Source organism: Brevibacillus schisleri, from assembly GCF_055685845.1.
Genome location: NZ_JBVNDM010000001.1, coordinates 5,550,771 through 5,666,113, shown reverse-complemented (window position 1 = coordinate 5,666,113; position 115,343 = coordinate 5,550,771). Strand labels below are relative to the sequence as shown.

General features: G+C 49.1%; 103 protein-coding genes, 3 pseudogenes and 1 riboswitch (2 of these 107 cut by a window edge). Of the genes and pseudogenes, 81 read left to right on the top strand and 25 right to left on the bottom strand.

The annotated features are described in order from the left end of the window. Both ACUUHJ_RS26920 and ACUUHJ_RS26915 read left to right on the top strand, forming a co-directional pair. Positions 1 to 1,711, top strand: the 3' portion of a protein-coding gene (locus ACUUHJ_RS26920; protein ID WP_472300478.1) for a VWA domain-containing protein. It extends 164 nt beyond the left edge of the window; 1,711 of the gene's 1,875 nt are visible here — the last part of the coding sequence; its start codon lies beyond the left edge, outside the window; the stop codon is at positions 1,709 to 1,711. After that, complete coding sequence (locus ACUUHJ_RS26915) at positions 1,701 to 4,544, top strand: VWA domain-containing protein (protein ID WP_472300477.1); 2,844 nt, start codon at positions 1,701 to 1,703, stop codon at positions 4,542 to 4,544. The genes ACUUHJ_RS26920 and ACUUHJ_RS26915 overlap by 11 nt, the downstream gene beginning before the upstream one ends. A 38-nt stretch (positions 4,545 to 4,582) precedes the next feature. Here ACUUHJ_RS26915 and ACUUHJ_RS26910 read toward each other — a convergent pair whose 3' ends face one another. Further along, the gene (locus ACUUHJ_RS26910) at positions 4,583 to 6,733 is read right to left on the bottom strand and encodes a multicopper oxidase family protein (protein ID WP_472300476.1); all 2,151 of its coding nucleotides are present in this window, start codon (positions 6,731 to 6,733) and stop codon (positions 4,583 to 4,585) included. Positions 6,734 to 7,026: 293 nt separating this feature from the next. Here ACUUHJ_RS26910 and ACUUHJ_RS26905 point away from each other — a divergent pair, with 293 nt between their 5' ends. Together ACUUHJ_RS26905 and ACUUHJ_RS26900 are read left to right on the top strand one after the other, a co-directional pair. After that, positions 7,027 to 7,791 (top strand): class I SAM-dependent methyltransferase, encoded by a 765-nt coding sequence (locus ACUUHJ_RS26905; RefSeq protein ID WP_472300475.1) that lies wholly within the window; start codon positions 7,027 to 7,029, stop codon positions 7,789 to 7,791. Between the two features lie 210 nt (positions 7,792 to 8,001). Further along, complete coding sequence (locus ACUUHJ_RS26900) at positions 8,002 to 9,726, top strand: methyl-accepting chemotaxis protein (protein ID WP_472300474.1); 1,725 nt, start codon at positions 8,002 to 8,004, stop codon at positions 9,724 to 9,726. A 310-nt stretch (positions 9,727 to 10,036) separates the two neighbouring features. Here ACUUHJ_RS26900 and ACUUHJ_RS26895 read toward each other — a convergent pair whose 3' ends face one another. Together ACUUHJ_RS26895 and ACUUHJ_RS26890 are read right to left on the bottom strand one after the other, a co-directional pair. Further along, positions 10,037 to 11,176, bottom strand: coding sequence for an ABC transporter permease (locus ACUUHJ_RS26895; protein ID WP_472300473.1), 1,140 nt, complete (start codon positions 11,174 to 11,176; stop codon positions 10,037 to 10,039). Beyond that, on the bottom strand, positions 11,173 to 11,916 hold the full coding sequence (locus ACUUHJ_RS26890; RefSeq protein ID WP_289674595.1) for an ABC transporter ATP-binding protein: 744 nt from the start codon (positions 11,914 to 11,916) through the stop codon (positions 11,173 to 11,175). Before ACUUHJ_RS26890 ends, ACUUHJ_RS26895 begins: the two co-directional genes overlap by 4 nt. A gap of 217 nt (positions 11,917 to 12,133) precedes the next feature. Between ACUUHJ_RS26890 and ACUUHJ_RS26885 the strand changes: the two genes are divergently transcribed. From ACUUHJ_RS26885 to ACUUHJ_RS26860, 6 genes are all read left to right on the top strand, one after another. Next, complete coding sequence (locus tag ACUUHJ_RS26885) at positions 12,134 to 12,553, top strand: hypothetical protein (RefSeq protein WP_172141358.1); 420 nt, start codon at positions 12,134 to 12,136, stop codon at positions 12,551 to 12,553. Between the two features lie 109 nt (positions 12,554 to 12,662). After that, entirely contained in the window at positions 12,663 to 13,307 is a 645-nt protein-coding gene (locus ACUUHJ_RS26880) for a SurA N-terminal domain-containing protein (protein ID WP_472300472.1), read from the top strand. A gap of 142 nt (positions 13,308 to 13,449) precedes the next feature. Next, on the top strand, positions 13,450 to 14,958 hold the full coding sequence (locus tag ACUUHJ_RS26875; protein WP_289674592.1) for a spore germination protein: 1,509 nt from the start codon (positions 13,450 to 13,452) through the stop codon (positions 14,956 to 14,958). A 35-nt stretch (positions 14,959 to 14,993) separates the two neighbouring features. Then, positions 14,994 to 16,175, top strand: coding sequence for a Ger(x)C family spore germination protein (locus ACUUHJ_RS26870; protein ID WP_472300471.1), 1,182 nt, complete (start codon positions 14,994 to 14,996; stop codon positions 16,173 to 16,175). Between the two features lie 28 nt (positions 16,176 to 16,203). Beyond that, complete coding sequence (locus ACUUHJ_RS26865) at positions 16,204 to 16,431, top strand: hypothetical protein (protein WP_472300470.1); 228 nt, start codon at positions 16,204 to 16,206, stop codon at positions 16,429 to 16,431. A gap of 47 nt (positions 16,432 to 16,478) precedes the next feature. Then, entirely contained in the window at positions 16,479 to 16,829 is a 351-nt protein-coding gene (locus ACUUHJ_RS26860) for a hypothetical protein (RefSeq protein WP_289674589.1), read from the top strand. A 54-nt stretch (positions 16,830 to 16,883) separates the two neighbouring features. Here ACUUHJ_RS26860 and ACUUHJ_RS26855 read toward each other — a convergent pair. Beyond that, a pseudogene (locus ACUUHJ_RS26855) lies at positions 16,884 to 17,720 on the bottom strand (SDR family oxidoreductase). A 336-nt stretch (positions 17,721 to 18,056) separates the two neighbouring features. On the opposite strand from ACUUHJ_RS26855, the gene coxB reads away from it, so the two are divergent. From coxB to ACUUHJ_RS26695, 32 genes are all read left to right on the top strand, one after another. Then, positions 18,057 to 19,085, top strand: coding sequence for a cytochrome c oxidase subunit II (coxB, locus tag ACUUHJ_RS26850; RefSeq protein WP_016741454.1), 1,029 nt, complete (start codon positions 18,057 to 18,059; stop codon positions 19,083 to 19,085). Positions 19,086 to 19,156: 71 nt separating this feature from the next. Continuing rightward, the gene (ctaD, locus tag ACUUHJ_RS26845) at positions 19,157 to 21,001 is read left to right on the top strand and encodes a cytochrome c oxidase subunit I (RefSeq protein WP_472300469.1); all 1,845 of its coding nucleotides are present in this window, start codon (positions 19,157 to 19,159) and stop codon (positions 20,999 to 21,001) included. Continuing rightward, the gene (locus ACUUHJ_RS26840) at positions 21,001 to 21,627 is read left to right on the top strand and encodes a cytochrome c oxidase subunit 3 (RefSeq protein WP_199927339.1); all 627 of its coding nucleotides are present in this window, start codon (positions 21,001 to 21,003) and stop codon (positions 21,625 to 21,627) included. The genes ctaD and ACUUHJ_RS26840 overlap by 1 nt, the downstream gene beginning before the upstream one ends. A gap of 3 nt (positions 21,628 to 21,630) precedes the next feature. Further along, entirely contained in the window at positions 21,631 to 21,948 is a 318-nt protein-coding gene (locus ACUUHJ_RS26835; RefSeq protein WP_015893238.1) for a cytochrome C oxidase subunit IV family protein, read from the top strand. A 707-nt stretch (positions 21,949 to 22,655) separates the two neighbouring features. Next, positions 22,656 to 22,955, top strand: coding sequence for an EthD family reductase (locus ACUUHJ_RS26830; protein WP_289678155.1), 300 nt, complete (start codon positions 22,656 to 22,658; stop codon positions 22,953 to 22,955). A 2-nt stretch (positions 22,956 to 22,957) separates the two neighbouring features. Continuing rightward, complete coding sequence (locus ACUUHJ_RS26825; protein WP_048034722.1) at positions 22,958 to 23,419, top strand: PaaI family thioesterase; 462 nt, start codon at positions 22,958 to 22,960, stop codon at positions 23,417 to 23,419. Between the two features lie 93 nt (positions 23,420 to 23,512). After that, a complete protein-coding gene (locus ACUUHJ_RS26820; protein WP_007723391.1) occupies positions 23,513 to 23,914 on the top strand; it encodes a PaaI family thioesterase in 402 nt (133 codons plus the stop codon). Further along, the gene (locus ACUUHJ_RS26815; protein ID WP_472300466.1) at positions 23,914 to 24,699 is read left to right on the top strand and encodes an enoyl-CoA hydratase-related protein; all 786 of its coding nucleotides are present in this window, start codon (positions 23,914 to 23,916) and stop codon (positions 24,697 to 24,699) included. Before ACUUHJ_RS26820 ends, ACUUHJ_RS26815 begins: the two co-directional genes overlap by 1 nt. 57 nt (positions 24,700 to 24,756) lie before the next feature. Further along, positions 24,757 to 26,085 carry a phenylacetate--CoA ligase PaaK gene (paaK, locus tag ACUUHJ_RS26810; protein WP_289674585.1) on the top strand — a complete coding sequence of 443 codons (1,329 nt, stop codon included), beginning with the start codon at positions 24,757 to 24,759 and terminating at the stop codon, positions 26,083 to 26,085. Between the two features lie 34 nt (positions 26,086 to 26,119). Continuing rightward, positions 26,120 to 26,893 (top strand): enoyl-CoA hydratase-related protein, encoded by a 774-nt coding sequence (locus tag ACUUHJ_RS26805; protein ID WP_289674584.1) that lies wholly within the window; start codon positions 26,120 to 26,122, stop codon positions 26,891 to 26,893. A gap of 9 nt (positions 26,894 to 26,902) precedes the next feature. Beyond that, positions 26,903 to 27,682: an enoyl-CoA hydratase-related protein gene (locus ACUUHJ_RS26800; protein WP_289674583.1), complete on the top strand. Its 780-nt coding sequence runs from the start codon at positions 26,903 to 26,905 to the stop codon at positions 27,680 to 27,682. A 22-nt stretch (positions 27,683 to 27,704) separates the two neighbouring features. After that, positions 27,705 to 28,562: a 3-hydroxyacyl-CoA dehydrogenase family protein gene (locus ACUUHJ_RS26795; RefSeq protein WP_472300465.1), complete on the top strand. Its 858-nt coding sequence runs from the start codon at positions 27,705 to 27,707 to the stop codon at positions 28,560 to 28,562. Continuing rightward, entirely contained in the window at positions 28,546 to 29,301 is a 756-nt protein-coding gene (locus tag ACUUHJ_RS26790) for a 3-hydroxyacyl-CoA dehydrogenase family protein (RefSeq protein WP_172141345.1), read from the top strand. The genes ACUUHJ_RS26795 and ACUUHJ_RS26790 overlap by 17 nt, the downstream gene beginning before the upstream one ends. Continuing rightward, complete coding sequence (locus ACUUHJ_RS26785; protein ID WP_472300463.1) at positions 29,298 to 30,497, top strand: thiolase family protein; 1,200 nt, start codon at positions 29,298 to 29,300, stop codon at positions 30,495 to 30,497. The genes ACUUHJ_RS26790 and ACUUHJ_RS26785 overlap by 4 nt, the downstream gene beginning before the upstream one ends. A gap of 34 nt (positions 30,498 to 30,531) precedes the next feature. Beyond that, positions 30,532 to 31,731, top strand: a complete 1,200-nt coding sequence (locus tag ACUUHJ_RS26780; protein ID WP_472300462.1) for a thiolase family protein — start codon at positions 30,532 to 30,534, stop codon at positions 31,729 to 31,731. Positions 31,732 to 31,758: 27 nt separating this feature from the next. Continuing rightward, positions 31,759 to 32,184, top strand: coding sequence for a thioesterase family protein (locus ACUUHJ_RS26775; RefSeq protein WP_289674579.1), 426 nt, complete (start codon positions 31,759 to 31,761; stop codon positions 32,182 to 32,184). Between the two features lie 169 nt (positions 32,185 to 32,353). Then, positions 32,354 to 33,181 (top strand): phenylacetic acid degradation operon negative regulatory protein PaaX, encoded by an 828-nt coding sequence (paaX, locus tag ACUUHJ_RS26770; protein ID WP_016741468.1) that lies wholly within the window; start codon positions 32,354 to 32,356, stop codon positions 33,179 to 33,181. 134 nt (positions 33,182 to 33,315) lie between these two features. Further along, positions 33,316 to 34,194 carry a branched-chain amino acid ABC transporter permease gene (locus ACUUHJ_RS26765; protein ID WP_289674578.1) on the top strand — a complete coding sequence of 293 codons (879 nt, stop codon included), beginning with the start codon at positions 33,316 to 33,318 and terminating at the stop codon, positions 34,192 to 34,194. Continuing rightward, positions 34,191 to 35,222: a branched-chain amino acid ABC transporter permease gene (locus tag ACUUHJ_RS26760; protein WP_238351804.1), complete on the top strand. Its 1,032-nt coding sequence runs from the start codon at positions 34,191 to 34,193 to the stop codon at positions 35,220 to 35,222. The genes ACUUHJ_RS26765 and ACUUHJ_RS26760 overlap by 4 nt, the downstream gene beginning before the upstream one ends. Continuing rightward, positions 35,219 to 35,980 (top strand): ABC transporter ATP-binding protein, encoded by a 762-nt coding sequence (locus ACUUHJ_RS26755; protein WP_015893223.1) that lies wholly within the window; start codon positions 35,219 to 35,221, stop codon positions 35,978 to 35,980. Before ACUUHJ_RS26760 ends, ACUUHJ_RS26755 begins: the two co-directional genes overlap by 4 nt. 22 nt (positions 35,981 to 36,002) lie before the next feature. Then, positions 36,003 to 36,746, top strand: a complete 744-nt coding sequence (locus tag ACUUHJ_RS26750) for an ABC transporter ATP-binding protein (protein WP_016741472.1) — start codon at positions 36,003 to 36,005, stop codon at positions 36,744 to 36,746. 34 nt (positions 36,747 to 36,780) lie between these two features. Continuing rightward, complete coding sequence (locus tag ACUUHJ_RS26745) at positions 36,781 to 37,968, top strand: ABC transporter substrate-binding protein (RefSeq protein ID WP_472300461.1); 1,188 nt, start codon at positions 36,781 to 36,783, stop codon at positions 37,966 to 37,968. Between the two features lie 84 nt (positions 37,969 to 38,052). Beyond that, positions 38,053 to 38,880: a methyl-accepting chemotaxis protein gene (locus ACUUHJ_RS26740; protein WP_472300460.1), complete on the top strand. Its 828-nt coding sequence runs from the start codon at positions 38,053 to 38,055 to the stop codon at positions 38,878 to 38,880. A gap of 115 nt (positions 38,881 to 38,995) precedes the next feature. Beyond that, a complete protein-coding gene (gene paaA, locus ACUUHJ_RS26735) occupies positions 38,996 to 39,964 on the top strand; it encodes a 1,2-phenylacetyl-CoA epoxidase subunit PaaA (protein ID WP_289674575.1) in 969 nt (322 codons plus the stop codon). A gap of 10 nt (positions 39,965 to 39,974) precedes the next feature. Continuing rightward, positions 39,975 to 40,307 (top strand): 1,2-phenylacetyl-CoA epoxidase subunit PaaB, encoded by a 333-nt coding sequence (gene paaB / locus ACUUHJ_RS26730; RefSeq protein WP_015893218.1) that lies wholly within the window; start codon positions 39,975 to 39,977, stop codon positions 40,305 to 40,307. 17 nt (positions 40,308 to 40,324) lie between these two features. Then, on the top strand, positions 40,325 to 41,158 hold the full coding sequence (paaC, locus tag ACUUHJ_RS26725; protein WP_472300458.1) for a 1,2-phenylacetyl-CoA epoxidase subunit PaaC: 834 nt from the start codon (positions 40,325 to 40,327) through the stop codon (positions 41,156 to 41,158). A 17-nt stretch (positions 41,159 to 41,175) separates the two neighbouring features. Next, positions 41,176 to 41,679 (top strand): 1,2-phenylacetyl-CoA epoxidase subunit PaaD, encoded by a 504-nt coding sequence (gene paaD, locus ACUUHJ_RS26720; protein WP_289674572.1) that lies wholly within the window; start codon positions 41,176 to 41,178, stop codon positions 41,677 to 41,679. Positions 41,680 to 41,703: 24 nt separating this feature from the next. Further along, positions 41,704 to 43,146: an NAD-dependent succinate-semialdehyde dehydrogenase gene (locus ACUUHJ_RS26715; protein WP_472300456.1), complete on the top strand. Its 1,443-nt coding sequence runs from the start codon at positions 41,704 to 41,706 to the stop codon at positions 43,144 to 43,146. A 551-nt stretch (positions 43,147 to 43,697) separates the two neighbouring features. Next, the gene (locus ACUUHJ_RS26710; protein WP_472300455.1) at positions 43,698 to 44,570 is read left to right on the top strand and encodes a cytochrome c oxidase assembly protein; all 873 of its coding nucleotides are present in this window, start codon (positions 43,698 to 43,700) and stop codon (positions 44,568 to 44,570) included. A 43-nt stretch (positions 44,571 to 44,613) separates the two neighbouring features. Continuing rightward, positions 44,614 to 45,072, top strand: a complete 459-nt coding sequence (locus tag ACUUHJ_RS26705; protein WP_015893213.1) for a DUF420 domain-containing protein — start codon at positions 44,614 to 44,616, stop codon at positions 45,070 to 45,072. Between the two features lie 38 nt (positions 45,073 to 45,110). Next, a complete protein-coding gene (gene cyoE, locus ACUUHJ_RS26700) occupies positions 45,111 to 46,046 on the top strand; it encodes a heme o synthase (protein ID WP_015893212.1) in 936 nt (311 codons plus the stop codon). 122 nt (positions 46,047 to 46,168) lie between these two features. After that, positions 46,169 to 47,083 (top strand): COX15/CtaA family protein, encoded by a 915-nt coding sequence (locus ACUUHJ_RS26695; protein WP_015893211.1) that lies wholly within the window; start codon positions 46,169 to 46,171, stop codon positions 47,081 to 47,083. Positions 47,084 to 47,580: 497 nt separating this feature from the next. Here ACUUHJ_RS26695 and ACUUHJ_RS26690 read toward each other — a convergent pair whose 3' ends face one another. Beyond that, complete coding sequence (locus tag ACUUHJ_RS26690; protein ID WP_472300453.1) at positions 47,581 to 48,057, bottom strand: hypothetical protein; 477 nt, start codon at positions 48,055 to 48,057, stop codon at positions 47,581 to 47,583. Between the two features lie 136 nt (positions 48,058 to 48,193). Here ACUUHJ_RS26690 and ACUUHJ_RS26685 point away from each other — a divergent pair, with 136 nt between their 5' ends. From ACUUHJ_RS26685 to addA, 4 genes are read left to right on the top strand one after another with little or no spacing between them, the layout of a single operon-like run. After that, positions 48,194 to 49,435 (top strand): exonuclease SbcCD subunit D, encoded by a 1,242-nt coding sequence (locus ACUUHJ_RS26685; protein ID WP_472300452.1) that lies wholly within the window; start codon positions 48,194 to 48,196, stop codon positions 49,433 to 49,435. Then, entirely contained in the window at positions 49,432 to 53,082 is a 3,651-nt protein-coding gene (locus ACUUHJ_RS26680; protein WP_472300450.1) for an AAA family ATPase, read from the top strand. The genes ACUUHJ_RS26685 and ACUUHJ_RS26680 overlap by 4 nt, the downstream gene beginning before the upstream one ends. Positions 53,083 to 53,097: 15 nt before the next feature. Continuing rightward, positions 53,098 to 56,595, top strand: coding sequence for a helicase-exonuclease AddAB subunit AddB (addB, locus tag ACUUHJ_RS26675; RefSeq protein WP_472300449.1), 3,498 nt, complete (start codon positions 53,098 to 53,100; stop codon positions 56,593 to 56,595). Then, positions 56,564 to 60,391: a helicase-exonuclease AddAB subunit AddA gene (addA, locus tag ACUUHJ_RS26670; RefSeq protein ID WP_472300447.1), complete on the top strand. Its 3,828-nt coding sequence runs from the start codon at positions 56,564 to 56,566 to the stop codon at positions 60,389 to 60,391. Before addB ends, addA begins: the two co-directional genes overlap by 32 nt. A gap of 588 nt (positions 60,392 to 60,979) precedes the next feature. Here addA and ACUUHJ_RS26665 read toward each other — a convergent pair. After that, complete coding sequence (locus ACUUHJ_RS26665) at positions 60,980 to 61,432, bottom strand: GNAT family N-acetyltransferase (RefSeq protein WP_289674559.1); 453 nt, start codon at positions 61,430 to 61,432, stop codon at positions 60,980 to 60,982. A 73-nt stretch (positions 61,433 to 61,505) separates the two neighbouring features. Then, positions 61,506 to 62,501 (bottom strand): annotated as a pseudogene (locus ACUUHJ_RS26660) (IS1595 family transposase). A 71-nt stretch (positions 62,502 to 62,572) separates the two neighbouring features. Here ACUUHJ_RS26660 and ACUUHJ_RS26655 point away from each other — a divergent pair. The 4 genes from ACUUHJ_RS26655 to pyrH all read left to right on the top strand — a co-directional run bounded on the left by ACUUHJ_RS26655 (position 62,573) and on the right by pyrH (position 66,122). Further along, positions 62,573 to 63,040 carry a DinB family protein gene (locus tag ACUUHJ_RS26655; protein WP_289674558.1) on the top strand — a complete coding sequence of 156 codons (468 nt, stop codon included), beginning with the start codon at positions 62,573 to 62,575 and terminating at the stop codon, positions 63,038 to 63,040. Positions 63,041 to 63,157: 117 nt separating this feature from the next. Next, the gene (locus ACUUHJ_RS26650) at positions 63,158 to 64,579 is read left to right on the top strand and encodes an amino acid permease (protein WP_472301245.1); all 1,422 of its coding nucleotides are present in this window, start codon (positions 63,158 to 63,160) and stop codon (positions 64,577 to 64,579) included. A 117-nt stretch (positions 64,580 to 64,696) separates the two neighbouring features. Beyond that, a complete protein-coding gene (locus ACUUHJ_RS26645; RefSeq protein ID WP_472300446.1) occupies positions 64,697 to 65,215 on the top strand; it encodes a ribonuclease FAU-1 family protein in 519 nt (172 codons plus the stop codon). Between the two features lie 172 nt (positions 65,216 to 65,387). After that, entirely contained in the window at positions 65,388 to 66,122 is a 735-nt protein-coding gene (gene pyrH, locus ACUUHJ_RS26640) for a UMP kinase (protein ID WP_472300445.1), read from the top strand. Between the two features lie 98 nt (positions 66,123 to 66,220). Here the strand turns inward: pyrH and ACUUHJ_RS26635 are convergent, their stop codons facing one another. From ACUUHJ_RS26635 to ACUUHJ_RS26625, 3 genes are read right to left on the bottom strand one after another with little or no spacing between them, the layout of a single operon-like run. After that, the gene (locus ACUUHJ_RS26635) at positions 66,221 to 67,768 is read right to left on the bottom strand and encodes an MFS transporter (protein WP_472300444.1); all 1,548 of its coding nucleotides are present in this window, start codon (positions 67,766 to 67,768) and stop codon (positions 66,221 to 66,223) included. After that, positions 67,765 to 68,205 (bottom strand): SRPBCC family protein, encoded by a 441-nt coding sequence (locus ACUUHJ_RS26630; RefSeq protein ID WP_064201579.1) that lies wholly within the window; start codon positions 68,203 to 68,205, stop codon positions 67,765 to 67,767. The genes ACUUHJ_RS26635 and ACUUHJ_RS26630 overlap by 4 nt, the downstream gene beginning before the upstream one ends. A gap of 13 nt (positions 68,206 to 68,218) precedes the next feature. Then, positions 68,219 to 68,707: a MerR family transcriptional regulator gene (locus tag ACUUHJ_RS26625; protein ID WP_142496969.1), complete on the bottom strand. Its 489-nt coding sequence runs from the start codon at positions 68,705 to 68,707 to the stop codon at positions 68,219 to 68,221. Positions 68,708 to 68,949: 242 nt separating this feature from the next. On the opposite strand from ACUUHJ_RS26625, the gene ACUUHJ_RS26620 reads away from it, so the two are divergent. Beyond that, positions 68,950 to 71,148 (top strand): DNA topoisomerase III, encoded by a 2,199-nt coding sequence (locus ACUUHJ_RS26620; RefSeq protein ID WP_472300442.1) that lies wholly within the window; start codon positions 68,950 to 68,952, stop codon positions 71,146 to 71,148. Between the two features lie 53 nt (positions 71,149 to 71,201). Here the strand turns inward: ACUUHJ_RS26620 and ACUUHJ_RS26615 are convergent, their stop codons facing one another. Continuing rightward, on the bottom strand, positions 71,202 to 71,579 hold the full coding sequence (locus ACUUHJ_RS26615) for a VOC family protein (protein WP_406798253.1): 378 nt from the start codon (positions 71,577 to 71,579) through the stop codon (positions 71,202 to 71,204). A gap of 329 nt (positions 71,580 to 71,908) precedes the next feature. On the opposite strand from ACUUHJ_RS26615, the gene ACUUHJ_RS26610 reads away from it, so the two are divergent. The 5 genes from ACUUHJ_RS26610 to purU all read left to right on the top strand — a co-directional run bounded on the left by ACUUHJ_RS26610 (position 71,909) and on the right by purU (position 76,696). Beyond that, positions 71,909 to 73,099, top strand: a complete 1,191-nt coding sequence (locus ACUUHJ_RS26610; RefSeq protein ID WP_472300441.1) for an HlyD family secretion protein — start codon at positions 71,909 to 71,911, stop codon at positions 73,097 to 73,099. Beyond that, a complete protein-coding gene (locus ACUUHJ_RS26605; protein ID WP_472300440.1) occupies positions 73,096 to 73,854 on the top strand; it encodes an ABC transporter ATP-binding protein in 759 nt (252 codons plus the stop codon). The genes ACUUHJ_RS26610 and ACUUHJ_RS26605 overlap by 4 nt, the downstream gene beginning before the upstream one ends. After that, on the top strand, positions 73,851 to 74,990 hold the full coding sequence (locus tag ACUUHJ_RS26600) for an ABC transporter permease (RefSeq protein WP_472300439.1): 1,140 nt from the start codon (positions 73,851 to 73,853) through the stop codon (positions 74,988 to 74,990). Before ACUUHJ_RS26605 ends, ACUUHJ_RS26600 begins: the two co-directional genes overlap by 4 nt. Before the next feature lie 17 nt (positions 74,991 to 75,007). After that, positions 75,008 to 75,688, top strand: a complete 681-nt coding sequence (locus tag ACUUHJ_RS26595; RefSeq protein WP_016742878.1) for a TetR/AcrR family transcriptional regulator — start codon at positions 75,008 to 75,010, stop codon at positions 75,686 to 75,688. A gap of 111 nt (positions 75,689 to 75,799) precedes the next feature. Continuing rightward, complete coding sequence (gene purU, locus ACUUHJ_RS26590; protein ID WP_472300438.1) at positions 75,800 to 76,696, top strand: formyltetrahydrofolate deformylase; 897 nt, start codon at positions 75,800 to 75,802, stop codon at positions 76,694 to 76,696. A 68-nt stretch (positions 76,697 to 76,764) separates the two neighbouring features. On the opposite strand, the gene ACUUHJ_RS26585 is transcribed toward purU, so the two are convergent. Continuing rightward, on the bottom strand, positions 76,765 to 77,658 hold the full coding sequence (locus tag ACUUHJ_RS26585) for a LysR family transcriptional regulator (RefSeq protein WP_289674546.1): 894 nt from the start codon (positions 77,656 to 77,658) through the stop codon (positions 76,765 to 76,767). A 125-nt stretch (positions 77,659 to 77,783) separates the two neighbouring features. On the opposite strand from ACUUHJ_RS26585, the gene ACUUHJ_RS26580 reads away from it, so the two are divergent. Next, positions 77,784 to 78,998, top strand: coding sequence for an MFS transporter (locus ACUUHJ_RS26580; protein WP_472300437.1), 1,215 nt, complete (start codon positions 77,784 to 77,786; stop codon positions 78,996 to 78,998). Here the strand turns inward: ACUUHJ_RS26580 and ACUUHJ_RS26575 are convergent. The 3 genes from ACUUHJ_RS26575 to ACUUHJ_RS26565 all read right to left on the bottom strand — a co-directional run bounded on the left by ACUUHJ_RS26575 (position 78,976) and on the right by ACUUHJ_RS26565 (position 81,235). Further along, entirely contained in the window at positions 78,976 to 79,740 is a 765-nt protein-coding gene (locus ACUUHJ_RS26575) for an alpha/beta hydrolase (protein ID WP_472300436.1), read from the bottom strand. The genes ACUUHJ_RS26580 and ACUUHJ_RS26575 overlap by 23 nt on opposite strands. Positions 79,741 to 79,839: 99 nt before the next feature. After that, the gene (locus ACUUHJ_RS26570; protein WP_472300434.1) at positions 79,840 to 80,496 is read right to left on the bottom strand and encodes a CoA transferase subunit B; all 657 of its coding nucleotides are present in this window, start codon (positions 80,494 to 80,496) and stop codon (positions 79,840 to 79,842) included. 46 nt (positions 80,497 to 80,542) lie between these two features. Next, on the bottom strand, positions 80,543 to 81,235 hold the full coding sequence (locus tag ACUUHJ_RS26565; protein WP_015893185.1) for a CoA transferase subunit A: 693 nt from the start codon (positions 81,233 to 81,235) through the stop codon (positions 80,543 to 80,545). 265 nt (positions 81,236 to 81,500) lie between these two features. Between ACUUHJ_RS26565 and ACUUHJ_RS26560 the strand changes: the two genes are divergently transcribed. The 5 genes from ACUUHJ_RS26560 to ACUUHJ_RS26540 all read left to right on the top strand — a co-directional run bounded on the left by ACUUHJ_RS26560 (position 81,501) and on the right by ACUUHJ_RS26540 (position 88,322). Further along, positions 81,501 to 82,748 carry an efflux RND transporter periplasmic adaptor subunit gene (locus tag ACUUHJ_RS26560; RefSeq protein WP_289674543.1) on the top strand — a complete coding sequence of 416 codons (1,248 nt, stop codon included), beginning with the start codon at positions 81,501 to 81,503 and terminating at the stop codon, positions 82,746 to 82,748. Next, positions 82,741 to 85,989, top strand: a complete 3,249-nt coding sequence (locus ACUUHJ_RS26555; protein WP_472300433.1) for an efflux RND transporter permease subunit — start codon at positions 82,741 to 82,743, stop codon at positions 85,987 to 85,989. Before ACUUHJ_RS26560 ends, ACUUHJ_RS26555 begins: the two co-directional genes overlap by 8 nt. Before the next feature lie 108 nt (positions 85,990 to 86,097). Next, entirely contained in the window at positions 86,098 to 86,601 is a 504-nt protein-coding gene (locus ACUUHJ_RS26550; RefSeq protein WP_087347681.1) for a VanZ family protein, read from the top strand. Between the two features lie 61 nt (positions 86,602 to 86,662). Then, positions 86,663 to 87,781, top strand: coding sequence for an acetate/propionate family kinase (locus tag ACUUHJ_RS26545; RefSeq protein WP_289674541.1), 1,119 nt, complete (start codon positions 86,663 to 86,665; stop codon positions 87,779 to 87,781). 127 nt (positions 87,782 to 87,908) lie between these two features. Next, on the top strand, positions 87,909 to 88,322 hold the full coding sequence (locus ACUUHJ_RS26540; protein ID WP_016742888.1) for a S1 RNA-binding domain-containing protein: 414 nt from the start codon (positions 87,909 to 87,911) through the stop codon (positions 88,320 to 88,322). Positions 88,323 to 88,374: 52 nt separating this feature from the next. On the opposite strand, the gene ACUUHJ_RS26535 is transcribed toward ACUUHJ_RS26540, so the two are convergent. Beyond that, positions 88,375 to 88,761, bottom strand: coding sequence for a rhodanese-like domain-containing protein (locus tag ACUUHJ_RS26535; protein ID WP_289674540.1), 387 nt, complete (start codon positions 88,759 to 88,761; stop codon positions 88,375 to 88,377). A 119-nt stretch (positions 88,762 to 88,880) separates the two neighbouring features. Here ACUUHJ_RS26535 and ACUUHJ_RS26530 point away from each other — a divergent pair, with 119 nt between their 5' ends. Both ACUUHJ_RS26530 and ACUUHJ_RS26525 read left to right on the top strand, forming a co-directional pair. Beyond that, positions 88,881 to 89,768: a LysR family transcriptional regulator gene (locus ACUUHJ_RS26530; RefSeq protein ID WP_472300431.1), complete on the top strand. Its 888-nt coding sequence runs from the start codon at positions 88,881 to 88,883 to the stop codon at positions 89,766 to 89,768. Between the two features lie 5 nt (positions 89,769 to 89,773). Next, positions 89,774 to 90,574: an alpha/beta hydrolase family protein gene (locus ACUUHJ_RS26525; RefSeq protein WP_199927370.1), complete on the top strand. Its 801-nt coding sequence runs from the start codon at positions 89,774 to 89,776 to the stop codon at positions 90,572 to 90,574. On the opposite strand, the gene ACUUHJ_RS26520 is transcribed toward ACUUHJ_RS26525, so the two are convergent. Both ACUUHJ_RS26520 and ACUUHJ_RS26515 read right to left on the bottom strand, forming a co-directional pair. Next, positions 90,571 to 92,391, bottom strand: a complete 1,821-nt coding sequence (locus ACUUHJ_RS26520) for an ATP-binding protein (protein ID WP_472300430.1) — start codon at positions 92,389 to 92,391, stop codon at positions 90,571 to 90,573. The genes ACUUHJ_RS26525 and ACUUHJ_RS26520 overlap by 4 nt on opposite strands. A gap of 5 nt (positions 92,392 to 92,396) precedes the next feature. Next, entirely contained in the window at positions 92,397 to 93,407 is a 1,011-nt protein-coding gene (locus ACUUHJ_RS26515; RefSeq protein WP_472300429.1) for a BMP family ABC transporter substrate-binding protein, read from the bottom strand. A gap of 173 nt (positions 93,408 to 93,580) precedes the next feature. On the opposite strand from ACUUHJ_RS26515, the gene ACUUHJ_RS26510 reads away from it, so the two are divergent. Further along, complete coding sequence (locus ACUUHJ_RS26510; protein WP_289674536.1) at positions 93,581 to 93,772, top strand: hypothetical protein; 192 nt, start codon at positions 93,581 to 93,583, stop codon at positions 93,770 to 93,772. A gap of 119 nt (positions 93,773 to 93,891) precedes the next feature. After that, positions 93,892 to 94,245, top strand: a pseudogene (locus tag ACUUHJ_RS26505) (response regulator). A 67-nt stretch (positions 94,246 to 94,312) separates the two neighbouring features. On the opposite strand, the gene ACUUHJ_RS26500 reads toward ACUUHJ_RS26505, so the two are convergent. Next, entirely contained in the window at positions 94,313 to 95,299 is a 987-nt protein-coding gene (locus tag ACUUHJ_RS26500) for an ornithine cyclodeaminase family protein (protein ID WP_289674533.1), read from the bottom strand. 229 nt (positions 95,300 to 95,528) lie between these two features. On the opposite strand from ACUUHJ_RS26500, the gene ACUUHJ_RS26495 reads away from it, so the two are divergent. The 3 genes from ACUUHJ_RS26495 to ald all read left to right on the top strand — a co-directional run bounded on the left by ACUUHJ_RS26495 (position 95,529) and on the right by ald (position 98,674). Further along, the gene (locus ACUUHJ_RS26495) at positions 95,529 to 96,098 is read left to right on the top strand and encodes a helix-turn-helix domain-containing protein (protein ID WP_472300428.1); all 570 of its coding nucleotides are present in this window, start codon (positions 95,529 to 95,531) and stop codon (positions 96,096 to 96,098) included. Between the two features lie 81 nt (positions 96,099 to 96,179). Beyond that, positions 96,180 to 97,418 (top strand): PucR family transcriptional regulator, encoded by a 1,239-nt coding sequence (locus ACUUHJ_RS26490; protein ID WP_064201559.1) that lies wholly within the window; start codon positions 96,180 to 96,182, stop codon positions 97,416 to 97,418. Positions 97,419 to 97,549: 131 nt separating this feature from the next. After that, the gene (ald, locus tag ACUUHJ_RS26485) at positions 97,550 to 98,674 is read left to right on the top strand and encodes an alanine dehydrogenase (RefSeq protein WP_015893170.1); all 1,125 of its coding nucleotides are present in this window, start codon (positions 97,550 to 97,552) and stop codon (positions 98,672 to 98,674) included. Between the two features lie 63 nt (positions 98,675 to 98,737). Here ald and ACUUHJ_RS26480 read toward each other — a convergent pair whose 3' ends face one another. Genes ACUUHJ_RS26480 through ACUUHJ_RS26470 form a run of 3 tightly spaced genes read right to left on the bottom strand, consistent with a single transcriptional unit; the run spans position 98,738 to position 102,385 of the window. Then, positions 98,738 to 99,916 (bottom strand): Ger(x)C family spore germination protein, encoded by a 1,179-nt coding sequence (locus ACUUHJ_RS26480; protein WP_472300427.1) that lies wholly within the window; start codon positions 99,914 to 99,916, stop codon positions 98,738 to 98,740. Continuing rightward, positions 99,913 to 101,295 (bottom strand): spore germination protein, encoded by a 1,383-nt coding sequence (locus ACUUHJ_RS26475; protein WP_289674529.1) that lies wholly within the window; start codon positions 101,293 to 101,295, stop codon positions 99,913 to 99,915. Before ACUUHJ_RS26475 ends, ACUUHJ_RS26480 begins: the two co-directional genes overlap by 4 nt. Next, entirely contained in the window at positions 101,285 to 102,385 is a 1,101-nt protein-coding gene (locus ACUUHJ_RS26470) for a GerAB/ArcD/ProY family transporter (protein ID WP_289674528.1), read from the bottom strand. Before ACUUHJ_RS26470 ends, ACUUHJ_RS26475 begins: the two co-directional genes overlap by 11 nt. 151 nt (positions 102,386 to 102,536) lie before the next feature. Between ACUUHJ_RS26470 and ACUUHJ_RS26465 the strand changes: the two genes are divergently transcribed. The 6 genes from ACUUHJ_RS26465 to ACUUHJ_RS26440 all read left to right on the top strand — a co-directional run bounded on the left by ACUUHJ_RS26465 (position 102,537) and on the right by ACUUHJ_RS26440 (position 107,003). Further along, positions 102,537 to 103,628: a quinone-dependent dihydroorotate dehydrogenase gene (locus ACUUHJ_RS26465; RefSeq protein ID WP_015893166.1), complete on the top strand. Its 1,092-nt coding sequence runs from the start codon at positions 102,537 to 102,539 to the stop codon at positions 103,626 to 103,628. Between the two features lie 134 nt (positions 103,629 to 103,762). Beyond that, a riboswitch (cobalamin riboswitch) is annotated at positions 103,763 to 103,956 on the top strand. 142 nt (positions 103,957 to 104,098) lie between these two features. Further along, complete coding sequence (locus ACUUHJ_RS26460; RefSeq protein ID WP_472300426.1) at positions 104,099 to 104,863, top strand: energy-coupling factor ABC transporter permease; 765 nt, start codon at positions 104,099 to 104,101, stop codon at positions 104,861 to 104,863. Continuing rightward, on the top strand, positions 104,860 to 105,144 hold the full coding sequence (locus ACUUHJ_RS26455; RefSeq protein ID WP_016742903.1) for an energy-coupling factor ABC transporter substrate-binding protein: 285 nt from the start codon (positions 104,860 to 104,862) through the stop codon (positions 105,142 to 105,144). Before ACUUHJ_RS26460 ends, ACUUHJ_RS26455 begins: the two co-directional genes overlap by 4 nt. Continuing rightward, positions 105,141 to 105,938, top strand: a complete 798-nt coding sequence (cbiQ, locus tag ACUUHJ_RS26450) for a cobalt ECF transporter T component CbiQ (protein ID WP_472300425.1) — start codon at positions 105,141 to 105,143, stop codon at positions 105,936 to 105,938. The genes ACUUHJ_RS26455 and cbiQ overlap by 4 nt, the downstream gene beginning before the upstream one ends. Next, positions 105,935 to 106,783, top strand: coding sequence for an energy-coupling factor ABC transporter ATP-binding protein (locus tag ACUUHJ_RS26445; protein WP_472300423.1), 849 nt, complete (start codon positions 105,935 to 105,937; stop codon positions 106,781 to 106,783). The genes cbiQ and ACUUHJ_RS26445 overlap by 4 nt, the downstream gene beginning before the upstream one ends. Positions 106,784 to 106,838: 55 nt before the next feature. Continuing rightward, positions 106,839 to 107,003, top strand: coding sequence for a hypothetical protein (locus tag ACUUHJ_RS26440; protein WP_172801895.1), 165 nt, complete (start codon positions 106,839 to 106,841; stop codon positions 107,001 to 107,003). Positions 107,004 to 107,287: 284 nt separating this feature from the next. Here the strand turns inward: ACUUHJ_RS26440 and ACUUHJ_RS26435 are convergent, their stop codons facing one another. Then, on the bottom strand, positions 107,288 to 107,749 hold the full coding sequence (locus tag ACUUHJ_RS26435; protein WP_472300422.1) for a DIP1984 family protein: 462 nt from the start codon (positions 107,747 to 107,749) through the stop codon (positions 107,288 to 107,290). Between the two features lie 198 nt (positions 107,750 to 107,947). Here ACUUHJ_RS26435 and ACUUHJ_RS26430 point away from each other — a divergent pair, with 198 nt between their 5' ends. The 6 genes from ACUUHJ_RS26430 to ACUUHJ_RS26405 all read left to right on the top strand — a co-directional run bounded on the left by ACUUHJ_RS26430 (position 107,948) and on the right by ACUUHJ_RS26405 (position 113,157). Further along, complete coding sequence (locus ACUUHJ_RS26430) at positions 107,948 to 108,442, top strand: hypothetical protein (protein ID WP_015893160.1); 495 nt, start codon at positions 107,948 to 107,950, stop codon at positions 108,440 to 108,442. Between the two features lie 200 nt (positions 108,443 to 108,642). Further along, complete coding sequence (locus tag ACUUHJ_RS26425; protein ID WP_472300421.1) at positions 108,643 to 109,197, top strand: delta-aminolevulinic acid dehydratase; 555 nt, start codon at positions 108,643 to 108,645, stop codon at positions 109,195 to 109,197. Between the two features lie 177 nt (positions 109,198 to 109,374). Next, complete coding sequence (locus ACUUHJ_RS26420; RefSeq protein WP_472301244.1) at positions 109,375 to 109,776, top strand: hypothetical protein; 402 nt, start codon at positions 109,375 to 109,377, stop codon at positions 109,774 to 109,776. 224 nt (positions 109,777 to 110,000) lie between these two features. Further along, complete coding sequence (locus tag ACUUHJ_RS26415) at positions 110,001 to 112,514, top strand: S8 family serine peptidase (RefSeq protein ID WP_472300419.1); 2,514 nt, start codon at positions 110,001 to 110,003, stop codon at positions 112,512 to 112,514. A 154-nt stretch (positions 112,515 to 112,668) separates the two neighbouring features. Next, on the top strand, positions 112,669 to 112,800 hold the full coding sequence (locus tag ACUUHJ_RS26410; RefSeq protein WP_081437273.1) for a YjcZ family sporulation protein: 132 nt from the start codon (positions 112,669 to 112,671) through the stop codon (positions 112,798 to 112,800). Between the two features lie 72 nt (positions 112,801 to 112,872). Next, positions 112,873 to 113,157 carry a hypothetical protein gene (locus ACUUHJ_RS26405; RefSeq protein ID WP_064201553.1) on the top strand — a complete coding sequence of 95 codons (285 nt, stop codon included), beginning with the start codon at positions 112,873 to 112,875 and terminating at the stop codon, positions 113,155 to 113,157. Between the two features lie 22 nt (positions 113,158 to 113,179). On the opposite strand, the gene ACUUHJ_RS26400 is transcribed toward ACUUHJ_RS26405, so the two are convergent. Together ACUUHJ_RS26400 and glnA are read right to left on the bottom strand one after the other, a co-directional pair. After that, positions 113,180 to 113,893: a L,D-transpeptidase family protein gene (locus ACUUHJ_RS26400; protein WP_289674521.1), complete on the bottom strand. Its 714-nt coding sequence runs from the start codon at positions 113,891 to 113,893 to the stop codon at positions 113,180 to 113,182. 121 nt (positions 113,894 to 114,014) lie between these two features. Continuing rightward, on the bottom strand, positions 114,015 to 115,343 hold the 3' portion of the coding sequence (gene glnA, locus ACUUHJ_RS26395; protein ID WP_142497002.1) for a type I glutamate--ammonia ligase. 90 nt of this gene lie beyond the right edge of the window; only the last 1,329 of its 1,419 coding nucleotides appear in the window; its start codon lies beyond the right edge, outside the window; it ends in the stop codon at positions 114,015 to 114,017.

Genomic DNA, 115,343 nt, shown 5'->3' with positions numbered 1-115,343 from the left:
GCGGCGCAACCTGTTGTTGCTGCTGCAACTGCTCGCTGCCTGCTTGCTCGTGCTGGCCTTGATCCGACCGGCCGTGCCCACTGAGGGAATCACATCGGACCATACGATTTTGGTCGTGGATACATCAGGGAGCATGATGGCGAAGGAAGGAAACGAGACGCGGCTGGAACGAGCCGTTTCACAGGCAAAAGCACTCGTAGAGAAGCTGGGAAGCGGACAGACGATGACCCTCATTGAGGCAGGGCGTGAGCCAAATGTTTTAGTTTCCAAAAGTGCAGACAAAGAGCCGCTCTTGCAAGCCATCGAAAAGCTTGCGCCTTTTTCCGGGACATCCGATCAAATCGCAGCCTTGTCTTTGGCAGGAGCCATTGCAGAGAATGAACCAGGCAGTGGAGTGATTTGGATGGGGGACGGAAGCGGGGAACGCAAGCTGGATGGAGGCTCAGTCCCTGCCTTTTCCGGAAGCTTTCAGTTCATGCAGATGGGAAGCACCCGGGAGAATACGTCAATCGGTGTTTTTGTGACCCAACCTACGGAAAAGGGGGTAGAGGGACTGCTGCGGGTGGACAATCACGGCAGTATGCCTGCAAAAGGAAAAGTCACGGTTTTTGATGAGCAAGACAAGCTGCTGGATACCGATTCTTTTGCGATTGGGGCAGGTAGCTCCCAGACATTTTCGTTTCAGAAGCTGGCGGTGTCTAGCATCTATCGTGCAGTCATCGAACCGGAGCAGGACGGACTTTCCCAGGATAATGTCATGTGGAGTGTTCCATTCGCTGCCGGGAAGGGAAAAGCAGCGTTGTATTCGCCAGAGGGGAATCGCTTCCTCCATCAAGTATTGCAAACAGTCGGAAGTCTTGAGGTGGAAACGATTCAGCAGGCACCGGATGCTGCGGCTGATGCGCGTGACTTGTGGGTTTTTGACGGAGTCGTGCCAGACCAGCTACCAAAAGGAAACCTTTTGTTGATTGCTCCGAACAAGAAAACAGAATGGTTGCCGCTTGCCGGAGAAAAAGAACTGGATCAACAGCCAAGGCCAGTTTCCCCGGATGACCAGCTGCTCAAGCACGTAGATTGGCGAGATGTGCACATCGCCAAAGGATACGCATTGGACGAGATGCCTGGGATGAAGCCATTGGTACGCGCAGGTGGTGTCGATCTGGTCAGAGCCGGGATCATAGACGGTCGACGAATGGTCATCATCGGATTTGATTTGCATGCATCGGACTTCCCACTGCGTCCTGCTTTTCCGATTTTCATGCAAAATGTCGTCAACTGGCTGTCACCTGGTCAGACAGCCCCAATCCCTACGGCACATCCGGGAGAAGTCTTGACCCTCCCACTCTCACCGGGAGCGACAGCACGTACCTTGACGTATCCGAATGGACATCAGCAGTCTCTTACGGAGGACGCCACGTCCAAAACGATGCAGCTACCGGAGTTGACCGGATTGTATCGCCTTGATGAAGAGGTAGATACAGGCACCAAAAGTACGTATTTTCCTGTCCAAATGAATGAGGAAGAATCGAACATTACACCAAAGTCCTTGAGCGTTGCTCGGAAGAATGCCGAAGAGCAAAAGGAGAGCGAGGAAGCAACAGCGACTGACACAACAGGAGCAATGGGAACGAAGGAGCTGACCTATTGGTTGGCAGCTTTTGCTCTCTTGGTGCTATTGGTGGAATGGAGGGTGTATCAGCGTGGGTATTAACTTTATACAGCCGCTATTCCTGCTGTTATTGCTTCCTGTTGCGTATGTCATCATCAGCTGGTGGCGACATCAAAAGCAAATGCCAATCGGCAGAAAGGCAACAATTGCTACTATTCGTTCGCTCTTGTTCCTCCTTCTGGTTTTGACGTTGGCTGGGACACAGCTACTGACACCTGTTCAGGCGAAAACGATTGTGTTTGTTGTAGATCGATCGGCTTCCATGAAGGACGATCCGCGAGTTCTTTCCTTTTTGCGGGAGGCGGTCGGTCAAAAGCAGGCAGCGGATAAGTATGCTGTCATTGCAATAGGTGCAGAGGCGGCGGTCGATCAACCGATGACGATCCGCCAAGAGGTACAGCCATTGGGCGTGGATGTCAACCGGAATGCAACCAATTTGGCAGAGGGAATCCGATTGGCGTCTGCCATGATTCCTACCAATGCCAGAGGAAAAGTCGTTTTGCTAACAGATGGTCTGGAAACAAGCGGAGATGCGGCACGGCAGACGAGACTGGCGAGGGAGCGAGGAATCGCTGTAGAGGCTGTATCCTTGCAGCAACCCAACGGGGATGAGGTCGTCCTTACATCTGTACAGGTGCCACAAAGACTGTATGCGGGAGAGGAATACGGCATCACCGTTGATGTGGAGAGTACGATAGCGACCGAGGCTACCCTTCGCCTGTATGAAGGCAATCGCGAGGCTGGTCAGCAAACGGTACAGATTGGTAAAGGCAACAATCGCTTCGTTTTTTCGCAAAAAGCGATGCAGCAGGGTTTCCATCGCTATCGTGTGGAAATCGAGCCACGACAAGATACCGTAGCGGCGAACAATCAGGCAACAGCCTATACGCAGGTAGCCGGGGCACCAGTTGTACTCGTAGCCGAAGGGCATCCAGGTGCCGCCAGCAACCTCATTCAAGCACTGGAAGCGGGCAATATCAAGGTAGAGCTACGCGATCTCGCACTACTGCCAAAGGAGCTTGAGGGCTACAAGCAATTTGCCTCCATTGTACTGGTAGACGTGCCCGCTACGAGCATGACAGATGCGGATATGGAACGCATGCGGACTGCTGTACGTGATTTAGGCATTGGTTTGATCATGACAGGCGGTAAAGATAGCTTCGGTATGGGTGGCTGGTTCCAGACACCAATTGAAGAGGCATTACCTGTTCACATGGATTTAAAAGGGAAGGAACAGCTCCCTTCGCTCGGACTTCAGTTGGTCATCGACAAGTCGGGCAGTATGAGCTCTGATGCCAGAGGTGCGGATAAGATGGCACTGGCTAGGGAAGCCGCGATACGAGCGACAACCATGATGAATGCACAGGACTACATCGGGGTGATCGCATTTGACGACACACCATGGGATGTTGTAGCTCCACAATCTGTCACGAAGCTGGATGAAATCCAACAGCAGATCAGCAGAATTCAAGCGGATGGTGGGACCGATATTTTTCCTGCCTTACAACTGGGCTACGAACGTGTAAAGGCGATGAACACACAGCGCAAGCACGTGATCTTGCTCACAGATGGGCAATCTGCACTAAACGACGATTACGAGGGCCTGCTACAACAAATGACGGCTGAAAATATTACTGTTTCAACAGTGGCGCTGGGAGATGATTCAGATAGGGGGCTGCTGGAGATGATTGCCGAGTTAGGAAAAGGCAGATACTATTTTGCAAATGATGCCGAATCCATCCCGAAAATCTTCAGTAAAGAAACAGCCTTAGCCAGCCGCACGTTTATTGTGGAGAAGCCTCAAGTACCAGGCTATACAGGCTTGGGAGCTTGGCCGACGCTGAAGCAATCATTGCCTCCGGTGCGTGCGTATATCGCGACAACACCGAAGCAAACAGCCGAATCATCTTTGATGAGTGCTGACGATGATCCGATTCTCTCCCGCTGGCAGTACGGTCTGGGGCGTTCTGTCGCCTGGACGAGTGATCTGGAAGGGAAGTGGTCACCGGACTGGGTGGCTTGGGGAGGAAACAGCCGTCTGTGGAACGAAATCGTGGCATGGACTTTCCCGCAAATTACAGAAGGCGCTTGGAAGACGACCACGAGCATGAACGGCGCCAAAGGCAATGTGAAGGTTACGATGCCAGCTGGTAAAAGCATGCCTCAAGAGATGGAGGCAGTCGTTCTCAATCAAGAGATGAAGCGAGAAGTCATCAAGCTTAAGCCGATTGCTCCCGGTGTCATGGAGGGTGAATTCGAGACGGCTAATCCGGGCACGTACATGATTCAGATCTCACAAAAAAATCGAGGCCAAGTCACGGCGAGCCAAACGACAGGCTTGACCGTTTCCTATTCACCCGAATACGGGATACATGCCGATGGTGAGAAGCGACTTCAAGAGTGGCTAAGTGCTGGTGGAGGGAATCAGATCATCAAGCCGGAAGAAGCTTTTGGTGGCTCGCTTCCCGATAAATGGGACACACAGTCAATCAGTGAGTGGTTACTGATGTTGGCGGCGTTGCTGCTGCCGATCGATATCGCCGTTCGTCGTCTGCAGTTGCCGGATCAATGGTGGGCAAGGCTATCCAGTCTATGGAGATTGCGCAAGTCCACATCTGCCGATCCTGAACAACAGGCAGTATTGTCTCGCCTCGGCGAGAAGCGCTCTGTAACAAGACGGACACGCGAAGAGCGGACAGATGACCAGAACGTCATATCTGCTCCCCTTATTCGTCCGGTAGGAACGGCTGGAAATCCCGTGAAGCCAGCGGCAGTCAAGAACGAGCAGGCAAAAGAGAAACAGGAGAAGCAAACACAGCCCGACGAAGCGCTAAACAGACTATTGGCGGCCAAGAACCGGAAAAAGTCTCGGTAATAGATAAAAAAGAAAACAGCAGCCTGGCGAAAGAATCGCTACGGACTGCTGTTTTCTTTTTGGAGATGCTCTTCATACATGAGCGGGATTGCGTTACCAAAAGCAGTTTCATCTTTATGAGGGCCCTCTTTCGTCGATTCACCAGAATTATTCGCGCGGAAAGCAACTTCATAGGTTTCACCCGGCGCTATCTGGAGAGTGTCCGTCCACCATGGACTTCCCGTAACCTTTTTGCCGTCCCGGCTCAAGATGAGCATGTGATGGCCGTGCAGATACAGCGATTGATCCTGAAAGCTGCGATTGACGAAGGTCAGCTTTATGAGATCGCCCTCTTCAAGCATCATCCGGGTATCAGGAAGCAAGTCGCCATTTACAGTCGACAATCGCTCGAATTTACCGTCATAAAAACCATACTGACTATCAATGAGCAGTTGATATTCCCGATCAAAATGGGAAGAGAGATCAAAAGGAAGAGCAGTCGGACTACCGTAACGTGCAGGGTCAAAGACGGAAAGCTCTGCGTTTAAGAAGGGTACAGCATCTTTGGACCCGTCTGGACTTAAGAGCAGCCCCTTGTCATGCTGGTTGGCAGCTGGAGCAAATAGCACGGGACGATTCGGCATCGTAAACTGAATGTCGTATCGACCGCCTGCCCCCGGTTGCAAGGCTTGATTGGCAATCAAATTCGGTTCGTTTACCTCGGTTCCGTCTATCGCTACTACCTGAAAAGGAGTTCCTTGCAGCAAATAGGTGACAGGAGCATTTTCGGCGTTTATAAAGCGAAGGCGAACCGTTGTGCCAGGAGTAACTGTTTCGATTTTTTGCGTATCTGAGCCGTTTAACGTCGCGCCTGCCTTTTCGTCCTTGTGATGAATCATGGCGATGTCGCGGATGGGTTTGCTTGTAGTCGTAGTATCGGCTGCCTCGATCACAAGGGCACCGAATAACCCGTTCACTACTTGCCCAGGAATTTGCTGATGAGAATGGTACCAATACGTTCCGGTTTGTTCTGCACGGAAACGCAACACAGATTTTTCTCCTTTTGCAAGGCGATCATCGTTAACGGGAGTCTGCATGCCATGCCAGTGGATGTCTATCCCTTCGGATATATCCTTGTTCAGCAGGGTGATTTCGACGAGCTCACCTTGCTTCATACGGATCTCAGGTCCGGGATATTGTCCGTTCAGGGTCCATGCTTCTACGGTTTTGCCTGATGCCTGACGGATAGTTGTTTTCTGTGCGTTCAGCGAAAACGTTCGATCAGGGTTTCCTTGTTTTGGTTTTGTTGATACATCAATACTTTTAGGTTTCCCTGTGGAAGGCATCGAATAGGCACTTGCCTTTACAGGGAAAACGAAATCCGGGAGAGCGTGATCGTCCTGATTCTGAGCTCCCAAGGATGGATGGTCGGGAAGGCGGCTCGCTATCATCGCTTGATTTCCCCAGATCGTTGCAAGTAAAGCGGTCATCAGGAAAAGCATGGCAAAACGGATGAAGCGGAGCAGACGGCGCGGTTTTACCCAGTTTTCCGCAGTGGAGTGGTATTGATGCTGCCACGATTGCTGAATCCAAAGCAGGGAGACCCCAGCTAATAATACACCCCAAGCAAGAAATAAAATGGACGGTTCCAACGTAACAGCAGGAAAAAAGACTTGAAGGAAGAGTGCAATTAGACAGCCCAAGACGGTGGCTTGCAACGGAACAAGCAATTCGGGGCAAGATGCGTCTCCTCGCCACTCTGCATCTAACGTGTCGTCTAGGTCAGGGGAGTTTGCTTTTACAGGTCGAACATTTTTCTCTTGTAACAAAATTCGGGTATAATCCGTATCTACTTGTGAATGTCTCGAATCTCTGCCTCCTTTTCCGGCCAACTCCCACAGCCGTGGAAAAGTAGAGAGCAGGCAGAAAAGCAATGGAACAAAAATAAAAGGTAAAAAGCCAAGCAGCTTATCCTTTATGTAAAGCCAGCCAAAGGATTCAAACAAAACCCACGTCATCACCAAATGCCCTGCAAAGACAAAAAGGGCCGACCATAAAAAACATAAAGTGATGCGAGCACTGCTTATGAAAGCCCGTTTCGTCGGACGGAAAACGAGCTGGTTTGCCATGGTTGTAGGGACCAGCATGACGATGAGAAGGACCAGAAACAATCCTTGATGAATCCCGGCAAGCACTTCAAAATCAGCCATGATCAGTTCCTCCTGTTTACTAGTTCGATACTAATGATATAGAGAAACGGCTGAGGACCAAACGTACTGGGGCAGTATTTTCACTCCGCCTTAAGTCGGAGAAGTGCACTTGATCTACATATAGGATATACATTACAATTTCGGTATTGTTTTTTGATTTATCAGAATAGTAGGAAGGGGGACTTTTACTCATGTCCTTTGATTTTGTACAAACGTAACAACGCTCCCGAGCTCCTCCAGCCTCGTCTGGTTTGGACGTGAACAGACTGGTATAAACGAGAGGAGAGGCAGACATGGAAAAGAAGGATTGGATCAAAAGCTTTCAAGAGGAAGTAGAGGCACCATTCGCTGGGTGGGATTTTGCCAGATTGACTGCGACAGGCAGGATGCAGGATGCACCACTTGGCTGGAACTATGTAAACCTCGTGAAAAAGAACATGCAAGGGATTAGCTCTATGCTGGAAATGGGAACAGGTGGTGGAGAACTGTTTTCTACGCTTGCGCCGTTCCCTTTGGAGACGTATGCGACAGAAGGCTATGAGCAGAATGTAGCGGTGGCAAAAGCCAATCTGGAGCCCCTGGGTGTTCGTGTGTTTCCGGTAGACGGGGAAGAAATATTGCCTTTTGAGGATCAGTCACTTGACTTGATTATCAATCGACATGAAGCTTATTTGCCGTCTGAAATAAAGCGCCTGTTGAAGCCAGGGGGCACATTTGTTACCCAGCAAGTAGGCGGTCAAGACAATCTCGAGCTGAATCGATTGCTGGACGCTCCCATTCCGCCAGATTACTTGCACTGGAACCTAGCCTATGCAGTGAACGAACTGGAGGAAGCTGGTCTTACGATTGTGGAGCAAAGAGAGGAAATGAGCTTTTCGCGTTTTTACGACATAGGTGCCATTGTTTACTACCTGAAGGCTATCGAATGGCAGATTCGCGACTTTACTGTAGAAAAGTACGCTCAAGCCTTGCTCGATCTGCACCAAAAAATCGAAGCGGCTGGTTATATCGATATTCCTACCCATCGCTTTCTCATGATTGTCCAACAAAAGTCCTAATTAAATTACTACCGATTGTCGATAAGACAGGTAGGGAGTGTTTAGGAAAAGCACCCTTTTTGGGTGCTTTTTTTATCGAGTAGCACCGTGTGAGAACAGCAACGCTGATCCTTTTACGAAAAGGCAGACCCTCCCGCAACAAAGCGTCCGCTCCTGGGTGGGTGGTCCGTATTACACATATCGAAACCTGCGAAGGAGAAGTGAAACAGGATGAGTAAGAGCTTGGCAACACGGGTCGTTGCTCTTGTAGCGGTGATCATTGCCGTCATGATGGCAATCAATATTATCATGATTTACGAAAACAGCGTAGCTACTGTTGAAAAAACACTCTCGCGCTCAAGCATCAACACAGCATTACATATCTCCCAAGGGCTTGACTCAGAGAAGATAGCGACATTTATATCTCAGCCAAAAGAATCTGACGACTACTGGTCGATCCGAAATACGTTGCTTGAGTACACCCAAAAAACCGGTGCCCTTTATATTTATATTGTTCATGCAGATGGTGAAAAGGTAAAGATTATGGTGGATGGAACGGCGAAAGGAGCAGAGGGGGCAGCTACAATCGGTCAAGAGACAACCTCTACGGATATGGATGATATTGCTCCTGTTCTGGCAGGGGGATCGAACAGTACGCCGATCGTCAAAGACCCTGTTTACGGAGATTACCTAAGTGCATTCGCACCGATTGAAGATCCATCTGGTCAAGTAATTGCTGTACTAGGTGTAGATACTGCGGCAGACAAGGTGGAGCTGATTAATGACCAGGTTTTGGATGAAACCATGCCACGTATCATAATGGCTATGATTGTCGTAACGATTATTGCTTTAGGTGCTGTATTCTTCTTGATCAAAAAGCTGCTTCGTCCACTGCAGGTTGTACAAGAAGCGTCTATGCGTATTGCTTCTGGTGATCTCACGTCTACCGAGATTTCCGTTTCCAACAAAAAAGACGAGATTGGCCGAATTGTCGTTGCTTTTGGTGAGATGACAGCTCAGCTGCGTCAAATCATCGGCGGAGTAAAAGAGACTACGGAGCATATCGACACCATGGCGAATTCCATTCGGGAAGGTGCCAACTCTGTCCGCGAGCAAAACAAAAATATCGTGGTCACCAGCCAAGAGATTGCCCAAGGGAATGAACAGACAGCAACTGCGATGGAGATGACGGTGCAAACGGTTCAAGAATTCTTGAGCGAGCTGTCTGAATTGAATACGGCGATTGACGAGATGGATGCAGTATCCAATCGCGTGTCTGATATCGGAGAGAGCAGTTATAAGGTATTGCAAGAGTTTTTGACAGATGGAACAGAGACGAACAAACAATTTCATGAAGTGCAAAATACAATGGCGATTCTCGAAGAAAAATCGAGCCGAATTAACGACGTGATTGAAACGATTCAGCAAATCGCCGGACAAACCAATCTGTTGGCGTTGAATGCAGCCATCGAGAGTGCGCGTGCTGGCGAGGCGGGCAGAGGCTTCGCTGTGGTAGCGGGAGAAGTTCGCAAGCTGGCTGAACAGACAGGTGCAGCAACTCATGTCATTCAGGAGAGCATCAAAGACATTCAAGATCAGGTAAGACAAGCTACGGAAAAGACAAATGCGACGCTGGATCGCTACAATGCGGGTACTGAGCGTTTGGATTCCGTTACACAAGGCATTACAGCGCTGTCTGACATGACGCATACTTTGAAGACGTCGCTTGCGAATGTTATGGCAAGTGTAGAGACGATGAAGCAAGGTCAGAACAAGGTGAATGAATCCGTGTTGACGGTTACTGCTATCTCGGAACAAACAGCAGCAGCCACCGAAGAGGTATCTGCTACGATGCATGAGGTTAGTGGAAACGTTGATCAGTTCGTGTCTGAAACGGAGCAGGTGACAGACAGCATTCAAGAGCTACGTAGCAAGGTGGATACGTTCCGACTGTAGGCAAATTACTTTATTTATAAATGAAAAACAGCTCTTCTACTGGCAGGATGATGCCGGGAAGAGCTGTTTTTTTGTGGCTGTAGTGGGGGAAGAAGCGCATTTCCAGTCTACGCTTCGGCCTCCGCCCCGCTGAGGGATGGACTGGCTGCTCCGGGCTTAATGGCGGGAGCCGCTTCAAAAGTAGCGGTTTCGATGAGGAGTTTGCAGAGTTGAAGCTAAAAGCACTCCCTCCATTCAGCTCTCCGCTTTGTCGGGCTCCAGAGGCGCTTGGACTGGAAATGCGCTTCTTCCAAGCCGCTTTTGATATTAACTACAATAACCCAATGAGCACAAGAACTACACCGTGCACACCCAATAGCACCATGCGCAACCAGCTAAATGACTGTTTCAATTGACTATCCCGAATCGGAAAGATCGAATATCCATTGCGCTTTTGCTGATGTCGCCAGAGGCTGCTGATCTGGCTGGCAGTCATGAAGAGAAAGAGCAGACCGGCAATGATTTTTGCATACGGGCCGGGCAATATGAGAACGACGAAGGCTGACAACAGGAGCAGTCTGAAATAAGTGCCCGCAAAGTCACCAGAGCGAATAAATTTTTTGGTAAACAAATGATGTCCTGCTGTTGATTGACGGTAAGGCAGCAGCTTCGTCAGGGTAATGAGCCACGAGCGTGATTTCACTTGGTGCTGCATGGCAGGGACATCTCGGAAGTTGTTCACGAACTGATAAAAGCGGTGACGCAAGCCGCTTTCGATGGCCAGGAGGCGATACCATTGTAGAGAATATTTTTTCTTATAAGTCAACATTCGCGAATGGAGCCAGATCAAGAGCGCAGCGCAGATCAGAACACCAAATGGGACATTACCCAAGCGCAAAAATTGGCCTTCACTCAATACCCAGGCGAGGAGGATATACGAAAAGACAAATCGAGCGAGTGTATAGAATCCGATCTTCTGCTGATCTGGCAAACGTAAGAACGTCCAATTGCTGTAAATATTCCAGCCCTTCAAGAGCAGGGGAATGCACCAGTACACCCACAGCTGCACGTCTTGTGCGCCTATGACCCCTGTATACATAGGCATGAGCAGGAGTAGGACGATAAACACCACCATGCTCTGAATGGCAAAATTGTAAACGAGCGCCTTTCGGAAATAGCGATCCAGTCTTACTTCATGCGGAGTCAAAAAAAGCAAATCCGCTTCCAGCAAAAACGTGCGTAGGGGGCTTCTCGCCACGACGATTGCAATCACGAGCGCCATCGCATACGGCAAAGGGAACCAGGCTGGAATCATCGCGATGATGCTGCGGTAGTAGAAGGCGAGCAACCCCATCAAAAAGATCCCAACAAACGCTAAACCGCCATTCGCCATGTACTGGGCATACCGAATGAATTCTACGGAAAAGGCATGGAACCGTTTGCGAAATAATTGATCAACGTCTATTTTCACTGGCCGTCATCCTCTACGATATGTAAGTATATGTCGTCCAAAGAGCTAGCTGGAAGCCCTGTCATACGCCGAAGCTCCTCAAGCGTTCCTTGGGCTCTGATCTCGCCTTTGTGCAAAATGATGAATCGGTCACAATGCTTCTCGGCGGTCGCCAAAATATGTGTGGACATCAAAATGCCAGCTCCTTGCTCTTTGCAACGGTTCAACCACGTGAGAAGAGAACGAATCCCCAGCGGGTCCAGACCCAGGATCGGTTCATCTACGATGTACAGAGGCGGTTGTACGAGCAACGCCATCATGATCATGAGCTTTTGTCGCATCCCTTTGGAAAACTGCTGAGGAAATCGGTCTTTCATTTCCTCCATGCGGAATTCTTTTAAGAGAGGACGTGCTCGTTCATAAAAAACTTCCCGGTCCAACCCGTGGCTCATGGCCATTAACTCGATATGCTCCCACAGTGTAAGCTCTTCGTAATAAATGGGGGACTCGGGAATATACCCGTAAGACAAGCGATAGTTTTCCGGATCAGATTGAAAAGTCCTCCCTGCAATGCTGATTTCACCTGCGATGGGTTCCAAGAGTCCTAGAATATGCTTGATTGTCGTGCTTTTGCCTGCGCCATTCAGCCCGATTAGGGCCACAATTTCTTTTTCGCGTATGTGAAAGGAGACATCTTTAATTACAGCGTGGTTGTAAGAGTACCCACCTGTTACCCCTTTTACCTCCAGCAAGGTTGTCATGGTATCCTCCTTTATGAATAAACGGTTATGTCCCCGTTTATTTGAGAGAAATGCTAGATAGTCTTCCTCTTATTTTAGCTGAATTCAGGATTTGGAAATACATTTGTTTGCCGCCTTTTTTACACGAGACTGAACAGAGAGGGATAACCGTACAGGCAATGCTCCTCACCGATACATAAACAAGTAGTATAAAGGACGGACGGGGGAGGTGGAATCTATGACAGCAGGACCGTATGATAATCAGAAAGATATAGATCAGCATATCCAACGTATCTATTTGAAATTAGACAAATTCGAAGAACGAATCGATCAGCTTGAGGGACAAATGTTAGTCGTCACGAAATGGTTGGAACGAATTGAACATCGATTGGGACGCATGGAGGATGTGCGTTACGATGTACTGCAAGTTTTGAACAAGCTGCAGACTGAATTAGAAACGAAAGCAGAGAAGACGGAAAAAGACAAAGATATAATCCTGCAATTACTGTCTAATGAAAATCGGGACAAGGAAGCACTTGCTCAGTTTATGGAAGTGGAAAAAGACAGAAAACAAGAACGCTTTTTACAGGTTTGGGCAGTTTTAGGTCCTGTCATCGCCTCCGTTCTCTCCTCTTTTTTTACCCGATTTTTTATGTAGCGCATAATATGTTTAAAATGTGGAAAAGTTGTGTAATACGCTTTCCATTTTTCTACCATAACTTCTTTCTATACTTGGAGGGCAGATTATAGAAAGAGAGGATATCCAAGTGAAGAAGTTTGATATTTCCATGCTTACGGTTGCCATATTAGTAACGGGGTTAGCTGTTTTAGGTTTTTATCAATCATGGGCAAAAGGCAATGACCCTGTATTGGTAACAGCTGGCGATACCTCGATTACACAAAATCAGCTTTACGGTGAAATGAAGAAAACGTACGGAAAATCAACGATACATGAACTTGTTGCGGAAGCGTTAATCAAGCAGGAAGCCAAGGCGCAAAACGTCGCGGCGACGCAAGAAGATATGAATAAAGAGATTGATTCGATGAAAAAACAGGTAGGTTCACCTGAGGCATTCCAAAACTACTTGAAGAGTATGGGAATGACTGAGACCCAGCTGCGGGATAAGCTGAACGTGCTCATGACACGGGATAAGTTGTTGGATAAAGCATTCCCGGTTACCGAGGAGCAAATCAAAACCTACTACAATACAAATAAAGCACAGCTGGGTTCACCAGCACCTGAGTTTGATAAAGTCAAAGATCAGATCAAGATGATGCTGACTGACCAAAATCGCAGTCAGAACTACAGTACCTGGTTAAATACGCTTCAAGATAAACACAAAGTAGAATGGAACGACCCTTCCTTTGACGATCCATCAGTGCCAGGTGAAGAACAAATACCTGCTCCATAGTGTAGAACTTATACCCAAAGACCTTGTCCTCTTCCATGAGTGCGAGGTCTTTTTCTGTGAAAACGGTCATGAACGTTTTGTTTAGCAATGGGGGCAATCGGAGAAACTGTGTTCATAATTGCCGATGTGAGGAGCAATCCGAATGGCTCAGATTGGTTGCAGCCTAGACGACAACGTTCACTATATAAAAGAATCGCTCGGATACAGCAATGACATAGTAATTCGAGAGGTAGTCCTACATAACCTAGAACCCGTTCGGGCAGCTGTCATATATGCGGATGGCATGGTTGATTCGTATCTGGTACAAGCCGTCTTAATCGACAGTCTCTTATACAAAATGCGCTTGAAGGAATGGGAAGGGATACGCGAGGACGAGTTCGTTCCCTTTTTAAAAGAATCCATCTTGACCGTAGGGGATATGGGGGATTTATACGATTTTCCCACCTTGTTTACAGCATTGCTGTCTGGCTGTGTCATCATTCTCGTGGATGGCTGCTCGCAAGGAATTCATATTGGTTTGCAGGAGTGGAAGGATAGAGGAGTCACCGAGCCGTCATCACAAACTGTCATTCGTGGTCCACGGGAGAGCTTCACGGAGACACTTCGCACGAATATTACGCTGCTGCGGAGACGGATTTCCAGTGAAAAGCTATGGATTGAAATCAACAGAATCGGCGAGGAAACCAAGACAGAAGTCGCGGTTGTGTATATGAAAGGGATTGTAGAAGAAGATGTGGTAGAAGAAGTGCGTAATAGACTGAATCGAATCAGCATCGATGGCATCATGGAAAGCGGAATGATTGAGGAGCTGATCCAGGACGAAGCCTACACACCTTTCCCCACCATCTCTAACTCGGAGCGTCCGGATGTAGTGGCCGCGAATCTATTAGAGGGACGCGTAGCGATTCTTGTAGATGGGACTCCTTTTGTTTTGACCGTGCCTTCTCTCTTTGTTGAGTTTTTCCATTCTGCGGAAGACTACTATCAGCGCTTTGATTTTAGTACGTTGATTCGCATGCTGCGCTTCGCCTGTTTTTTTATAGCGTTGCTGGCTCCCTCTCTCTATATCGCCGTTACGACCTTCCACCAAGAGATGCTCCCGACACAGCTTCTGATTAGCTTGGCGGCACAGCGAGAAGGAGTGCCCTTTCCAGCCTTTATTGAGGCGATCATGATGGAAGTGGCTTTTGAGATATTGCGAGAGGCCGGAATCCGCATGCCGCGTGCAGTAGGTCAAGCCATTTCCATCGTGGGAACACTGGTCATCGGACAAGCAGCGGTGGAAGCCGGGATTGTTTCGGCAGCGATGGTTATTGTGGTCTCGATTACCGCGATCTCCAGCTTTATTTTCCCAGCGAGCAATATGTCGATTACCGTGAGGATTCTTCGTTTTCCACTGATGGTGCTGGCAGCTTCTTTTGGTATATACGGAATTATTGTAGGGATGCTAGCCTTGGTGCTGCATTTATGCAGTTTGCGCTCGTTTGGCGTACCTTATATGGAATCGTTTGCTCCGTTTTCCTTGAAAGAGCAAAGAGACACGATCCTTCGCTTGCCTCGCTGGGCCTTGGACAAACGGCCTGAATCGATTACCAAAAACAATTTGCGACGCCAATCAAAAAGGATAAAGCCATTACCACCGCAAAAGTAAGAGATTTTCCACAGCATGTAAAGGAGTGGGCACCAGTGAAAGGGATAAAAGTTCTTCTCTGCATCGTGCTCGTTACTATCCTAGCTGGTTGTTGGGATCGAAAAGAACTGAACGATTTGGCGATTGCGGTCGGGATTGGTATTGATAAAGTGCAAACAGGCTATCAAGTTTCGGTTCAAGTAGTCGACCCTGCAGAGGTTGCGGCCAACAAGGGGAAGCCTGGACGTGCACCTGTTACTCTCTTTACGATGAACGCTCCGACAATTTTTGAGGCTGTGCGGAAAATGACCACGATCTCTCCTCGGAAAATTTATATGGCCCACACGCGGATGCTCATATTTGGCGAGGAGGTCGCGAGAGAAGGGATCGCTCCTGTCATCGATTTTGTCTCGCGTGACCATGAGTTTCGGACTGACTTTTATATTGCCATCGCTAGAGGAACGACCGCACGCAACATCCTGAGAGTGATCACACCGCTTGAACAAATCCCTTCTACAGAAATGTTTGCTTCTTTAGAGACATCCTCCAAAGTATGGGCGCCTACCGCAGCAATTACGATGGATCAATTGATTACTGATTTTACCAGCAAAGGGAAACAAGCGGTTTTGACAGGCGTGCGACTAACCGGACCTTCAAGGGAGGGGGACCAACGAAATAATGTCGAGCAAATAGATACCCCCGTGCTTCTTCAATATACGACATTGGCTACTTTCCGGGGAGACAAGATGATCAACTGGCTGAGTGAAGCGGACAGCAAAGCCTATAGTTACATTACAGGCAAAGTAAAAAGTACGGTCGGAAGTATGCCTTGCAAGGGGGGAGGACTCTTGACGCTGGAAGTCATGCGCGCCGACGCAAAAATTGAGGCTATCATGAAAAATGGCACGCCTGAAGTTATCGTTCAGATCAGTTTGGAAAATGATATTGGCGAAGTGCAATGCAAGCTCGATCTGACAGAGGAGGATACGATCAAGGAGCTGGAAAAAGAGGCTGAAAAATCACTGGAATCATTGGCGACAAAAGCCATTGCCAATGCCAAGAAACATGGAGTAGACATATATGGATTCGGAGAAGCGATTCATCGGCAATACCCGAAAGTATGGAAGAAGATAGGGAGCAATTGGGAAAAGGGATTTTCCAAGCTGCCTGTACATATCAAAGCTGTTGTGAAAATCAGACGTTTAGGAACCATCAATAATGCCTTTGAAGAAAAGTGATTGTATAAACAGGGGAGGGGGAGTTTGTATGTCGACATTTGTTGTCATCGTTATATCTATAATCGTTTGTGCATATGAGCTGCCCCGATTGATTCGGATGCGACAACGCAAAGAGATCGCTGTCTTTCTCGCGTTGCTTGTCATCAGTGTTGGCTTGTACGCAGGAGCTGAAAAAGGGGTTGTCCCTAATCCTGTTTATTGGGTGGAAATGGTTTACAAGCCCATATACGATAGCCTCATGACATGGCTGAAGTAAACGAGGGGCATACTGAGTACACCCCCAGTAAAGGAGAGTAAATAGACGTGGACGGTCTTTTGATGAAGCTGCTCGTTAGTCCGTTGTTGGTCGTTTTGGCAGATGCTCTCTTTCCAGAAGTGAATTTCGCTAATCTATATCAGTCTGTCGGAGTCGGATTTGTCTTGGCAGTCGCCGGATATTTTTTGGATAGGGCGATCCTTACAGCAGGGAGTCTTTGGCTTACGACCATGTTTGACTTGATTATCGGCTTTTTGATCGTTTATGGAAGCATTGTGTTTTTGCCGACGGCTCAAATCGCTGCAATCGGGGCCGGGTTTGTTGCGATATTTTTTGGCGTAGCAGAATATATCCAGCATGTTTGGCTGATACGCACAGGACGAACGGAAAGTGTATAGTTGTTTACGTGCAAACACACTCCTTGGGGGTGTGTTTTGTTTATGGAAAAACCATTACGATCGCTTTGTCACGATTCGCTCAATCCATGACCACGGAAGCCAATTTTTTGCAGCGATTGTAAGTCCCACACCTCGGCCAACCGGATAGCGGAATCGCGGCTTGGGAGTGGTGGCTGCATGGACAATCGTCGAGATGACTGCGTCGGGGGCAGGTGCCTTTTCTATGATTGCTTCTACGTGACGCATCAGTTGCTTCATTTGGGAGGCGTAAGGAGAGTCTTCATCAAGCTGTTGGTCTTGCATTCCTTTCTCCCAGATGGCTGTACGAAAGGAGCCGGGCTCAACAAGGACGACTTGAACCTGAAAGGGTAGCATTTCAAGGCGAAGCGATTCACTGAAGCCTTCGACTGCATGCTTGGATGCGGCATACGGCGAGAGACCAGGGAAACCAAATCGCCCACTGATGCTGCTTACGTTTATAATTCGTCCAGCTTGTTGCTGCCGCATATAAGGCAAGACTGCCCGAGTGACGTCGATCAGCCCGAACACATTTACATCAAACTGCTTGCGCCATTCTTCAGAAGAGACCTCCTCAGCAAAGCCACCCAACGCGTAGCCGGCATTGTTTATCAACAAATCAATGCGCCCATGTTTTGCAATGATGGAGGTGATCGCCTCCTGAATTTGTTCCGAATTCGTAACATCAAGGGAAATGACTTCCAGATTTTCAGGATCTATATGTAAGCTTGCCAATTTGTCAAGAGGGTCTCTTTTTGCTGGATCACGCATAGCAGCAATTACCTGAAAACCGGTCTTGACTAAAGCGACTTATGCATGCTTACCAAAGCCACTTGAGGTACCAGTGACTAGTGCAATTGGTCTTTTTTGCATAGAATTCTCCTTTTAAATGTATAGTATGGTAGAAATTAACTGCAATGTTCACAAAATTGTTCATAAATTTGTTAACAAAATCATAACAAATAGCCTTTGTATTAAGGAAAATTTATGTATACTTAAATGGTTACCACGCTTGGGTAGAAGTGTGCAATACTGCCCCTTACTTTGCTGTTTGTTTTTGGAATGGCTGCTAATACTTTTCACGTTTGGGTATTATAGTTGTGAATGGTATTGTATGCGATTTCTTTAAGCAGATAGAAAAGTACGAAAACTTCTAGTTGTAGGCGTGGCTAGAACGTTACCAACACGAAGAAAGAGGGGTTCATTGGTATGAAGGGTTGGCAACAGTATTGGCGTCAGTTTTCCCTGTTTGCTCTGCTGGCGCTAGTGTTAACCGGGTGTGGCAAGGATGAGCTCTCAGCGCTCAAGCCCTCTGGTCCGGTAGCTGCGATGCAGTTTGACCTGATGAAGCTGTCCTCCGCTATCATGATCGGCGTCTTCATTGTCGTTATGGCGATCTTTACGTACGTCCTTATCCGCTATCGTAAACGTCCCGGACAGCAAGGCATTCCTAAGCAGGTCGAAGGAAATCATGCACTTGAAATTCTTTGGACGGTAATTCCTTTCTTGCTCCTAATCATCATGGCGATTCCGACTGTTACTACTGGTTTCGCACTGCACAAGGAGTATCCGAAAGAGGAAGCAGTTCAAGTAAAGGTTACCGCTCACCAATTCTGGTGGGAATTCGAGTATCCTGATCTTGGAGTAGCGACTGCACAAGACTTGGTATTGCCGGTTGGTAAAAAGGTTCAATTCGTATTATCAGCATCTGATGTTAAGCACGCATTCTGGATTCCTGCATTGGGCGGTAAAATCGATACAAACCCAGGGCAAGAAAACAAAATGTGGCTGCAAGCAGACAAAGCAGGCATTTACTACGGTAAATGTGCGGAGCTCTGTGGAGCCTCCCATGCCTTGATGGACTTCAAGGTAGAAGTAAAGGAACAAGCAGATTTTGACACTTGGGTAGCAAACATGAAGGGCGTTCAGGCAAAAGAACCTGTAACGGCAACTTCTCCACTGGCTGCAGAAGGTCAACAAATCTTTGATAAGAGCTGTTTGGGATGTCACGCTGTGGCAGGTAAAGGTGGTAAGATGGGGCCAAACCTGACTAACTTTGCAGATCGCGAACGTGTAGCAGGTATCAAAGCACATACGCCTGAAAACATTGCAGAGTGGCTGAAAGATCCGCAAAAAATCAAGCCAGGCAACAAAATGCCTAACCTCAACCTCGATGACAACCAAGTGAAAGCACTTGTAGAGTACATGGAGACATTGAGCGTAAGCGAGAAAAAGTAAAGTAAAACCTCATAAAACTTATTGCATTGACAATCGTCATAGGCAGTGACGCTTAAAAAGGAGGTAAACCCGTGTCTGCACATGCTTCTCATGCACCAAATCGCTCAGGGCTGTGGGATTATCTTACGACAGTGGACCATAAGAAGATTGCGATCCTGTATCTGATTGCTGGTGGGATATTCTTCTTGGCCGGTGGTTTGGAAGCCCTGCTGATTCGTTTGCAGTTGATGTACCCGGAGATTGAACTCGTTGGTGCCAAGACTTTTAATGAATTAATTACGATGCACGGCACTACGATGATTTTCTTGGCGGCTATGCCGATCATTTTTGCTTTGATGAACGCGATTGTCCCTCTTCAAATCGGTGCACGCGACGTAGCATTCCCGTTTGTTAACGCTCTCGGATTCTGGCTATTTTTCTTCGGGGGAGTGCTACTGAACACAAGCTGGTTCTTGGGTGGAGCACCTGATGCTGGTTGGACATCGTATACAACCTTGGCTTTGAATCAATACAGTGGCAGAGGCGTAGACTTCTACGTACTCGGTTTGCAAATTGCCGGTCTCGGAACGCTGATTGGTGGTATTAACTTCCTGGTTACGATCATCAACATGCGTGCTCCAGGTATGACATTCATGCGTATGCCAATGTTCACCTGGACGTCCTTTATTACATCCGGTTTGATCCTCTTCGCATTCCCTGCGATTACGGTTGGTTTGGTTCTGTTGATGTTTGACCGTTTGTTCGGCGGAAACTTTTTCAACCCTGACGCAGGTGGTAACGTTGTTATCTGGGAGCACTTGTTCTGGATCTTCGGTCACCCCGAAGTATACATTTTGATTCTCCCGGCATTCGGTGTCATTTCTGAAGTAGTTTCTACATTCTCAAGAAAGCGTCTGTTTGGTTACAGCTCCATGGTATTTGCAACAGCGCTGATCGGTTTCTTGGGCTTCATGGTGTGGGCTCACCACATGTTCACAACAGGTTTGGGCGCAATTGCCAATACACTGTTTGGACTTGCAACCATGTTGATTGCTGTTCCTACAGGTATCAAAATCTTTAACTGGCTCTTGACCATGTGGGGCGGTCAAATCCGCTTCCCTACCGCAAACCTGTTTGCAGTAGGATTTATCCCAACGTTTACAATCGGTGGTATGACAGGGGTTATGCTTGCGGTTCCGCCGGCTGACTACCAATACCATGACAGTTATTTCGTAGTTGCTCACTTCCACTACGTAATCGTAGGGGGTCTCGTATTCGGTCTCTTCTCTGGTCTTTACTACTGGTGGCCGAAAATGTTCGGTAAAATGCTGAACGAAACAATCGGTAAATGGAACTTCTGGACGTTCTTCATTGGTTTCCACCTTACCTTCTTCCCGCAACACTTCCTGGGTCTGATGGGGATGCCGCGCCGCGTCTTTACATACCTCAAAGATCAGAACCTGGATATGGGGAACTTTATCAGTACGATTGGTGCATTTGGTATGACGATCGGTACCATCCTATTCGTGATCAACGTAGTCGTTGCAGCGAAGAGCTCCAAACGCGCTCCTGCAGATCCATGGGATGGACGTTCACTCGAATGGGCGATTCCTTCGCCGCCGCCGGAGTACAACTTCGTTCAAACCCCTCTCGTTCGCGGTTTGGATGCGTTGTGGGTCGAGAAAATGGCTGGTAACAAAGGCATGACGCCTGCGGAGCCTATTGGCGACATTCACATGCCATCGCCATCGTTCTTGCCATTCCTGATGTCTCTCGGATTGTTCGTGGCAGGCTATGGCTTTATCTACCACAACTATGTGGTTGTAGTCATTGGAATACTCGCTACACTGTCCTGCATGTTTACCCGTTCAGTGAAAGACGATCCAGGCTATCACATTCATGAAGATGAACTCGAAGAGAAAGGGGTAAAGGCTTAATGGCTAACCATCACGCACATGCAGTATTGCCTGACGAACCGGAAAAAGCCACCCTTGAAGGTAAGAATAAGGTTCTTGGCTTCTGGCTCTTCCTTGGTGGGGAGACAGTTCTCTTCGGTTCCTTGTTTGCAACATTTATCGCTCTTCGTGATCAAGCAAATGGTGGACCAACGTCCCAAGCGTTGTTTGACATGAATCTCGTTGCAGTGGCCACACTTCTCTTGCTTACCAGCTCGATGACAAGTGTTATGGCTACACTGGCTCTGCACAGGAAAGACCTCAAGAAGATTCAGCTATGGCTGACTATCACAGTAATACTCGGTCTCGGCTTCCTTGCTTTGGAGATTTACGAGTTTGTACACTATGTAAATGAAGGACTGAAAATGTCAACGAGTGCATTTTCATCTGCCTTCTATACTTTGGTTGGATTCCACGGAGCTCACGTAGCGTTCGGGATTTGTTGGATCATCCTTTTGCAACTATCTGCGACGAAAAAGGGCCTGACGGTAGTAACTGCACCGAAGTTCTACCTGGCATGTCTGTACTGGCACTTTATCGACGTTGTATGGGTATTCATCTTTACCGTGGTATATCTCATGGGTATGATCGGTGGAAAGGTGGGATAATCTATGGGAGCACAAGCTCATAATGAAGAGGTACGCAAACCGAAAGTGAAGCACGAAGGTCCGAAAAGACACCTTGTTGCTTTCATCGGATCTCTCGTATTGACCGCACTGGCATTCATTGCAGTGGCGTATGAAGCAATTCCATCAGGTTTTACCGTACCATTCATCGTAGCACTGGCCTTTGTTCAAGCGTTCTTCCAGCTGTATGTCTGGATGCACATGGATCAAAAAGGTCATGAGTTTGCACGGATCAGTATTTTCGCAGGATTGTTTGTAATTATGATGGCGATCATCGTCTTTATTTTCTGGGTCTGGGTCTAGGAAGTGGAGCGATGCGAGAGGACAGACATTGGGTCTGTCCTCTTTTTTTGTATTTGTTTTATTAAGTGGCTGTTGGGGAGGGGAAGAAGCGCATTTCCAGTCTACGCTTCGGTCTACGCCCCGCAAGGGGGATTCACTGTCCGCTCCGGAATGAATGTCGGGAACGCTTCAAAAGTAGCAGTCTCAAAGAAGGGGTAGCAGAGGTTGAAGCTAAAACCATTCCCGCCATTCATCCCTCCGCTGGGTGGGGCTCCAGAGGCGCTTGGACTGGAAATTTGCTTCTTCCCACGCGGCTTTTATTAAGCATCAAGTAAGTTGATTCAAGAAAGTCCCCCACGAAATTCCCCAACAAATGTTTTGAAAAATCAAAGGCAACCACAGCTGTTCGAAAGTCCTGTCACATGTTTGGAAGGAGACCGCCCGAACGAAGTGAGGATACAGGCGACTGGAAAACATGTGGCAGGGCTTCCCCCGACCACAAAAGTTGGAAGACACCCCATCGAAGCATATTCTGTCAGCCTTTTGCCAGTCATAAACATGAAGAGAAGGGGGGATTAAGAGCAGACGGAGTTTTCGCGCTTTTTGAAAAATACTTGCACCTGTCACGAAGGCTTTATATAATAAAAATATTAACATGCGTTAAAATAACGTTATATGAATTCGTCGTCACACATTACAACTATAATCTGAGGAAAGCAGGGATCATGATGGTGAAATTGGTAGCAATTTATCGCAAGCCCGAAGATATCGATGCTTTTGACAAGCATTATTTCGAGGTACATGGCCCATTGGCAGAAAAAATGCCTGGCTTAATCAAAATGGAAGTAAGCAAAATCTACGGAACACCAATGGGAGAATCTGACCTGCATCTGATGGCAGAAATGTACTTCGAATCAAAAGAAGCTTTGATGGAAGCGTTGTCATCTTCTGAAGGTCGCGCAGCAGGAAAAGACCTCCGTGGCTTCGCTGGACCCATTGTGTCCATGCATTTTGCAGAAGTCGTTTAATCATGACCACGAAAAGATTGATAGACGAACAAGCGCTCCATCAGAAGCATTACGCAGAGATTTGCGAGAAGCTAAAGCAAGATCCATTTGCCCAATTTTTGGGCATCAAGCTGATTGAATTGGGAGAAGGAACGGCGACTGCGGAAGTTACGGTTGCCGAGCATATGCTGAATGCGCACGGCACCGCGCATGGCGCAATCATCTTCTCTCTGGCGGACTTTGTTTTTGCAGCGGCTTGTAATTCCTATGGCAAAACATCTGTAGCACTGTCGATGAATATCGGATTTTTGGCTGCTGCCATGAAAGGAAATCGCTTGGTGGCAACTGCGACCGAAGAGAAGAAAAACAATCGCACAGCCTGGTACCGCATCCGTGTAGAAACGGAGCATGGTTTGGTAGCGACCTTGGATGCACTGGCGTACCGGAAAAGTGATTACTTCGTCGAAATCGACGAAAACGAATAACTGACAGCGAAATTAAAACGGAGAAAGGATGCCAAAAGCCACGTGCTTAGGCTCCTTTCACTGTTTCAAGACGATACGAGAAAGGGGGCAAAGATGTCAGTGGAGATCCGTAATCGATTCAACCACTACCTGGGCATAGAAGTCGTTCACCGAGATGAACAGGGCTGTAAGGTAGCACTGAAAATTCGCCCCGAGCTGTTCAATAGCATTGAAGGTGTCGTACACGGAGGCGTTACGGCGACATTAGCCGATGTGGCGATGGGGCATGGGGCAGCACCCCATGTGGATGGTGTACAGCAATGTGTGACGGTGGAGAGCAAGATTCAATACCTCCACCCTGCACGCGGTGAGGTACTCGAGGCACAATCTCATGTATTGAAACAAGGAAAAAGCTTGATCGTGATGGAAGCACGCGTGACTTGTGATGGCAAGCTTGTGGCTTTTGCTACCGGCACGTATGCACGGGTGAACCCGCCTACACAAGGAGGACGTTGATGATGGAAGAGAGCGTTCGCTTTGAACGTGAAGGACATATAGGACTGATTACGTTAAATCGTCCAGATGAGCTGAATGCCTTGAACTACGATACATTGGAGCGCTTGGGAAGCTTGATTGAGCAGGTGCGTTTGGATGCAAAAGAGATTCGCGTGGTCATCGTGAAGGCAGAAGGGCGAGCATTTAGTGCAGGGGCAGATTTGAAGGAGCGCCGTACACTGACGGAACAGCAGGTGCGCCGCAATGTCCGCAAAATCCGCGATGTATTTACTGCGTTGGAGAGGCTTCCTCAGCCGACGATTGCCATGATCAACGGATTTGCTTTTGGCGGGGGATTTGAGCTTGCGCTGGCCTGTGATTTCCGCTATGCCGTCGCAGATGCCAAAATGGGACTGACAGAGGTGAGCTTGGGCATCATTCCTGGTGCGGGTGGTACACAACGGTTGTCTCGCTTGATCGGACCTTCCAAGGCAAAGGAGCTGATCCTGACTGCCAGGCGCATCCAAGCGGAGGAAGCGTACCATATCGGTTTTGTAAATGCTGTTGCAAAAGATACAGAGGAGCTACGTGAGCTGGCAATAGGGCTGGCAAACGAGATTTTGGCAAATGCTCCGTTGGCGGTTTATCAGGCAAAGTCAGCTATTGATCGCGGAAGCAGTGTTGATTTACAGACAGGTCTAGATATCGAAACCATGTGCTATGAAGTGATTATTCCTACCACAGATCGTCTGGAAGCATTGGAAGCCTTTCGCGAAAAGAGAAAACCAGTTTTTAAAGGCGAGTAACATTTTAAAATAAGCACTCCATACCGAGTCATAACGCAAGGGAATGAGGGAAGCGACATGATCTTTAATACAGAAATGGAAACGCTACCAAGAGAGAAAATGACGGAACTGCAACTGGCACGCTTGAAAGAAACGGTTAAACGCGTATACGAGCGCGTTCCTTTCCACACAAAAGCATTCAATGAGGCTGGTGTGAAACCAGAAAACATCCAATCGATCGAAGACATACAGAAGCTGCCCTTTATGAAAAAGACTGATTTGCGAGAAAACTATCCGTTCAATCTGTTTGCGGTCGAAATGAAGGAAGTAGCACGCATTCATGGTTCTTCCGGGACAAAGGGAAAACCGACTGTTGTCGGCTACACCAAAAAAGACTTGGAGAATTGGGCGGAGATCGTCGCCCGCGCCATTTGCTGTGCGGGTGGAGAGCCAGGGGACATTTTCCATAACGCGTATGGCTACGGCCTTTTTACAGGCGGTTTGGGTCTGCACAATGGCATCGAGCATATGGGCGCAGTCGCAGTGCCAGTATCCGGCGGCAATACCTCCCGTCAAATTACGTTGATCGAGGACTTCAAGCCACGTGGCATTGCAGCAACGCCATCCTATGTCCTCAACATCGTGGAAGAGATGAAAAAGCAAGGAATCGATCCACGTGAGACAAGTGTCAAATACGGGATTTTTGGTGCGGAGCCGTGGTCGGAAGAAATGCGCGTGCAGTTGGAGCAAGAGCTCGACATTAAAGCCGTGGACATTTACGGTCTGAGCGAAGTGATGGGGCCAGGCGTTTCCATTGAATGTCAGGAGGCGCAGGATGGCCTACATATCGCAGAAGACCATTTCTACGCAGAAATTATCGATCCGAATACCGGAGAAGTGCTTCCATACGGACAAGAGGGCGAGCTCGTATTTACGTCGCTGACGAAAGAAGCATTCCCGGTTGTCCGCTATCGTACGGGTGATATCGCGTCCCTCAATCCTGAGCCCTGTAAGTGCGGACGGACAACCATGCGGATGTCGCGCATCAAAGGGCGTGTAGATGACATGCTCATTATTCGCGGAGTCAATGTGTTCCCGACAGAGATCGAGTCCGTCCTGCTTACGTTCAACCAATTGGCTCCACACTACCAGGTCGTCATTGAGCGTGACGGTGCCCTCGACCGTTTTGAGGTGCACTGTGAGTTGACACCAGCATATGCAAAAGAGCTCAGTGAAAATGACAACTCTGCTCTCTCGTCATTGGTGAAAGAAATTTGCCATCACATCAAAAATACATTAGGTGTGTCCGTGGTGCTGCGGGTGCAACCGCCAAGTTCCTTGACGCGTAGCGAAGGCAAAGCGATACGAGTCGTAGATAACCGAAACAAATCACAGGCAGCAATCTAAACCAACTCCTGTAAAAAAAAGGGTGTGACAGTTCATGGCCTATGAATATATTAGCGTAGCCAGTGAAGATGGTGTCGGTATCATTACGTTGAATCGACCGAAGATTCTAAACGCGCTGAATTTGCAGCTCATTGACGAATTGGTTGACCAGCTTGAGCAAATGGACCGCGACCCGGATATACGGGTGATCATCCTGACTGGCAACGCGAGGGCGTTCGCAGCGGGTGCCGACATTAATGAAATGGCGGAAGCATCAGCCATCGACATCATGAAGCGCAATCAGTTTGCGGTTTGGGATCGCATCTCACTCATCTCCAAGCCGATTATTGGTGCTGTCAGCGGCTTTGTGCTCGGTGGTGGCTGTGAATTAATGATGAACTGTGACATTGTGATCGCTTCGGAGACAGCCGTCATTGGTCAACCGGAAATCAAGCTGGGAGTCATGCCTGGGGCTGGTGGTACACAGCGTCTGACGCGTGTGGTAGGTGAACGAAAAGCACTGGAGATGCTGCTCACAGGTGAGCCGATTTCGGCCAAAGAAGCGTTGAAATACGGATTGGTCAATCGGGTAGTGCCAGTAGAAGCGTACTATCAGGAAGCGCTCAAGCTGGCAAAGCAAATCGCCCAGCAGCCGCCGCTCGCGGTACAGGTCATCAAAAAATCCGTGTACAAAGCTGGTGATCTCCCTCTTCAAGAGGGAATGGATTACGAGCGAAACAGCTTTTATCTTCTTTTGGCAAGCGAAGATCGAAAAGAAGGCATGCAAGCATTTCTGGAGAAGCGCAAACCCCGTTTTACGGGACATTAGGAGGCGGCCATGTACGAAACGATTCTTTATGAAGTGTCAGAAGGCGTAGCAGTAGTGACCTTGAACCGTCCGGACAAATTCAATGCGTTTACAGCCGTCATGAACAAGGAAATCACTGATGCGTTGAAGCAAGCACAGAAGGATGCGGACGTGCGTTGCATCGTTCTTACCGGAGCAGGGAAGGCGTTCAATGCGGGTCAGGATCTTAGTGACGTTGCTGGAGGAGGAGATGTGGATTACGGGGCTTTCTTGCGGGATCGCTATAATCCAATGATTCTCCAGTTTCAGAAAACAGAGAAGCCAATCATCGCAGCGGTTAATGGTGTAGCAGCAGGTGCAGGCATGAGTGTTGCGCTGGCGTGTGATATTCGTCTGGCATCGGAAAAGGCATCCTTCGTCAATGCTTTTGTCAACATCGGGCTCGTTCCTGATTCAGGAGGCTGCTACTTCTTGCCGCGCATCGTCGGGATCGGCAAGGCGTTGGAGCTGGCGATGACGGGGGAAAAGGTTTCCGCTGAGGAAGCACTGCGGATTGGATTGGTCAATCAGGTGTACCCTGCGGAGAGCTTCATGGAGGATGTATTGGCGTATGCACACAAGCTGGCGTCACTGCCGACGAAGGGCATTGGTTTGATCAAGCGCACGATGTACAAAGGGCTTGAGATGGGGTTGGAAGAGACCTTGGAATATGAAGCTTTTGCACAAGAGGCGGCTGGCAGCACTGAGGATCACAAAGAAGGGGTCACCGCTTTCATGGAAAAACGTGCGCCTCGTTTTACAGGCCGTTAGAGGCGAAGGGAGGCAAGCCCAAGTGAGTATAAAAACAGTAGGCGTCATTGGGGCGGGAACGATGGGAGCGGGGATCGCTCTCGTCTGCGCTCGCAAAGGACATCAGGTCATGCTGCTGGATGCAAATCAGGCGGTGTTGGACAAAGCGCTTGTCTATTTGGAATCGATCTTGACAAAAGACGTGGAGAAAAACAAAATCAGCGAGCAAGAAATGACAGAGACGCTAGAGCTGGTCCATCTCGTTTCGGAAATGGAGCAGTTGGGAGACTGCGATATCGTCATCGAAGCGGTGCCAGAGCGTCTTGATTTGAAAAAAAGCATTTTCAGCCAGCTTTCTGAGATTTGCAGAGAGGATGCCCTTTTACTAACGAATACTTCCTCCATCTCGATTACGGAGATTGCAGGAGGCCTTTCGCATCCCGAACGTATTCTTGGATTTCACTTTTTCAATCCCGCACCCGTCATGCCTTTGGTTGAGGTTATTCGCGGGAAAAAATCGAGCGAGGAAAATGTGGAGGTGGCGTATCGATTTGCGCAAGAGCTGGGCAAGGTTCCTGTTCTGGTGACGGACACCCCTGGCTTTATCGTCAATCGCATCGCACGTCCTTATTATAATGAAGCATTGCGCATCCTTGGCGATCATGTGGCGGGTGTGGAGCAGATTGACCGCATCATGAAGCTGGCTGGCGGATTCAAAATGGGACCGTTTGAGCTGCAAGACATGATTGGCATCGACATCAATTTTGCCACCACCAAATCGGTCTATACCGACTTCTTCCATGAAGGACGATTTAAGCCTAGCCGGATTCAGCAACAAATGGTTCAATCCGGTAGCCTGGGCAGAAAGACGGGGGAAGGCTTCTATGACTACAACAAATAAGGCTGTATTGCTCGTAGGCACAAGCCCGCTGTACGCGGAGTTGAATCAATTGATGGTGGAAAGAGGCTACCAGGTGCTTACGCTTGCAGAAGCAATGGCGGAACCTGAGCTGGTTGAATTGGCAGTGGAAGTAAATAGCGTGGATATGCAGGCGAAAAAGAGGCAGGTACGTGAGTTGGATGACCTATTGCCACCAAACGTACCGATCATCACGACTTCGCTCGCGATTACAGCGACAGAGGTAGCGTCCTGGACACAGCATCCTGAACGCGTTTGCGGATTTGGAACGCTCGTACCCTTGGTCGAACGGGAGCTGATTGAGATTGCCCCTGCTCTGCAAACGGAGCTGGATACGATTCAAGCCACAGAAGGCTTCTTTCAATCGCTCGGGAAAGAGACGGAAACCGTAAACGACGAGGTAGGTCTCGTATTCCCACGCATTTTAACACTCATTATCAACGAGGCAGCCTTTACTCTGATGGAAAAAACAGCAACGGCCACTGATATTGATATCGCGATGAAAAAAGGCACCAACTACCCATACGGTCCTCTCGAATGGGCAGATCGGGTTGGCTTGGATGAGATTTTTGCGATATCGAGAGGCTTGCAACGGGATCTGGCAGAGGAGCGTTATCGCACTGCACCGCTATTACGAAAGCTGGTGCTGGCAGGGCGAGTCGGCGTACGCAGTGGGCAGGGCTTTTACACGTACGAAGAAAAAGTGGGTGTAGAGGCATGAGCTTGACTAACAAGGAGGTGTACGTAGCAGCAGCCGTACGTACACCAATCGGCAAGCTGGGCGGAAGTCTGAAGAACACCCCCATCGACGACCTGACAGCCATTGTCTTGAATGGAGCGCTTGCGAAGGCAGGACAATCCGGTGAGATTGTTGATGGGGTCATCATGGGTAACGTCATATCGGCCGGACCGTTTATTAACATTGCCCGCGTTGGTTTGTTGAAAGCAGGGCTTCCTGACACCATACCTGGACTGACAGTGAATCGGGTATGTGCATCCGGGCTAGAGGCAGTCAATTTAGCTGCACAGTCCATCCAGGCAGGACATAGTCAGGTCATGCTGGCTGGCGGTGTAGAGAATTTGACTCGTTCACCGTACATCATGGAAAAATTCGAGCAGCCGTATCAACGCGGCGGACAGACACTGATGGAGTCTTTTGGCGGACCTCGTTCTGCTCCTGTCTCGATCTATGGCGATCTGACCATGGGAGATACCGCAGAAAACGTGGCAGAGCAATTCGGCATCAGTCGTGAGGATCAGGATCGTTTTGCAGCAGAGAGTCAGTCTCGGGCTATCACCGCGATAGATGCAGGTCTGTTCCGCGATGAGATCATTCCCATCACGTTAAAAGGGAAAAAAGGGGAAGAGACGCTGTTTGATACGGATGAATTCCCAAGAAGAGATTCCAGTGTGGAGTCGTTGTCCAAGTTGCGACCTGCCTTCCGAAGAGATGGTAGCGTCACAGCAGGCAACTCCTCCGGTATAAACGATGGCGCAGCGGCTTTGCTCTTGATGAACGAAAAAATGCTGCAAAAGACAGGCGTCGCTCCTTTGGGGCGCATTGTTCATTTCGTCAGCGCTGGTGTAGATCCGCGCATTATGGGCATTGGTCCGGTCGCTGCGATCCGCAAGCTGCTCGCAGAAACGAACATGACCGTAGAGCAAATCGACCTGTTTGAGTTAAATGAAGCGTTTGCTTCCCAGTCACTCGCCTGCATGAGAGAACTGGGACTGGATCCTCTGAAAACCAATGTGAACGGTGGGGCAATCGCGTTGGGTCATCCACTCGGAATGAGCGGTGCTCGCCTGGCAGGTACGATTCTTTTCGAGCTGAGACGTCGCCAAAAGAAATACGGAATCGTTTCGTTGTGCATAGGCGGCGGTCAAGGATTGGCCACGTTAGTAGAAGCGCTATAGAAACAAAGCCCTTGTGCATGGGAGGAGTGGAAGAATGGGTACACCTGTCATCATAGATGCTGTGCGCACGCCAATCGGCCGCATTGGTGGTGCGTTGAAGGATGTGCGCCCGGATGACCTGGGCGCATTGGTGATTCAAAAGCTGCTGGAACGCAATTCTATCAATCCGAAGACGATAGATGATGTCATCATGGGCTGTGCCAATCAGGCTGGGGAAGACAACCGCAACGTCGCGCGTATGTCACTTCTTTTGGCGGGATTGCCTGTCGAGGTGCCGGGAGTGACTGTGAACCGCCTGTGTGGCTCAGGTCTTGAGGCTGTGAACCAAAGCGCGAATGCAATCAAAGCCGGAGCAGGTCACGTCTATATCGCGGGCGGGACAGAGAGCATGACACGCTCTCCGCTGGTGATGATGAAGCCTGGCACGGCTTTTCAGCGCGGCAATCAGCAGTTAGTCGATACGACGTTGGGCTGGCGATTGGTCAACGAAAAAATGAAAGAGATGTATCCGCCGATCAGCTTGGGGGAAACTGCGGATAAGGTAGCGGAGCAATACGGCATTAGCCGCGAAGCCCAGGATGAGTTTGCATTGCGCAGTCAGCAAAATTACGCACATGCCTTGGCAGAAGGAAAGTGGGATGCCGAGATCGTTCCGGTAGAGCTGAAAGGGCGCAAAGGCGAGGTCACGCTGTTTGCACACGATGAGCATGCACGTCCAGAGACGACGATCGGACAGCTGCAAAAGCTGAAACCAGCATTCCAAGCAGATGGCAGCGTCACAGCAGGCAACTCCAGCGGTCTAAATGATGGAGCCTGCGCTCTGCTCATCATGGAACAGGAAGCGGCTCTTGCAGCCGGTTTGAAGCCTCGTGCAAGGATCGTCGCATCCGCAGTCGCAGGCGTTGATCCATCCGTGATGGGAATTGGACCTGTACCTGCTACGCGCAAAGTACTGAAGCAGGCAGGCTTGACGCTTTCGCAGATTGATCTGTTCGAATTCAACGAGGCTTTTGCGGCGCAGGCAGTGGCAAGCGTACGCGAGCTGGGGGTCAACCCTGATCTGGTCAACGTAAATGGCGGAGCGATTGCTTTGGGTCATCCGCTCGGGTGTAGCGGAGCGCGCATCCTTACTACTCTTTTGTATGAAATGGAGCGACGTGATGCCCGTTACGGATTGGCCGCGATGTGCATTGGAGTTGGACAGGGAATTGCGACGATTATCGAGCGTGTGTAGCTTGGATAGATAGGGAGGCAGGTACTCTTGATAGATCGACTGCAACCGGGTACGACGGAAGAATTTACTGTGACAGTGACGAAGGACATGCTACCTGTTTTTGAAGGCCAAGTCGTACATCCCGTGATGTCGACAGTCAGCATGATTTATTACATGGAATGGGCGGGAAGACGAGTCATTTTGCCGTACCTGGAAGCCGATGAAGAGGGCTCGGGATTTGCTGTAGATATCAAGCATGTCGGTCCAGCTGTGATTGGTCAGGAGGTCACGTTCCGGGCTACCTGTGTGCAGGTTACCGAAAAACGCGTAGTGTGCGAGGTTACGGCGGACACTACGCGTAATCGTGTAGGGCTCGGGACGTTCGTCCAGGCCATCTTCAAAAAGGACGAGATCAAGCAGCGTTTTGAGGCCTTGCAAGCTGAGATCAATCAGGAAGCAAGTAGGGAATCATAAATTTGACAGAATAAATTGACTTATTTAAAATGTTTTACTATAATTACGTTAAAATTACGTCATGCGATTTTACCGTCATATACTCTCGATCGATTCACGCACTTCCTACAGAATATGGTACAATTTCACACAGCTAATAGGTATGAATCGATTTGGGGGTAGAAGAAACGTGAAGCCACAATCCATGCTTTTTACAATTTACGGTGAATACGTCCGCCATTATGGAAGCGAAATCTGGATTGGTAGTCTAACCAAGCTGATGGGGGAATTCGGACTGTCGGAGCCGGCTGTTCGTGCAGCGATCTCCCGGATGCTTCGCCAAGGCTGGCTGGAATCGAGAAAAGTAGGGAACCGCAGCTTCTACTCGGTATCCGAGCGCGGCAAAAAGCGGCTGGAAGAGGCAGCGGCACGTATTTATAAGGTCGAGACAGATGTGTGGGACGGCAAGTGGTGCATTGCTAGCTACAACATCCCCGAGGAGCGTCGAGCGCTGCGTGATCAACTGCGTAAGGAGCTTGGCTGGATGGGCTTCGGGATGCTGACGACCAGTACATGGATCAGCCCGAATAACCTCAGTGATCGCGTGAAGGACCTGACGGAAGCCCACGAGATTACAGAGTATGTCGAGATTTTTACATCCGAGCATATGGGGTGGAGCAATCCGAAGCAGCTCGTGCAGAAATGCTGGGACATCGATGAAATCAATGAAAAATACAAGGCCTTCATCGATGCCTACCGAGAAGAATATGAGCAGCTTTCAGCAAAACTCAGCAATGGAGAAGAGGTTCCAGACAGCCATTGCTTCGTGGAAAAGACAAAGCTCGTCCACCAATACCGCAAGTTCTTGTTCATCGATCCCGATTTGCCACAGGAATTGTTGCCAGAGCTGTGGTTGGGCAAAGAGGCGGATCAGTTGTTCCAAAATTACTACCAGTTATTGAATCCAGGGGCAGTACGATTCTTCGAGACCGTGTATGAAGCTGCGCCATCCGCATAGGCGAAAGCTGCGAAGGAAAGGCCCTAGCACGTCTAGGGTCTTTATTCATCAATCGGTTTTCCATTATTTAAAATGTAAGCGTTTTACTTGGGCGTTATTTGGTGGACGAGAAACAAAGGGGGAACAGCACGAATATGACGGAATTGCTGCAGTACGTTGCAAACGGACTCGTCAGTGGCGGGATTTACGCGATCGTAGCGGTTGGTTTCATCACGATTTACAGCGTAAGCAAGGTGATTAATCTGGCGCAGGGTGAATTTTTGATGCTGGGCGGAATGGTTACAGTCGCCTTGATTGGCATGAATCTTCCGTATGGGTTGGCAGCATTGCTCGCGATCCTCCTGGTCACCTTGATCGGTGTTTTGATGCAGAAATATGTAATCGCTTACGTCAAAAAGGCTAATCCAATTAGTTTGATTATTTTGACGATAGGGATATCCACACTGATTCGCGGCATTGCCAGCTTTATTTGGGGAAAAGATGCGTTTGCACTTGAACCGATCACGAGCAATGAGCCGATCTCGTTCGGTGGCGTGATGATCGCACAACAAAGTATCTGGATTTTGGCTGCTGTTCTTATCATTCTTCTTCTACTTTGGTACTTGATGGACAAGACGATTCTCGGCAAAAAAATTAATGCCTGTTCGGTCAACCCGATGGCAGCTCGCCTGATGGGGATTAGCCCGACAAAGATGAGTATGCTGGCCTTCGCCATCAGTGGAGCGACCGGAGCGATTGCAGGAATCGTGATCGCGCCGCTTTCCGTAACGTCCTACGATGTCGGCGTGCTGCTCGGAATCAAAGGCTTTTCCGCAGCCATTCTTGGCGGACTGGGAAATCCATTGGGTGCAGCCGTAGCCGCCTTTTTACTCGGGATTGTCGAGTCGCTGGGAGCTGGTTACATCAGTTCCGGTATGAAGGACGCGATCGCCTTTCTGGTGTTGATCGGCATGTTGTTGATTAAGCCATCCGGCATCTTTGGAGAACGCAGCGTTGGAAAAGGAGGACTATGATGAAGCAGATCATCGATAAGTGGGGCAAAAGCATAGGTATCTACCTGTTCTTGATGATTCTTTTTCCATTCGTGATGCCAGATGAATACTATCGTTCTGTCGGAATTATTATCGGTCTTCAAGCAATTGTAACCATCGGGCTATGCCTCGTGATGGGGCTGGCTGGACAAATTTCGCTGGGACAAGCAGCGTTTTGGGGGATTGGTGCCTATACCTCGGCAGTATTGACGACAAAGTACGGTCTGCCGCCATTTATCGGTCTCATTGCTGCTGCGATTGTTCCAGGGCTATTCGCCTTTATCCTCGGGCGGGCGATAGCGGGGCTGCAAGGCTACTACCTCGCGATGGCAACACTCGCATTTGGCTACATCGTCCAGATCGGGATTACGGAATGGGAGCCGGTCACCGGGGGAGCAAACGGGATGATCAGCATTCCACAAATGACTTTCTTCGGTGGAAGCGAGCTGTCCATGTACTTTCTGATTTGGGGAGTCGTCACCTGTGTGCTGCTCTTCTCACTCAATCTCTTGAATTCGCGCGTCGGCAGAGCATTTCGGGCGATTCACAAAAGTGAGATTGCTGCGACCTCGATGGGAATTGATGTCCGCAAGTTCAAGCTGAATGCCTTTGTGGTAAGCGGCATGTTCGCTGGTATTTCCGGCGGCTTGTACGCCCATTACATGGGAATTCTCGATCCGCAGCCGTTTGGATTGCATGAGTCGATCAAGTTTCTCACGATGGTCGTCATCGGTGGGATGACAAGCATCTGGGGCGCTTTGGTCGGGACGATCCTGATTGGTTTTATCAGTGAGGGACTGGTCCTTTTGAGTGAAGTGGTGCCGGGCTTGCAGGGGGATGTGGACACGATTGTATTCGGTGCGATTCTGGTGCTGTTCATCATGTTCATGCCAGAAGGATTGGTTCCGCGCATCCGGACTGCTTTCGAAAAAGGGCAGGCGAAAAAGGCGAAGGGCATGGCTGAAGAAGCACAGCGAAAGCAGCAGGTGGAAAGGAAGGCTGCAACATGACGACACTTTTGGATGTGCAAAAGCTCTCTCGTGATTTTGGCGGTGTACGGGCAGTGAATCAAGTAGATTTTCAAGTGCGGGAAGGAGAAATCCTTGCGCTGATCGGTCCGAATGGCGCTGGAAAAAGCACGGTGCTCAACATGGTGTCGGGTGTGATCCCGCCTTCGGAAGGTGAGATTCGCTTCAGCGGCCAGCCGTTGTCACGCGTGCCAGGCTATGAATATGCCGGATTAGGAATCACGCGAACCTTTCAAAACCTCCAGACATTTGACGATATGACCGTCTTGGAAAACGTGATGGTCGGCATGCATACCAAGACAAGTGCGAGTCTCTTTTCCTGCGGCATGAATCTGGCAAAGTCCCGCAAGGAAGAGAAGCTAATGCAGGAGCAGGCACGGACGTGGATCGAGAATGTAGGACTAGCAGAGGTGGCGGCCTCGCTGGCAGGGAGCCTGCCGTACGGGAAGCTGCGGCTGATGGAGATTGCCCGTGCGATGGTAGCCAAGCCGCGGTTGCTCTTGCTGGACGAGCCTGCTGCGGGCCTGAATCATACCGAGACGGCGGAGATGAGCCGCATGTTTTGCGAGATTCGCGACAACGGAACGGCAATTTTGCTAGTGGAGCATGACATGGACATGATCATGACGATTGCGGACCGCATCGTTGTATTGGATCAAGGATCAAAAATCGCAGAAGGAACCCCGCGTGAGATTCAGGAGAACCCACGAGTGATTGCGGCGTATCTGGGTGCAGAATGAAGCGCGAAAGAGGTGGAACATGATGGGGAAGACAGTCCTTACAGTAGACAACATCACGGCTCGCTACGGCCCGGTGGAAGTGCTACACGGCATTACTCTACAAGTGAACGAGGGCGAGATCGTCTCCCTGTTGGGTGCAAATGGGGCAGGCAAAACGACACTTTTGAACTGTATCTGCGGTCTTCACGGCGACAAGGAGGGGAAGATTTGGTTTCGAGACGCGGACATTACGCGCGTTCCTGCGGAGCTGGTGGTACCTCGGGGCATGGCGCATGTACCGGAGCGCAGACAAATTTTTTCCACGCTGACAGTTGAGGACAATTTGTGGCTGGGTGCTTCGCATCGGATGCCCAAGACGAGCAAAAAGGAAATTGCCAAAGAAATGGAGACGGTGTATGAACGTTTTCCCATTTTGGCAGAGCGGAAATGGCAGCTCGGAGGAACGCTTTCCGGGGGGCAACAGCAGATGCTCGCCATCGGCAGGGCGCTTTTGTCTCGACCGCAGCTCCTCTTGTTGGACGAGCCTTCACTAGGACTGGCTCCGCTCATTGCCAAAGAAATCCTGACGATTGTGCAGGAGATTCGCTCGGAATGGGGCACCACAGTGCTGTTGGTCGAGCAAAATGCTCGTGCAGCGCTCGCTATTTCCGACCGGGCTTACGTACTCAGTACGGGAACCGTCATGCTGGAAGGGAAGGCAGACGAGATAAGCAATGACCCGCGTGTACAATCTGCTTATTTGGGAAGCTCACATGAAGCTGTTTGACAAAGATATACCACATACATGAGGGGGTACACCCATGAAAAAACGAACATTCAAAAAATGGCTATTTCCAGCAGCAGTTGCTTCGCTCGTATTCTTGAGCGCCTGTGGAGGCGGCGCTACGCCAGCAGCAGAATCAGGCACTGGTGGCGCCAGCAAGGACCCGATCAAGGTCGGCGCTATTTTCTCGCTGACGGGTCCGAACAGTCCGCTCGGCGTACCGGAGAAGCAAGCGGTAGAGCTGTTGGTAAAAGAAATCAACGGCGCGGGCGGTGTAGATGGCCGACAGGTAGAAGTCATTTTTGAAGACGACAAGTCTGACAATACGGAAGCGGTAAAAGCGATCAAAAAACTCGCATCGAAAGAAAAGGTCGTAGCCGTACTCGGCTCCTCAGGCAGTGGTCCGTCTCTCGGGATGGCTGAGTATGCCGCAGCAGAAAAGCTCCCGCTGATCTCGATGGCAGCTGCAGACCAAATCACCAATCCAGTTCGTGCCAACATCTACAAAACACCGCACACAGACGTACACGGAACGAAGCGCATCTTCAAGTATTTGAAGGAAAAAGGCATAACAAAAATAGCTACGCTCAATGACAGCAATCCATATGGAAGTGGCTGGACGACGCAGTTGCAAAAATATGCGCCTGAGTACGGCATCACGATTGTAGCGGAAGAAAAGTACGGCACAAAAGACCCGTCCATGAGCTCTCAATTGACCAAAATCAAAGGAACGGACGCGCAGGCGCTGATTGTAGCAGGGACGAACCCTGGACCAGCCACAATTGTGAAGGAAGCGAAGCAACTGAACCTCACTATTCCGATTATTAGCAGCCATGGCTCTGCGAACAGCAAATTCCTCGAACTGATTGGAGACGCCGGCGAGGGTGTCCTGATGGTAGCGGGAAAACTACTCATTCCTGAACAAGTAGCGGCGGACGATCCGCAATCTGCCATTATCAAAAAATTCGTGGATGGCTATCAAGCTGCCTACAATACACATCCAGACGGCTTCGCAGGATACGGTTACGACGGCTTGAATTTGCTCGTGGAAGGCTTGAAGCAAGCAGGCGGCGACAGATCCAAACTAGGCGAAGTATTGGAAAAGGTGAAATACGTAGGGGTAACCGGAGAATTCAAGTTCACGGCTGATGATCATAACGGTCTGACAGAAGACAGCATGATCATGGTTGAAGTGAAGGATGGAAAATTCCAGCTCGTTAAATAAGTGAAAGAAGTGCGTTCCCTCCGCGTTGTGAAAAAGAATGCGGGGGGAATCGTTGTTTTCATCACAAGGGCAGGAGGAGCATGTATGTCTCAATTGCTGAATAGCGTCTTAATGGTTGCACCGATTTTACAAAAGGCATTTTTGTCCGAATGTATGGTAGGAGTCACTGACAAAGAGAAGTTTCTCGCCTATTATCCGGCACGGGGCTTGAACCTGGGGATTCGCGTAGGAGACGAATTGCGCCCGGGGAGTATTAATGCGTCGGCGGTAAAAGAGGGGAAGCGGGTCGTGAAGAAGATTTCCAAAGAGCTATACGGTGTCCCGTATATCGCAGTCGGTTATCCGCTTGTTGAAAACGGGCAGGTAGTCGGATGCTTGGCGACAGGCGTGACGACCGATCAAGAGGATCGCTTGCACAGCTTGGCTCAAAACTTGACGGACGCACTGGAAAATATCGCGCAGCACACAGAAAGTCTGGCAAAGGACGCAGACCATTTGGCACAAGCGAGCCACACGCTGAGTGATGCAGCGGGTCAATTAGGGCTGAAAATTGCAGAAACGACCCAGATCAACGAATTGATCCGCAATATTTCAACGCGCTCCAATGTACTCGGCTTGAATGCCGTCCTCGAAGCGGCTCGTGCAGGGGCTGCTGGACGCGGCTTTTCCGTCGTCGCAGAGGAAATCCGTCAGCTTTCCCAGACGACCGCTACTTCAGCGAAAGGCATTTTCAGTCTATTAGATGAAATGAATGCACTTGTCGGGACGGTAAATGGCGAAATGGAGAAGACGATGAATCACAGTGTACAGCAGTCGACCCGTATACAGGAGCTGGATGCAGTCATGCAAGAGCTGCGGCACATGGCTGAGCAGTTGAAAAAGGCAGCAGAAATAACTGGGCGCGGAGAATAGGAGAGTTCATATGTAAGCGTATTGCAAAAACGTATGACGTTATGTTATTATTGCGTTATAAAAACGTATTATAATTTTATCATAATGCATATCTGATAAAAGGAGGGCGTTCTCCATGCAAATGAGGCTCGAACATGCCGATCTGACTGAAAACGAAAAGTTGGAAGCGTTTTTAGCGAGAATCGAACGCGGGGAAAAAATAGAGGCAGACGATTGGATGCCAGACGACTATCGCAACCAGTTGATCAAGCTGATTTCGATGCATGGCATCAGTGAGATCATGGGTGCCTTGCCGGAAAAGGAATGGGTACCAAAGGCGCCGACATTGCGCCGAAAGCTGGCGATTATGGCGAAGGTCCAGGACGAGATGGGGCATGGTCAATTGCTCCTTCGCGTCGCAGAAGACTTGCTTGAGCCATTGGGCAAGACGCGCGAGGATATCATGAATGATTTGTTTTCAAAGAGACTGAAATTTCACAATGTATTCCACATGGAAGCACCTACCTGGGCTGATGCTGGTGTGATTGGCTGGCTGGTTGACGGAGCGGCTATCATTACGCAATCGATGTCCCTCGATACATCTTATGCACCTTACGCCCGCGCTCTGCATCGGATCTGTGCGGAAGAAAAGTTCCACGCCCAGCACGGGGAGAGCATCGTCTTGGAGTTGGCAGAAGGCACTGATGAACAGCGTCAAATGCTACAAGATGCTATCCATCGTTGGTGGCCTTCCCTCTTGATGTTTTTCGGACCACCGGAAAACGGCAACATTACGAGCAATCAGGAAGCCAACATGCGCTACAAGATTCGTACACAGACGAATGAAGAATTGCGCCAAGTATTCCTGGAAAAGTATTTGCCGCGTATTTTTCATCTGGGCTTCACAGTGCCAGACGATACGATTTACTTCGACGAGGCAGAAGGCAAATGGGTCTACCAACAGCCTGACTGGGAGGAGTTCAAGCAAATCGTCAAGGGGAACGGACCACGCTCTGCTCATCGTCTGAATCTTCGGGTAATGTCTTATGAGGAAACCAAATGGGTACGCGATGCGATTATGTCGTACGGCCGACAAGTAGGGTAGGTGAATGTGAATGAGCAACGAAAACTTTTTCATATACGAAGTATTCAGCCAAAAAAGCGTAAATGCTCCGTTCGTCCAACAGTTCAGTTTGTTGGCACCCAATAAAGAAGTTGCTTTGAGTATGGCGAGGGAGAATTTCCTGCGCCGTGAGCCTTGTTTTAATTTGTGGGTAGTCAAGCGCGACGACATTTTTGGACTGCCGCCAGAGGAGCGTCCTTTCTTGGAAAGACTCGACAACAAGAGCTACCGGGAGACCAAAGGATACGGCGATTTGCAGTCGAGATGGCGCCACCATCGTGAGCAGTACGAAGAAAAACAGAAGCATGCAGGCAACGGCAGTTAAGCAGGAGGGATACAATCATGGGCGACCGTTTACATGTAGAAACAGTGGAAGCAGCAAAACAAAACCCGTCATTTGCAAAAGCCTTGACCGACCTGTTGTTCCAGCTTGCTGATGACGATTTTATATTGGCTTATCGCGGATCGGAATGGCTTGGGCTGGCTCCGCATATTGAAGAAGATGTGGCTTTTTCATCGATGTCTCAGGACATGATGGGCCATGCCGTAATGTTTTATGACATGCTCGAGCAACTAGGAGTGGGAAAAGCAGACGATCTCGCACAGCTGCGCGAGGCGAAGGCGTTTTCCAATGCGATCTTGGTAGAGCGTAAAAACGGCGACGGTGAGTACAATGATCATCCCCATTACGATTGGGCTTATGCGATTGTTCGCAGCTATGTGTACGGCTTATACAAGCAGGTTCGCTTGGAGGCTCTTACGCAGTCGTCATACGCACAACTCGCGCTGGTCAGTCGCAAAATGATGACAGAGCATCGCTACCATCTGATGCACTGGCAAGTTTGGTTGAAGCAATTGGCGAACAGTACGGCTGATGCACGTCAGAGGCTGGAGGCAGCTATCGCAAAAGTTTGGAAGGATGCCGGGGAGTTGCCTCAGCTTGGACCAAACCAAGTCGATATCGTTCAACTTGGCCTGATTGCAGAAGAAGAGCAACTGAAACAAAAATGGCTGACACTGACAAAAGACATTTTTGAAAATGCAGGACTTGACTGGCCAGGCGAGCCAGGAGTGCCACAAGAGCGCGGTCGTCATGGGGAACATACTGCTGATCTGGTGCAAGCTTTGGCAACCTTGTCTGAAGTGTATCGCATTGATCCGGCTGCGGGCTGGTAAAAAGGGGTGATTCTCTCATGGCGCAAGAAGGACTGCAACTGCATGAAGAGCTTGAAGCGACATGCTGGGAACTGCTGCAGCAAGTAACCGATCCCGAAATCCCGGTGATTAGCATGGTAGAGATGGGGATGATCCACAAAGTGCGCGTCGAAGCAGACGTCGTACACGTCGAGGTGCTCCCTACCTTCGTCGGCTGTCCGGCACTCGAGATCATGAAGAGAAACATCACAGAAAAGCTGGTGGAGGCAGAAGGAATCAATCAGGTTCAGGTAGCGTTCGTCTATGATCCAGCCTGGACATCTGATCGTATCGCTTTGGATGCTCGCGATAAGCTGAAAAGCTTTGGCATCGCGCCGCCACCGCTTGACTTCAAACCGGGAGACACATGGGAAGTAGCCTGTCCCTATTGTGATTCCCCGTATACACAAATGGAAAATTTGTTTGGCCCTGCTGCTTGTCGAAGTATTTTGTATTGCCGGCACTGCAAAAATCCGTTTGAGGCCCTAAAACCAATCTATTGAGAGAGATTGAGAGGAGCGAATGTCATGGGAGAGTACAAACAAATGTTTATTAATGGAGAATGGGTGAATGCCGAGAGTGGCGAGTCCATTCAGATTACGAATCCTGCTACAGGTGAAACAGTTGGAACCGTAACCTTCGGTGATGGCCGTGATGCCAACAAGGCCATTGACGCTGCTCATCAGGCATTTGCCAGCTGGTCTCGACTGACTGCTCGCGAGCGCGCCAAATATTTGTACAGCTTGTCTGAGCTGGTGAAAAACAATCGGGATGAACTGGCGGGAATCATTTCTGCTGAAATGGGCAAGCCTTTGGGCGAGGCAAAAGGCGAAGTGCTGGGTGCTGCTGATAACTTTGTTTGGTACGCAGAAGAGGCCAAGCGTGTCAATGGAGAAACGATCCCATCCTCGGTTCCCAACAAGCGCATCATGGTGCTGCGCCAGCCTGTAGGGGTGGTAGGGGCGATTACCCCATGGAATTTCCCAGTGAACATGGTTGCACGTAAGATCGCTCCGGCTTTGGCTGCGGGCTGCACGGTGGTTTTAAAGCCAGCAGAAAGCACGCCGTTGTCTGCGATTCGCATGTTTGAGCTGATTGAGCAGGCTGGCTTTCCAAAAGGCGTCGTAAACCTCGTCATTGGAAATCCGGAATCGATTGGGAAGGAGTTTATCGACAATCCGAAGCTCTCCAAAATCGGATTTACAGGCTCCACCCGTGTCGGCAAGCTGCTGATGGAAGGCGCGGCGAAGCAAGTGAAGCGCGTCAGCATGGAGCTTGGTGGTCACGCACCGTTCATCGTATTCCCGGATGCGGATCTGGATGCAGCCGTAAAAGGTCTGTTTGAGAGCAAGTTCCGTAACTCCGGTCAAATGTGCATTTGCACGAACCGTCTGTACGTCCACGAGGATGTCGCAGATGCGTTTACAGAAAAGCTGGTAGAGCGTCTGAAGCGTGCGAAGGTAGGGGATGGCCGCCAGAAAGAGACGGAGATCGGCCCACTGGTAAATGAGCGTGCCTTGAACAAGGTGCTCGAGCATATCGAGGACGCCAAGGACAAAGGCGGTCAAGTGGTATACGGCGGAAATCGTTTGGTTGAAGGTGATTATGCGAAGGGCTTCTATTGCGAACCAACCTTGATTGCTGGCGTTACAACGGATATGAAAATCTCCTTTGAGGAAACATTTGGCCCTGTCGTTCCACTCGTGCGTTTTACAGAGGAAGCGGATGTCGTACAGATGGCAAACGACACACGTTACGGCTTGGCTGCTTATGTGTACACCCGCGATAATCAACGTTGCTTCCGCATGGCTGAGCTCCTCGAATACGGAATCGTCGGGATCAATGACGGATCGCCAACCCAGACACAAGCGCCATTTGGTGGTTTCAAGGAAAGCGGAATCGGCCGTGAGGGTGGCCGCTACGGAATGGATGAGTATTTGGAAACCAAGTTCGTTTCCTTTGGTTTGTAAGATAAGAAGAGAAGAAGAGTTCAGACAAGATCTGGACTCTTCTTTATTTTTTTATAGGAAGTGTTTTAAAAGGTACGATGTCCCAATAAAGCTGGTAGGAAGAAAAAGCACAGGTCTCGTAGACCTTGACAACGCCTACCCAGTCGGAACTTCCAAAAGAGGACCACGCTTGTCGAACACTTCTTCTCTGAGAAACTTCCGCCCGTAGGGTGGCTTTGGCTCGACGGTCCCCTTTTGGAAGTGGAGACGGACAGTAAATCCCCCTTGCGGGCGTGTCAGAGTCGGAGAGAACTGTGCTTTTTCTTCTCCTCCACCATGATGACTCAATTCACAATGGGTTTTATGTGAATTTTTCGAATTGTATTGTTCAACACTTTGTTCATTTTTGTCTTCAAAGAAAAAGGGAATAAACGGTATAATGGAGATTGGATCAAGGGCAACATTTAATAGATAAAAATTGGTATTTCATATTGACCCAAAATGTACATATGACGACGCCCAGCGAGTTAGGCAACGTCCAAGATTTCACATTCGGAAGGGAGGATATAAACTTGGGAAATGCACATCAAATGCACGAGATGTCACCGGCTACCGGATCAGCAACCTTTTCGGATTTATGGAGTCCGGATGTGATGCTTTTATCGTTGCTCGTGACTACTGTCTACTTTCTTCTAACAGGTCCCATGCATAAACGTTTTGAAAACGCTACACCGGCGACTGGCAAGCAAAGAACGCTTTTTGTGTTAGCAATCGTGTTGTTTTACGTTGCACAAGGAAGCCCTATCAGTTATTACGGCCATCATTACATGTTTAGTTTACACATGCTTCAACAATCGATCTTGTACTTTGCTCTGCCACCGCTCATGCTTCTGTCCATGCCTGAATGGCTTTTGGCCAAGATTTTTCGTCCGAAAGCGCTGAAGCTCATCCTAAACGCTTTGACACATCCGTTAGTGGCAGCGCTGTTGTTCAACTCCCTGTTTTCGTTTTACCATGTTCCGTTTATTTTTGATGCCGTTGCGATCAACCATGAGTGGATGACGTTTTATCATATCATTCTCGTGATTGCCGCATTTGCAATGTGGTGGCCTATTGTGAGTCCGTTGTCTGATAACAAGCGACAACTGGCGGGATTGAAAAAACTGTCGTACGTTTTTGCAAACGGTGTCTTGATTACGCCAGCCTGTGCGCTGATTATTTTTGCCTCGGAACCTTTGTACGCTACGTATATAGCCGCTCCACAGCTATTCCAGAGCCTCGACGCGTTTAACGATCAGCGTCTTGGCGGAATCATTATGAAGCTGGTACAGGAGCTTGTTTACGGTTGTGTGCTGGCCTATGTCTTCTACCATTGGTACAAGGCAGAGAAGCAGGACGACTTGCCGATGGATCAATCTTTCGGTGTTGAAAAGCCGACTTTTTAAATATGCGCGAACAGCAGAAACGTTTGTTGAATGAGGTGAAAAAATGGGGCTCATCTTGCCTACGGTAAGTACGACTTTTATCGTTATTAGCGGAATTCTCGTTGCGATTGGCTGGTACGCCATTGCGAAAAAGCAAGTAGATAAGCATATGAAGATTATGAAATGGGCTGCAATCTGTGCCACGATCTTCTTTATCACTTATGTTTCCAGAACGGCTTTTATCGGAAACACTCATTTTGGCGGACCTGACAGCATCAAGCCAATCTATCAGACGTTCTTGTTCTTCCACATCGTCCTGGCAACAGTCGGTGGTGTGATGGGTCTGATTACACTCAGGTACGCTTACACGAAAAACTATGCTTCTCATCGGAAGATCGGTCCTTGGACGTCCATTGTCTGGTTTGTCACTTCCATTACGGGAGCTGCGGTTTATCTGCTACTGTACTGGATTTATCCAGGTGGCGAGACGTCTGGCGTGCTGGATGTCATTTTTGGTAAGTAATCGGATGTTCAGATAGAAGGAAACAGGAGGTACAAAACGTGGACCAGCAAATGACCGTGCAGGAATCGCTTGATGCCGATGCTTCTTTGCAGACACAGCCGGTAGGGCCAGCTACCTTTCGGGATTACGTACAACTGACGAAGCCAGGTATTACTCTGTCAAACTTGATGACCACTTTTGCTGCTTTATGGTTAGCGTCCTACGGTTATCCGAACTGGAAACTGGCTTTTTTCACCATGTTGGGAACCGCTTTGGTCATTATGTCGGGTGCGGCTTTAAACAATTTCTACGACCGTGATCTGGACAAAAAAATGAAGCGGACGCAACATCGGGGGGTAGCGACAGGAAGAATATCTGCACGTAACGCAATCCTCTTAGGAATTGGCCTGCTCTTGGCAGGGGTTACTGTGTTGGCTGTTTATGCGAATCCCTTGGCGGCGGTTTGGGGATTGATCGGCCACATTTTTTACGTACTGATTTACACGCCGTTGAAACGAGTGACAACTCTCAATACGGTGATTGGCGGTATTTCAGGTGCAGCTCCTCCCGTGATTGGGTGGGTAGCAGTAACAGAGACCATGGACATGACTGCTTGGCTGTTGTTCCTGGTTTTGTTCTTGTGGCAACCTCCCCATTTTTTGGCGTTGGCCATGTTAAAAACAGAAGAATACCGTGCAGGTAATCTGCCGATGCTACCTGTAGTAAAAGGCTTTGCCGAGACGAAGCGACAAATGGTGCTGTGGGGTTCGGTGCTGTTCCCGGCTTCTTTGCTGCTTTTCATCCACGGTAGCCTAGGCTTTGTGTATTTGCTCGTCATGGGTGTGATGGGGATTGTGTACATGGTTCTGCTTTTCCAAGGGTTCAAAACCAAGGATGATCTTGCTTGGGCACGCAAACTGTTCGGCTACTCCATCCTTTATTTGACAGTGTTTTGTGCAGCGATCGTCATTAGTACCATGGTCAACTATTATTGACACGAAACACTCACTAAATGTTCACGGAACATCCCTTGCTTAGCAGGGGATGTTTCATTATCGTAAAAGAGGACATAGAACGAGGTGTTGTTTGATCCTCACAAGAAACAGGGTGACTTACTATGGGAAAATGGCTGAAGCCATTAGCTTTTCTTGCTACCTTGATCATGTTTATCGTGATGGTAGCCGGTTCGCTTGTTACAAAGACAGAATCAGCACTCGGCTGTGGAAACGACTGGCCGCTGTGCAACGGTAAATGGGTTCCGGAATACACGTTGGCATCCATTATTGAATATTCTCATCGCCTGATTACAGGTGTTGCCGGTATTGTTGTCGCGATTTTCTCTGTACTTTGCTGGCGCTATTACAAAAACAACCAAGAAGTTCGGAACCTCGCTATTTTTGGTTTGTTTTTCATCGTAGTGGAGTCCATTCTCGGCGCTTCTGCCGTTATTTGGCCACAGTCCTCATCTGTCTTGGCTCTGCACTTTGGATTCTCTTTGCTTGCTTATACAGGCGTGTTCTTGTTGAGTGTGTTCGTTTATCAGCGGGAAAAAACGCAAAGCCTGGTGAAAACGACCGTCTCAAAAGGCTTCCGCAACTGGATGTGGTTCGTCGCCATTTATACATACGCGGTCGTTTATCTCGGAGCGTATGTCAGACATACGGGTTCAAGTATGGCATGCAGTGACTGGCCACTGTGCCAAGGACAGGTCATCCCAGAGTTGTACGGACAGACTGGTATTCATTTTGCACACAGAATCGCTGCGTTGGTATTGGGATTCTTGTTGTTGGGGACAATGATTTACTGCATACGTCATTTCAAGGAAAAACGGCGTGACTTGTACGGTGCAAGTATCCTGAGCTTTATTCTTTGCATCGCGCAGGTGTTCAGCGGTGGCTTCGTAATTATCTACAAGCTTCACCTGTACGCTACTCTGACGCACTCGATGATCATCACGATTTTGTTCGGGATCATCTGCTACATGTGCTTGCAGACGTTGAAGTCACCGACAAATGAAAAGCTGAGAAGATAATTATAAGGAAAAGCTGCGCTCCTGATTCGAGGAGGGCAGCTTTTTTAGTGGCTGTGGTGGGGGAAGAAGTGCATTTCCAGTCTACGCTTCGGCCTACGCCCCGCAAAGGGGAGATTCACTGTCCGCTATGAAATAAATGGCGGGAGCGCTTCAAACGTTGAAGTTTCGAGGATGTATCCCATAGGTGAAGCTGAAATTCCCCGCCATTCATTTCTACGCTAGGTAGGGCTCCAGAGGCGCTTGGACTGGAAATGCACTTCTTCCTACGCGACTTTTTATTAAGCACCTTCCGAATAACTCGAAGAAGCTATCTGTTCTACTTTCACAATGGCGTAAAAGTATCGGTAACACATGCACAGCTGTTAGAAGTCCTGTCACATGTTCGGAAGGAGACCGCCCGAACGCAGAGAGGAAAAAGGCGACTGGAGAACATGTGGCAGGACTTCTCCCCACTACAACGGATAGAAGACAACGCATTTACATACCGAACCGTCAGGCTATTGCCCAGACGGTTTTTCAACATTCATCGGAACAAAAACACCATTTTCCCAACGATAAATTTGCAAAGAAGTCTCGAGTTTGCCCGGAAGTGGTTCACCTGTATCCGGGTTTAGCTCCTGTTGCGTATGCCAGTAGTAGAGCAAAGGTTTTTCAGAGTCGTCATGAAGGATTTGATAACTGCCAACAGTTTGGAAAAGTTGACCACCCGGCATGGAAACCGTTTCCCGCAGCAGCCCTTCCCATGCTTTGACTAGACGCCCTTTGTCCAAATACCACAAATTCGCCTCGTAGATACATATGCCGGAGCCGCCTGTATGTTGGATGGTTTCAAATACTCGTTTTTCTGCGAGCAAACGTAGTTCGGTGTCGTCGTTCTTGTCGATCTCAGAGCGATTCACTTCACGCGTAAAGTCCAAATGATCCAATTGCAGGCGAGGTGGATTCCATTCCTCTTCCGGGATGAGATCGATCAATCATGAGCCTTTCAGTTGGAAGGCGAGCAGTCAGGAGCAAAAGTTACGGAGAAGTGGAGTAAATTTCAACCGCGAACAGCGCTGTCTTTTGTTACAATGAAAAGCAAACACATGATCGTGGAGAGTGATAGTAGCTATGCGGATATTACATACAGCCGATTGGCATTTCGGGCGGCAATTGGAAGGGCGGGATCGCCGTATTGAGCAAGCGGCGTTTGTGGACGAGCTTTGTCACATAGCGGATGAGCGGGAAGTGGACTTGGTGCTCATCGCTGGGGATGTGTACGACTCGGTCAATCCGCCTGCTTGGGCGGAAGAGCTTTTTTATGATGCATTGGAGCGCTTGTCTTCCGAAGGCAGGAGAGGTGTTGTCGTGATAGCCGGGAACCATGACCAGCCTGAGCGGGTGCGGGCAGCAGCGCCGCTTGCGACAAAGCACGGGATCGTTTTGTTGGGGTTGCCAAAAGAAGCGCCATTGCTGACACAGGAAGCATCGTCTGATCGCGTGCAAATTGTGCAGGGAGGACCTTCTTGGCTGGAAATGAAGATTCCTGGCTGCGCTGCGAATGCGGTCATTCTGGCATTGCCATATCCTTCTGAATCGCGATTAAAGGAGCTGTTGAGCGAAAGCTTTACCCAGGAGCAGATGCAGCTTGCTTTTTCCGAGCGCATTGCACAATTGCTTGCTGATCTGTCTGTTCATTTTCGCGAGGATACGGTCAACCTGGTCACGAGTCACTTGTTTGTCATGGGGGGGAAAGAAACGGATTCCGAACGACCGATTCAAATTGGGGGAGCGTTGACTGTATCGCCGCAGGCTTTTCCGAAGAACGCTCATTATGTGGCACTCGGCCATCTTCATCGACTGCAAAAGCTTAGTGACAAGCCGTTGGTGCGTTACAGCGGCTCACCGATTTCGTACAGCTTTTCTGAAGCAGGACAGAGCAAGGCAGTCGTACTGGTTGAGGTGGAGCCAGGGCAAGAAGTACGTGAGGAGATCATTTATTTGACGAGCGCACGGCCATTGGCACGTTGGAGGGCGACAGAGGGAATCGAGCAAGTAGAGCGCTGGTTGGAAGAGGGACGCGATGCAGGGGCATGGATTGACTTGGAACTGCATGTGTCTGGCGTGATCGACCCGGCAGAATTTCAACGTGTCCGTAAGCTATCGGATGATTTCTTGAAAATACAGCGTGTTGTCGTGAGGGAAGAGCGTGAGGAGGAAGAGGAACAGCGGGTCGAGCTGACAGAGCTTTCGTCCGATCAATTGTTCAAGCGCTTCTATGAACGAAGACGGGGAGCAGAGCCGGATGAGCAGCTCGTGGCCTTGTTCCAGCGTCTATTGGCAGAAACCGGAGGAGAGGGGGAAGAAGAGTGAGACCGATACGATTGAAGCTGGCAGGGATGCACAGCTACCGAGAAATGCAAGAGGTCGATTTCGAAGTGCTATGTCAGGCGGGACTGTTTGGGATTTTTGGCCCGACTGGAAGCGGGAAATCGACGATTCTGGACGCCATCACGCTTGCGTTGTACGGGCAGGTTGTCCGGCTGGGCGGGGGTAATCACCCAAAAGAAGTGCTGAACCAACTGGAGCAGCGTGTTTTCGTTTCCTTTACCTTTGAGCTGGGTACTGGCGATGAGCGCAAGCAATATACGGTGGAACGGGAATTTGGCTTGGATAAAAAGGGGAACAAGCGACAACCGGAAGTGAGGCTGATTCAGTCGGGAGCCTTGACCGGAGAGCCGGATGTCGTATTGGAGTCCAAAGCCACGTCCGCGACAGCTGCGATTGAGGCACTGATTGGTCTCACTTTGCAGGACTTTACCCGGGCGGTCGTTTTGCCACAAGGTCAATTTTCTCGCTTCTTGACGCTGAAGGGCAGTGAACGCAATGAAATGCTGCAGCGAATGTTCCGCCTACATATATATGGGGAAAAGCTGAGTGAACGCGTACGGCACGCGTTGGAGCAGGTCAAGGAACAGATGCATCGCTTGCAGCTGGCGAGTGCAGCACTGGGTGACGCAGGTCCGGAAGCCTTGGAGCTGGCGAGACAAACGTGGGAGGAAGCTGCGCAAAAAGAGCAGGAATTCACCCAGCAAAAACAGGAGCTGGCAGGGAAGCTCAAGGAGCTGGAGCAGCTTAACCAATGGCATCAGGAGCTAGTGCACGTCCAGGCGCAATTACAGCAGCAGGGAGCAAATGAAGCGGAAATGGCAGCTCTCACTGCAAAGATTCGCGAGTGGGAGTCGAGTATTCGACTGTGGCCATTAGTCCAGCAATATGAGCGCTTGGATCAGGAATGGCATGCGATCGGTGCGGGATTGGAACGCAGCCGCGAGCAACAGGAGAGCGCACGTTTGGCCGTAGAGGAGGCAGAGCAAGCGTATCAGAAGGTTCAAGCCGAGTTGGCTGTACAGGAGCCGTTACTGATTCAGCAAAAGGGCAGGCTGGTACAGGCACAGGAGTGGGAAGAGGAGCTAAAGGCGATCCGGGAAGAGTGGACAGGTCTGGAACGTGAATGGAACGAAGTGTCGGTTGCCTTGACCAACATAGAACAACAGCTAGAAAAGGATGAGGCCGACTTAAAAAACTGGGAGCTTGCGTGGGCGGAACTGCAAGAACAGATGAAGCAGGTCACGATCTCTCCCGAATGGCGAGCGCAAATAGGAGCGGCCAGAGAAGCAAAGCAGCAGTGGGAGCGGGACCATGCCAAGGTACGTGAGCTGGAAAAAGAACAACTCACAGCACAGCAGCAAATTCAGGCGGCAACTCATACTGCCGATGAGCACAAACGCAGTTGGGAAGCGTGTGCGAATCGCTTGGCACAAAAAAGAGAAGAGCTGGCAGCACCAGCTGACGCGGCTTTAATGAGCGAAGCAGAATGGGAGAAAGCAAGAAATGTCCTGGCAGATATGAAGCAGGTAGGTCGCCAGTGGCGGGAAGTATTGCAGGCTTTCTCAGCCTGGCAGGAGAAGTCGCAACATATCATCCAGGAGCGTAAGCAGTTAGAGGAGCGCAATCAAGAGCTGACTCGGGCAGTAGAGGCAAGTGAAGCACTTGTGAAGAGTCAACTGACCCAAAGAGATGAGCTGCGCCAGGAATGGGAACGCTGGCAGCAGGAAAATATGGCGCGATTTTTGCGCGAACGTTTAGAGGAAGGCAAAGAGTGTCCGGTATGTGGTTCCGAACATCACCCACACGGCCACCAGAACCATACAAAAGCATCTGAAGCGGGAACGGAGGGTGATGCCCTGCGTGTTCGAATCAAAGCGTCAGAAGAGGCATTGCGTGCGGCTGAACAAGAAGCAGGCAATACCAAGGAAGCTTGGTTGGCAGCAAAGGGAGCGCTTGCTGCTTTTGATGAGCGCCTTGCAAGCGTAAAGGCTGAACAGGAGCAGCTGGAAGCGCGCTTGGAAGCGATCAAGGCAGAGTGCAGCGGCTACGGACAGCCTTGGATCGTGGATTCTTTTGAAGAGCTGATCGCTGTCTATCAGCGTGAGGAAAAAGAACTGATTGCCAAGCAAGCGGAAAGAGAGCGGCTAAAAGCAGAGCGTGAGCAATTGCAGCAGCAGCTGGAGGCCTTGCGTGAGGAAGAAGCGGAAAAGAAACGCTTGATGGAGCGCAGTTCGCTGTTGCTCGAACAGGCACAGAAGGCGATCCATGACAATAAAGCGCGTCTGGACGCTGCATCCATGCAAGAAAAGCAATCTAGAGAAGAGCTGGACGCGAAGCGCAATGAGCTTCCCATCGAGGAAATCGAACACCAGTACGAGGAAATCGGAAAATCAGATCGCCGTCTGGCAGAGTTGCAGCAGGTGCGATCAGAGAAAGAAACACTGCGCGGAAAGCTGATGATGCAGGTAGAAGCCGCCAAGTCGCGCAAGGTAGAGGGAAAATCACGGGAAGCGGCGCTGAAGGAAAAGCTGGAAGATAGAAAGCGCATGTGGGAACAAAAGCATGCTCAATGGCTGGAGCGTACGGGAGGACTTACTGCACAGGAATGTTTGATGCGGGTAGAGGATTCTCTCCTCGGCTTACGTCAGGCAGTCACGCTGGCAGAGACAAAGCGCAAAGAGACCTCCGAAGCGCGGGAAACGGTGCAAAACAATTTGGTCAAGTATTCGGAGACACTGGCGATTCTGACACGGCAACGCACGGAAGCTCACGAGACTTTGTACCAAGGCTTGCAGGAAACAGGTCTCGGTACTGTCGATTATGTACGGGAGCGGTACGCAGAGCGCGAGCAATTGCCACAGGCACAGGAGCAAGTCGAGGCTTACACGAGAATCGCAGGGCAGCTTCGTTATGAGGAAGAACGGCTGCAACAAGCTATAGCAGGCCGTTCGTTTACGCAGGAAGAGCTCACCACCGCAAAAGAGGCGTGGGATCAATGGGAGCAAGCCTTCCAGGAGGCGCAAAAACAAGTCGCTGTCGCCAAAGAGCATGTGGATCGCATGGAAAAAAATCATGACAAATGGCAAGAGCTTCACAAAGAGATGATACAGCAGCAGGATGAGCAGAGCCGCTTGGAAGAGTTGAAAAAATTGTTTGAAGCCAAGGCGTTTGTCCAGTTCATTGCGGAGGAAAAACTGGTATCAATCGCAAGAGACGCTTCCTATCACCTGAAGCGGATGACCGCCAACCGTTATGGACTGGAAATCGGCGACGAGGGCGAATTTGTTTTGCGGGATGAGGGAGCTGGAGGAATGCGCCGTCCAGTAAGCACATTGTCTGGCGGGGAAACATTCCTGACTTCCTTGTCGCTGGCTCTTGCCCTGTCGATGGAGATTCAAATGCGTGGCGGACGCCTGGAGTTTTTCTTCCTGGACGAAGGCTTTGGAACACTCGATCCGGAGCTTTTGGAAGTCGTTATGGATGCGCTCGAGCGACTGCGTATGGACGATTTCACCATCGGAGTCATTAGCCACGTCCCGGAAATACGTGTGCGCATGCCGCGTCGTTTGGTCGTAACACCAGCAGAACCGATGGGAAAAGGAAGCATGCTGCATCTGGAAATGGAGTAGGGAAGGGGAAAAATCATGGCAGTCCAATTTATACTGGGACGGGCAGGAACGGGGAAGACAGAATCGATCCATCGGCAGATGCAAGCCCGGCTGCGGGAAAAGCCGTTGGGTTCGCCTATGATTCTGCTCGTGCCAGAACAGGCAAGCTTTCAGGAAGAGTATGCGCTCGCTACACTGCCAGAGCTGGGCGGTGTGATGGGGACGCAAGTGCTCAGCTTCGGTCGATTGGCTCACAGGCTTATGCAGGAGCTGGGCGATTTGACTACCGTGCCTGTCGACGATCTGGGTAAGCATATGGTTTTGCGCATGCTTTTGGAGCGGCACAAGGAGGAGCTGAACGTTTTCGGACGCTCGGCGACACAGCCTGGGTTTGCTGCTCAGCTCGGTCGCTTGATTAGCGAGTGCAAATCGTATGGGGTATCCTTCACCCATTCCGAGAATGTGGAATGGGGAGGAGCCAATCTGAATCAAAAAATACATGACCTTCGCTTGATTATGAATGCGTACGAGGCTTACTTGTCAGAGGGGTATTGTGATGCGGACGACATCCTGAACCGAGTGGCCACGATGGTGCGTGATTCCATGTACATCAAGCAGGCTGAAATATTTATCGATGGCTTTACCGGGTTTACGAATCAAGAGCTGCGCTTGATCGAGCAGTTGATGCAGCACGCCAAGCAGGTGACGATTGCGCTGACGCTTGACCCGAATGAACGTGACGCCTCTGTGGATGAACTGGGGCTATTTCACCCTACGTTACGAACGTATCAATCCTTGACTCTGATGGCGCGTGAATCGGGTGTATCCATCGCCAAGCCGCTTTTATTGACCGAGGCACAGCGATTCGAGAGCAGTCCGTGGCTGCGTCAGGTCGAGCAAGTGTATTTCCAATGGGGAGACCCGCCGATCCCGGATCAGCCCGGACGTGCCGACGAAGTGACGATGCTCTCAGCAGTGAACAGGCGGGCAGAGGTAGAGGCGGTGGCTTTGAAGCTCCTGACTCTGTCGAGAGAAGAGGGGTATCGCTGGAAGGACATGGCGATTTTGCTTCGGGAAATCGGGACGTACGCTGATGAGATTTCGGCTGTGTTTACCGAATACGGCATCCCGCACTTTCTGGACCAGAAGCGCTCCGTCATGCACCATCCCTTGGTAGAGCTGGTGCGATCGGCACTGGAGGTCATTGTTACGAGGTGGCGGTACGACGCTGTTTTCCGCTGCTTGAAAACGGACCTGCTCCTTTTGGATATTACCGATGAGCATACAGCTCGCAAGGAAATCGACCGGCTGGAAAACTACGTATTGGCTCATGGTGTCTTTAGCTATCAATGGGCAGAAGAATCTCCTTGGCATTTCCGCGGGCAGGCAGGCGCTGAGGAAGACGCGCAAATCGATGAGTTGAGACGCAAATACGCAGCGCCGCTCCTGTCCTTTGAAAAAGAGATGAAGCAAGCAACGGGTTTAAACGTACAGGAAATGACCCTTGCCCTGTACAACCTTCTGATCGCGCTGGATGTGCCTAACAAGCTGGAGCATTGGCAGCGAAAGGCGGAAAATGACGGCGATCTCGATGCAGCACAGGTGCACGGACAAGTATGGACAGGATTGATCGAGCTGATGGATCAGGTCGTGGAGGTCATGGGTGACGAGAGTATGGATCTGGCGACATTTGCCCGTGTGCTCGACAGCGGTCTGGAGACGATTGAATTGGGACTCGTTCCCCCGGTACTGGATCAGGTGCTGATCGGGGCCATGGAGCGCTCCCGTCAACCGGATGTCAAAGCGCTGTTTTTGCTTGGCGTAAATGAGGGCATTATTCCGTTGCGGCCAAAAGAAGAAGGAATTTTGGATGAGGCGGAACGTGAGCGACTGGCTGAAATGGGAATGTCTCTGGCGCCGAGTGCAAAGCAAAAGCTGATGGCTGAGCCTTACCTGCTATACCAGGCGATGACGAGACCGTCAGAGAGGCTGATCCTAAGCTGTGCGTTGGCGGATGAAGAGGGAAAGGCACTGTTGCCTTCCTCCGTGTTTACCCGCATCCGGGAAGTACTGCCGGATATCCCACATCAGGTGTTTTACAATGAACCGACGGGACAGTACGAGACAGATGCATTTCTGCTCGGACATCCGAGACGTGTGTTCCGACATCTTTTGACGCTATTGCGATCGATGAAGAAAACAGGAGAGCTGCCAGACTTCTGGTGGGAGGTATACGACTGGTATATTCGTGCTTCCCCCGATGTCAAACGGGAGCAGTGGCTGTTGTCCGGTTTGCGCTATTTCAACCGACCGCAGGAGCTGGATTTGGAAACGAGCACGACCTTGTACGGCAAACAACTAAAAATGAGCGTATCTCGTCTGGAGCGGTTCCAGTCATGTCCGTTCTCGCATTTTTCTTCCCACGGTCTCAGATTGGCGGAGAGAACGATGTACAAGCTGGAGCGTTTCGATGTGGGGGAGCTGTTCCACGCTTCACTCAAGCGAGCCGTTGAAAAAATGAACGAAGACAATCTGGAGTGGAGCAAGCTGACGGAAGACCATAGCATGCAGCTGGCAAACGTGGTTGTAGAAGAACTGGTTCCTGCGACTCGCAGCAGTATTTTGACGCGGACAGCCCGGTATCGTTATTTGTCCGGCAAGCTGAAGCGAGCAGTTGGACGCGCGATTTACGTACTTGGGGAGCATGCGAAGCGCAGCCGTTTTGCCCCAGTAGGACTAGAGGTTTCGTTTGGGCCGAATTCAGATTTGCCGGGATTGGCTTTAACGCTTGAAAATGGCGTGGAGCTTCAGTTAATCGGACGGATTGACCGTGTTGACCAATCACTGGATAGTGAGGTCCCGTATTTGCGCGTGATTGACTACAAATCCAGTCCCAAGCAGTTATCTCTCTCGGATGTGTGGAACGGTCTGAATTTGCAACTACTGGTCTATTTGGATGTCGTCGTGGCAAATGCCGAGGAATGGCTGGGGAAAAAAGCCGAAATGGGAGGCGTTTTCTACTATCAGGTAGCGGATCCTTTTGTGACGGCAAAACGCTTGCTAACGGCAGACGAGGCGGCAAAGGAGCGGGCAAAGCGTTTGCGCATGAAAGGCTTGATGCTCGCAGACCCAGAGCTGGCACGAATGATGGATGGCTATGTAGAGCAAGGGGCGTCAGAGCTGGTGCCATTTGAAATCAAAAAGGACGGAACGCTTTCGTCGCGATCCTCCGTGGCAACAGTCGAGCAATTCCAAGCTTTGACCTCCTATGTTCGCGATACTGTGAAGCAAATCAGTACGCGTATGACCAACGGGGAAATTCAGATCGAACCGTACACAAACGGGACGATGACCGCTTGTGATTACTGTTCGTACAAGCCGGTATGCAAATTTGATGGAGATGCGGGCGGGAATGAGCACCGACAGCTTGCCAAATGGAACAACAAGCAAATATGGAGCATGCTGGCAGAGCAGCAGATGGCAGGAGAAGGAGGTATGACCGATGGCGGATCAACAATTGCAGGCCAAGCCTGAACAATGGACGGACGAGCAATGGCAAGCGATTATTCAGCGCGGGAACAATCTCCTGGTGGCTGCTGCGGCAGGCTCTGGGAAAACCTCAGTCCTGGTTGAGCGGATTATCCGACGCATCATGGACGAGAAGGACCCGGTTGGAGTCGACCGACTGTTGGTGGTGACCTTTACCAATGCGGCTGCAGCAGAGATGCGTCACCGGATTGGCGATGCCTTGCGGAAAGCATTGAAGGATGACCCGCACTCTTCTCATCTACGCCGACAACTGGCACTGCTCCAGCGGGCGACGATTACGACACTTCACTCGTTCTGCTTGGGGATTTTGCGCCAGTATTATTATCTGATTGAACTCGATCCTGATTTTCGCATTGCCGATCAGATGGAAGGGGAGCTTTTGCGTCAGGATGTCTTGGAGGAACAGCTGGAGAGCTGGTATGAGAATGACGCGGACTTTCATGCATTAGCTGATGTGATGCTGGACGGTCAGGATGACCATGCCCTCACCCTGTTGCTGCTCAGGCTGTATGAGTTTTCGCGCAGTCATCCGGCACCAGAACAATGGCTCGAGGAAGCGGCAGGAATGTTTGCGGTTCACGATAAAAACGGTCTGGACGGGCTGGAGTGGAGTAGAAGCGTGCTGCGTTCTGTGGAGCTGGCACTCGGTGGAATGACCGCTAAGATGCGCAGGGCAGTTCTTTTGGCTGGCTCACCGGAAGGGCCTGCTGGCTATTTGCCTTTGCTTGAGGCGGAAGCCGCTGCCCTGCACCGTGCAGGAGCGGCTTGCAGAGATGGCTGGGAAGCGACCGTCGAAGCTGTTCGTGGAGTTGTATTTGCCAAGCTGCCTCCGGTGAGAGGCACAGATCCGCTCGTGAAGGAACAGGTGCAGGACCTGCGAAACAGTGTGAAAAAGGAACTGGCAGAGCAAATCGAGCAATACTTTTTTACGCCAGCCGAGCAGTACGTCGCGGACTTGCAACGGATCGCTCCTCACATGCAGACATTGGCTAGGCTGGTTACAGCATTTTCGGATGCTTTTCAATTGGAGAAGCGCTCACGTGGCTTGGTCGACTTTGGCGACTTGGAGCATCTGGCTCTGCGTGTTCTAACCGAAACGAATGAGTCTGGGGAGACTGTTCCTTCGTCTATCTCCACTCAATTGCGCGAACAGTTCGCTGAGGTGCTGGTAGACGAATACCAGGATATCAACCTGGTGCAGGAAACAATCTTGCAAATGGTTTCCCGAGACGGAGCGAATGGTCAGCCAGCGAATCGCTTCATGGTGGGTGACGTGAAGCAGAGTATTTATCGGTTCCGCTTGGCAGAGCCGAAGCTGTTTCTCGAAAAATATGTAACCTATCAAAAAGATGGTGATGCCGATGAAATGTGCATCGGACGGCGTATCGATCTGGCGGCGAACTTCCGCAGTAGAAGGGAAGTCGTAGATGCCGTTAACTTTTTGTTTCGTCAGATCATGTCTCACGGGGTAGGTGAGATCGGTTATGATCCTTCGGCGGAGCTGATCAACCGCGCATCTTATCCTGAAGTACAACCGAACCGTTTGCAGGCAGAGATGCATCTGATCGACCGGAATACAGCGATAGCAGAAGAAGGTCAGGCAGTAGTTGCAGAGGCGACAGAGGAGGGTGAAGCAGCTATTCCCGATGGAGAGTCCGCAGAGGAAGCGAGTGTGGCACAGCTGGAAGCACGCCTGATTGCCAGCCGTATTCGCCGCTGGATGGAGCCGGGCGAGGGAGAAGAGCCGCTACTCGTTTTCGATAAAAAGGCTGGGGGAATGCGCCCGCTGGCCTATCGCGATATCGTTATTTTGCTTCGTGCGACCTCAGGCTGGGGGCAGACGATGCAAGAGGAGCTGCACGCAGCAGGAATTCCAGTGTATGCAGAGCAGACTGCGGGCTATTTTGCGGCGACTGAGGTAGAAACGATGCTCTCCTTACTGCGTGTCATTGACAACCCGCTCCAAGACATTCCATTAGCAGCCGTATTGCGATCACCTATCGTCGGTTTGCGGGAGGAGCAACTTGCTCAAATCCGCATTCACTACGCGACAGGGCCGTTTCACCAAGCTGTTCTTCAATATGCAGAAGAACGCCCGCCCAAAGAGTCGTGGGAGAAAAGGCTGCGACAGTTCTTTGGCCGATTGGATCTATGGCGGACAGAGGCTCGCAGAGGTGCTTTATCGGAACTGCTGACGACGCTGTACCGGGAGACAGGTTATCTCGATTATGTAGCGGCTCTGGAAAACGGTCAGCAGCGACAGGCCAACTTGCGTGCGCTCTATGATCGGGCAAGACAATACGAAGCTGGTTCCTATCGTGGTTTGTTCCGCTTTTTGCGTTTTGTCGACCGCCTGCAAGAAGCGGGCAATGATATGGGCGAAGCAAGAACCATCGGGGAAAACGAGGATGTCGTACGTATCATGACGATCCACAAAAGTAAGGGGCTGGAGTTCCCTGTTGTTTTTGTGGCGGGCATGGGCAAGCAGTTTAATACGATGGATTTGAAAAGCCAGTTTTTATTGCATAAAGATCTGGGCTTTGGCCCGATGGCTGTTGAGCCCTCCATGCAGCTGCGCTATCCGAGTTTGGCTGCGCTAGGCATCCGGCAAAAACTGCGTCGGGATATGCTGGCGGAGGAAATGCGTGTGCTTTATGTGGCTTTGACGCGTGCACGTGAGAAGCTCATTCTTGTCGGTTCATCCAAGGATCTCGCAAAAAGTGTGACGGACTGGGGCAGACAGGATGACAGCGAGCGGCTTAGTGACGAAGACTTGATTCAGGCAAAAGGATACCTGGACTGGGTAGGGCGTGCGATGCTGCGACATCCAGGGGCAGGATTGCTGCGGGCATATCCAGAAAAACAAGGCTCAGGGGACGTCGTGAGAGTCAGAAGTGTGCCGGATGATTCGGTCTGGTCGTTTCACTTCTATCAGGCAGATGAGCTTCGTGCCCAAGGAGAGTCAGCCAACGACGAGGCGTCACTGTGGGAACGCATGACGAGGCGAGAGGCGATCGCGGAACGACCGTCTGATGACACTTTGCGAGAGATTGTCGACAAGAGATTAGCATGGCAGGACCCGCATCCAATTGCGCCTCGCGTAGCTGCGAAATGGAGTGTCAGCGAACTCAAGCGACATGCCAAAGTCAGCAAAGGCGGACAGCCACTTACACTGCCGTCGATTACGGAGAAACCAAAGTTTTTGTCTGAGCAAAAATCCAATCGACTGACAGCAGCAGAAAAAGGGACAATTACGCACTTAGTATTCCAGCATCTCGATTTGAAGCGTCCGCTGGATGAAGCAGATATTCAGGAGCAGGTGACGGCACTCGCGGCACGCCGCTTTTTGACTGACGAGCAGGTACAAGCTGTAGACGTTACTCAGATCGCTCGATTCTTCGCTGATTCTTTGGGGCAGCGAATGAAGTCGGCGGCGGTCGTGCATCGTGAGTTGCCATTTACCCTTGTGCTGCCTGCTTATGAGGTAGAAGCGGAGCTGGGTGAAGAGAGCGACGAGAAGGTTGTCGTGCAAGGGGTCATTGATTGCCTGTTGGAGGAGCAGGATGAAAGCCTGGTTCTGATCGATTTCAAGACAGATTGGATGGCAAAAGAGGCGACTGCCGAAGCCATTGAAGAGATGAAGAGAAGATACGAAGGCCAGATCAGGCTATACGTCCGAGCGATCAAGCAGATCATCAAGCCAAAAGGGAACGTGTCTAGTTATCTTTATTTACTCTCAGGTGGTTTCTCTCTTTCGTTTTCGGATGAAAGCATGGATTAGTATGTTGGACCGTCAGAGTTATTAGCTCTGGCGGTCTTTTTGTTTAGTAGAGCTGCTGTGGTGGGGGAAGAAGCGCATTTCCAGTCTACGCTTCGGCCTACGCCCCGGAAGGGGATTCACTGTCCGCTCCGGAAAAATGGCGGGAGCGCTTCAAACGTAGAAGTTTCGAGGAGGTTTTTCATAAGTGAAGCTTAAATTCCCCGCCATTTTTTCTGCGCTGAGGTGGCTCCAGAGGCGCTTGGACTGGAAATGCGCTTCTTCCTACGCAGCTTTTGGTTAACTACTTGAAAGTAGGTTCAAGGAAGCTACTTTGAACTGGCCTTCCATTATGATCTAAAGCGGTAAGGGATCACAGCCATACGAAAGCACTGTCACATGTTTGGAAGGAGACCGCCCGAACGTAGAGAGGATACAGGCGACTGGAAAACATGTGGCAGGGCTTCTCCTGACCACTACTGTTAGAAGACCACCACTAAAAATCTCATATAATAAGAACGTATGTGCTATTGTTGGTTAGAATTTTCCTACTCATCTACTCAAATAGATAGGCTCTTTTCGTAAGAATTGTTGCTTTTTGAACAGTCCCTTCTATAGAACTGCAATAAATCCAGTTTTAATCCCTTTTCGAAAGCCTGCTTCTTCATAAAATCTTAAAGTTTCTTCTTTCTTTGACCCTGTTAGAAGCATCACCTTATAACAATTTGCGTTCCAAGCTATTTCTAACGCCTTGGACAAAACAAGTTTTCCGTAGCCTTTTCTTCTATAATCTAAATGAGTTACAACATTTTCAATCAATCCGTAGGAACGTGCATTTCTTGTTAAATTCTTGATTATGACTAATACACAAGACGAAACAATCTTGCCGTTTACCTCGACCACAATGTAATGCATATTGGGGTCATTGTAGATTTCATCCCAGTGTGTTTTTAGATTGTTATCATATATCAGCTCGGGGTCATCTTGATTTAGGTGCTTGTATAGTGACAACAGTTGATTTAATTCATCATATTGAATCAGTCTAACTACAGCAAGTTCCTCCATATACCTCACCTTTTAACGCTATTTTTGTAATAATTTCCATTATAAGCCCAACATGTATGTTTTGCTATGCAATTCAAAATGTCTTCACTGTTGTAAAATTAACTTTCTTCAAAGCCTCTAACAACATGACCTTCTTTTTATCCGCATTATTCAACTTTTTGTACAAGAAACGGAACCAGAAGAGGTAGTTATCAAGGTACTTAGTAGCAACACCTTGAAATGGCTCCATCCATTGTTTCAGACGCTTGTGATATGAGTTAACGTGTTGGATGTGATACACCCCCTTCTTGGTATAAACTCCCTTATGGACATTGATGGTTTCGTGTTCAATGCCTTTCATTTTTGCGAACGTCTTGTAGTTGGTTGCGGAATCTGAGCATAGCAAAGCAGACGGGTGAATATACTCGCCTAAAACATGGTCAATCTCCTTTGCAGAGATTCTACCTTTCCCTGCGAATTGAGAGACGATTTGACCGTTTCTATCTTGGGCTACTACTACACAAACTTGTTCTTTGGATATACCACGTTTTTTAGCGACACCGCCACGTTTCCTTGGTTTTCGGTGAACAATACCTTTTTTACCTTTATCGGATTCAAGGAAGAAAGTTTCATCGCTTTCAATGATACCTTTTAGTTGGTCATTTCCAAGAGAACGGAGAGCATTTAATATCTTGTGCCTCCAATAAAAAGCAGTTGAGATATGAATATCAAGGGCTTCTGCAATTTTGGGCAGAGTATAGCCTTCTACCATCATCTCAAATTATTTCAACCATTTTTGAGGATAATGTGTACCAGAAAGAGGACTGGCAGTTGTGTCATTAAATGACTTCCCACAGTCTTTGCAGAGATAAAGTTGACGAGTTTTGTATTTACCGTTACGTTTTACAGCTTTACTTCCACAATGAACACAAGCCATCCCTGAACTGAACCGTGTTTCACGAATCTCCTTCAACATGCCTGTAAGATTCGTATTCTCAGGAAAAAGAGTATTTTTAATAGCTTCTAACAAGCGATGTTGGTCTTTTTCTGGAAGGTCATAAAAGACCTCGTAGGCGTGTCTCCAATCCATCTACAACATCCTCCATGTGTCAATGAGCAACAATTTATACGAAAACAGCCAATAGATAAGGAGTGAACTTAATGAAGATGCTTTTCCAATATAACTGGCAGGTACGGGACGAATGGATGGAATGGTGCAAGCAGCTTCCACCAGAAGACTTGCTGCGAGAGCGTAAAGGTGGGGCTGGCACGATTTTGTACACCTTGTTTCACATTGCTGACGTAGAGTATAGCTGGCTTCGGGGCGTGCAAGGTAAGCCGGATGTTCAGGTGACATTCGAAGCGTACAAGACGCTGGAAAAAGTAAAAGAGCTATCAGATGCGTGGCGCCCAGAATTGCGTGATTTCATCGAGAATTGGTCAGACGAGAGGGAGAGCGAATCGGTAAAGGTCGCCTGGGATGATGAAGTGTACACGGAGGGAGAACTGCTTCGTCATGTCATCGCCCACGAGATTCATCACATGGGGCAGTTGTCTGTTTGGGCAAGAGAGCTCGGGATTACTCCTGTTTCCGCCAATGTCATTAGGCGCGGATTAACGCACAGGTAGCTCTAACAAACCTCGATCCAAGCTGCGCCTATGCATAATTTTCCCCTTAACGGATCATACTCCAACTGTTTTCATTTACAGTTGGAAGCGAATGACCCGCTTGGGAGGTCGCACATGATGTCATGGAAAAATCAATTGCTGAGAAAAAAGTCAGTCGCGCAAATGCTGGAGCAGGTGGATAAAAAAGAAAGCTCCCTTAAAAAGTCATTAGGAGCTTTTGACCTGACAATGCTGGGCATCGGCGCGATCATGGGAACAGGGATTTTTGTGCTAACGGGGGTTGCGGCTGCCTTGCACGCTGGACCGGCACTCGTTTTGTCTTTTGTTATTGCAGCACTTGCCTGTGTGTTTGCCGCACTCTGCTATGCAGAATTTGCGTCGACTGTTCCGGTGTCGGGAAGTGCCTATACATACAGCTATGCCGCATTTGGTGAGTTTGTCGCCTGGATGATCGGGTGGGACTTGATTCTCGAATACGGAGTGGCTTGTGCTGCAGTGGCAAGCGGATGGTCGGGGTATGCCCAGGGATTGCTAGCCGGGTTTAGCATCCACCTGCCGCATGCGCTCACGAGTGCGTTTGATGCATCGAAAGGAACGATTATTGATTTACCGGCGGTCCTCATCATTGTCATCATTTCAGCTTTATTGATGAAAGGGACGAAAGAGTCAGCGAGCCTGAATACCATCATGGTGTTAATAAAAGTAGCGGTAGTGGTCCTGTTTCTCGTCGTCGGGGTCAAGTATGTCAAGCCGGAAAACTGGAGTCCATTCATGCCGTTTGGTTTTGCGGGAGTAGCGACTGGTGCCGCAACGGTGTTTTTTGCTTTTATCGGATTTGATGCGGTGTCTTCTGCCGCCGAAGAAGTGCGCAATCCCCAGCGCGACATGCCAATTGGGATCATCTCGTCCTTACTCGTATGCACAATTTTGTACATTGCTGTTTCACTGACATTGACAGGGATTGTTCCGTACTATTTGTTAAATGTCAAAAATCCGGTCGCGTTTGCGCTCAGCTATGTCAATCAGGACTGGGTAGCAGGCTTCATTTCGTTGGGAGCCATCGTCGGAATCACGACCGTTTTGTTAGTCATGATGTACGGACAAGCCCGGATGTTTTTTGCAATGAGCCGAGATGGCTTGCTCCCTGAGCTATTCTCGCACGTACATCCCCGCACACAGGTACCACAAAAGAGCACGCTTGTCGTAGCTGTATTAGTAGCAACCTTCAGTGGATTATTGCCCCTCTCCAGCTTGGCCCAGCTCACCAACATCGGAACGCTGTTTGCATTTATTTTGGTCTCGGTTGGAGTGGTTGTACTGCGTCGTGCACATCCGCAATTACCGAGGGCTTTTCGCGTCCCGCTTGTTCCGCTTTTTCCCTTGCTCTCGGTTCTCTTTTGCGGATACCTCGTTTTCCACCTGCCTACGCTGACCAAGTTCGGTTTTCTCGGTTGGCTGTCGGTAGGAGCGATCGTCTATTTTCTTTATGGGCGCAAACACAGTCGATTGGCAACAAAAGACGACTCCTCCCAAACATAAATGGCAGGTCATCCATTTAGGCATGTTCAATGTGAGCATGTCTTTGTTTGCTATCTGACAAAACGATCCTATTCATGGTAGAGTAAAAACAACCAAAACGACGAGGGAGGGCAGGCTATGAAGCGAAAACGAGCAGATCGACCTGGTTGGAGACGCGTGAAGCGATTGGGCTACCAGCAAAAATGGGTAGAATCTTTATCTTTCTCAGGGTATACTGTCCGCCTGACTCTGGACGAAGTAAGTGAGCCTGCCTACATGCCTGTCGGGGATCAACTACTGTGTGTGGGCGATAGAGGATATGTGTACTTGCAGTATTTTCCCCATGGCCAAGCCTATGCAGTTACAAAAATGATGGATGAGTTAGGGAATACCGTGCAGTGGTATATCGATATTTGTCGGGGACATGGCAAGGATGAGAACGGGTACATCTGGTATGACGATTTGTACCTCGACATCGTGGTACTGCCGACAGGAGAAGTATATCTACTTGATCAGGATGAACTCGATGAGGCGCTCATAAAAGGAGCCATCACAAAAGAGGATCATCAGTTTGCCACAGAGACGGCTGATGGCATGCTGCAGGATATTTTAGCGGGGAAACGCGATGCCTTTGACTTTCCTAATTTCTTTGCATAGAATGATGAGAAGTTTTCCATAGTGAAAAAAAGGAGGGAATAGGAATGAATAACAAGAACGGAAGGTTCCCCATCTCCTCTTTTTGCTTCGAAGAACGAAGGCGATGTTTGCCTTCGTTCTTTTTTTGTTGAACGGTATTCATTCCAAAGAAAAGAACGTAGGGGGAGGCGCCATGCGGTATAAACGAGTCCTGGTCAAGTTAAGCGGTGGAGCAGTAGCCAAGGAAAACGGATTTGGTTTTGATCCTGTGCAGCTGGAGCATATCGCGGGGGAGATTCTGGCGTTGCTGGATATGGGCGTAGAGGTAGCCATCGTGATCGGCGGGGGTAATATTTTTCGCGGAAACATGGCCGATCAATGGGGAATTGAGCGGGTGGAAGCGGATAACATCGGTACATTGGCCACCGTCATCAACAGCTTGATGCTACGCGGAGTTTTGAAGGCCCGCGTTAACAGGGAAGTCCGTGTGATGACTGCCGTTCCAATCAATGCAGTCGCCGAGCCGTACATTCGTCTGCGGGCCGTTCATCATTTGGAAAAGGGGAATGTGGTTATTTTCGCCGGGGGAAATGGGCAACCGTATGTGACCACTGACTATCCGGCTGTCCAGCGGGCACTCGAGGTAGGCGCGGACGCCCTTTTGGTCGCGAAGCACGGCGTAGATGGTGTGTTCACTGCCGATCCGCGCAAGGATTCTACCGCGAAGCAGTATGTGGAGGTTTCTTTTGACGAGGTGGTCAGAAGAGATTTGCGTGTCATGGATCAGGCTGCCATGATTTTAGCCAGAGACCACCAATTGCCGCTGCACGTGTTTAACTTTGACCAGCCGGGAGCCATGGCGCAGATTTGTCGTGGGGAGCAGGTCGGTACGTACATTAGCACGGAGCTTGCTGCATTGTATAAGTAGTAGGAAAAGGTTGGTGCGGTTTGTTTTAGACAGATTCTGAGAGAAGAGACAGCGGCAGTCTGGGACGAGAAAATAAAGTCCTAGACTGCCGCGAATAATTACATCTCACCTGGCGTTTTCTGCCCGATGGGGGGTATATGGCGAAGCTTGATCACGGTGAGTATGGCGATAGCGATCATGAGCACGCTGCTAATGGTCACAACAGCATGCATGCTGTCGGTAAATGCTATCTGGGCGCCATGAAGAAGTGTTGAACCAATAGGTTCGGGTAAAGCTTTAGCTGTCGTGATTGCCCCAGCGAGACTTTCGCGGGAGGCTGCGGATGTTAACATCGTAACATCTCCCGGTATAAAGTCGGCAATTTGAGTGCGGTACACGTATGTTCCGATGCTGCCTAATACAGCGATCCCCAGTGCGAATGCGAATTCACCGCTCGTTTGCAGCAAGGACGCCGCCGAACCTGCTTTTGCAGGCGGGGCTGAGCCGATAATGATATCGCTAGACAAGCTCGCAAACGGGGCGGCTCCTACATGAAAAAAGATATAACCGACGATCAGGGTTGAGAGCCCGGATCCCGCCTCTACTTGGGACAGCAGAATACAACCTGTCGCCGAGACGACAAGGCCTGCCCCGATAAGGAGCGACGGTCGGACCCACCGAGCGATGATTGGCGACAACAACATGCCTGCCATCGACGCAACCACTCCCGGAAGCATGCACATCGCTGCCGCAAGCGGCGATAGTCCTTCTACGAATTGAAGATGCTGTGCGATGAAGAACATGGAAGCACCTGTCAAAGTGATGCCGAACAAGCCGCCCAGTGCTGTGCTGAAGGCGGGGTTTGCGAATAGGCGCAAATCCATTAGCGGACTGTCCAACCGTTGCTGCCGTCTTACGAATAACGTCCCGAAAACAACGCCAGCCACGATGGCAATGAGCGGCAAGATATGTAGACCTTGCTTAGCGATTTCCTTTAGGCCGTAAATTGTTGGTAGAATGGTGCACATCGACAGCATGACGCTAGTCATATCCAAATGACCAGGTGCGGGATCCCGATATTCGGGCAGAAGATGGATTGCAGTCAACAACAGCAGCACCATGACTGGAACGCCGAGTAGAAAAATCGAACCCCATGAAAAATGCTCCAGCATCATCCCGCCGACTACTGGGCCAAGCGCCATGCCTCCCATGGAGCACATGAACCATATGCCTATGGCGAGGGAACGCTGCTTATGATCGCGGAACATATTGCTGATCAATGCCAGGGACGAAGGCGATACCGTTGCCCCGGCTATGCCAAGCAGCGCCCGTGCTGCAATCAGCATCCTGGAGGTGCTGGAGTAAGCAGCCAACACCGAAGCCAAACCGAATGCCCCTGCTCCGAACATCAGCAGCTTACGGCGTCCGAGCCTATCTCCGAGCGAACCCATCGTGATCAGAAACCCCGAGAGCATGAAGCCGTATATGTCCATGATCCAGAGCTGTTCTGTACTGTCAGCGCCGATAGAGACACTTATGTGAGGAAGTGCGAGAATCATGACCGACAAGTCTATTGAAACGAGCAGTGCAGGCAACGAAAGCACGGCAAGTCCAATCCATTCGTTCAAACCGGCCCGGTGACTCGATTCAAGCGCAGCCGCCTTCATTGGGCGTCTAGAACCTCTCCGAGCCGATCCAACATCACCTTTGTTCCGTGCTCACGCTGTTCAGGCGTATCGAGACCATCCAGAAAAACGCCCTGCTCGGTATAGATCAAGCGCGTGCCGCCGTCTACGGAATCGAATTCGACCGTCGTCACGGAGACAGACATCCGCTTGTCTTCCATGTCCAGCGTGTAAGAGTATACAATTCGCGTATTCTGAACGATTTCCTGATAGCAGGCATCGAATGTGTAAACGGGTCCCCCAGGCGGACCACCACGATTAAATTCGCGGCCGCCGACACGGAAGTCGAATTCTTCGGCTTTAGGAAACCAACTGGCTTTGGCTGCTTGACCCGCCCATGCAGCGAATACACGAGCAGGGGAATGCTTATAGTTCCTTTCAATGACAAATGTGGAATGTTTGGCTGATCTTTCACTCACAGTCGAAACCTCCTTATCCGGGTTCTTCCGGATGCTCATCTAAATATTCACCAAGTCGGTCGAGGTGGCGATCCATACTCGATTTTCTCTCGGCAAAAAATTTCTCATGCTTCATTCTCATCGTTCGTATGATGTTCATGAAATGCTCAACAGTAAACGGTTCGTTCCTTTGCATCCGACTCGAAACATTCTCAAGCTCATGCAAGAGTTTCTGCTGCATGCGGATACTTTCTTTCAGGCTGTCTATTTGAATCGTAACAATGTCTGACAGGCTGAGCTGGTCTCCGGCCATAACGGCTTTAATCTGCTCCAGCGATAGCCCCAACTCCTTTAAGGACAAAATTTGCTGTAGGCGTGAAATGTCCTTTTCGGTGTAGAGTCTGTATCCGGATGGCGAATAGCCGGATGGTGAAAACAAGCCTATCTGATCGTAAAAACGTAAAGTCCGTATCGTAATTCCCGCCATTTTCGCAAGTTCTCCGACTTTCCAATGACTTTTCATGATCAGCCCCTTCCTTGATCGCTAGCGTTTCACCGGTAACTTTACTATAAACCGTTACGTTACGTAATGGTCAAGGACCCATATGAAGTTTTTTCCAGAAGGGACGTGAGCTTGCCCGTTAGTATTTCATAACCCAAGAGTCTAAAACTTTTTGATCTCGAAACATTTCTAAGCCCCGTCTTCCTGCTTTTTTGTTTACAATGGATAACAGATTGTTGAATTGGTTTGAAAGGATGTCGTACATGAGTAAAACAGTTGTACTGGCAGAAAAGCCTTCAGTTGGACGAGACATTGCCAAAGTATTGCAGTGTCACAAAAAAGGAAACGGCTTTTTTGAGGGAGATAAATACATTGTAACGTGGGCGCTCGGGCATTTGGTCACTCTCGCTGATCCTGAAGCGTACGGGCAGCAATTCAGCTCGTGGCGAATCGAGGATTTGCCAATTATGCCGTCCCCATTGCGCTTGGTCGTGATCAAGGAAAGCAACAGGCAATTCCAGGTCGTCAAACAACAATTGAGACGCAATGATGTCGGGCAGATCGTCATTGCGACGGATGCAGGACGTGAAGGAGAGCTCGTAGCCCGGTGGATTCTCGAGCTGGTTCACGTGAATAAACCAATCAAGCGTCTGTGGATTTCCTCGGTGACAGATAAGGCAATCCGTGAGGGCTTCCGCAATCTGAAGGACGGCAAAAACTATGAAAACTTGTTTGCCTCCGCTGCTGCTCGTGCAGAAGCCGACTGGCTCGTTGGAATCAATGCTACCCGCGCCTTGACGTGCAAGCATAACGCCCAGCTCTCATGCGGTCGTGTCCAGACGCCAACACTCGCCATTGTGGCAACGCGAGAAGAGGAGATTCGTCGCTTTACACCCAAGCCATTTTACGGACTGTCTGCGGTGGCCCAAGGTCCGATTCAGCTCCAATGGCAGGATCAGCAAACGAAGGATTTCAAAACGTTTTCCAAGGAAAAGGCTGATCAGCTAATAGCCGCTCTCAAACAGGAGAAAAATGCAGAGGTTATCGAGATTACTCGTGCGCACAAAAAGACGTATGCTCCACAGCTGTACGATTTGACGGAGTTGCAACGGGATGCCAACCGGATGTTTGGCTATTCGCCAAAGCAGACACTGTCCATCATGCAAGGGCTATATGAGCATCACAAGGCAGTGACATACCCACGAACCGACTCACGCTATCTCTCTGCTGATATCGTCGAGACGCTGCCGGATCGAATCAAGGCTGTCCAAATGAAGCCATACGCGCCCCTCGCCGCCAGAATCCTGCGTGCGCCGATCAAAGCGAACAAATCGTTTGTGGATGACAGCAAAGTATCTGACCACCATGCGATTATCCCAACGGAGCAGGCTGTTTTTCTCGGTGATTTGAGCGATAAGGAACGCAAGATTTTCGACCTCATCGTGAAGCGTTTCCTGGCCGTTTTGCTACCTGCCTTCGAATACGAGCAAACGACCATCCAGGTAAAAATCGGGAATGAAGCCTTCCTAGCAAAAGGGAAAACCGTGCTCTCCCAAGGCTGGAGAGAGGCGTATGACCACGATGTAGAAGAAGACGATGCGAAGGACGGCGTAAAGGAACAAATCCTGCCTTCTCTTGCCAAAGGAGATCGCTTGCAACTCCAGTCGATATCCCAGACCAAGGGCGAGACGAAGCCGCCAGAGCCATTCACAGAAGCGAGTCTGCTATCTGCGATGGAAAACCCGGCGAAATACATGGCAAACGAGAGCAAGGATTTGATCAAAACGATCGGGGAAACAGGCGGACTTGGTACGGTAGCAACCCGCGCAGATGTGATTGAGAAGCTGTTCAACAGCTTTTTGCTAGAGAAGCGCGGCAAGCATATTTTTGTCACTGCAAAAGCCAAGCAATTGCTAGAGCTTGTCCCAGATGAAATGCAGTCGCCGACCTTGACCGCCCAATGGGAACAAAAGCTCGGTGCCATCGCCAAGGGAAGCTTGAACAAGCGAGCGTTTATCGAAGAGATGAAAACGTACGCCAAAGAAGTCGTCCAACAGATCAAGAACAGCGATCAGACTTTCCGGCACGACAACGTGACCAGAAGCAGATGCCCGGAGTGCAACAAGTTTTTACTGGAGGTAAACGGAAAGCGCGGCAAAATGCAGGTGTGCCAGGATCGGGAATGCGGCTATCGCAAAAGCATTGCCAAGCAAACCAATGCCAGATGTCCAAAATGCCACAAAAGATTGGAGCTGCGCGGAGAAGGGGAAGGACAAACCTTTGTCTGCGGTTGTGGGCACAAGGAAAAACTGAAGACCTTCCAGGAACGTCGCGACAAGGAAAAGGGCAGCAAGGTTTCGAAGAAAGAAGTAGCCAAGTATTTAAAGGGGCAAGACAAGGAGCCGGACGAAGGAATCAACTCAGCGTTGAAAGACGCACTGTCCAAATTAAAGTTCGACTAAATAGGCATGAAACAAAAGGCGGCCGACCATTCAAGTCAGCCGCCTCCTTCTGTTTACTTTTTCTCCAGAATAGCAAAGTAATTTTCTTCATCGTCTGCGAAGTTAAAGACACGGCCCGAAGGCATCGTGACAATGTCTCCAACCTTCACATTTTTATTCATAAGGTCGTTACGCAATTCCTCGATATTTTCCGAAAAGAACAGGAGCGAAGGAGTGCCAAGATTCATTCCGGGCGACATTTTCGCTACGAATTCCTTATTGTGCAGAACGATGCTTGTTTCAGCACCTTGTGCGGGAGCAATTTCAATCCATCTCATTTCACCGTTCTTCTCTTCTGAAACCACACGAAATCCTAGTTTTTCGGTCCAAAAGGTCACTGCTTGATCCTGGTTATTGACATACAGCATGATTTGACCGACTTTGCTAATCATCATAGACATGTTCCACTCCCTACATGGTAGTTTATAACCCGATGCTCCTAATCCTTTCCATCGCGACGGTATCTGATACCCGATGCCAACGGACGTGGTCTCGCTTGTCTTCATCCTAACATGAATAATCAGACAGGATTTCTTTTCAATTGCGCATTTTAGAAAAAGGAATTGCATTTCGCAAAAGAGGAGCATATACTCACAATTAAAAGTGAGTAATCACTCGCTATCCTAAAAAGCTCATCTCGAGTCTGATTCTGTGACTTGTTTTTTTACTCATAAAAAGAAAGTGATTACTCACTCCATTACGTAGGTAGGGGGAAGCGTTTATGAAACCAGTTGTTCGCTCCATTTGTATCGGGGGACTCTTACTGGCTTTGTCAGGCTGCAATTGGACAGCGGAAAATCATTCGTCTCTGTCTGGCACAATCGAGGCAATCGAGCTGCCGATTGTAGCTGAAGTAGGCGGATTGGTGACAAACGTTACAGCAGAAGAGGGAGATACAGTAAAAAAAGGACAAGTGCTGGCCCAAATCGATAAACGAAGCTACCAAATGACTGTGGCAGAAGCACAGGCAGCATTGGACCAAGCGACAGCCAAACTAGAAGAGGCGAGAGCGGGTTCACGCGACACGACAATCCAAAGAAGCTTGGCCAACGTCCAGCAAGCAAATGCGAATATCCAACTGGCCCAAGCGAGAAAAAATCAGGCAGAAGCAGGAAAAGCACGTGCTGCTGACCAGATGACGCAGGCAGAATCGCAATGGCAGGGGGCGCAGCAGACCTTGTTGTATCAACAAAAACGACTCGAGGAAGCAACAGCGCTCTTCGAAAAAGGAGCAATATCTGCCAAAGACCTCGACACGCAAAAAGAAGCAGTGAATCAGGCGAAAACGCAGGCAGCTCAATGGGCCGCACAAGTAGCGCAGACACAGGCACAGTACCATTCTGCACAAGAAGACATCGCCGCTACTGTGGCCCAAATCGGTACAGCACAAGCCGCGCAAGCCGCAGCGCAGGCAGATCTCGACCAGGTGAAGGAAGGAAGTACTGATTACGCAATTCGTGCACTGCTCGCCGCCCAGCAGCAGGCGAAAGCGAAACTGGATCAAGCCTTATTGCAGGTAGAAAAGGCAAAGATTACGGCAACCGACAACGGTACTCTCTTGCGCTCCTCTATCGAGCAGGGGGAAGTAGCAAAAACAGGTGCCACCTTGTTCACGATGATGAAGCCAGATCAGCTTGAGCTCGTCGTGTACATCCCGGAAGCACAATTGAATCGGGTGAAAAAAGGGCAGGAGGTTGGCATCAAGGTGGATGCCTATCCGGAAGAGACGTTTACAGGAACGATCAGTCGCATCTCGGAAAAAGCAGAATTCACGCCGAAGAATGTACAAACACCTGATGAGCGCACCAAGCTTGTGTTCGCTGTTACGATACACATCACAGATGGACTCGACAAAATCAAACCAGGTATGCCTGCCGATGTGATGCTGGCAGACGAGGAGGGAGGGCAATGAACGCCGCTATCCAATGCGAGCAGTTGACGAAGCGTTTTGGAGATCGAGTAGCCGTGAACAGCTTGACGCTGACAGTTCCGCGGGGTTCGATTTACGGTTTTTTGGGTCCGAATGGCTCAGGGAAATCGACCACAATCCGGATGCTTTGTGGTTTGCTAACCCCGACGACGGGAAAGGGGACGGTTCTTGGCTTCGATGTCATGACACAGAGCGAGGAAATTAAGCAGAGGATCGGGTATATGTCACAAAAGTTCAGCCTGTATGAAGATTTGACGGTGGAGGAGAATCTCGATTTTTATGCCGGAGTATATCAATTAAACAGTGCAGAACGTAAGCAGCGGAAAGCGGAGCTGATTGAGATGGCAGGTCTGACAGGCAGGGAAAAGCAGCTTGCGGGTTCACTGTCAGGGGGATGGAAGCAACGCCTCGCGCTCTCCTGCGCTCTTTTGCACAAGCCGGAGCTGTTGATTTTGGACGAACCGACAGCAGGAGTCGATCCTGTTTCCCGCCGGATTTTTTGGGACGTGATTCATGAGCTGGCGAGACAGGGGATCACCGTGCTGGTGACCACACACTACATGGATGAGGCGCAGACTTGCGATTGGATCGGCTTTATCTTTTTCGGCAATCTGCTGGCGGAAGGCACTCCACAAGCGTTGATTGATCGTATGGGAGCAGGCAATCTGGAGGATGTCTTCATCGATCTGGTTAGGCGGGAGGAAGCCAGACAGGCGGCGGAGGAGGGAGTCCGATGAGGCATTTTGTCTGGGAGCGTTACTGGTCTGTCGTGAAAAAGGAAGTCATCCAAATCAAACGGGATCGTCCCAGTTTAGCGATTGCGCTGGTCATGCCGCTGATGCTGTTGTTTTTGTTCGGATATGCTGTCAATACAGACGTGAATGATATCCAGATGGCCGTCTGGAATCAAAGCCCTTCTGCTGCCAGTCGAGAGCTGATAGATCAGTTCGTCCATACGCATGTATTCGAGGTGGCAGCCCATGTAAGTAGCTACAAGGAGATCGAAGCCATGCTAGACGATGGCTCCGTAAATGTAGCGCTCATTATCGGACCTGACTACACCCGCAAACGTGATCGCAACGAGCCGGTAGACGTGCAAATGCTCGTTAATGGCTCCGATCCGAATATTGCCCGGACTGCGACCTCTCAAGCGCAGTTGATCGTCCAGCATCAGGCGATCACGTTGCAGGAAATGAAGCTGCAAAAACAAGGCTTGGGGGAGCTGGAACAACCACTCGGCTTGGATACACGCGTGCTGTTTAACCCCAATATGGAGAGTATCGTCTTCAATATTCCCGGCTTGATCGGCTTGATTATGCAAAACGTCACGATGATTCTGACGGCGTTTTCCCTCGTACGTGAGAAGGAGCGGGGAACGATGGAGCAGTTAATCGTGACGCCGATACGCCCATTGGAGCTGATGCTCGGCAAAATTACCCCCTATGTAGGTGTAGGTCTCTTCTCGTTTTGTCTGGTGCTATTGGTTGGAACGTATTGGTTCGGAGTCCCGGTCAAAGGCAGCATTTCGCTGTTGGTGACTTTGTCTGTCTTGTTTTTGGTGACGACGCTTCTCTTGGGCATTTTCATTTCTACGGTGGCAAAGACCCAGCTTCAAGCGATGCAAATGGCATTCGCCTTTATCCTGCCTAGCGTGCTTCTCTCCGGCTTTATGTTCCCGCGCGATTCGATGCCGCTCGTGATACAATGGGTAGGCGGGCTCGTCCCGTTGACCTATTTTCTGGAAATCCTGCGGGGAATTTTCTTAAAGGGCGTGGGCATCGATGCGCTCTGGAAGGATGTCGTCGGAATGAGCAGCTTTTGTCTCTTGATCCTGACCGTCGCTATCCTGCGATTCCGCAAGAAGATCGAATAAGAGGAGCGTAATGGGTGATGAACAAGCCGCCAACATTTGTAGAAGGCCTGTTGCAATATGTAGAAGAGTTGAAAGATGAGAGTGAGATGACGGAGAAGCAGCGCAATATTTTGCGTGCATCAGTGAAGCTGTTCGCTGAAAAAGGCTTCCATGCCAGCTCCACCTCTGAAATTGCCAAAGAAGCAGGAGTGGCGGAGGGAACGATTTTTCGCCACTATAAATCGAAAAAGGATATTTTACTTGCCGTCGTTGCACCTGTATTGGTCAAATTCGCGGCGCCGTTTATCTTGAAAGATGTCCGTGAGATCTTCAAAGAGCAGAATCATAAAACATTCTCTCAAATCGTGACAGAGCTGTACCGAAACCGGATCGATTTGGTGCTGGCGAATGAAAAGCATATTCGGATTTTGCTGCAAGAAGCTTTTTTCCATGACGAAATCAGGGAAGCGCTGATCGCTACCGTTTTCACGGGTGTGAAGGAGATGGCAAACAAGCTGATCGAAGCAAAGGTAGAGGTCGGCGAATTGCGTCCGCTCCCGACACAGGCTGTCTTTCGGGCGATCCTATCCTCGATGATCGGGCTCGTTTTGTTCCGGCAAGTTTTGGATACCGATGAATTTACGCAGTTCAGCGATGACGAGCAAATCGCCCTGACCGTAGATATTTTGCTAAATGGGATTGGAAATCACTCTATCTAATAATTTTTATCGATAAGTGAACATTTTTCTCTCTAATTGGGTATAGAAATTCCTTCTGGGAATGGTATAATTGCAAACAACTTTTTGCTGTTTTTTGGAGGAGAGTAAACCATGCAATTGTTATCAGAGAGAGAATGGCTCGCGTATCGAGAGAAAAACAAAGATCGTGCGCGCATGCTGATTTCTTGCCCGGATCGCGCGGGTATCGTCGCGGCGGTGTCGAACTTCTTGTTCCAACAAGGGGCCAACATCGTTCAATCTGACCAGTACACGACCGATCCGGAAACAGGCCGGTTCTTTATGCGCATTGAATTCGATCTCATCAATCTGGACGAGCGCTGTGAAGAGATCAAGCAAGCATTCAGCCCAGTAGCCGAGAGCTTTGGCATGGAATGGTCGCTGGTCGAAGCGAACAAGCGCAAAAAGGTTGCGTTGTTTGTTTCCAAAGAAGATCACTGTCTTTTGGAGCTCTTGTGGCGCTGGAAGTCCGGGGAGCTGTTCGCGGATATCGCGGTTGTCGTCAGCAACCATTCTGACATGCAGGAGACTGTCGAGTCCTTCGGTATTCCGTATCGTTGCATTCCAGTTACGAAGGATAACAAGCCGCAGGCAGAAGAAGAGCAGATTGCGGCGGCAGAGGGCGTCGATCTGATCGTGCTGGCTCGCTACATGCAGATTTTGTCCCCGCGCTTTTTGGAGGACTACGCGACGCGGATTATCAATATCCACCATTCCTTCCTCCCAGCCTTTGTCGGAGCGAAGCCTTACGAGCAAGCGTATCGTCGCGGCGTAAAGCTGATCGGAGCGACTGCGCATTACGTCACGGAAGAGCTGGACGCAGGACCGATTATCGAGCAAGACGTTCAACGTGTATCGCATCAGGAAGACGTCGAGACACTGAAGCAGTTGGGACGTCAGGTAGAGCGTACGGTGCTGGCACGTGCAGTTCGTTGGCATCTGGAGGATCGGGTGCTGGTGTACGGTAACAAGACGATTGTGTTCCCATAAGCATTGCGCATAAAAAGAGGCCTTCCTTTTGAGGAAAAGCCTCTTCTTTGTTTTGCTTCGCCATATTTTCAAGTCAGTTTCTCACGCTTCACCATCTCCAGAAACTGAGCGACAACAGGCCGCTGGTCTGTCCCATCATCACGCGTACAGACATACAAGGGACGCTTGATCTCTACCCCTGGCACAGTTACCCGACCAACCTCCCCACGCTCTACCATATCCCTAACGGCCAGAGCAGGAGCCAGCATCGTCCCATATCCAGCGCGAACGGAGTGGATAGATTCGACCAGACCGTGATACTGCATACCGACCTGTGGACGTTTTACACCATGCTCGCGACAGAGGGAAAAAAGCCAATCCCGGGTAGAACTGCCTTGCTCGCGTAGCAAAAACGGCTCTTCCACGAGCTGCTCCATACGAATCTCTTTTCCTGCAAGCGGATGATGGGCAGGCAAAATAAACCAATAGGGCACATCCGTCAAATGAATCCGCGTAATAGGCAGCTCATCCCACGATTCCTTGATAACAACAGCCACATCGACCTCACAGCTAAGAAGCAGTTCAATGGATTGCATGGAATTACGCGTGCGAATTTCCACATCGACTCCTTCATATTCGCGCTTGTACTGAGCCAGCCACTGTGGCACGAGATAATGGGAGGGGAGATAGGTAGAAGCAATCCGTAACCGTCCTTTCTTCCCTTGTTTGATTTCTGTCAGCTGTGATTCGATTTCGCGTTCCCAGTCGTAAATGCGGCGTGCTTTTTCAAAAAGAAAGCGCCCCTCATAGGTAAGAGAAATGCCTCGACCATCCGGGATGAGCAAGGTCATGTCCAATTCATTTTCGAGCTTGCGGATTTGGGCACTTACGGCAGGTTGGCTGATCGAGAGTGCGATTGCTGCTTCGGTGACACTGCCTCTTGACGCTACTTCTACGAAAATGCGGAGAGCATGTAAGTTCATCCTGTACCTCAATTCATAACTTTTGTTTATGAGTAATAGAGAAAGATGTATTAGAAATGATGAGTGATTGCGCGTAAGGTATAACTCAGAAAGACGTAAAAACGGGTAGAGAGAAGGATCATGAAATGAGAGAAGTCAGTGGAAAGACACAAGTCGTGGCAGTCGCACTGGTGACAGCATTATGCATGATAGGGGATTCGATGCTGTATGTGGTGCTTCCTCTTTTCTGGAAGGAGGCAGGATTAACATCGCTGTGGGAAGTGGGGGTATTGCTTGCGGTGAACCGCTTCATCCGTGTACCACTCGGCCCTCTTGTTGGAAAATGGTATGAGCGCTCGGGCGGACGCGCGGGTTTGATTGTGGCAGTGGTGCTGGCTTTTCTGACGACACTTTCGTACAGCTTGGAAGGCTTTTGGCTGTGGCTTGTGATGCGATGCTTGTGGGGAGTAGCTTGGACATTTTTAAGATTAGGTGCGTTTTCCTTGATTGTGGGTGTTTCCGAAGGTCATAATCGCGGGCAGCTCATGGGCTTGTACAACGGACTGTATCGATTGGGCAGTCTTAGCGGCATGCTGGTTGGAGCGCTGCTGGCTTCTTGGTATGGGCTTTCTGTTGCCTCCATCGCACTTGCGGTGCCTTCCTTGTTAGCATTCATTCTTATTTTTCGCTATATACGGCCTTCCTTTACCAGTCAGCATCAGAAAGACGTGAAGCAGATGGATACAGGAAAACGCTTGTGGAGTCAGGCGCAGGTGCTGTTGACGCTGATGACGGGATTGCTCGTCACGATGGTGTACCAGGGGGTGTTTACCTCCACGCTAAGTAGAGTGATCGAAGTACGTGAACCGCTCATCATGATTGGCGGAGTCGTGCTGGGGGCAGCAGTGATTGCGAGTGTGATCCAAGGCATTCGCTGGGGGTGGGAGCCGTGGGCTGCCCCATTGGTAGGCAAATTGTCGGACAGGCATGGTCGGACGAATCTATTCATCGGGACGTTGCTAGTTGCTGCCGTTTTGTTTGCCACGTTGCAAGCAACGTCTTCGCTTGTGCTATGGTTTGCGATTGTATTCGGCATCCAGTTGACCGCGACGATTATCACGACCGTGATGGATACTCTTGCGGCAGATGAAGCTGCGGGGCAGGCCAACAGCCAAGGGGTAATGACACAGTATTCAGTTGTAAGCGATCTCGGGGCGGCGCTGGGGCCGCTCCTTGCTTTCTGGCTGGATGAACACGTAGGTCTTGGTCTGGTGTACATCGGAATAGCGATGATCTTGCTTCTGGTTGGTCTTGTATGGCTGTGGCGACCAAAGCTGATCAAGATGGAAAGCGCTTCTTGATGGTTGTCATGACGTGAGCAATGGCTGCCTCCTTGTCCGGACCGTGCAGCAGCATATGGTTCGAATGCTCGTACCAGGTGATTTGCGGGGAGGCAGATTCGTCTACGCTGGTTGCGAGTATTTGGGCGCTTACGGCGTGTACAGTATCGTCTCGCCTTGCTTGCAGCAGGACGTAAGGGGTCGTAATTTGAGGCAGAAGCGGCTTCGTTTCTGCCAACAGCCTGCGGAATTGCAGCATGCTGCTAATAGGGATTCTGCCGATACCATGGATGTAGCGTTTGGAGTGGGTAGAGAAATCCTCACGCAAATAGTGCATCGCCTCTTTGACATCCCAATATTTATAAGGGGTGTTGATGGTAATTAGCAGGGCGACGGGGTATTTCGTCGTTAAATGAAAGGAGAGCAGCCCCCCCATGGAAAATCCAATGACCACGATGGTGTCAGCGCGCATGGCCAGTCGCTTGTAGCCTTCTTCTGCCGAGCGAAGCCAGTCGTGGCGGGTGCTTTTTGCCATGTGACGACGAGTAGTCCCATGTCCCTCCAAGGTAGGGCATTCCACCTGATAGCCAGCCTCGCGGAGCTTTTTGGCGAGTGGGAGTATATCGTTGATGTCTCCGGCAAATCCATGGATGAGTAAGCATCCGACTGTTCCTGACATGGAATCTCTTCCTCTCAGATACTGGGAAATTTGATGGATCATCCATATTATATACGAAAAGGTGAGAAGGAGGCGACCGCGCAAGTGTGCCCAGACGAAGCAAAAAAGGCAAGAAAAAGCGACTCCACGCAGCTGCGATGAAGTCGGCTATTCACTAACCGGGTTCTGTTCCTGAAAAAAAGGTTACAGCCCAATTGTTTTCAGTTCTGGAGAGATAAGTAGCGTAGGTTGCGTGCAGGCTTGGATATCTTCCACTGTATAGCCTTCTGCTACTTCGACGAGGACGAGCCCGTCTGGTGTCACGTCCATGACAGCTCTGTCTGTAATGATACGGTTGACAACCTTCTTGCCGGTAAGGGGCAGAGCACATTCATTCAAGATTTTTGTCTCACCATGCTTGTTGACATGATCCATGATGACGACGATTTTTTTCGCGCCGTGGACGAGATCCATGGCACCGCCCATGCCCTTTACCATTTTTCCAGGAATCATCCAGTTTGCGAGATCACCCGCAGCAGAAACCTCCATCGCCCCCAAAATAGCGAGGTCGATATGGCCGCCGCGAATCATCGCAAACGATTCAGCACTGGAGAAGTAGGCTGCACCTGGAATAGCGGTAACGGTTTCTTTTCCGGCGTTGATGAGATCAGAATCGAGGTTTTCCTCTGTTGGGTAAGGGCCAATTCCGAGCAAGCCGTTTTCCGATTGCAGAACGACCGTTTTTCCTTCCGGGATGTAGTTGGCGACGAGCGTGGGCATTCCAATCCCCAAGTTTACGTAAAAGCCATCTTCTATTTCCCCAGCGGCACGAGTGGCGATTTGCTCACGTGTAAGCGACATCTGTGTTTTCCTCCCTTGAATGTAATCCGATTCTCTCTGTTGCTCTCTATGAGCGGACTGTGCGTCGTTCGATGCGTTTCTCGAACGAAGGTGCCTGTATCACACGTTGCACATAAACACTTGGTGTGTGAATATGCTCAGGGTCCAGTTCACCTGTCTCTACGATTTCTTCCACCTCGACGATGGTGATTTTTCCGGCTGCTGCCATCATCGGATTGAAGTTTTGGGCTGTTTTGCGGAAGACGAGATTGCCCATCTTGTCAGCCTTCCACGCCTTGATCAGTGCGAAATCCCCCGTGATGCCATACTCAAGCAGGTACTCTTTCCCTGCGAAATCGCGGGTTTCCCGGCCTTCAGCAATAGGTGTACCGACTCCGGCTGGGGTATAGAATGCCGGAATACCAGCTCCACCTGCACGAATTCTCTCTGCCAGTGTTCCTTGTGGCGTCAACTCGACTTCGAGCTCGCCGGACAAAAATTGACGCTCGAATTCCTTATTTTCACCCACATAAGAGGAGACCATTTTTTTGATTTGCTTTTCACGTAAAAGGAGACCAAGTCCCCAGTCATCTACCCCACAGTTATTTGAGACAACTGTCAAGTTTTTCACTGCTTTGTCCCGCAGGGCGATAATCAGATTTTCCGGAATTCCTACCAGTCCGAAGCCGCCCACTAATAAAGTGGCACCATCGTGAATATCAGCCACGATGTCCGTGTAAGAAGTGTAAATTTTGGCCATGACGATCACTCCCACCATGAAAAAATAAAGGATTTTTGTAAGCGTTAACAATAAGGGCGATGCAGTGCCCTGTTTTCCTGCCCTTCTATCATACTAGATACGAGTTACAAACAAGTGACGAGACATTTGGATTATATAAAATAATGTAAAATGACAGAAAAGTAGTACAACTATACCATTTTTTTCTGTAAAATAAATTTTGTCAATATTCGTCGTTTTTTTGGTCAGTATAGGAAGACTCGAGGGGAAATGTGGGGTTGCAGGAATGAAAAATACGAATAAATGGATAAGTCTCACGGTTGTGGTCCTGCTGCTCGTAGGGTGCGAAAAGCTAAATGAGGATGTCTCAAGTCTGAAACGGACGAGAGAAGAAACGGTCATCAAGCTGAAAACGGTAAGTGCGTATACGGTGGAGAATGGCAAGGATGAGCGACTGATGGAGGTAGCAGGTGTAGTGGCACCGCGTCAGGAGCTGGCTTTATCGTTTGGCGCCTCAGGCAAAATTTCAGGCATACTCGTTGAAAAAGGAGCCACTGTCAAGGCAGGGCAGACGTTGGCGACATTAGATGGAACGGCCTTGCAGCAAGGTATTCACGCAGCCCAAGGACAGGTAGCAAGTGCTGCGATCAAGCGGGAAAAGGCCGCCAAGGGACCGGAGAGTCATGAGGTGCAAACCAAGAAGCTACAGGTAGAAAAAGCGCGAGAACAGATGCAAAAAGCTCGCGACGAGCTCTCCAAAGCAGAGATTTTGTATGCGAATGGAGCCATCTCGAAGGATGACAAAGACAAGCTGGCCTCTGCACTGCGACAGGCCGAGCTTAGTCTGGAAGAAGAACAAGTGGCGTACAACAACCTGCTGAAGGGCGCCGATCCACTGGACATCGAAGAAGCGAATGCAAGCATCCAGCAGGCCAATGTTCAATTGAGCCGCGCGAAGCAGGAAGCGGCTGATGCGGTGATCAAGGCTCCGTTTACAGGTGTGGTTGCAGCGATCTCCAAGACAGCGTCGGAGCAAGCTGGACCTGGAACAGAGGTCATTCGAATGGTCGATACGAGCTCATGGCTTGTCAAGCTACATATAGAAAGGGAGCAAATCGCCCATTGGCAGGCAGGGAAAGTCGTAAAGGTGAAGGCTCCGGACGGCAGTGAAGCAGAAGGAAAAGTGACGTTTGTCTCACCTGTTATGGATACCAGCTTGGGATCTTATCCAGTCGAGGTGACCGTAGACGGCAAGAAAGTAGCGTGGAAGGGTGGCATGGCTGTTACTTGTCAGTATCCGCTGCCAGCGTCAAACGTTGCGCTCGTTCCTGTTAGCAGCATCGGTGTCTCTGATGAAGAATATTACGTCATGAAAATCAATGAACATTTAGTGGAAAAGACGTTTGTCAAAGTAGGGGCATTGCAAGGAACCTTCTATGAGGTAGTGGAAGGTCTCGAGCCTGGTGATCAGATTGTCGCTGCAGGCTTGTCGTATGTAGTGGATGGTGAGGCGGTGAAGGTGGCGGATGAATAACAAGACATTTTTAGCGACTGTCCCCTCCTTTGCCCGCATTCTGGCGGTCATTTGCTGTCTACTTGCGGTAGGAGCCTGGTTCGGGCTGGATATCAAGACTTTTCCGGATCGGTCTGTGCCTGAATATACAATCAGTCTCTCGGCACCCAAGCTCTCTTCTGCGGAAGTAGATGAATCGGTCGCGAGAAAAGTAGAGGAATCAGTACGTTCATTAGGCAGTGTGCTTACGATTGCTACGGAATCTCGGACGGGATCGGCGGTTATCACTGTAAAAACATCGGAACAAATCGGTTCGGATTACAAGGAACGGTTGGATAAGAAGCTGGGAGAGATCACGAAGCAGCTGCCAGTAAAGGAGTGGAGCGTCAGTCAAAGCAATTTGGCCGATAACAAAATTGGCTTTTATGTCCTGTACGGCACGGACTTGCAGACCTTGTCTGACGTTGCTCAAAATACGGTCTACGACAAACTGATCAATCTGCCAGGAATCGCTCGCATCGAAATGGACAAGCAAGCCTTGAAGGAGCAGGTAGATATCATTTTCCGACCGTCCATGCTACTCGCCTACGGGCTCACACCTGCTGATGTTCTGTCGCAGCTGCCGACAGATGTGGTTGGAGAAGAGGTAGGCTCTGTTGGAGCAGATAAGGATCGAACCAGGATTCAATGGACGAGTAAATCGGAAGGGCTGCAAGATCTGGGTAAGTACTTGATCTCCACCGCTAAAGGATACGTGTCATTACATACGTTGGCTGACATTCGTGATCGGCGCGGGAGCAAAGGCGAACAAATCGGGATGTATCGAGGCTCGCCTGCCTTAGGAATCACGGTGTACGCAGCAGATGTCGGGCAATTGCCTGTTATCAGCAAGCAAGTAAAGGAAGCAGTTGGTGAGTTGAATCAGGCTTCAGGTGGAAAATACCGCCTCGATTTGTTTCATGACGACGCGCAAACAATCACCGCTGCATTGAGACAGCTTGGAACACTGGCGGCTTTAACCGCTGTCATTTGTTCACTCTTTTTGTACCTGACCCGAAAACAATGGGCAGGGGCTGTACTTGCGCTTTTGGCAAACATTCTAGCGGTCGGCACTGTTCTTGGGGGCATGTGGCTTTGGGGAATCCCATTGACGATCTCCACACTTGGGCCACTCGTGTTGTTTTCGCTATTGTTCACAGGAGCAAGCTCTGCGTTGTTTCATCGGTTTTCAGGGGTGTCCTCGTACTCGTTTGTTCGTTGTTTGCAAGTGGCGTGGGGGTTGATGAAGCCGTTTTTGCTTACGGTTGTGGTAGTGGCAGCCTGTTGGACAGGTATCGTTTTCACTGATTTCCTAAAGGCAGAAGACAAGGTTGTCTTGTACGATGCCTGGCCAGTACTTTTGCTGGGGACGTTTGCTCTTATTCTTATCTATGGGTTTATCACGCCGGTACTGACAGGAACGTGGTTGGAAGCTTCCGTACGAATAGAGGAGGAAACGCCACGGGCTTCCAATAAAGTGACAAGTTATTTTCAAGATCGCTGGAAACGACTGGTGGAACAGGGGTATTTGGCTTATGGAATCACACTGGTTGCCTCGCTTGTCTTTGTCTTTTTGCTCAAATCGTTTATTCTCGTTGATCCCTACGCAAAGCTTGATTATGGCAACAAGACGCTTTCATTGCCAATGGTGCAGGGAAGCAGCATCGATGAGGCCATGCGGGCAGCACAAATAGCTGAGGAGCGTTTACTCGCCATTGACGAAGTCCGAGATGTCTACACGATTGCCTCCGAAGAAAACCTGAGCTTTCAACTAAAGCTCGTGGATAAATACGATTGGACGCAATCAGTCTCTGAGCTGGAAAAAGTACTGGACAAAGAGCTGCGAGATATTCCTCAGACAGATCCGTTTGCGCTGGTCATTAATAAAGATAAGGCAACTCGTCTCGTCTTGACGATCATGGGACCATCCTTGCAAACAACGCAGAACATTGCCAATGAAGTATTGGCATTCATGGAAAAGCAGACTGCGAAGGATAAAGAGGGGCGAGAACTTGTAACCGATGAAAGAATCGGTCCGGGTGCAGAGGGGACCATAATCGACATTCGTCCGAAACAAGAGATGCTGGCACGCTACCGGATTACGCAGGAGGAGATCAAGAGACAGCTGGAGAGCTATTTGGGAGAAAAAACAGCTGGCAGTGTCTATTGGAACGAGCGTCAGGTACCTATCCACGTCCGATTCCCTGACAGGTGGATGGACTATCCGGATCAGGTGAAACATATTTTGATTCGAACATCACAAGGTAATGTGCGATTATCTGAACTGGTAGATTGGTCGATCGGCAGCGAACCGCCCGTTTATCAACGGGAAGATGGACTGTATGTCTTCAAGGTAAGCAGTGCCGTCTCAGACCCAAGTCGAATTGAGCTGTGGTCTTACATCATTCCTTCTTCCATGCAAGAAAAGGTGGAGATACCCGAAGGCTACACGGTATATAACGACAATGAGTTGGAGGAATTGGAGGAGACAAAACTCAACAAGGTTGATTGGAGCAGTCGGTTCTTGACGATTGGCAGCCTGGTTGCCCTCGTACTTATCATGAGCTTGTTTTTGCAACGCAGAACACGCGACGGATTATTTGTCCTCGTTCTCTTGCCAATCTTGTCTGGAGGCTTTGCGCTGGGATTGCTGTGGTTGGATCGACCTATGAACATTATGAGCTTCTATGGTATGGTGGCTGCCATTGCCGTCATCGTTTTGCAGGCACTTCTTACGATGGATGAGCTGTACAAGGCCCAAGCCGAACAGGAGCGAGTTTGGGACAGTATCAAGCTGGGGACCAAAAACACCATGGCCAATCAAGCGGGGATATATGTCGCGATCGCGTTAGCCAGCCTTCCACTTGCTGGGGGTTTGGGTGAAGGAAACGATTCGTTTGCGTCCTTTGCCAGCGTATTGTTGTTTGGCATTCTAATGGGGGCTTTTGCCACCATGGTACTTCTTCCTGGTATGCAGTATGCAGCTGTGCAAAGACAGGCTGCCGATTCTGAAATGTCCTTGCCGATCCTCGCTCGTCATTTGCGGATATGGTGGGAAAACAACAAAGTACGTCGCCGTGATTTCAAAGAAAGAAAACGGGAACAGGCCCGCTCACCCAAAACAGGGCAAGCCGAAGCCTCGAATCACAATTCCCGGGACTATGTCCCTGTACAAGAGGACTTCCTGCCTCTTTCTTCTTCTACACATGACGCCAACCGCTAAAATAGGTTGGCGTTTTTCATTTTCAATCGTTCACGTAGCTGTAACCAACGTACCAGGTATGCGTCATGGTAAGATAGAAAGAGAATCGAAAGCAGGGGGTAGCAACACGTGCGTCGATATCGAAAAGTATGGGATTACTTGCTTTTGATTGCGATTCTGCTCGGGTTATTTATTTCTTCATCACAGCCATACGCCAAGCAAGACATGCGAGGGACGATAGACAAGCTAGTGGACGAACAGAGCTTACAGAACCGTATAGGCGACATATCCATTCCTTACGGAGGCAAGGATGTGAGCCTGGAAGAAAAGGGCGCGGCTGGTTTTATCGAGTTCTTCTTACGGAAAGGGATACACTTTTCTGTTTTTGCCCTCTTGGCTTTTAGCTGGTATCGCGTGTTTTCGCATCATCTCTCGTTTGGGCAAGCACTGCCCTGGAGCGCTTTTTGCAGTGTGATGACGGCAGCTTTGGATGAATGGCACCAGACGTTTACACCGGATCGAACCGGAATGGTGCAGGATGTTTTGCTCGATGCAGCTGGATCTGTCACGATGTTGTTGATAATTGCTCTCAATTACCTGTATTCACGAAGAGCACATCGTTATAAAATGTAGGAAGCCTATCCATCCTATGGGAGAGAAGGCTGTGACGAACGATTGGAGAGTGGATTAGATCGTGGGAGAAAAAAAGAATGTCCTTGTACTGAACTGCGGAAGTTCTTCGGTGAAGTACAAGCTTTATGAAATGCCTTCCAAGACATTGATTGCGCATGATTATTTGGAACAAATCCAGCGTGACCAATATGAAAATACGATTCGGGGAGTGTTTGAATCCCTCAAACAATATTCGATAGATATCGTTTCCCATCGTGTTGTCCACGGTGGAGAAGCATTTAAGCAGTCCGTTATTATCAATGACCAAGTAAAAGAAGAAATTCGTAATTTGTCCCGTTTCGCCCCGCTTCATAACCCCATTAACCTAACCGGGATTGAAGTTGCTCAAAGTCTGTTTCCTGATTTGATTCACGTAGCTGTTTTTGACACAGCATTTCACCAAACCATGCCACCATCCTCGTATTTGTACGCACTGCCTTATGAATACTACGAACAATACGGCATTCGCAAATACGGTTTCCATGGAACGTCTCACCGCTATGTAATGGGCCGTGCCGCAGAAATGATGGGTCGCCAGAAGGAGCAGCTTCGTCTGATCAGCTGCCACATCGGAAGCGGGGTAAGTATCACGGCGATCCGAAATGGTGAATCTTATGATACGTCGATGGGTATGACACCATTGGCAGGTTTGTCCATGGGTACCCGCAGTGGAAACATTGACCCAGGTATCATTCCGTATATTGAGGAAATTGAAAGGACCGACACGGCTGGCGCTATCAAGATTCTGAATAACAAGAGCGGTCTCATGGGCGTATCGGGTGTATCCAATGATTTGCGCGACGTTATGAAAAAAGCAGAAGAGGGGCATATCCGCAGCAAGCTTGCTCTGGAATTATTTACTACTATTCTACATAAGCATGTGGGACTGTACCTTGCTCGCTTGAATGGAGTCGACGGCATTATCTTTACAGCAGGGGTTGGAGAAAATAGTGCTGCTGTGCGTGATTTGGTGTGCTCTGGCCTGGAATTTGCCGGGGTAAACCTGGATCGTGAGGCAAATCGCAGCAGCAAAGGTGAGGCATTCATCAGCACGAAATACTCCCCGGTAAAAGTCATGGTCATCCCGACAAATGAAGAACTTGTCATGGCAATGGATGCCTTTGAACTGGGTCATAACTAGCTTGGAATATGCACCTAGAAAGAATAGGCTTTTCAGTATTGGAATTTCTCTGCTATACTAAGAGAATGAGGCTTCTGGTTTGAGGTTCTCACCATTTTTCTGAAAAAATAAAAGGAGTGCAAACTGGATGGCAGTACAAGTGGGAAGCATCATCGAAGGAAAAGTGACAGCGATTAAACCGTTTGGGATGTTTGTAGCAGTCAGCGAAACGGAGCAGGGGCTGGTCCACATTTCCCAAGTAGCAAACGGTTTTGTTAAGGATATCAATGATCACTTTACCGTGGGGGCACCAGTAAAGGTAAAAGTACTCTCCATTGATGATGCAGGTAAAATCTCGCTTTCGGTTCGCGCAGCACTCCCAGCGCCTGAGCGTCCGGAACGTGAAGAGCGCCGTGGCGGTGGATATCGTGGAGGCGACCGCGGAGGGAATGCAAAACGAGATAGCGGAGCTTCTTTCGAAGACAAGATGAAAAAATGGTTGAAGCATAGCGAAGAGAACCTTGCGACAATCAACAAAAAGAACGCAAAACGCGGCTACTAAGCCTTGCGATAACTGAGAAGGACGGGATCAGCCCCGTCCTTTTTTGCGTTTCCTATTCGAGAGGATTCCCCTCCCTTTCCCAGTATTCAAACCCACCGAGCATCTCTTTTACCCGAAAGCCAAGAGCGGCCAGTTTGGCGCAAGCCTTTGCAGCACCGTTGCAGTTGGGACCCCAGCAATAGATGACCAGGAGCTTGGTCGGGTCCAGAGCAGCCGTCGTTTCAGTGGAAATAAGCGAATGGGGGAGATTCAGAGCACCGGGAACGTGACCATCCCGATACGCTTTCTCGCTGCGAGCATCCAGGATGTAGAAGTTTTCCACACCGTTCTGAATGTCACTCCATACATCAGAGACATCTGTCTCAAGAGAAAGCTTGTCGAGAAAATGAGTGCGGGCTACTTCAGGTGATGCGGCGGGTGTTTGCAAAACAAGGGACATATCAAAATCCTCCTCGTTACATGTGATGGTGATGCACACAGCATAGCATTGAAGCAATCATCACAGTTATCTATACTATGTAATAAGGATCATTACTAATTTCTATGGGAGGAAGCGGGATGGAGCTGGTCTATTTACATACTTTTCGCGAAGTAGCCCGGTATGGGAGCTTTACACGGGCAGCAGAAGAACTGGGCTATGCTCAACCGACGGTAACGGCACAAATGCAAAAGCTGGAGCAGTCGTATGGAGCCCCGCTATTTGAAAGATATGGACGCAAGCTGCGACTGACCCAAGCAGGAGAAGCCTTGCTGCCGTACGCACGGGAATTGATTCGCCTGTATGGGGAATCTAAAGAAGTGATCAAGCAACAGACGACAGGTCCCATTGCCATTGGAACGATCGATACACTGGCGGCGTTCTTTCTGCCGCCGTATTTGCAGGTTTTTTGCCAGCAATATCCTCAGGTTGATCTAGTATTGCGGACGGCTGGAGAAGCAGAAATCGTGCAACAGATCAGGGATGGTTATCTCGATTTCGGGATCATTTTCGATCGCCCTTGCACAGACCCTGAGTTAGTCACCCACGTCATTCGCGAGGAAGAATTGGTGGTCGTCATGCCACCCGCCCATCGATTCACAACCGCAACTGTACTCACAGTCCATGATTTGGGCGTAGAGCCGCTTGTATTGACCGAAGAAGGCTGTACGTATCGGGGCATGCTGCTGGAGGCTTTTGGTGAGGCTGGGATGACCCAACGAATCGCCTGCCAATTCAGTAATCCGGAAGCGATCAAGCAGTGTGTACGCTGTGGCTTGGGTGTGGCATTGCTGCCGTTTATGGCGGTCCAGAGAGAGCTCGCAGAAGGGGTGCTCACAGCCATCCCGTTTCAGTGGGATAAGCCGCCGTTTTCCATTCAGCTTGTTTATCATAAAAAGAAATGGCTATCACCTTCGATGGTGACGCTTGTGGATACGATTACGAGATCACAGAGAGAGGAATCGTGAGCAGGATGCAGCTAGATATTTCACCATTTGTCGCATGTACACCTGAGGAGACAGTCTATCCGGGAGTGCGGCTCTATACCGTCAGCTACTACAGTCAAGACTTGCTGGTAAAAGCTGCATTGGCTGTGCCAGAGGTGTATTTTCAGGAGGGAGCATGTCTGCCGGCTCTCCTGTATTGTCGAGGCGGGATTAAAGGTGTAGGACGCGTCAGACCCGAGAGAATTAGTCAGATGGCTGCTTTTGGCTACGTGATTCTCGCTCCTCATTACCGTGGGAACGAAGGCGGAGAGGGCCGGGATGAATTCGGTGGGGCAGACAGGCATGATGTGTTTGCCGCATTTGAATTGCTCCGCAGACTGGAGAGGGTAGACAAGGAGCGAATCAGCGTCTACGGCTTTTCACGCGGTGGTATCATGGCTTTGTTTGCCGCGATAGAGTGCAAGGGTATGCTGTCTTGTGTCGTATGGAGTGGTGTCAGCGACATGTTTTTGACCTACGAGGAGCGGGTTGATCTGAGAAGGATGCTGCGCAGAATCATCGGTCATCCGCGAAAGCAGGAGGATGCTTATCGCGATCGGACACCTTTGTATCGGATAGACGAGATTTCTTGTCCTGTGCTAATCATACATGGAACGGAAGATGAGAATGTGGGAGTGGAGCATGCTCATAAATTGGCAGATGCGCTGACGCTGGCAGGTAAACCGTATGAGAAATGGCTGGCGCAAGGGGCCAGCCATCTGTTTGTCGGGGAAGATATGGAGATGTATACGCGCAAGATGTTCGCTTGGCTGGATGCGCAAGCCTAATCTTCTTTTGGTGTAAGCGGCAGCGTAATGATGATTTCCGTTCCTTTCCTCAGTTTGCTGTTCACGTGCAGCTCCCCACCGTGGTTTTCCACCATTCGCCGCGAAATTGGCAGCCCCAGTCCAGTCCCATCCTCTTTTAAGGAGAAGAACGGATCGAATATACGCACCAGATATTCTTGGGGAATGCCTTCTCCCGTGTCTCTGACATGAATATGGACAGCTTGATCATCCAGGCGGCTTTCGATGGAGAGAACGCCACCGTCTTTCATGGCTTCAATGCTGTTTTTCATTAAATTTAACAGGATTTGCTTTAATTGCTCGACATCGACGTGAATGCGAATGCTCGGATCACAGCGGTCTACGATTTCAATCCCATGCAGCATAGCCTCGGCATTCATCAAGGGAAGAATCGAATGAATGACACCGGTTAGCGCAACCTCGCGATAATCGGGCTTGGATGGTTTGGAGAGCATCAACAACTCCGTCACGATGCGGTTGACCCGTTCAATTTCCTGCAAGATTAAGGGCAAATAGTACAAATCGCGCTCTTGATCAGATAAACGCTGTTCTAATAGCTGAATAAAGCCGTAGATGACCGTTAGCGGATTGCGAATTTCATGAGCGGCTCCCGCTGCTAGCTGACCGACCATGGCCAGCTTCTCAGATTGATTCAAGTACTCTTGAATTTGCTCCTGCTCCGTAATGTCCAAGAAGGCGACCATCCACCCGGTTTCCTGATCGTGGTGATGATTGTGCAAAGGGATGTAGGAGACCAGGGCAATGAATGGTGTATCGTCTTTTTTGTACAAGGTCATTTTGCGATTGACGAACCAGGGAGTCGGCTCATTGCTTGTGGGTGCTTCAAAGGAATTCTTGGACACCGGGTAGCCGTGATCGTCGAGCTTGACTAAATGCTGCGCCAACTGGTTTACATGAAGACCGACTGTCGCATGGGAACGGGTAATAATCCCAACAGGCAGGGAGTTTAAGATTTGCTCCCGGATGTTTTTTTCTTCGGTCAAAATTTGCCGTTGCCGTTCATCTTGCGCGAATAGATTGGCGATGCTACTCGACATTTTATTGAACTCCTGCGCCAACTCAAGAAATTCATCTTGATGGGTATAGACGATTTGCTGACCGAATGTTCCTTTCGATACTTCGCGGGCTTGTTGCATGAGAGACTGAATCGGGCGCAAGAGCTCATTGCGGAAGTAAAACGTACAGAATAGCCCAAACAAGATAGAGGCTACGGAAACCGTATAGGTCAGAATCAACGAAACTTTGATGCTCTCATTCGAATCCTGAAACTCTTTATTCGTCTGATACTCCAGCTGATTAAGTGAAAAAGACAGGTCCCGTTCCAAACGATCGAGCAATGGCTGTACTTCATTAGTAAGGACATAGCTGACGGCAGGAACATTCCCTGCCTGCAGCAACGGATTGATTTTGTTCAGAAAAATAAAGTCCAGTTTTGATATCGATTCAATAATGGTAAACAAGCCACTGTTGGCTTCGGTTTTGGGAAGTGAGGAAAAGCGCGCCGTATCGATTAGATTTGTATAGTACTGATCCAGGTAAGACTCGTCGCGTGTCAATGTATACATGTTCAAGGCATATGTCTTGGTGTATATCTGGTTTTTGACTTCCAATAAGGCACTCGTTTGCGGTAAGAGGTTTTGCGTTAAATACACTTCATCAGAGGTGACTTTGGTCATTTGATAACTGAAAAGGGTCGTTACGCAACCGATAAGAAGCATCATTACGAGATAGCTGAGCATGATTTTTTTCTGAAATCCGAGATTGCTGAAAAGGGGCATGCTGATTAACCTCCATACGAGCCACGGGAAGGAATGAGATTTTGCAGTTCCCGTTCTAAATCTTTACGTACATTTTCTGGCACCATGTGTCCGAATTGACTGAGATGGTTGACCCCTTCTGCAAGTCCGTACATGACTTTTCCATTGGGGAGATCCCCTTGAATAAACTGTTCCATGATGATGCGGTAGCACTGACGAACATCCTGCATCATGGAGGCCAGCACATATTCTGGAGCGATGTAGCGTTGATCGGCAATATATCCGATAGTAAATACTCCTGCCCGCTGCGCTTCTGTAATCACTTCGAGATTGAAGCTGTCGCCTGTGGTGTAGATGACATCCACGCCCTGCGAAATCATGTTGCGAGTCGTGCGAATGGCCCCCGTACTATCATTGAAATCAGGTACCTTTCCAATAACGATAGTAGTGTTGGGCGATGCCTTTTTCACACCTTCGATAAATCCTTCTACTTGCGTTAACTCAGTGGGCTTGTCCACCATGATGTATCCGACTTTATTCGTTTTCGTCATTTTGGCGGCAAGGATACCGACGAGCTTGCCGGCAGGCTTCATATCGTAACGAATCGTTGTTTGATTCGGATGCGGAGCCTCTCCATTAAAGGAAACAAAGTGTGATTTCGGATAGCGAAGCGCTACGTCTGTAAAAGGATCAGAGAAGATGAGGCCATGACCGAGTATGAGATCATAGTCGTTGGCTGCATATTTCTCAGCCACCTTTCTGATCTGCTCCGGTTTTATATTATTGGCGATTTCGAGTGAAAAGTTAAATCTTTTTTGCAGTTCTGTCATACTCTCCAGTGCACTGCTGTTCCAGCCCTGATCATATGTGGGACCCTCCAGCAATAGGGCGACACGCACTTTGTCAGAAGAATGGCTGCTTTTATTCATGACTTTATCGAGATGCTTCATACTTGTAACGAATTGACTGGAAATGAGCAGAAGCAGCCCGACTACCAAACCAGTAAATAAGACGGGAAATGGCAGCAGCTTTGGCATGCGGGATTCCTCCATAGAAAAAAAGCATCATCCACTTGAAAATATAGATATACGTCATGCCTATTATATCGGTTCTCTGAGGGTTGTGCATGGAAAAAAGGGATACGGACAGGCTAAGCATATGGAGAACATATCCCCCTGCCAAGAGGGAACAGAAGGGAGGCGTACACGCGATGGAAAACGATATGGTGGAAATCCCCCAGATTCATATTCCTGATGAGGTTACACAGGTCGATCGACCGGAGATTGGAGAGACTACTCCACACCCAAAACCAGAAAGTCCTCTGGCGTCGAGCGGAACAGCCGAACTCGCCAGCGAGAGCGATTCGAATAAGAGCAGTGAGCGAATCGGATTTATTTCATAAAGCCGATCGGATTTCACTCCATTCGACAAAAGAAGTCATTTTCTCTCGTGGACAAGGCTTGCGATTTCTGCAAAAGTAGGAGGTAGAATAGCAAGCGAGATGCGAGGGGATAAGATTGCATGGCCCGATTGCTGATAGTAGATGACGCAGCCTTCACGAGAAGGGTGCTGACGGATATGTTAGGCGAGCAACATGAAGTTTGTGGAGAAGCGAGCAATGGTTTAGAGGCAATTGAAAAGTACAAGGAGCTCAGGCCAGATATTGTCACCATGGATATTACTATGCCGCACATGCACGGGATTGAAGCCATGCGTCACATCTTTGATTTTGACCGTGATGCCAAAATTTTGATCTGCTCGGCAGTCGGGCACCGGTAGAAGGTGCTGGAAGCGATGAGGACAGGAGCGAGTGATTTCGTCGTAAAGCCTTTTCAAAAAGAGCAGATTCTCGATGCAATCGCACGACTTTTGTAAACAGGAAAAAGCAAACAGCCGCCAAATCCCGGTTGGGAAGGCGGCTGTTTTTCTATCAGAGGAGATTTTACAAGCTGATTTCTGTTCCCATGCCGCTTGCTTTCGCCCGTTCATAGACCGTTTTGGCTACGGCTGTGTCCAGGTAGGCAACACCCACTGATTTATACAGCGTGATTTCTTCCTCGTTTTCTCGGCCGGGCTTTTTCCCGATCAAAATGTCTCCCAGCTCAGCGTGCATTTGTTCAAAGCTCCATTCCCCGCGTTCAACCGGAATGAGCAGATCGCCTGCTTCGTGCCGGGCTCCCTCCAGTGTATCGACCACGACTTTGCTGTTTTGTACGGTAGTCAAGTCGACCTCCTGCATATGAGGAAGAAAAGCACCGATGGCATTGATATGCGTACCAGGACGCAAGTGTGCTCCATCAAACAACGGGCTGGTAGCCTTGGTACTGCAAATCACGATTTCGGCATTCGCAACCGCTTCATTGGCAACATCCATAACCGTGATTTCGCCTTGCCACTCCGGATAGAGGGAGAGTAGTGTTTGTTTCATTTCGTCCGCTTTCTGACGTGTGCGGTTATAGAGATAAATGTTTGTCAGCGGACGGACCTCCATGACGGCTTGAATCTGTCCGATGGATTGGGCCCCGCATCCCAATACAGCGCAGCTTTGCGCATTTTCTTTTGCCAAGTATTTGGTTGCAACGCCACTACTTGCACCTGTGCGCATAATCGTCAATAGGCTCGCGTCCATCATCGCCACATGCTGTCCCGTTTTTGCTTCCGTCAACACGATGACACTTTGGAGTGCTTTGATCTCGTGCTGGTGATTCTCCGGGAAAATGCTGATGATTTTTACGGCTACATAATCGTCCGTTTCCAAATAGGACGGCATGTATAGACTGGTTGCTCCGTATTTCGGATGGTCAATGGCAGTACGAACAGGGGTGGTGACATTTCCTAGCATATGCTCACGGAAGACGTGTTCCACATCTTCCAAGCAATCTTTCATCGAGTAGATTTGTTCAATGTTTTCACGGCTTAATACGAGCATGACATTCATCCTTTCATCAGGATTCGTCCAAATCTCAATCATTTGTTTCAGATATTGAAGTAACACTTCAATTTTCAAAAATAAAACAATCGCAAATTCAGATAATAATAAAAATTATAAAATGCAACACAATTGGTAGCAATAGTAAAAATTGATACTTATGCTAACTTTACAACTTTTTTCGGGAAAGAGTATGATAGACCTATCCTTTTTACGGCGAGGTATGCAAATGGAACCCACCATTGGTGTATTAATCAAATCGCTTCGTGTCGGCAAAAAGAAGACACTCAAACAAATTGCGGAAAAAACACAGCTGTCGATCAGCTTTTTGTCCCAAGTAGAGCGTGGGAAGTCTTCCATTACGCTGGAGTCATTGAAAAAAATTTCGGAAGCCTTGGGAGTGAGCCCAGGCTATTTCTTTTCGGGCGAGTCGAGTGGAGGGAATGAGCAGGTACGCAGGGCGAGCAAGGAGCGATCTGGGCTTCTGCATGCCCCTTTTGTGTATGAGGACCTGTCCAGTGATTTGGCGAATCCGACGTTGGTACCGATTCTCGTCACGCTATCCCCGCATGGAGAAAAAGGCACGCCTTTTGTTCATCAGGGGCAGGAGTTTATTTATGTCCTGGAGGGTGTGCTGACTGTTTTACTGGGGGAAGAGGAGCATGATTTGTTCCCTGGTGACAGCATTCACATGGATTCATCCGTGCCACACAACTGGGTGAACCGTACAGGCGAGGTCACCAGATTCCTTTGTGTCAATTCGCATGACAGCGACAGGATTTCGACCGCTCCTCATTAATGGAGCGAGAGCGTTTAGCAATGTCATGTTTTTTACTATAATAGAGGAACACGTAGAAAAGAGCGGTAAAGAGGTGAAAGTGTGCCCGTAGAGCCTAACTATTTTCAACAGTATCAGCATGCTGATATCGACGAATTAGCTGATGTCATTGGAGAACTTTTGCAAAATCCGATTACGGTTGAAGATGCCGATCATAAACTGATTGCTTACAGCTCACACGGAGAAAGCACAGATGAAGCGCGCTGGTCTACCATCATGGGGCGACGGGTACCGGAAAAAGTGCTGACGCGCCTCTGGAAGGACGGCGTATTCCAGGAGCTGTTAACGCACGACAACCCCGTACACATCCCGGCCAAGGACGAAATCGGCTTGGGGAAGCGTGTGGCGATTGCCATTCGCAGAGGGAGCGACGTGCTCGGTTACATTTGGGCACAAGAGGTGAATCGACCAATTACCCAGGAAGATGATGAAATTCTTCGTCAGGCAGCACGCGTAGCTGTCTCGCGTCTCATCCAACGGCAAGGAAAACGCAAGGCGGAAGAACAGCGACGCAAGGAGTTTCTGTGGGAGCTGTTGCTGGGGAATCACAGCAGTGAGGCTGGCATTCGCCAAAAAGCGGACACCTTGCAGATGCAGCTTCCGACCTCTTATTTAATTTGTATTATTGAAGCGGCAGGAGCCCGTCTGGACCAGTACTTGTATCCATTGTTAATGCGTGACAAGCTGCTCTGGGTTGTCGACGGATCGCAAATCATCTTATTAATCGGTCTGTCCGATGCGAAAAAAGAGAAGAGTGATGTGCTCATTCGCAAGGTGGAACAGTTCCTCGCAGACTCGCTCGGCAAGCTCGAAGCACATGTCACAGAAGGACGCCAGGTGATTGCCGGGTACGGGAGAGATTACAAGTCTTATACGGATATTGTGAAAAGCTACAGGGAAGCGCTGCATGCACTCAAGATCAAAAAGCTGTTTCCTCAGGAAAATGAAGGGATTCACGGGTATCACGAGCTGGGGATTTATCGATATTTACTTCAACTGAAGCAGTGGGAAGAGGAGCAGGGCTATCAGAATGAACGGCTGGAAAAGCTCAGACAGTACGATCGCGACAACCAGACCACACTCTTGACGACATTGGAGACTTTTTTGGATGCCGCTGGCAAGGTCAACAAGACAGCAGAGCGCCTGCATATCCACATCAATACGTTGAGCTACCGACTGAGACGAATTGAGGAGATCATGCGTGTCGATCTCGACAATATGAACCAGCGGGCTGCCTTATATTTAGAGTTGAAAATAGCCAAATTAGATGGGGAACAGTAGTTTGTTTGTGAATTTTCACAAATGAAAAGACGCTAAAATTAAAGGAATCTCCAAGGAGTATGCCCGAAGATACGCTGTACAATAATAGTAACCGCAAAGAAATTGGCGTTTCCAAGGAGGACATACTTATCATGATCGTTGGAATTCCAAAAGAAATTAAAAATAATGAGAACCGCGTAGCCATTACTCCAGCAGGTGTAGCTGCTCTGGTGCAAAACGGACATTCCGTTCGTGTAGAAACAAGCGCAGGGCAAGGCAGTGGTTTTACGAATGAAGATTACAAGGCAGTAGGCGCTGAGATCGTAGAAACAGCAGCAGAGGCATGGGCGTCTGACATGGTCATGAAAGTAAAAGAACCACTCCCTGCTGAATACGGATATTTCCGCGAGGGTCTGATTCTGTTCACGTATTTGCATCTCGCACCAGAGCCTGAATTGACTCGTGAATTGCTCGATAAAAAAGTAATTGCAATCGCTTACGAAACCATCCAGCTCGACAATGGCGCTCTGCCTCTGTTGATGCCGATGTCTGAAGTAGCAGGTCGCATGTCCGTTCAAATCGGCGCGCAATTCTTGGAAAAGCAATACGGTGGAAAAGGCGTTCTGCTCGGTGGCGTACCAGGCGTGCCAAAAGGCGAGGTAGTCGTAATCGGTGGCGGGATCGTAGGAACAAACGCAGCGAAAATGGCGCTTGGACTGGGTGCAAATGTAACCATTATCGATGTAAACGCAGACCGTCTGCGCCAACTGGATGACCTGTTCCAAGGCCGAGTTCAGACGCTGATGTCCAATTCCTTCAACATCGCAAACGCTGTGAAAAAAGCAGATTTGCTGGTAGGCGCTGTACTCATTCCAGGTGCTCGTGCTCCACGTCTGGTAACAGAAGACATGGTAAAAGAAATGTCACCTGGTTCAGTGATCGTAGACGTTGCGATTGACCAAGGCGGATCGATCGAAACCGTTGACCGCATCACGACTCATGACAAGCCAACCTATGAGAAGCATGGTGTGATTCACTACGCGGTAGCGAACATGCCTGGTGCAGTCGCTCGTACATCTACATTGGCCCTGACCAACGTAACCGTTCCTTACGCGGTACAATTGGCAAACAAAGGCTACGCACAAGCAATTCGCGACAACAAAGCATTGGCAAAAGGCGTAAACGTCATTGACGGAAAAGTAGCTTACAAAGCTGTCGCTGATGCGCATAACCTGCCGTATGCTTCTATCGAAGAAGTTTTGCTGGTGAAAAACTAGCTTCATCGGTAAATAGAAATGAAGAAACTGCTTGTCCGAGCTTACGGCAAGCAGTTTTTTTATTTATTCAGTCGGCCGAAGCGGGTCAGGGTATTTAACCGAATCCATCTTCATTTTTCCAGAATCACTTAAGTACATATGCACCTGGATTTGTGTCAGGGAATCAGGTGTGAGCTTATTGCGCTTACGTATTTCGTATTTTCGCCAAGCCTGGTAGTCCTTTTTAAACAAACTCTCCTCTAAGCTATATAGATCAACCCCTGCCTTGACTCCTTTTAGAAACGTCCCGCGAATTTGCTTGGCTACCTGTTCTTCGGAGCTTTTTTGTACGAAAGCAGGCGTAACCGTACTCAACATTTCACGAACGAACCCCTTTAGACGAACATGGACCTGATAACGAGGATGCTCTCCGGTGGTAATCGGAATGATGTCCAATTGAACGTGCTCGATGCGCATGGTTGCTTTGGGAATGTTGTTTTGTCTCACAACGAGGCCAGCAAATTTCGTTTCAGGATTCATCCACCGGATCCCCATTAAATCACGATTGGGAAAGTAACCCTGCCAATTTCCACGATGAATGGCGTGGATGCCATCGATGGAGAGACGAGAAATAAAACGGTTATTTTCTTTCCAGGAACGCTTGTACAGCGTGATGTTTGGCAATAACACGGTGCTTGACGGCTCCCAAAAGTCCGAGATAAACCGAAAAAATTGGGTCGGCTCGATAAACGAACGCTGCTCGTAAACATCCTTTGGCTGATGCAAGAGAGAGTCCAATGGAGAAAATCCGACCAAAGAATGAGAGCTTAACACTTTGTCAATCGGCTCCCGTGTTCCGAATACCCATTTGGTGTAACGAATCAAACCGTATCGATTCATAATATCATGGGAGGTAATAACGCCCTTTTGCAAGAGACGCTCATGAAATACGAGGGAGGATACAAAGCCTAGAAATACGGGTACCTGTGCGTTTTTTTGCAGGTTATCAAAGGCAGATTGAAGTGTTTTTCCTTTTCCGATCGAAATGGTCGCAGGTGGTGCTTGAAGAGTGGTTGATGATTCCTGTTTCGCGACGGTAGACAGGTCGGTGGATTGGGCGTAGATAACATACTCATTGTTGACGTAATCAATGCCCATGGCAGATAAGTAGCGAAGATCCTGAAGTGATTTCTGGTCCCAGCAACCCCCAAGAAGAATGGATGCCAACAGCAGCACAGTAAAAGCGATGCGCATGCCCTTCATTTGTTATCGCCACCTTTAGCAAATCTCGTCCGAAAAAAGCTGGTCAAGGACTTAAACATGACATTGATCAGCGTGGACACAGAGTTGGAAGAACCCATCAAAATATACGATCTACCAAACGAGGTCAAGGTGGACAAGTAGTACACAATGGCAATCATTCCGAGTACAAAGCCGTACATGCCGATGGTTGCAGCAAGGAAGAAAACGGCAAAACGCACAACTGTTACCGCGCCGCTTAATGCCTGATTGACCAGTGTGAAGGAGGCGACGACGGTAAGGGAGCCGATAAACAGCATCGACGGTGATGTAAGTCCTGCACGAATGGAGGCATCGCCGATAATCAGTGCACCGACAAGTGCCAGTGTTTGCCCGACGTTTTTGGGCAGACGGGCACCTGCCTCACGCAGAAACTCAAAAATAAATAAAATGATAAATAGCTCCATCGGCGCGGAAAACGGTAACCCTTTTCTGCTTTGGGTAACGGTAGCGAGCAATTGAAACGGATATTGCTCAATATTATAGGCGGACAGGGCAATCCAGAAGCCAGGCAGGAAGATTGCGATCCAAAATCCCCCCAGTCGCAGCATGCGTTCCAGCCATACATAGGTAACCGGATATTGATCGTCTTCAGGAGTTTTGATCAGTTCCAGCAAGGTTACAGGTGCCACGATGCACAAGGGCGAACCGTCTACCAACACGATGACCTTGCCTTGCAGCAGCATATAAATCGCAAAATCAGGACGTCCCGTATAATTAACCAAGGGAAACACCGAACGAGTGTTGTCGCTCAGCATTTTTTCCAGAATGGCGCTGTTCATAATTTTTTTTGACGTACATTTGCGGAGTCTTTCGCGCATCATCTCTACCAGATCTTCAGATACCCCGTCTGTGATATACATCATGCCGACTCTTGTGCGCGAACGCGTTCCGAGAATAAAAGGCTCATAAGCCAGGGTAATGGTTCGCATACGCTTGCGAATGAGTGCAACGTTCGTGGAAATATCCTCAACGAAACCGTCCCGGGGACCTTTGATCGAAATCTCCGTATTGGCTTCCTCAGTGCCGCGCTCTGGCCGCTTAGAAATATCCCAGGCGAAGGGAGGAGTATCACCAATGAAAATCAGCAAATCTCCAGCGAAAAGTCGCTCAATCCACAGCTCTGAATCCGTGAAAATGGGGATGAGGGGCAAGGAGCGCAAATCTCCCTCAGTCAGGAAACGTTCAATCTGTGGTAATGCCGTATCTTGTAATTGGCGAACGTCTGCAAGTCCTTCGCAATAAAGCATTAGCACTGGCTGATCCTCGGATGTGACTGTGCGCATAAAAATGACGTCCGCACAATGCGCGAATTTTGCTCGCAGTTCCTCTTCAAGGGTCATGGCCTATTCCCTCCTGTTTGGGTGGTTTGCGCAGGGAAATCAGGATGAGTGCGAGTGTGACAATGATCATAATGACGAAATAAAGCGGATAGTATACGTACGTTAGGAAGGAAACGAACTGCATGTCGCTATACGGGAGGCTGGTAAATGCGATCATGCTCCCTCCGAGAAACAGGATCGTGTATTTGCGTTGTTTTCTGGTATGGATCGTGAGTAATTCTCCCAGGAGCAGCAAGCAGATGGTGATTCGAATAAAAGCGCCAGAGAGCCACTGGAAAATCGAGAAGAACTCCATATTTTCGATGTCTTTTCCGATGGTGAGGAGCCGCCATTGTTCAAATGCCGGAAAACGTTGACGCGCAGACTCGACCGGTCCGAATTCTGCAATAGCCCCCGTCAACGGACTGAGTGTCAACAGAAGCGTGATGCCGAGCATAACGAAATAGTGTACGAGGCGGAGTGGCTTTCGGACGTGATGCTGAAGCAATAGCAACAGAAACAGCTCGGTAATACCGCCGCCAAAGTAGAGCGTCCCCACTAGCAGAGGACGATAACCGTTCTGGAATAGCGGCAGTAAAAGACTATAATCCTTTTTGGGAATATTGCCAAAAGCGACGAAAAATCCAAGCAACACAACAATAGGCAGAAGAATTCCTGCTGTGATACCAACGGAGGTCATTCCCCCGATAGCAGCGAGCACACATAAGCCCATCAAGGCGATTGCAGTCACCCACTCGGGTGTGCGAGGCAGATAGTTGACGGTAGTCCATGTCTGGGTATCGATCAGATTGGTTAACGCCATCAAATACAGGCAGATCATGATCGGAGTGAGTAAGAGATGGCTGACAATATTTCCTGTTCGCTGCTGAAGCCATTCATACAAGGCTTGTTGCTTTATTGTTCGATTGATTACAAACAATAGATACACCCACAAGGAAAAAGGAATACCAGCAAGCAACACGCTCAACCAAGCATCTCTTCCGGCTTTACTCAGTAAGAGGGGAATGACGGTTACGTGGTTCGTAATGCCGATCGTCAGCATCATCACCATAATGGCTTGACCAATCCCGATTTTTCCGTCCACTTTCATGAAAGACTAATCCCCCTATGCGTGGTGGTGCTGTTAGGATTTGCCTGCTTACTTGGAAATATGTATCACGTATAAAGGTTACATCCTCCCGAAAAAGTATGGTATTCTACTATGAGGTAAAAAGGTAGAAACGGAGTAAGGAGTGCAGCCGATGTATCAGCTCATAAGAAAATATCTGTTCCAACAAGATGCGGAAGAGATTCATGAAAAGACAATTGGTGCCTTAAGGCTGGTGGAGGATTCTGCTCCAGGCAAAAGCATCCTGAAGATGATCTATCAGGTAAAAGACCAGCGATTGGAGAACAAGCTGTGGGGAATGACGTTTCCGAATCCAGTCGGACTTGCAGCCGGTTTTGATAAAAATGCAGAAGTCTATCATGCGTTGGGTGCTCTTGGTTTTGGGTTTGTGGAAATCGGGACATTGACGCCGCAGGGGCAGCCAGGCAATCCAAAGCCCCGATTGTTCCGATTGCCGGAACATCAAGCTGTCATTAACCGGATGGGCTTCAACAATCACGGTGCGTATCTGGCTTCCCAGCATTTGGTCGATTACGCATACTCAGATGTTCCGATTGGGATTAACATTGGGAAAAACAAAGTAACGCCGAATGAAGAAGCGGCCGTCGATTATAGCAAATGTATGGACATGCTCTATGCATACGGTCACTATTTCGTCATTAACATCAGCTCTCCGAATACCCCGAATCTGCGTGACTTGCAGGAAACGGAGAGCTTGCGTCATTTGGTGCGTGCAGTAAAAGAAAAGGCAACCGAAATGGAAGGGCGTTCCATCAAGAAAAAGCCGATCTTGCTGAAAGTAGCGCCAGACATGTCAGATGAGCACATGCGCGATGTTGTTCACGCTGCTGTAGAAGAAGGCATTTCCGGAATTATTGCGACCAATACGACACTGTCACGCGAGGCCGTCTCTGGTCATCGCTTTGCCGAGGAAGCGGGCGGACTGAGCGGTAGACCTCTTACAGAGCGTTCCACAGCTTGGGTGAAGGAGATTTATCAAGAAGTAGGAGACAAGGTACCAATCATTGGTGTCGGCGGTATTTATAATGGGGAAGACGCCTACGCGAAAATCCGGGCAGGAGCCAGTCTTGTTCAGGTGTATACGGGGATGATTTATCAGGGCCCAGGTATCGCCAAACAAATCAACAAAAAACTGCTCAAGCTCATGCAACGCGATGGTTTTAAACATATTAGTGAAGTAATTGGCGTAGACGCAAAAGAATAGATAGAACAAAGTACGCATAGGTAGATGGTTCCGTTTGTAGTGGGTCATCTACTTATGCGTTTTTGCTTATATTCTTCCGATTTATGTAGTGATCCGGTATAATGATGTGGGACAAACATGAATTGTCAGTCAATTGCATATAGTCGGCGTTAGGTGCCTTTATGTGACGCATAAAGGGTAACAGGGAATCGGGTGAAAGTCCCGAGCGGTCCCGCCACTGTAACCAGGGAGCTCTCTTTGAGAAGGAAACCACTCATCTTCGTATGGGGAAGGACAAGGAGCGCATGGATCTGGAAGCCAGGAGACCTACCTAGTAGCCACACCCACAGAACCTTCGCGGAAAGGAGCGGTGAATACGAGGCAATGAGGCTGTCTAGTCAGTCTGTTGTTTTGTGTGCACATCTCGTCCACTGATGGATGGGATTTTTTTGTTTGGAGGAAAGAATGAAAGCCAGTGAAGGAGGATAAACATGAATCGATCTCGTCTCGTATCTACTTGTTTGATGATCGCGGGCTTTGTCTTGTATTTTTTGCTCAATGAACCTGAGACAGGACATGCAATGCACATCATGGAAGGGTATTTGCCATTATCCTGGGCCTTATTTTGGTGGGCTGTGTTCTTGCCATTCTTTATTCTTGGGATTCGCTCGATTAACAAGATTGTAAAAGAACATCCCGAGATGAAGCTCCTTATTGGCGTTGCAGGAGCATTTGCCTTTGTTTTATCTGCATTGAAAATCCCTTCGGTTACAGGCAGCAGCTCTCACCCGACTGGAACGGGCCTTGGCGCCATTATGTTTGGGCCTTTTGCGATGTCTGTGTTAGGGAGTATGGTGCTCTTGTTTCAAGCCTTGCTTTTGGCACATGGGGGTTTGACTACGCTAGGGGCAAATGCTGTATCCATGGCTGTGGTAGGACCTATGGTGGCATACGGAATCTATTGGCTGATCATGAAAGTGGCCGGAAGTCAGCGTCTGGCGGTTTTTGCGGCGGCGGCTTTGGCTGATCTCGCTACCTATGTGGTGACTTCGCTTCAACTGGCACTCGCATTTCCAGCTGAATCTGGCGGAGTGTTGGCTTCGTTTGCCAAATTCGCAGGAATCTTTGCGTTCACGCAAGTACCGCTCGCTATTAGTGAAGGTCTGTTGACCGTTCTTGTTTGGAACTGGTTGTTATCTTATAACGCAAAAGAGCTTACACAGCTTCGTTTGCTCAAACGGGAGGAATCGCTGTGAAAAAAGGATGGAACTGGCTTTTACTCTTGGGGGTAATCGTACTGGCTACTGTCCCGCTGTTACTAGTGCAGGACTCGGAATTTGGAGGCGCAGACGGCGTGGCAGAGGAAGCGATCAAGGAAATCGCTCCGAACTACGAACCATGGTTTCAACCGCTGATAGAACCGCCAGGGGGAGAGACGGAGAGTCTATTGTTTGCGGTGCAGGCGGCGTTGGGAGCGGGAGTGGTTGGCTACGCCGTGGGCTTGTACAAAGGTCGGCTGGATAAACGGAAAAAATGAACGGATTGCAGCTTGATTCTCTCTCTTATCAAAACAGGCTAAAACATCTGCCGCCAGCTCATAAGCTATTGCTGGCGAGTGCAATGTTACTGCTCGTCCTGGTGGGACATGTATGGATGCAGATGGCGGTCGTTGTTTGGATGACGATATGGGTAGTGGTGTATGCCCGTATTCCTGTCCGTATCTACTGTGCCTTTATGATCGTGTCACTCTCGTTTTTCGCGGCGGGGCTCCCTGCTCTATTGATTGAAGGGGCGAGAGCAGGAGGAGTACAGGTCCAGGTCGCGGCAGCATGGGAATTCGGTACGTATGTGCTCTATGTGCCGATGTCCTCCTTCAGTAAAGTTTGGATTTTATTTTGGCGGACCATGGCGAGCTTATCTTGCTTTGCTTTCCTTTTGTTTACCGTGCCGTTTGCCGAAATCTTGCAGGTGCTTCGGCGGCTTCATATGCCTGTTCTTGTGACTGATTTATTAATGATCATGTATCGGTTTATTTTTGTGTTGGTAACGATTTCTCACCAGCTCTGGATTGCCCAACGTTCGCGCGGAGGTCATCGCGGCTTCCGGGCGACACTTCGGGATGCAGGGGTTCTCGTTGCGCAATTGTTTGTCAGAGCGATGCGCAAATACGAAGCCCTGCACAAAGGAATGGCGGCAAGAGGTTTCGGGGAGAGCATGCAGGTGCTCTCGTTTCATTCCCATGCCCGCTCGCGCCGCTATGAGTGGGAATCAATCGCAGGCTGTATCCTGCTGGTGCTGCTTGAGTGGTGGACAGGAGGTTGGCGGTTATGACATCACGGTTGTTGGAGTTCATCGATTTGCAGTACACGTATCCAGGAGGGCGGGGACCAGTCCTGTCAGGGCTGTCCTTATGGATTCCAGAGGGGAAAAAATGTGTTCTTTTGGGGCGGAATGGCTGTGGGAAGTCGACCCTGTTCTTGCATGGAAACGGGATTATCGAGCCACAGAAGGGACAGGTGCTGTGGAAGGGGAAACCCATTGTCTACAAACGAGCCGTATTGCAAGAGATGACGCAAAAGGTAGGCTTGGTCTTTCAAGATCCCGAGCATCAGTTGATCGCAAGCACAGTCGCGGAAGATATATCCTACGGTTTATGCAATCAGAAGCTGCCCGTGGACGTAATCCGGGCAAAGGTAGAAAAGGTGCTGGATGCATTCGGGTTAAGAGAGCTGGCAGAAGCTCCGATTCATCATTTGAGCCTGGGACAAAAACGGAGACTGGCACTCGCGGGGGTCATGGTCATGGAGCCGGAGCTTCTGCTATTGGACGAGCCTACTGCGTATCTGGATCGCTATCAGACCAAAAATTTGCTGCGGGAGCTCGATGCCATTCATCGGCAAGGAACGACTGTTTTGATGGCAACACACGATATGGATATTGCGTTTGAATGGGCCGAGTGGATTTGCATCATGGATGAAGGCAGGCTTGTGTTCGCGGGAGATCCGCAGGAGGCATTGGAAAACAGAGACATGCTGGAAAGCCTTCATCTAGGTATGCCGTTGCTCGTGGATGTGTGGGAGGCACTGCCTGAGCAGTGGAAGCGAGAGTTGGGCGGAAATATTCCACGTTCGGTCGACGAGCTGCGAAAAATGCTAAGTGTTCAGCGGGTGTGGTGAATGGAGTGGGCGCTTTCGGGTAAGCTAACCCCAAAAAGCCATGGAGGTAAGCAGTATGGAACATGACTCTGTCTCGAGTTCATCTGTCCCGAATCATCAGGAAAAAGGAATCCCTCGCCAAGTGAAGGATGAACTGATGTATCAAGTGTTGGAGAAAGACATGACTACCGCTGAACAGGAAAAGAAGATAAAGGATGATTACCTAAAAGGAAAGGCGTAAATTTGCGCCAAGAAGCCCTTCTCGCCACATAAAGGCGTGAAGGGCTTTTTTACATGGAATGATCCCCGTACCCACCCTCGTCTGTCAGACAAAATCAACACACGGTAGTTACAATACCAAGTACGCATTACTCATGTCACATTACTGGGCTTCTTATGTGAGAGAGGGATTTGAACCCTCAGGGTTGCCCCTCGACCCGACCAATGAGTTTTCAACATTAACCCTGTTGAATGGGGACGTGTTCGCCTTTTGCAGACAGACTACCGACTTCCATGTCTCTTACGTCAGGTTTCTTGCAGCTCCGTTAACCAGTTGAATTGTTGAATGCTTGCATCCAGTTCCCGGTACTGCTTGGACAGCTCGTCGACTTTCTTTTGCAACTGAGCAATATTAACAGTCGAGCAAACCTTGACCTCCGAACGGCTGTAGCGATCATGCTTGACTGTAGCTGCTTTGATCAGGTCGGCCAGCTCATTGCGTTTTGAACCGAGAACATCACGTTTGGTTAACGCAGCGGAGAGCGTCATTGTTTCGTTAAAGCGGCAAGACGCATTGGTTCGATTGATTTGCTGAACAATATGCTCGAGCTGGTCAAACAACTGATACAGCTCAGATAAGAGATCGTCAGGATTTTCTGGAGGCTGTTCACCTTCCTGGACCTTTGCGCTGCGGTGCAAGCGGTCCCCCAACTGTTCGATTCGCTTTTGATAATCGGCACGAATGATTAACGCTTCCGCGAGTTTCACAACCGTAACCCCCTAAACCAATCTGATAGTTTATACGCTTGTTTGTTTGATTGGTTGTGGTAAAAAAAATAAAATATGGGAAAACTTGAATTCCGCTGAAAAGGTAAGAAGATTTGTACGAATTTTGTAGGGATATGTCCATTCATCACGAATAACGTAAAGAAGGCACTTACTTACAATGGGGGAAGTGATGAGGTTGTGATTTCAACTTTGAATAAGACGCTATGCGTTCAGCAACTCGTAGAAAAATTAAGAGACAAGCAGCTTCTTCATGTACCAATCGCTGATCTTCGAGAATCCAATAAAGTGTTGTATGAATACGTCAATCAGCTCAATGACTCGATTGCGATCATTCCGACTACGATTAATTCGGTCATTACAGGCGTCATCCGCTTTCAGGAAGGGTACTTTATTACCTTAGGCATGCTCATCTGGAAAGACGCCAATAAAAAAGGGGCGTTCAAAGAAGGGACGTTTCTTTTTTACAAGCATGACGCTCAGGATTCGATTGAGGAGTGCGTTCATATTACCAATTCCATCGAAAATCACAATCTGATGGAAAGCCTGTTCTTTGCTTGCTGCGAGAGCAAGGATGGCGATTCCGTTCTTTCCTATTCGCATATCGAGCATGCGATTACATACGGGGAGCTGTATCGTGACATAAAGTCCAAAATCAAAAAAGGATTTGCATAGTTAGAGAAACTTTACACGCCAAGTTTTGGGTGATATACTACTGAAAATTTATAAAATATTCCAATTGAAGAGGAGTTTTCCTACTTGATGATTAAGAAGTAACGTCTTGCCATTCACCAGTTGGCCCGACCCCCTCCATGTAAATGGTTTTGTTTACCCATAAATAAAAACCACTTACAACAAAATGGAGGAATATCACAATGAGTAAACCTGAAATGAATGTTGCCCTAGTAGTCGGTCCGGATACGGACCAGGATAGCCAAGCAATCCGAAATACACTTGAGTATTTTGGAGCTCGAGTTTTTACGTACTGGATTGGTCGACCAAGCGATTTGATCGATGTATTGAATGGAAGCGACCTCTACCCAAATACCGACATGATTATTCTGAATTTCCATGGCGATGAGGGAAGCTTCATCATGCCAGAGCTGGGCGAGGACGTTTACGAGGAAGGAGAACCAAAGGATAATTTTGGTCCTGACGAGGTTAGACGTTTTGCCAAGCTGGATGGAAAAATCGTTTTAGGTAACGGATGCTCGCTTGGTGATCCCGAATTAGCGAAGGCCTTTCTAGACAGTGGTTGCCATACGTATATCGGGCCAGATGATTACCCGGACGGAAGTTCTGCGCTGATGTTCGCCCTGCGCTTTTTCTACGAGGTAATTCAAAACAAGAAAAGCGTGGAAGAAGCTTTTCGAATCGCAAAAGCAACTGATGAAGAAACTGAGATGTACCAGCTTTATGTAAAAGGGTAATAACAACGCAAAGGGAGCCTTGTACGAGGCTCTTTTTGTATTCTTATGCCAGAAGAGTCTTGGGTGTATCATTCGTATTTGTCGAGAATTGTCAGGCTGTTATTCTTGTTGGTAGTCATATTTTGGATTATGGTAGGAGAGATTTATTTCAATTAAGGGGGAATTTCTTTGAAAAAAATGGCTTTTTTCATAGTGGCTTTCGCCATCATGTTGGCTGGATGTAGCTCCGGGCAATCAACGAATACGGTAGAACCTGTGCCAACAACGCCAGCTGGCACGGCTCCAGCTGAAGCAACCGCGCCAGCTACACCAACACAAGAAGCGACTGCTCCTGCAGAGACAGAGAAAGCAACGATCACGAAGAGTGAATTTGAACAGATTGAAAATGGGATGAGCTTGGAGGAAGTGAAAAAAATAGTGGGCGGAGAAGGTGAACTGCTTGCTGAGGTTGGGAAAAAGGGAGAGGAAGGACACACGATCGTCTACATGTATAAGGGAGAAGGGTCGATTGGAGCAAATGCGAATTTTTCTTTCCAAGGCGGAATTCTGCAAGTAAAGTCGCAAATCGGACTGCAATAGGGAGAGCGGACCTCGCAACCTGTCACGTCCTTCAATAGGAGATGTAATTGACACTTAGTTACAAAAGTTTACACTAATGGATCATTCAGAAAGCAAACATGACTCTCTGATAAAATGGAGACAAGCAAATAGGAACCAAGCCACTCGGGACGCCGGGTGGTTTTTCTGTTTGCTTATTATCACTAGGCCTGTGACCAAGAAATAAACTAAGGAGCTGAAATCAATTGAGTAAACTTCACATTATTACATTTAAGGGAGAAAATCATGGTAAAAACAAAGCCAAGCTCAACAAATATGTAGAAAAATGCGCTATGAAGTTGGCGGGCATAGGCAAGGTTAAACAGCCAAAGCTACACTCTGAGCTTAAAAAATTTCCTCAAGTGTTTATCATTGAAGATGCCGACGAAGAAATGTTAAACGATCTGAGAAATGATCCAAACGTACTTGCAGTAGAAGAAGATGAGGTTGACTATCTAGCGATGGCACAAAGTCCTGCTGAGTGGTCTCATGATGTTTCTGGTATTACAGAGTTCCATTTACGTGGTTATACGGGCGAAGGTGTGAAAGTAGGCTATATTGATACAGGTGCAGCTCCACACGAGGATTTAGTATATGCCGGGAAGTACAATGCATATACTAACGGATCTACCTCCGCTGATCCAGATGCCAATGGACACGGTACGCGAGTAGCAGGTATTATTGGCGCACGTAATAATGGCAAGGGGTATATAGGGGTGGCACCAGATTGTCTACTTTATGGTGTAAAAGTCGATAATAATGACGGCAAAGGAAAGTTCGAACGTAGCGCTATCCTGAAAGGAATCGAATGGCTTGTAAACCAAGGAGTTAAAATTATTAGCATGAGTTTCGGCGGTTCTACTGATAGTATTGCTCGTAAGACAGCAATGGAAACTGCTTATAAAAATGAGGGAGTACTGTTTATATGTGCAGCGATGAATGAGGCTGATGGAGGACAATACACAGAGAATCCAGACCCAGATAACTGTGTTATGTACCCTGCTAAGTATGATTTTGTAATCGCTGTTGGTTCAGTAACTAGATCAAGTGATATAGCTTCTTCTTCTAGTCGTGGTCCCGAGGTAGATGTATCAGCTCCCGGAGATGGTGTCCAAACAACATATCCAAGCGCTGCAAATCAAGCTGGAACAGACTACATTACTCCAAGTACCGAGTACTTCTCTTTTTCAGGAACGTCTTGTGCGACTCCACATGTTGCTGGTCTTGCTGCACTTTACAAGCAGATGCATCCAAATTACACTGCAGATCAGCTGCGGAATTTGATAGAATCAAACGTAATAGATTACGGTGCTCCTGGAAAGGATATTGCTTATGGAAAAGGTATGGTTGTTTCGCCATGGACTTCGAAAATAGTGAATAGTTTTAAATTTTCAGGAACATCTGTAAATGGAACAGTAGTACCAAGAAAAGGGAATGTCTACGAGTATATAGCATCCTCAACTGGCATAGTCAATTTCTCTGTAACTAGTTCAGGTAAGACAGTTTATTTAGACGTTTATGATATTTTAGGAAAACGATTATCAGGCAGTGATATAACTTCTCCTGTTACCGTATCATTAGCAGTTAATCAGAAGTATTATATAAGCGTATATCCAAGTTCTTATGCTACAGAAAATACTTCGTATACACTTACGTCTGATGTACCTGCAGTTGGAGGGGGAGCAAGTTATCCTGGAGACTCATTCATTAACCCAATCGTAATTACCGGAACATTTGCAAGTGGTACGTTGCAGGATATGAAGGACTTGTTCTTCAAATACACGGCACCAAACACTGGTAGTTACACATTCACCACTACAGCTTCGTTTGATTCTTATATGCAACTATTAGACAGTTCCCAAAACATCTTGGCTCAAGATGATGACGGCGCAGGTAGCTCGCAACCTAAAATCACATATGCGCTTTCCGCTGGTCAAGTGGTGTACGTAAAAGTGTACGGTTATAACCATGGAGCAGGAAAATACGGTCCAATTACATTGAACATTACACTAGCTTCTTCTGGGTCTGCTCCTGGAACTCCTAACTTGACAGTAAGTTCTCCAACAACGTCTAGCTTAACCTTGAACTATTTTGCATCAGGCGCTACCACTTATGATATCTATCGTAATGGTGTCCGTATCGTAGCAGGAACTACTCAAACCAGTTATCAAGACACAGGTCTTTCTGCAAATACGACCTATAGCTATTTTGTCATCGGGATTAACGGGTACGGAACCACAACTAGTACCTCAGTATATGGTACAACCTTGTCAAGCGGTGGCGGTGGAGTAACACCAACAACTATCCTGGAAGATTTTGAAGATGCTAACATGAACTTTAATTTCTCTGGAGATTGGACGCGAGTAACTAGAGGATATCAATCCACTTACGCTTTTATCAGTACAGTACCAGCTGTAGGAGCGTCTTCTTCGACTCAATTTACCGTTTCCGTCCCAGCGGGTGCAACTACTGCGCAGTTGAAGTTCAATGCCAGATGTGACTCTTCCAAAAGTACAACTCCATTATGCGACCTCCAGGTTTTCGTTAATGGCTCTCTTAAACTTACACTCCCTGCAAATGCCACCACATGGTATGTAGATCAAGTTGTGGCACTTGGTACTGGTGACCAAACAATCAAATTCCAATGGAACCGTAACAATAATAACACCTCCTTCTTAAGACAAGCGATCATTGACTCCGTAGAGGTAAAGTGGTCATAAAGTAAATTAGACCAGTAATAGATTGAGCCCAGACTCTGCTAAGTAGAGTTCTGGGCTCTATTTTTATGTACGAATAAAATCGGAGGCACTTGCGAAAAAGGGCGTAGGCAAATGCTTGCGTCCTTTTGCTATTAGGTGAGGGTACAGGCAAATCATGAGAAAAGCGCATAGAGTAGTGTGTCTAAGGAAAGGGGGAGACAGAATGGGTTTCTTTGATGGCTTCGATGACTTTGCTCTGATCCTGGTCCTTTTCATTTTGCTGGTAATTGTCGGTTGTGATTGTTAGGTAAAAAAGTAATGCAAAGGGACATATAATCCCTTTGCATTATTCATTTACGAATGGAGGTGAGGATGAAAATTGGCTAGAAAAATCAATGGTTTTACCCCTGAGTTCTCTGACTGGCTCAAGTCAAATAAGGTTTCGGTCAGAAAGCTGCAAAAAAATCCTGAATCCCTTGGTCAGTATTATCAAGAGTGGGCAAAAACAAGCCGTAGGACGAGAAAAGAGTCTCGACCGCCAAGGGTTTCCAATCTAAACCTTGATATGGGAACCATTTTAAATGGTGTACGCATAGCAAACGAGGTATTCAGAACGTTCCAAGGAGCAAATGGGCTTGGAAGTATGTTTAGAAGGTTCATGTAGTGATCATGAATCTTGTTTGGAGCTATTCCAGCAATCCCAGCTCTTGGTAAACCTTGCTGGACACGACACCGTTTGGTATTAATTTTCGATCCCGTTGAAATTTCTTTAGAGCCGCAGTTGTCGAGGATCGAAACTTGCCATCGCATATTCCGTGATAATAACCAGCGCTCTTCAATCGAGATTGAATGAGCTGAACATCTCCACCAACGTCTCCCTCGGCTAAATCTCTAGGATCGTGGCTCAGGTCCCCTAATACATGACCATAAATCGTTACTTTTGTTCCGAGTGGAATCATCTTGAACAGTTCGATGACGTCGTTATTTCGCATGCGGATACAACCATGGCTCAAATGCTGTCCGATGGAATACGGCTTGTTTGTGCCGTGGATGCCATAAATTCCCCAAGGGACGTTTAAACCTAACCATCGTGGACCGAATGAGGGTCCCCAATCTTTTCCTTTGTATATGACTTTGTATTCTCCAACTGGTGTAGGTGTAGAAGGATTACCAACGGCAACGGGATACGTTTTTATTGTTTTCCCATGCTTTTTGACAATTAACTTGTGTTTCCTGGGATAAACCTCAATCGTAAAAATCCCTTGGTCGCTAATGATTGGTAACGAATGCTCGGCGTAAACAATTTTTTGACCGATTTCAATTTCTACTGGAAAGCTAACAGTTAAGAGAAGAATGGCAGCAAAACAAATGAGCAAGTGGGTTATCGTTCGATTCACCATTGTCTATGTTCATCCGATCATCTGTTTTTTTCACAGTACAACTTTAATTTGTGAATGGAAACAGCATTTTATTCGGGACAAAGTGAAAGCCCTCCTCATCAGAGAAGGGCTGTTTCTTTGTTTATAGGTCGTAATACAGCTCATACTCTTTTGGATTCACTGTCCGCTCGACTTGTTCAATCTCACCACGTTTTTGTGCAATCCAGCCTTCTATTACTTCTTTTGTGAAAACATTCCCTTCGAGCAAGAAATCATGGTCTTGTTCCAATGCGACCAGTGCTTCTGCGAGAGAGGCGGGAGCGCTCTTGATCTCGTGCTTTTCCGCATCGGACAAGTCGTAGATGTTTTTATCCATTGGCCCAAAGCCCAGTTCACGCGGGTTGAGCTTGCGCTTGATGCCATCGAGGCCAGCCATCAGCATGGCGGCAAAAGCCAAGTACGGGTTAGCAGTAGAGTCCGGAGTGCGGAACTCAATGCGGGACGCTTTTGGCGTAACGGCAGCAATCGGAATCCGAACGGCAGCAGAGCGATTTCCTTTGGAGAAGACCAGATTCACTGGTGCTTCGTAGCCGGGAACCAGCCGCTTGAACGAGTTGGTGCTCGGGTTGGTCAGGGCGATTAACGCAGGGGCGTGGTGCAAAATACCACCAATGTAATGCAGCGCAGTCTCACTTAGGTTTGCGTAGCCGCCTTGCTCATAAAACAATGGGGTATCGCCGTTAAACAAGCTTTGGTGAACGTGCATGCCAGATCCGTTGTCACCAACGATTGGTTTTGGCATGAAGGTAGCAGTTTTGCCGTGTTTGGCAGCTACGTTTCGCACGATGTATTTGAATAGCAATAGATTGTCTGCTGTACGAGTCAGTGTATCAAAGCGGAAATTGATCTCACCTTGACCGGCTGTTGCCACCTCATGGTGATGGCGCTCGACATGCAAGCCGCATTTTGTCATCAGCGTGCACATTTCATTGCGGATATCCATTTGAGAGTCTGTTGGTTGAACAGGGAAGTATCCGCCCTTGTTGCGTACCTTGTAGCCGAGGTTTTGTCCTTCTTTACCCGTATTCCAGAAAGCTTCTTCTGAATCGATGTGGAAGAAGGAACCAGACGGACCAGAGGCATAGCGTACGTTGTCAAAGAGGAAGAATTCGGATTCAGGGCCAAAGTAAGCAGCGGTAGCGAGGCCAGATTGTTGCAGATAGGCCTCAGCCTTGAGGGCAATGCCGCGAGGATCGCGTGTGTAGACGGTGTTGTCTGGGTTGACGATGTTGCAGATGATATTCATGGTTTTGGCTTCTACGAAAGGATCGATGAAGGCGGTTGCCGGATCGGGCATCGCTACCATGTCGCTTTCTTCAATGGACTTGTAGCCGATTAGACTGGAGCCATCAAATGCGACGCCATTGCGGAATGTTCCTTCATCTACCGCGTAGGCAGGAACGGTGACATG

What these genes read in the sequence shown, in the direction of transcription:
- ACUUHJ_RS26910 (WP_472300476.1), bottom strand. Translation starts at nt 6,733, where the DNA reads ATGGCTGATTTTGAAGTGCTTGCCGGGATTCATCAAGGATTGTTTCTG.
- ACUUHJ_RS26905 (WP_472300475.1), top strand. Translation starts at nt 7,027, where the DNA reads ATGGAAAAGAAGGATTGGATCAAAAGCTTTCAAGAGGAAGTAGAGGCA.
- ACUUHJ_RS26900 (WP_472300474.1), top strand. Translation starts at nt 8,002, where the DNA reads ATGAGTAAGAGCTTGGCAACACGGGTCGTTGCTCTTGTAGCGGTGATC.
- ACUUHJ_RS26890 (WP_289674595.1), bottom strand. Translation starts at nt 11,916, where the DNA reads ATGACAACCTTGCTGGAGGTAAAAGGGGTAACAGGTGGGTACTCTTAC.
- ACUUHJ_RS26885 (WP_172141358.1), top strand. Translation starts at nt 12,134, where the DNA reads ATGACAGCAGGACCGTATGATAATCAGAAAGATATAGATCAGCATATC.
- ACUUHJ_RS26875 (WP_289674592.1), top strand. Translation starts at nt 13,450, where the DNA reads ATGGCTCAGATTGGTTGCAGCCTAGACGACAACGTTCACTATATAAAA.
- ACUUHJ_RS26865 (WP_472300470.1), top strand. Translation starts at nt 16,204, where the DNA reads ATGTCGACATTTGTTGTCATCGTTATATCTATAATCGTTTGTGCATAT.
- coxB (WP_016741454.1), top strand. Translation starts at nt 18,057, where the DNA reads ATGAAGGGTTGGCAACAGTATTGGCGTCAGTTTTCCCTGTTTGCTCTG.
- ACUUHJ_RS26840 (WP_199927339.1), top strand. Translation starts at nt 21,001, where the DNA reads ATGGCTAACCATCACGCACATGCAGTATTGCCTGACGAACCGGAAAAA.
- ACUUHJ_RS26835 (WP_015893238.1), top strand. Translation starts at nt 21,631, where the DNA reads ATGGGAGCACAAGCTCATAATGAAGAGGTACGCAAACCGAAAGTGAAG.
- ACUUHJ_RS26830 (WP_289678155.1), top strand. Translation starts at nt 22,656, where the DNA reads ATGGTGAAATTGGTAGCAATTTATCGCAAGCCCGAAGATATCGATGCT.
- ACUUHJ_RS26825 (WP_048034722.1), top strand. Translation starts at nt 22,958, where the DNA reads ATGACCACGAAAAGATTGATAGACGAACAAGCGCTCCATCAGAAGCAT.
- ACUUHJ_RS26820 (WP_007723391.1), top strand. Translation starts at nt 23,513, where the DNA reads ATGTCAGTGGAGATCCGTAATCGATTCAACCACTACCTGGGCATAGAA.
- ACUUHJ_RS26815 (WP_472300466.1), top strand. Translation starts at nt 23,914, where the DNA reads ATGATGGAAGAGAGCGTTCGCTTTGAACGTGAAGGACATATAGGACTG.
- paaK (WP_289674585.1), top strand. Translation starts at nt 24,757, where the DNA reads ATGATCTTTAATACAGAAATGGAAACGCTACCAAGAGAGAAAATGACG.
- ACUUHJ_RS26805 (WP_289674584.1), top strand. Translation starts at nt 26,120, where the DNA reads ATGGCCTATGAATATATTAGCGTAGCCAGTGAAGATGGTGTCGGTATC.
- ACUUHJ_RS26800 (WP_289674583.1), top strand. Translation starts at nt 26,903, where the DNA reads ATGTACGAAACGATTCTTTATGAAGTGTCAGAAGGCGTAGCAGTAGTG.
- ACUUHJ_RS26790 (WP_172141345.1), top strand. Translation starts at nt 28,546, where the DNA reads ATGACTACAACAAATAAGGCTGTATTGCTCGTAGGCACAAGCCCGCTG.
- ACUUHJ_RS26785 (WP_472300463.1), top strand. Translation starts at nt 29,298, where the DNA reads ATGAGCTTGACTAACAAGGAGGTGTACGTAGCAGCAGCCGTACGTACA.
- ACUUHJ_RS26780 (WP_472300462.1), top strand. Translation starts at nt 30,532, where the DNA reads ATGGGTACACCTGTCATCATAGATGCTGTGCGCACGCCAATCGGCCGC.
- ACUUHJ_RS26765 (WP_289674578.1), top strand. Translation starts at nt 33,316, where the DNA reads ATGACGGAATTGCTGCAGTACGTTGCAAACGGACTCGTCAGTGGCGGG.
- ACUUHJ_RS26760 (WP_238351804.1), top strand. Translation starts at nt 34,191, where the DNA reads ATGATGAAGCAGATCATCGATAAGTGGGGCAAAAGCATAGGTATCTAC.
- ACUUHJ_RS26755 (WP_015893223.1), top strand. Translation starts at nt 35,219, where the DNA reads ATGACGACACTTTTGGATGTGCAAAAGCTCTCTCGTGATTTTGGCGGT.
- ACUUHJ_RS26750 (WP_016741472.1), top strand. Translation starts at nt 36,003, where the DNA reads ATGGGGAAGACAGTCCTTACAGTAGACAACATCACGGCTCGCTACGGC.
- ACUUHJ_RS26745 (WP_472300461.1), top strand. Translation starts at nt 36,781, where the DNA reads ATGAAAAAACGAACATTCAAAAAATGGCTATTTCCAGCAGCAGTTGCT.
- ACUUHJ_RS26740 (WP_472300460.1), top strand. Translation starts at nt 38,053, where the DNA reads ATGTCTCAATTGCTGAATAGCGTCTTAATGGTTGCACCGATTTTACAA.
- paaA (WP_289674575.1), top strand. Translation starts at nt 38,996, where the DNA reads ATGCAAATGAGGCTCGAACATGCCGATCTGACTGAAAACGAAAAGTTG.
- paaB (WP_015893218.1), top strand. Translation starts at nt 39,975, where the DNA reads ATGAGCAACGAAAACTTTTTCATATACGAAGTATTCAGCCAAAAAAGC.
- paaC (WP_472300458.1), top strand. Translation starts at nt 40,325, where the DNA reads ATGGGCGACCGTTTACATGTAGAAACAGTGGAAGCAGCAAAACAAAAC.
- paaD (WP_289674572.1), top strand. Translation starts at nt 41,176, where the DNA reads ATGGCGCAAGAAGGACTGCAACTGCATGAAGAGCTTGAAGCGACATGC.
- ACUUHJ_RS26715 (WP_472300456.1), top strand. Translation starts at nt 41,704, where the DNA reads ATGGGAGAGTACAAACAAATGTTTATTAATGGAGAATGGGTGAATGCC.
- ACUUHJ_RS26705 (WP_015893213.1), top strand. Translation starts at nt 44,614, where the DNA reads ATGGGGCTCATCTTGCCTACGGTAAGTACGACTTTTATCGTTATTAGC.
- ACUUHJ_RS26695 (WP_015893211.1), top strand. Translation starts at nt 46,169, where the DNA reads ATGGGAAAATGGCTGAAGCCATTAGCTTTTCTTGCTACCTTGATCATG.
- ACUUHJ_RS26685 (WP_472300452.1), top strand. Translation starts at nt 48,194, where the DNA reads ATGCGGATATTACATACAGCCGATTGGCATTTCGGGCGGCAATTGGAA.
- addB (WP_472300449.1), top strand. Translation starts at nt 53,098, where the DNA reads ATGGCAGTCCAATTTATACTGGGACGGGCAGGAACGGGGAAGACAGAA.
- addA (WP_472300447.1), top strand. Translation starts at nt 56,564, where the DNA reads ATGGCGGATCAACAATTGCAGGCCAAGCCTGAACAATGGACGGACGAG.
- ACUUHJ_RS26665 (WP_289674559.1), bottom strand. Translation starts at nt 61,432, where the DNA reads ATGGAGGAACTTGCTGTAGTTAGACTGATTCAATATGATGAATTAAAT.
- ACUUHJ_RS26655 (WP_289674558.1), top strand. Translation starts at nt 62,573, where the DNA reads ATGAAGATGCTTTTCCAATATAACTGGCAGGTACGGGACGAATGGATG.
- ACUUHJ_RS26650 (WP_472301245.1), top strand. Translation starts at nt 63,158, where the DNA reads ATGTCATGGAAAAATCAATTGCTGAGAAAAAAGTCAGTCGCGCAAATG.
- ACUUHJ_RS26645 (WP_472300446.1), top strand. Translation starts at nt 64,697, where the DNA reads ATGAAGCGAAAACGAGCAGATCGACCTGGTTGGAGACGCGTGAAGCGA.
- pyrH (WP_472300445.1), top strand. Translation starts at nt 65,388, where the DNA reads ATGCGGTATAAACGAGTCCTGGTCAAGTTAAGCGGTGGAGCAGTAGCC.
- ACUUHJ_RS26635 (WP_472300444.1), bottom strand. Translation starts at nt 67,768, where the DNA reads ATGAAGGCGGCTGCGCTTGAATCGAGTCACCGGGCCGGTTTGAACGAA.
- ACUUHJ_RS26625 (WP_142496969.1), bottom strand. Translation starts at nt 68,707, where the DNA reads ATGAAAAGTCATTGGAAAGTCGGAGAACTTGCGAAAATGGCGGGAATT.
- ACUUHJ_RS26620 (WP_472300442.1), top strand. Translation starts at nt 68,950, where the DNA reads ATGAGTAAAACAGTTGTACTGGCAGAAAAGCCTTCAGTTGGACGAGAC.
- ACUUHJ_RS26615 (WP_406798253.1), bottom strand. Translation starts at nt 71,579, where the DNA reads ATGATTAGCAAAGTCGGTCAAATCATGCTGTATGTCAATAACCAGGAT.
- ACUUHJ_RS26610 (WP_472300441.1), top strand. Translation starts at nt 71,909, where the DNA reads ATGAAACCAGTTGTTCGCTCCATTTGTATCGGGGGACTCTTACTGGCT.
- ACUUHJ_RS26605 (WP_472300440.1), top strand. Translation starts at nt 73,096, where the DNA reads ATGAACGCCGCTATCCAATGCGAGCAGTTGACGAAGCGTTTTGGAGAT.
- ACUUHJ_RS26600 (WP_472300439.1), top strand. Translation starts at nt 73,851, where the DNA reads ATGAGGCATTTTGTCTGGGAGCGTTACTGGTCTGTCGTGAAAAAGGAA.
- ACUUHJ_RS26595 (WP_016742878.1), top strand. Translation starts at nt 75,008, where the DNA reads ATGAACAAGCCGCCAACATTTGTAGAAGGCCTGTTGCAATATGTAGAA.
- purU (WP_472300438.1), top strand. Translation starts at nt 75,800, where the DNA reads ATGCAATTGTTATCAGAGAGAGAATGGCTCGCGTATCGAGAGAAAAAC.
- ACUUHJ_RS26585 (WP_289674546.1), bottom strand. Translation starts at nt 77,658, where the DNA reads ATGAACTTACATGCTCTCCGCATTTTCGTAGAAGTAGCGTCAAGAGGC.
- ACUUHJ_RS26580 (WP_472300437.1), top strand. Translation starts at nt 77,784, where the DNA reads ATGAGAGAAGTCAGTGGAAAGACACAAGTCGTGGCAGTCGCACTGGTG.
- ACUUHJ_RS26570 (WP_472300434.1), bottom strand. Translation starts at nt 80,496, where the DNA reads ATGTCGCTTACACGTGAGCAAATCGCCACTCGTGCCGCTGGGGAAATA.
- ACUUHJ_RS26565 (WP_015893185.1), bottom strand. Translation starts at nt 81,235, where the DNA reads ATGGCCAAAATTTACACTTCTTACACGGACATCGTGGCTGATATTCAC.
- ACUUHJ_RS26560 (WP_289674543.1), top strand. Translation starts at nt 81,501, where the DNA reads ATGAAAAATACGAATAAATGGATAAGTCTCACGGTTGTGGTCCTGCTG.
- ACUUHJ_RS26555 (WP_472300433.1), top strand. Translation starts at nt 82,741, where the DNA reads ATGAATAACAAGACATTTTTAGCGACTGTCCCCTCCTTTGCCCGCATT.
- ACUUHJ_RS26540 (WP_016742888.1), top strand. Translation starts at nt 87,909, where the DNA reads ATGGCAGTACAAGTGGGAAGCATCATCGAAGGAAAAGTGACAGCGATT.
- ACUUHJ_RS26535 (WP_289674540.1), bottom strand. Translation starts at nt 88,761, where the DNA reads ATGTCCCTTGTTTTGCAAACACCCGCCGCATCACCTGAAGTAGCCCGC.
- ACUUHJ_RS26530 (WP_472300431.1), top strand. Translation starts at nt 88,881, where the DNA reads ATGGAGCTGGTCTATTTACATACTTTTCGCGAAGTAGCCCGGTATGGG.
- ACUUHJ_RS26525 (WP_199927370.1), top strand. Translation starts at nt 89,774, where the DNA reads ATGCAGCTAGATATTTCACCATTTGTCGCATGTACACCTGAGGAGACA.
- ACUUHJ_RS26520 (WP_472300430.1), bottom strand. Translation starts at nt 92,391, where the DNA reads ATGCCCCTTTTCAGCAATCTCGGATTTCAGAAAAAAATCATGCTCAGC.
- ACUUHJ_RS26515 (WP_472300429.1), bottom strand. Translation starts at nt 93,407, where the DNA reads ATGCCAAAGCTGCTGCCATTTCCCGTCTTATTTACTGGTTTGGTAGTC.
- ACUUHJ_RS26510 (WP_289674536.1), top strand. Translation starts at nt 93,581, where the DNA reads ATGGAAAACGATATGGTGGAAATCCCCCAGATTCATATTCCTGATGAG.
- ACUUHJ_RS26500 (WP_289674533.1), bottom strand. Translation starts at nt 95,299, where the DNA reads ATGCTCGTATTAAGCCGTGAAAACATTGAACAAATCTACTCGATGAAA.
- ACUUHJ_RS26495 (WP_472300428.1), top strand. Translation starts at nt 95,529, where the DNA reads ATGGAACCCACCATTGGTGTATTAATCAAATCGCTTCGTGTCGGCAAA.
- ald (WP_015893170.1), top strand. Translation starts at nt 97,550, where the DNA reads ATGATCGTTGGAATTCCAAAAGAAATTAAAAATAATGAGAACCGCGTA.
- ACUUHJ_RS26480 (WP_472300427.1), bottom strand. Translation starts at nt 99,916, where the DNA reads ATGAAGGGCATGCGCATCGCTTTTACTGTGCTGCTGTTGGCATCCATT.
- ACUUHJ_RS26475 (WP_289674529.1), bottom strand. Translation starts at nt 101,295, where the DNA reads ATGACCCTTGAAGAGGAACTGCGAGCAAAATTCGCGCATTGTGCGGAC.
- ACUUHJ_RS26470 (WP_289674528.1), bottom strand. Translation starts at nt 102,385, where the DNA reads ATGAAAGTGGACGGAAAAATCGGGATTGGTCAAGCCATTATGGTGATG.
- ACUUHJ_RS26465 (WP_015893166.1), top strand. Translation starts at nt 102,537, where the DNA reads ATGTATCAGCTCATAAGAAAATATCTGTTCCAACAAGATGCGGAAGAG.
- ACUUHJ_RS26460 (WP_472300426.1), top strand. Translation starts at nt 104,099, where the DNA reads ATGAATCGATCTCGTCTCGTATCTACTTGTTTGATGATCGCGGGCTTT.
- cbiQ (WP_472300425.1), top strand. Translation starts at nt 105,141, where the DNA reads ATGAACGGATTGCAGCTTGATTCTCTCTCTTATCAAAACAGGCTAAAA.
- ACUUHJ_RS26445 (WP_472300423.1), top strand. Translation starts at nt 105,935, where the DNA reads ATGACATCACGGTTGTTGGAGTTCATCGATTTGCAGTACACGTATCCA.
- ACUUHJ_RS26440 (WP_172801895.1), top strand. Translation starts at nt 106,839, where the DNA reads ATGGAACATGACTCTGTCTCGAGTTCATCTGTCCCGAATCATCAGGAA.
- ACUUHJ_RS26425 (WP_472300421.1), top strand. Translation starts at nt 108,643, where the DNA reads ATGAGTAAACCTGAAATGAATGTTGCCCTAGTAGTCGGTCCGGATACG.
- ACUUHJ_RS26420 (WP_472301244.1), top strand. Translation starts at nt 109,375, where the DNA reads ATGGCTTTTTTCATAGTGGCTTTCGCCATCATGTTGGCTGGATGTAGC.
- ACUUHJ_RS26410 (WP_081437273.1), top strand. Translation starts at nt 112,669, where the DNA reads ATGAGAAAAGCGCATAGAGTAGTGTGTCTAAGGAAAGGGGGAGACAGA.
- ACUUHJ_RS26400 (WP_289674521.1), bottom strand. Translation starts at nt 113,893, where the DNA reads ATGGTGAATCGAACGATAACCCACTTGCTCATTTGTTTTGCTGCCATT.